Below are 95,445 nucleotides of genomic sequence, written 5' to 3' on the forward strand. Positions count from 1 at the left end.
TCTCCCGTCGGAGTACCTGTATGAATACGTGCCCGGCTACAGCAAGCGCACGTTGCTTGGCGGGTACCTGGCGGCGGCGGACATCGGCGTGTGGAATCCCAAGTTCAAGGTAGGCTACGAAGTGATGGCGCTGCTCCCGCCGGGCGTGGACGCGACGCCGATGGGCCGCGTGCGCGCGTTGCTGCCGGAAGGAAGCGACGATCTCATTCCGGCGGGCGACACCAACGCCGGTCAGGCGTTGCCGGCCTCGCGGTGGGTGGACCGCTACTGGAACAGCTCCGCCGAGAGCTTCTTCACCGCGCTCCATGGTCTGTGGACCCACTGGCAGCAGTTCTTCGAACGCCGCATGCGGGTGGACATCCCCGATCCGTGGCTCCTCGACGCGGCGCGCGCCGGCATCGTGCTCTCGCGTTGCAGCTATCGCGGGCTTGAGCCCACGTATCAGATCGGCGAGGGCGCCTACACGAAGATCCCCGAGCGCAGCCACGCCCTGTTCCCGGTGGCGCATTACGAGTTCGTGTGGGCGCAGCAGCTCTGGAACCTCACCGCCGAGGTGGAGCCGTACGGCGAGCACTATCTGAATACATATATACTTGCGGACGGCAACTTCACGTACAACACGCAGGACCAGGTGGAGGCGCCGCTCAACGCGGGCATCTTCCTGGAGAATTCGGCGCGCGCGTACGACTACGGCCGCGACCTGGACGCGCTCGAGCGCAGGCTGCCGGTGCTGCGGCGCATGATCGGCTTCGTGGTGGACCGCTACCGGTATTCGGTGGCCACGTATCCGGAGCGTGATCCTCGCCACGGGCTCATCTGGGGCTCGCCGGAGGCGGACCTGGGCGACCCCAAGGATGACACGCCCGCGTCGCACCCCTGGTTCTACCAGAATGCCGTGTGGACATGGCGTGGGCTGTATGAGCATGGCCGCGTGCTGGAGATCGCGGCGGCGGACGCCAAGGCGCAGGGCAAGGGGCAACTGGCGCGCGATCTCGCCAACGACGGCGCCGACGCGAGCGCGCTCGCCGCCGAGATGCGCGGCAAGATCGAGCGGTCACTGCGCTCGGCGCTCGACGCGCGCAACGAGCCGATGAAGCAGGCCGGGATCACGCCCTTCCATCCGTTCGACACGACGCGAAAGCCGGAGGACCTGTCGAGCTACGAGAATCACCGTTTCATGATGGACTGGTGGACCGCCGACTGGGGCGACGCCGAGCTGGATGCCGGGCACTTCAGGCATCGGGCGCTGGCCGGCGAGCAACTCGTGGGCATGAACATCGACGGGCACTATCCGCGCACGTCCAACTTCATGGAGCATGGTACGCTGGCCGGCCGCATCCGCGAGGACGACTACCGTCCGTTCCTGCTGGCCCTGTACGGCAACCTGTGCTACGCCATGGATTCCGGCAGTCGGTACGCGCCGGAGGACGCGCTGCTCCCAGGCAACTTTCCCGGCGAAGGGAGCCCGTACGCCTGGTCGGCGGTGATCAACAGCGAACTGCAGCCGACGATGGCGCTGCGGTGGCTGCTCTGCTGGGAGGAGCACGACCGCCCCGGCGCCACGCCGGCGGTGCACCTGCAGAAGGCGGCGCCCAAGCACTGGTTCGCGGCCGGGAATCGGATTGTCGTGGAGCGGTGCCCCACGCGCTTTGGTGAGCTCGCGTGGGTGACCGAGCCGTCCGGAAGCGGATGGCGCGTGTCGATCGAGCTGCCGGAGCGATACGCGGCGGATCTCGTGGTGCACGTGCATCCGCCGGACGGCCGCGCGCTCACCCGGGCCACGATCGGTTCCGTGCGGAGCGATCGGGTGCTGCTGAGCGGCGCCGACCTGCGGGGCAAGCGGAGCGTCGTGATCGACATCGCGTGACGTTATGCCTGGCGGTCGGGAGGTTGGCCTCAGCAGGTCTGGCCGGTGCGCGCGCTCGCGATGGCCGTCTGTACGCCCGCGTCGGCGCTGATCAGGTCTGGTTGGTAGATCTCGAAATAGCGTGCGCCCGCGTTCCAGCCGCGACACACCGCGTCGGTCAGGGTCCCCTGCATGCGATTGGTGGGGTCGTTCGTGTACGACCAGATCGTCTGTAGGCCGATGGCGGTCTGTCCCGGCAGGGAGCCGGCCTGCTGGAGCCGCTGGCTGCCCAGCGCGGTGAGATCCGCGGCGAAGACGGCAGCGTTGCTCGTGAGCGACAGCGCGTAGCGCATCACGTCGGCGTAGAACGCCTGGCCATCGTTGCCGTCGCCGAGGCAGATGAATCCGAGCGGCGCCGACACGAACAGGCGAATGCCCGGGAAGGCACTCGCATACGCGCTGATCGTGGTGTCCCAGGCCGCGAGATACTGGCTGCGATTGTAGGTGATGCCGCCGGTGAGTTGACCGTTCTGGCAGCCGACGATCGTCATCTCGGGCGCCGGCACCGGGTCGGACAGCGACTCGAGCAGGTCCACGTTGCCGGTGGCCTGAACGTGCGCGCCCAGGGCGGTCACGAAGGCGCGGTAGCGCGAGACGTAGACCGCATCCCACGGCACGGGGGCGGTCTGTGATCCGTGTGGGTCGGTGTAGGTATAGGTCGCCACGCCCAGCGGCCCCAGCCATCCCGGCAATCCCAGGGCGTTCGGGTCGACGTGGAGCGTGAGCTTCTTGTTGCTCCGTCGGACGACGGCGAACGCCGAATCCAACGCTGCCCAGTTGTACGAGCCGGCCGTGGGCTCGAGGTTGCTCCACAAGACCCGGAATGCGACGCCGTCCACGTTAGGCAGCGACGCATACGTCTGCAAGGTGGTCGCAGATGCGCCAGGGTCCATGAGAGCGAAGACCTTGCCGGATGTGATCCGCGCAGCCGGCATCGTGGTGCCGCGGCACGCGGCGAGAGTGGCGAGCGCCAGTGTGAGTATGCGCGCCGCAGGTCGTTGGAACTCGGGCATCGGCATTGGAGGGAGGGGGGAACCAGCCGGACTCGTACTGCGCGACCACAGAATCCGCGGCGCGTCGCGCCGGTTCCCGCCGCTCGCAGCGCGCCACCACGCGCTCGCAGCGACACGCCCGTTGCGGGAATCCGCGATGGGCGTGTCAGCATTCCCCCGCCGTCGTCGCGGCGATTCGCACCCCCGTATCGCTGTGCCGAAAATGGAAGGGGGCGTTCTCCCCTTGTCGTGCGCCCGGTGCTTACGGGCAACGCCGCACCTTTTGACCCCCTTTCCACGAATCGACGTGGCTGCCGAACCCAGCGACTCTTCAATCATTCCATGAAGATGAGTTGGTGTGCTACGAGTACCACACGAGAGGGAGGAGTTATGAAGAACCTTCGCATCATGATCGTCGCGGCTGTCGCCGTCGGGTTGTGGGCGGTGGCGTGCCGCGACAATCCCGCGACGCCGCAGCACGTGCATACGACGGCGCTGGTGGCATTGAACCAGTCAGCGGTGACGCTGAAGGCCGGCGAGCACGTGAGTCTCACCGCGCAGACGAAGTGCAGTTGCGGGGAGACGACCTCATCCGTCGTGACGTGGGCGTCGAACGACGCGTCCATCGCGACGGTGAGTCCGACGGGCGACGTGGTCGCGGTGGCCTTCGGTACCGCGACGATCACGGCGACTGCCGATGGCAAGAGCGCGGCCGCGACGGTGACGGTGCAGCCTTCGGGCACCGTGGTCGGGGCCCTGGGCGGCAGCGTGATATCCGCGGATGGCGGGCTCATCCTGGATGTGCCGGCGGGCGCTCTCGCAACGCCGATCGACATCACGATCACACGGGTGGACGACGTTCTGTTCGGCGGGGACCCGCAGTATCTGGCGGGCTCGGGCTACCAGATCAGTCCGGCCGGGGTGACGCTGCAAACGGCGGCCCAGTTGCGCATTCGCTATGACTCGACGCATCTCCCCACCGGCGTGTTCCAGGAGCAGTTGCGCATTCGCGAGCGCGATCGGCTGCAGAACCAGTGGAGGGACTGCGATCAGCAGGGCCTCCAGGCGCAACATGTCGTGGCGTCGACCAACCGGTTCGGCACGTTCGGCATCGTGGTACAGTTGCCCGCCGGCAAGCTGGTGGGTGCGCTGGGCGGCACGGTCGTCTCGGCGGACGGTAACGCGGAGCTGGTGATCCCTGCGGGCGCGTTGGACACCTTGACGGATATCGTCATCACGAAGGTCGCCGATTCCGCATTCGTCGGCGATCAGACGTACGTGAGCGGCACCGCGTACAAGGTCGAGCCGGCGGGTCAGCAGCTGAACAAGTCGGCGACGATGAATATCAAGTACGACCCGGCCAACGTGCCGAGCGGAATGGATACGACGCGGTTGCGCATCCAGCAGCGCGATCGGATCCAGGATCGCTGGCTGGACTGCGACAAGACGGGGATCCGGCTGCATACGGTCGGCGCAACGGTTGGCAGCTTCGGTACGTTCGGTGTGACCGGTGCCTCCTCCGGCGGCAATGGCGGTGGCGGCTCGTCGGCGAGCGTGGCGAGCGTCACGATCAGCCCGTCGAACATCGCTCTCGAGGTGGGCGACGTGATCCAGTTGACCGCGACCGTCCTCGACAGCGCGGGCAACACGCTGTCGAGGACGGTGACCTGGTCGACGGACAACAGCGCCGTTGCCACGGTCACCGAGACGGGTCTGGTGACCGCCCTGGCCAGCGGATGGACGTTGGTGAGCGCGAGCGCCGGCGGCAGGCAGGGCGCTGGATCGTTGAGCGTGACGAATAAAGTGGCGACGATCAGCATCACCGGCAGCAGCAGCATCAACGTCGCCGGAACGTCCCAGCTCGTCGCGACGGCCTATACCGCCACGGGCATCGTCGTCTCGGTGACGTTCACGTGGGCGAGCAGCAACACCGCAGTGGCGACCGTCAGTTCCACCGGCCTCGTGACCGGCGTGGCGGAAGGGACCGCGAACATCACGGCCATCGCCAAGGGCGTGACCGGTACGCTTCCGGTGACGGTCGCCACCACCGGTGGTGGCGGCGGCGGCGGTGGCGGGGCGGAAACGATCGGGAACAACCTGTCGTGGCCGGTGGTCTTTGCCGAAGGCACGGGCGTGACGGGGTTGGCGGTTGCCACGGATCCGGGCGTGCGGCCGACGACGGCGGAAGCGGCGGCGCTGGCTGAACTCGCGGCCATCCCCGCGTCCAGCCCGTCGGCGGCATTCTGGTGGACCGGAAACGCCGCGGATGCGACGACCTATTATCTCCAGGGCACGACGAACACCTGGCGGCCGCGGATCATCGACGGCACGGGCCAGCCCAAGTACGATGCGTCGGCCTACTGGGGCGATAACCTCTCCGGCAGTGCCAGCCTGAAAGCGGGCCACCCGATCCGGCTCGAGGTTGCGCTCTCGGCCACGGGCGTGGGCACGCTGCAGGGCTACAATATGCCGTACGTGGTCAATGCCTCGTCGCCGGACGAGATCCAGGGCACCGATGGTACGTTGGGTGACTTCGTACCGCTCCTGTACACGGTTGGCCCCACACTGACGATCGAGCAACTCAGTGGGCCGGGGGGCAGCGTGGTCGCCACGCTGTCGAGTGGCGCCATGGGCTCCGAGGTGAACGTGGCCGGCCGTCTCGTGTACGGCGGACAGTTCAATCCGACCGTGGCCGGCACCTACCGGTTGCGCTTCATCCTCGCGGGCGGCAGCAATGCCGCGATCACGGCCGTCGGCAATGCCACCGGCACGGCAACGGTGGTGAGCTCGACGGAGACGGCGATCGAGGTCCACGTGGTGCCGTAGCATAGGGCGCTCGCGCTACTCGATCAGACTGCCGGTCCGGGACGACGTGGTCCCGGACCGGCAGTCGCGTCTCCCCCCCGGCGCTCGCGACGCCTGGGGGGCACTACTTCATGGTCACGATGGCCCGCATCGCGGTCATGGCATCGAAGAAGTTGCCGAGCCGCAGGTTCTCGTTGGGCGCGTGCTGGTCGTCGTCGAAGTTGACCACCGGCATGCCCACCGTGGCCGCGCCCAGATTATCAGAGAACAAATAGAATGGCGTGGAGCCGCCCAGCGACGGCAGCCGCGCCGGCGTGGTGTGGGTGGCGGCGGCCACCGCCGCCACGGCCTGCCGCGCGATCGGACTGGTGAGCGGCGTGCGGCCGGCCGGATAGCCGCCCATCCGCGTGAGTTTGGCGAGCAGCGGATACGTGGTCCGCTCGCGGTCGGTGGGCGCGTTGCCGCTCACCAGATGAAAGCCCTGCGCCTGGATGTGGGCCGCGAGTCGCGCGAATTGCGCGTCGGGCGTGACGTTCTTCACGAACCGGAGATCGAGCCGCGCCACGGCCTGCGCCGGGATCACGGTGCGGCCCTGGCCGGCCACCGTGCCGGCGCCCAGCCCCGACACGTTGAGCGTGGGCAGGTTGTCCAGCGCGTCGAGACGCTGGCCGGGGAATTCGGAGCGCGCGAATCCGAACCGGTGCATGAGCGTGGAGTCGCCGTCGGGAATCTCGGCGATCGCCTGCTGCTCGTCCGGCGTGAGCGGCACGACGTCGCGGTAGAACCCGGCGATGGTCACGCGTCCGGTGCTGTCCTTCATCGACGAGAGGAGCCGCGCCAGCTCGAACGCGGGGTTCGGCGCCCAGTTCCCATAGTTGCCGCTGTGCAGGTCGTGCCGCGCGCCGAATACGGTCAACTCGGCGCTCATGATGCCGCGGGCGCCGAACACGAACGTCGGACGGCCGCTGGGGTGCTGCGGGCCGTCCACGAGGATGACCAGATCGCTGCGGATCTGGGCGGCGTGCTCGGTGACGACCGTGGCCAATGAGGGCGAGCCTGCCTCCTCGTCGCCTTCCATGAGTACGCGGATGGTGGACGTGATCGGCTGGCCGGCCGCCCGGGCCTGGTCCACGGCGGAGAGGAAGGCGACGATCGGTCCCTTGTCGTCGGCCGACGACCGGGCATACAGCCGCCAGTCGGGATCGATGGGTCCGCGGGACGGCAGGCTGACCACGCGGCCGCCGTTCTCGAGCGGCTTGTCGCGGTAGATCGGTTGGAACGGACCCGAGTCCTTCCACTCCGACGGCGTGACCGGCTGGCCGTCATAATGGAAGTAGAACGTGAGCGTGCGCGCCGGCTTCGATCCGGCCGGCACGAGCTCGCCGAGGAGCACCGGCGAGCCCGGGGTCTCGACCACCGTCATGCGGAAGCCGCGCTGCTCGAACATCGCTTTGAGCCGCTCGGCGTTGCGCGCGATGTCCGGCTTGTCGGAGGCCACGTTGGGAATGGACAGGAACGAGGCCAGTTCGGCCAGTTCCGATCGCTGCGTGGGCGGCTGCTGCGCGCCGGCCGGAGCCAGTGCGGTGCCGATCATGAGAGCGAAAGCGGCGGTCTGCTTGAGCATGGAGACCTCGGATTCCGGTTCGGTAGCGGGCGGGGAAGTATGCGGCCACCGGGGCGTCGTGCGCCAGACCGCCGGGCAGACTGTCGAATGCCCGGGCGTCAGCCCGCGCGCCAGAACCACACCGACCAGTCGTCGTCGTCGTGTGCTTCCATGTGATACACGAATCCACGCTCGGACAGCATCCCGATGAGCGGCACGGGCGCGAGCGTGGCTCGCAGGTGGAGCACGTCGGTGTTCGGCAACGCATCGACGGCGGCCATGATCTTCGAGAGCGGCTCGCGTCCCGATCGCAGGTCCTCGCGCACGTCCACCTCCGTCACCGGTGCGTTGGCCGGAAACTCGACGTACTCCCCGTTCGGCGTGACGGCGTATATGCGACTCATGGCAGCTGGGGCGACGATCCGGACACGGCGGGGGCTCCCCAGCGCATGCGCAGGATCTGGTAGACGAACAGGAGCGCGCCGAGCAGGAAGAGCAGGGCGCCGGCGCGCGCCACCACCGGCGCGGAGGCCGCGATCCCGGCCAGCAGGACCACCACGCCCGCTACATATAGTATCAGCTGCCATCGCGCGAGCGGTGCGGAGTAGAGATCGGTCACCTTGGGCATCCGGCCGCGGTTCAGACGGCCGCCGAACCGCACCCGCCACGTGAGGGCGGGCACGATTTCATACAGAATACCGGTGACGAAGGGCACCAGCCCGCCGAGGAGACCGGTGACCACATACGCCGTGGCGAGGCGGGTGTAAGTGTCGCCGCGCGCGAGCAGCACGGGACCCAGCACGGCGGCGGCAGCCAGGAACACCAGGCCCGCGCGCGCGAAGCGCATTCCCACATTCAGGGATGGCCGCGTGCGCACGCGGTAGAACGTGAACGCCTGCCACTCGAACGCTCCGACGCCGGAGACGAGCAGCGCCGCGCCGGCCCACGTGGCCACCGGCCACTCGCCAACCAGGCCCAGCGCGAGCGTCGGGACGCCCGACATGAGCAGGATGAGCGCCCGCCGGCTCCCGCGCCGATCGGCGCCGTGCGCGACCAGGAACATGGGTAGCGTGCGGTGCGCCACGCCGACGATCATGATCAGCACCCAGCCGACGAGCGCCACGTGCAGGTGCGCCGTGAGCACGCGAACGCGCGCGGCGGCGATGAATCCGCTGTGGAGGTTGTGGGCCAGCACGAGGCCGAACGCCAGGGTGGAGGTGAGAAACGCCGTGGCGACGACCATCGCGGCCCAGGTGACGTCGCGCGTGCGGCCGCGAGCGAGCGTTGCGGCCACATTGCTCACGGCCAACAGCGTGCCGGAGGCCACGAGCACCACGCCGGTCACCAGGAAGGGCGTCGCACCGGCCGCCACCCCATAGGCGAACACGCCGATGCCCGGCGCGAGCGCCCAGAACGCCGCGTGAGCCAGGCGCACCGAATAGATGGGGGCGCCCAGGGCCATGGGCAGCAGCTGATTCAGCGCGCCGAAGATCGTGAGCGTGAGCCAGCCGAGGGTGAACAGGTGCGTGACGCCCGCTACGTGAGGGGCCAGATACATGCCGGTGGCGAGGTCGGGCGCCACCCAGACGAGTCCGACGGCGCCGGCAAGGAGGTACAGGACGGCGGCGGCAATATGTTCGCCCACGAGGCGTGCCGACGCGCCAGGGGGAGCGGCCGGCGCAGTCTCCGCCGTCAACTCGCGTGGTGCGGTGCTGCGCGGCGCGCCGACTTGCATAGGTCGTCCAGTCCCGGGTTCAGTCCGGACGAATGATGGACACGCCGGCGGCCGCCGGGCGTGACGGTTGTCGCAAAGCCGGCTAGCCGAAGTGGGGGCGCTCGCCGGGCCGTCCCAGGGTTCGCAGCTGCGCCAGGTCGGGAATGCGGATCCGCTTGCGGGTGAGCAACTCGATGACGCCCTTCTGCGACAGCTGCTTGAACGCCCGCGACACCGATTCGCGCGCCGTGCCGAGTTCGAACGACAACTCTTCTTGCGTGCGGTCGAGCACGATCTCCAGGCCCTCGGGCGTCTGCTTGCCACGCAGCTCGGCGCATTCCACCAGGTAGTTGGCGAGGCGGGCGGCGACGTCGCGGAAGGCCAACGTCTCGGTGACGTGCACGAGATGCCGGAGCCGCTTGCCCAATTCGTGGATCACGGCGCGCGCAACGTCGGGATCCTCGCGGTACAGCGCCTCGAATTCAGCGCGGGGCACGAAGATCAGGCGCGATTCCACTTCGGTCACCGCCGACGCCGGGTACGGCCCTTCATCGAACAGGGGCAGTTCCGCCACCGGACGTCCGGGCCCCTCGCTCTGCAGCACCTGCTCGCGGCCGGTGGGGCTGGTTCTATAAATCTTCACGCGCCCCGAGGCGACGACGTACAGACCGCGGCATGCCTCGCCGGTGGAGAACAGCACGTGGCCGGCGGCGTAGGTGCGGACCACGCAGCGCGAGGCCAGCCGCGCCAGGGCGCGGTCGCCGAACGTGGCGAAGAGTGGAATCTGTTCGAGCACCTGCCTGATGTCCGCTGCGGAATTGTCCATGGGCACGGAGAGGGGTCAGCGGTGCGGGTGGGTGATCCGCCGGGTGTGACAACCGTCACGCGACCGGCGCATCGTCGCTGCCAGCTTGCACGGGCGCTCAATGCCGGGCATATCAGGAACCAAAGCTAAGCATGCCGGCGGTATCGAGCGCAAGCGCTCGCCGGAAGGGCGCGATGACCGCGAGCCCGAACCATTGCCTGAGGTGCACACGATGCAAGCTGCTCCCGCGCTGGACCCGGGGCGGACCGTGAACGAGTTGATCGCGCGCGATCCGCGCACGATCGCGGTGTTCAATCGCTTCGGGCTGGACACCTGCTGTGGGGGCGGCGATGCGATCGCCGAAGCCGCGAGCCGCGAGGGCGTGGACCTCGATGCGTTGCTCGCCGCGCTCCGCTCGGCCATGGCGGCGCCGTGAACATCTACGATCCGGCGGCCCTGGCGGCCGAAGCCGTGGCGTCGCGGGCCGACCGACCGGCAACGGCGATCGTGCATGACGCGCCGGGCGCGCGCCTCGTCGTGTTCCGCATCGAGCCCGGCCAATCGGTGGCGCCGCACACGAGCACGTCGACGGTGATCCTGTCGGTGATCGCGGGAACCGGCCTGGTGTCGGGTCCCGACGGGGAGCGCTCGGTGCGCGCTGGCGACATCGTGGCGTATGCGCCTGATGAGCGGCACGGCATGCGGGCGCTCGCGCAGGCGCTCGTCGTGATCGCCACCATCGCGCCGCGGCCGGGCGGCGGCTCCTGAGAAGGGGCGCGTTTGCGCACGGAGTCTGGCAATGATCGGCACCTCGGACCTTCAACCCGGATTACGCATGAACGAATCCAACGATCGTCCCACTCCCCTCCGGCCGGCGGGCGGCGATCGCTCCACCGCGGCCTCGTCGTTCGAGGCGTCGAGCACCCGGCGTGCCTTCCTGCAACGCGCGTCGGTGCTGTCGCTGGCCCTTCCGGGCCTCGGAGCCGCGCTGGCCGCGTGCGGGCCAAACGCCAAGTCGGGCGGCACCGAATCGGCGGCCGCGCCAGGCGGAACGGGCGCGCCGGCCAATCCCGATAGCAAACTCGATACGGCGCTCCATACGGGAGCGGCGGCGACGACGGCGCCGGGCGCCGGGGCGGCGTCGGTGGCCTACAAGCGGTTCGACCCCACGCTGCCGCCGCTGTCGGGCGAGCGGACGCTGCGGCTGCACTGGACGGCCCGCGCGGCGCCGATCCGCGTGTCGGACGACACGGTCGTGGCGGCGTGGACGTTCGAGGGCGACACGCCGGGCCCCATCGTACACTGTCGCGTGGGCGACACGGTGGAGGTCACGCTGACCAACGAAGCCGACATGCCCCATTCGATGGATTTCCACGCGGCGCAGATCAACCCCAAGGTCGCGTTCCGGTCGGTGGCCAAGGGACAGTCGGTGACGTTCAGCTTCAAGCCGCGCTACGCCGGGGCGTTCATGTACCATTGCGGCACGGCGCCGGTGCTGATGCATATCGGATCCGGTATGTACGGGGCGATCATCGTATCGCCCGCCGTGCCGCTCCCGCCGGCCAGGGAGTTCGTGCTCGTCGAGGGCGAGATGTACCTGGGGGCCGCGGTCAATGGCGTGCGGCCGTTCGACTACACCAAGATGCTGTCCACGCTGCCCGATCTCGTGGCGTTCAACGGGCGTCCGGACCAGTATGCCCGCGATCCGATCCATGTGAAGGTGGGCGATCGCGTGCGGTTCTGGGTGGTGAATGCGGGGCCCACCCATGCCTGCGCATTCCACGTCGTGGGGGAGCAGTTCGACACCGTGTACCTCGGAGCGCCGCCGGACAACGCCATTCACGGAGTCCAGACGTTCGAGGTGGCCGCGGGCGGGGGCATGGGCTTCGAACTCGTGTGCGACGTGCCGGGTGAATTCCCATTCGTGAATCATGCGTTCGGCCATGGCCAGAAGGGGGCGGTCGGATTTCTGGTGGTGGACGCGTGAGCGCGCGCTGAGCGGCCGGTGCACTCCCTCGTACGGCGCTATATCAAGACCGCGATCGGCTTCCTGATGGCGGGGCTGGCCATCGGCGGCTGGATGATCGTCCAGCGCGAGATCTGGCAGCAGTACCCGGGCCCGTACGAGGTGAGCGCCCACACGCACGCCATCTTCGTCGGGTTCGTGATGATGATGATCATGGGGGTGGCGCTCTGGCTCTTTCCCAGGCCGGAGCGCGCCGATGCGCGTTACCGGCCGGCGCTGGCCGGCGCGGCGTACTGGTGCGTCACCGTGGGCACCGGGGCCCGCGTGCTGGCGGAACTGCTGCGCACCGTCGCCGGCGGAGGCTGGCTGCGGTGGACCGTGGTGGGCAGTGGGTTCCTGCAGATTGCCGGGCTGGCGATCTTCTTCCATACGATGTGGTCGCGCATTCGCGCCGTGGGGAGCCAGGCGCGCGAAGCCGCCGGCGAGCGCTTCTGACTGCGAGGTGCATGGGCACCGCGTCAGGTATTCCCGGACGAATTGGCGGCGTTGTCCTGATACCAGAACTACGGGCGCCCTTCTAACTCTTTCGACACCGCTCCGCGCGCATCAGATTCGCGTGTCGAATGCGGCTCTCAATGCCCATTTTCCGCCGCCCGCCGCGATCCACCGAACCCCGTCCACGCCCTGCGCCCATAGTGCCGCGCCTCGGCCTCGGTGCATCGGTGGCGATCGCCTTTGGCGTGGTGCTGGTGCTGGTATCGGCCGCCGAGCTGGTGGAGCGGCGATGGCTGGCCGGCGCCACCACGACCGATATGGGCGCGTTCCATCACCTGGTGGGGCTGGCCACATCGCTCGTCGCGGCGACGGTCGCGGCCTGGCTGGTCCTCCGGGGCATGCCATCGCTCTTCTCGGCAGACCTCGGCGACGACGATGGGATGGAGGGGCATCCGCTCACCGATGAGGAGCGCGACGTCCGGTTCGCGGAGTGGTTCATCCGCATGCGCTGGGTGGCGGTGCTCACGGCCACGCTGCTGGTGTTCGTCTCCGTGGACGTGATGGGCTATCTCGCGCCGGCGCTCTGGCGTCCGTTGGCGCTGTCGATCGGGGCGCTGGTGGCGCTGAACGTCACCTACACGGCGCTGCTGCGTGCGCGCACGGCCCCGGGTCCGCTGCTCAAGGTCCAGGCGTACGGCGATCTGGTCATCCTCACGGCGTTGCTCCACTTCTCGGGCGGCATCGAGAATCCGCTCACCACGGTGCTGTCGTTTCACGTGATCATTGCCGGCATGGTGTTCGAGCGCCGGCAGAGTTACTACGTGGCCGCCGCGGCGAGCGCGCTGTTCACGCTGCTGGCGCTGGGCGAGCTCTCCCGGGTGATCCCCCACTATTCGCTCGCCATCCTCCCGAACCTGGTCACGGGCGGCGCCCCCACGCAGGCCGCGTACGACAGCCAGTTCGTGTTCAGCCGCATTGCCCTGCACGTGGGCATGCTCTTCCTCACGGCGTACTTTGCCAGCACCGTGGCCGATCAGCTGCGGCGCGGGCGGCGCGGGATCGAACGGCTCGCCGATCGCGCCCTGTCGCAGAGCCAGTTGCTGGAACGGGCGCTCGAGACCACGGGCACGGCGCTCTACGTGTGCGACCGCGATGCGCAGGGCATGTGGCACAATCCCCGCTGGGACGCGCTGTTCGGCAGCGCCTTCCTGGCGCCGAGCGGCGACGACTCGCCGGGTCCGGACGTTTCCGCATCCCAGCTCCTCGTCGACGGCATGCAGCGCATCCGGGAGGTGCGCGTGCCGGCGCGCGCCGGGGCGGGTGACGCGGTCACCGATCGGGGCGAACGTACCTTCCTGCTCACCACCGCGCCGCTGGTGGATGCGCGCGGCGCGATCACGCACGTGGTGCAGCTGGCGCGCGAGATCACGGAGCAGAAGCGCATCCAGGCGCGGGTAGCGCGCTCCGAGCGGCTCGTGGCGGTGGGCGAACTGGCCGGACGCGTGGCGCACGAGGTGAACAATCCGGTGGCCATCATCAGCGCCAAGACCCGGCTCCTGCTCTCGGACCATCGCGACGGACTGTCCGCTCATGCCGCCGATGAACTGGTCAAGATCACGGACCTCGCCGACCGGATCGCGCGCATCACGCAGGGCCTGCTGTCGTACTGCCGGCCGTCGGTTGGTCCGGCCAAGCCGGTGGATGTGCGCACGGTGGTGCGCCGGTCGCTGGCGATGGTGGAGCCGAGCGCACGGGTGGCGGGGGTGACCGTGGAGGAAGATCTGTCGGGCAGTTTGCCGCTGGTGCTCGTGAACCCCGGCGAGATGGAGCAGGTATTCCTGAATCTGTTCGTCAATGCGTTGGATGCCATGCCACGGGGAGGCCGTCTGTCGGTATCCGCGAACGATGGCGGGCCCGCGCACCAGAGCGGGTTGCTTCATCTGGTGGTGGCGGATACCGGAAGCGGGATCCCGGCCGACATTCGCGAGCGGATCTTCGAGCCGTTCCTCACCACGAAACCCGAGGGGCAGGGCACGGGACTCGGCCTCTCCATCTGCCTGGGGTTGGTGCGGGGCAACAAGGGGACGATCGAGATCGAGAGCGAGCCGGACCGGGGCACGCGGGTGCTGCTCGGGTTCCCGCTGGCCGGGCCCGTGGACGAAGCCCGGGCAGGCGCCGCATGACGACCGCGGCCATGCGCGTGCTGGTGGTGGACGACGAGATCGGGATGCTGGAGGTGTGCCGCGATACCCTGCGCACCCTGGACCGCGTCGATGTCGAGGTGGAGTCGCACAGCGACCGCGCGGCGGCCAAGGTGGCGGACCAGTCGTGGGACCTGCTGATCACCGATGTCCGGATGCCGGGCGTCAGCGGCATCGAGCTGTTGGCCACCGCCCGCATGCACGATCCGGACCTGCCGGTGCTGATGCTCACCGCGTATCCCACGGTGGAGACGGCGGTGGACAGCATGAAGCTGGGCGCCACCGATTACATCGTGAAGCCGTTCATGCCCGACGACCTGCGCGCCACGGTGCGGCGCATCCTCGACGGCCGGCGGTTGCGCGACGAGAATCAACTGCTGCTCGACCAGGTGGAGCGTGGGCACGCCTTCGGGGACATCGTGGGCTCCAGCGCGGCGATGCGGGCCGTGTTCGAGACCATCGACCGCGTGGCGGCCACCGATGTGGACGTGTTGATCACGGGGGAGACGGGCACCGGCAAGGAGCTCGTGGCGCGCAGCATCCACCAGCGCAGCCGGCGGTCGGCCGGACATCTGGTGCCGATCGACTGCGGCGCGATCCCCGAGGATCTGCTGGAGAGCGAGTTCTTCGGGCACGAGCGTGGGGCGTTCACCGGGGCCGTGGGCCGCCGGCTCGGCCTCGTGGAATTCGCCGCCGGCGGCACGCTGTTTCTCGACGAGATCGATCACCTGCCCGCCAAGCTTCAGGCCAAGTTGCTGCGGGTGCTCCAGGAACGCCGGATCCGCCGCGTGGGCGGCACGCAGGAACTGGATGTGGATGTCCGGGTGGTGGCCGCGAGTTCGGCCGATCTGGAGCAGGACGTCCAGCGCCAGGCCTTCCGGGCGGACCTCTACTACCGCATCAACGTGGCCCGCATCAACATCCCGCCGCTGCGCGAACGGCCGGACGACATCGCGCCGTTGGTCGCGCATTTCGTGAACCGATACGCGCGGGAAATCGGTCGCGAATCGCTGCCCGTGGAGCCGGAGGCGGTGGAGGTGCTCATGGGCTACCGCTGGCCGGGCAACGTGCGCGAGTTGCAGAATGTCATCAAGCGCGCGTTGGTGTTCTGCCGCCGCGAGGCGATCCGCGTGGAGGACCTCCCCGACGAGGTGGTGGGGGCCGCGAGCACGCCGCCGGCCCAGAACGGGCAGGGGTACTTCACGCTGCGCGAGCAGCACAGCGCGGTGTTCGAGCGCGACTATCTCAAGGACCTGCTGCGCGTGCAGGGCGGCGACGTGGCGGGCGCGGCGGAGCACGCGCGCCTGCCGCGCGGCACGCTGTACCGGCTGCTCAAGAAGCACGGCATCAATCCCTCCGATTTCCGGGCCTCGACCGATCGCGGGCCCGTCGCGCCGGCGTGAATCGCGGGCGTCGGATATTCACACGCGCGTGAAACGCCCGCGCCGCCGACCAAGTCCATCCAAGTCAAGCAGTTAGGTACAGGGCGCGCCGCGCGCCGCGCGACGCGTCGCGCCGTCGGGCCCGCGCCTGTCACGCGCGTGTGAATTGCCCCCTCGCGTGAGGCTCGGGGCCCGCCACGCGCCAGAGGGCGTAACGCGTTGCCGTCACGCGTGCTACGTGCCTTCGCCTTGCCGGTGATGCTGCGTCCCGGTCTGCGGCACGCATCCTGCTTAAGAGGACGTTGATCGCGCCCGTTGAATGCGCGATCGCGGCAACGGCAACGCGAGGGAAGGAAGCGATGGACACCACAACCCTGTTGGTGATCAGTCCGTCGACTGACCTCGGCGCATCGCTCAGGCAGCTCCTTCCGCCAAGCCGGTTCGACGTGGTTCACATGTTGCCGGGGGCGGGTCTGCTGCAGGGATTGCGCCGCATCCGGCCGCGCATTGCGGTGGTCGATTGCATCGACCACCGACCGGAAGCGGCGCAGTTGGAAATCGCGCTGATCAAGGAGATGTACCCGGAGGCGCAGATCATCGCGGTCAGCGCGAATTCGTCCGCGGCGGATGTGTTCGTGATCGAGCAGGGCCTGTTCTGTTACGTCGCGGCGCCGGAGGACGATGAACTGGTGCGGATCATCCACGCGGCGTTTCGGGTGGCCGATGCCGGGGCGGCGACGAAGCTGTGAGGATGGTCGGTTGGTGGAGCATGGCGTCACATCCAAGAGGAGGCATATCGATGTCTGGCATTCGCAGGATGACGGCCCTCGCGGCGCGCGGCGTGGCCGCGTGCACGGTCCTCGCCGTGATCGGAGGGTTGGCGGCGTCGCCGGCGGCGGCGCAGGAATCGAGCAACGCGTCGGTGTGGGTGGCGCCGGAAGAGCCGGCGCATCAGCCGAATCCCGTTGCCGTAACCAATGACGCCGTGGCTCGGGGGCGCGGGTTGTTCCGCGCCAACTGTGAGATGTGCCATGGGCAGCACGGGCGGGGCGACGGGCAGATCGCGGCGTCGCTACCCGTGCATCCGGCGGATCTCACGTCGGATCGCGTGCAGTCGCAGACGGACGGCGCGCTGTTCTGGAAGATCACCGAGGGCCGGGGCCCGATGCCGAGCGCGCGGTCCACGCTGACGCCGGCCGGCCGGTGGGCGGTGATCGACTACATCAGAAGTCTCAAGGCCAACAAGTAGGAACCGCGCTGCGCCGTGCGAACGACGCCGCAGCGCGCCACACCTGGCGGCAGGAGATCCAACATGGGAGCCGCAGCGCTGGTCATCATCTTGGCGGGCATGGTGGTACCGATCACGCTCGTGCTGGCGACGCTCGCGTTCGATCTCGGCGTCCTGGTCTGGGTGCTGCACCGGTGGTGGAAGGATCATGGGCGCACGTGGCTGCTCGGGCCGCATGGCCGGAGACGGGCCGGCGCCGGCGTTGTGCGAACGGTGGAACTGCGGTGAGGATGCGTGAAATGGAACGTGTGAACAGGCGATGGTGCTCACCGATGGCGGCGCCGCGGGGACGGACATCCCACGGCGCGTGTTCAGCGACTTGTCCGTGGCGTTCTTGTCTGGGGGTCCGGTAAGTGCATCCGCGCGATCGATTCTGGCGTGTCGTCGTTCCGGCGGGCGTGGTCCTCGTCGTCAGCACCATGGTGACGGTGGGATGGATCACGCAGCCCGCGCGCTTCGTGCTCGGCTACGCGCCGGCGCAGCCCATCCCGTTCTCGCACAAGGTGCATGCCGGCACGAATCGCATTCCGTGCGAGTACTGCCACACGAATGCCGATCGCAGCCGCGCCGCCACCGTGCCCGCGGTCCAGACGTGCATGAACTGCCACCGGTTCATCACGATGCCCGACAGCAACTACATCACCAAGGATGTCGTGGCCCGACTGGCATCGGATCGTGCCATGCTGTGGAAGCGGGTCTATGACCTGCCGGACCATGCGTACTTCGACCACCGCGCGCACGTGAACGTGGGCGTCCAGTGCCAGACCTGCCACGGTGCCGTTCAGAACATGGACGTCGTGTCCCGCGTCATGAACATGCGGATGGGACAGTGCCTGGCCTGCCATCGGGATCCGCGCCCGTACCTGCCGCCGACCTCTGCCATCAAGCAGGGACCGACGGATTGCACCGCTTGTCACCGATAATCGGATAGAGGAGCACGATATGATGGTGAGGAGTCGCCGCCAAGCTGTGGTCGAGATCGCCGCGACCGTTGGCGCTGTCCTGGTGAGTGCGTCCGTACTCGGCCGCCTGCTTCCGTGGAAGAACCGACCGGCCAAGCCGGGTCGTCTCCCGCGCGGGGGGACGTCCGCCGAGCGGGCCCGCCGAGTGCAACCGGACCCGTTCGCGGTGAAACGCCATGGATAAGCGGCCGGAGTTCGCGCCGGGCGCCCTCACGCCCGTCGAGCCGCCCTCCGAACGGGAGCCGCTGTCCCGTCGGCGCTTCCTGAGCCTGATCGGCGCCTCCGCGGCGCTGGCCGCCACGGTCGGATGCGAGCCGGCGGACAAGGACACGATCGTGCCGTACACCAGGAAGCCCGACGAGGTCATTCCCGGTGTTGCCAACTATTACGCCAGCACGTATCAGGAAGGACTCATCGCGTACGGCGTGCTCGTGAAGGCGCGTGAAGGGCGGCCCATCCACATCCAGGGCAACGACGAGCATCCCATCTTCAAGGGGAAGACGTCGCTCAGGGCGCAGGCGGAGATCATCGGCCTGTACAATCCCGGGCGCCTCCGCGAGCCCCGTGTGGCGGGCAAGGCGGCCAGCTGGAAGGACGCCGACGCCCGCGTCGTGCCGGCGCTCAAGAGCGCCGCGGCCTCGGGGAAGCCTGTGCTGCTCCTCACGCCGGCCGTGGTCTCGCCCACGCGCCGGGCCGTGCTCAACGACCTGCGGAAAGCGCTGCCCGGACTCCAGCACGTGGCGTGGGAGCCGGCCCTCGGCCTGGCCGACCTCACGGCGTCCGCGGCGCTGTACGGCGACGCCGTGGTGCCCCAGTATCGCATCGAGCGGGCCTCCGTGATCGCGGCGTTCGAGACGGATTTTCTCGGCACCGCCGGGAACGCCGTTCCGGCCATCGCGGGGTTCACGGAACATCGGAAGCTGGCCAAGCCTGGCGACCCGATGAACCGGCTCTACGCGTTCGAGAGCTGCCTGAGCATCACCGGCAGCAAGGCCGACGTACGCGTTCCGCTCCGGCCGTCCGGCGCGGCGCCGATCGCGTTCGCGATTGCGAAGGCCCTCCGCGACAGGCACGGCCTCAAGGTTCCCGCCGGGCTCGCGGGCGATACGCTCGCGCCGTTCAGCATCGAGGCCCTGGCCAAGGAGTACGGGGTCGATGCCGCGGCGCTCTCGTCGCTCGTCGATGACCTGGCAGCGGCGGGCGCCGGCAGCCTCGTCATGGCCGGCCCATCGCTGCCGATGGAAGCGCACGCGGCGGTGGCGCTGCTCAACACCATGCTCGGCGCGGAGGGCCATACCGTGGATACCACCTACTCCGCCGATGCGGCATCCGTGGCCACGCCGTTGGAGATGGCGCAGGTGACGCGGGACATGGCCTCGGGCCATTTCGCCGCCGCCGTTTTCTGGGATGTGAATCCCTCGCATGCCATGGCGGACGCCGACGCGTTCAACGCCGCCCTGGCCCACGTGCCGCTGAAGGTCCGCCTCGGTCTCGAGGAAGACGAGACCGCGGGGCGATGCGACGTGGTGCTCCCGATCAACCACTGGCTGGAGAGCTGGAACGACTTCGAACCGTCCACCGACCTGCTGAGTCTGCAACAGCCGCTCATCCGGCCGCTCTACGACTCGCGGCAGGCCGAGGAGATTCTCCTCGGATGGGCGAACGCCCTGGGCGGGCCGGCGTCCACCGACTACCGCGCGTACCTGATGACGCGGTGGCAACACGAGGTCTACGCCAAGGGGACGCCCGCGAATTTCGAGCAGTATTGGGCGGCGGCCGTGCATGACGGGGTGCTGCAGCGCGGGGCCACGGCGCGCCCTCCGCGCACGCTTCGCGCGGCCGCGGTGACCGATGCGGCCAGGAAGGCGGCCGCCGCGACGCGCTCCGCCGGCATGGAGTTGATCATCGCGCCCGATGTCCGGATGTGGGACGGCCGATACGCCAACATCGGCTGGTTGCAGGAGCTGCCGGACCCCGTCTCGAAGGTCTGTTGGGGAAACTATCTGGCGGTATCCGGCGCCGATGCCAAGACGTTGAATGTCTCGGATGGCGACCTGGTGTCGGTCGAAGCCGGCGCGCGGAAGGTTCGTCTTCCCGTGCTGGTGCAGCCCGGGCAGGCCCAGGGCGCGGTGTTCGCGGTGCTCGGCCATGGCCGGGAGGGCGGCGTGGCGGGCGGGCGCGGGGCCAATGTCTTTCCCCTCGTGGCGGATGACGGGTCGACGCCCTTCTTCCGTCCGAACGCGCGGGTGACGCGGGTGGCCGGCCACGAGCCGCTGGTCCGCACGCAGCATCACTTTTCGTCGCACGACCGCGACATCGTGCGGATCTGGTCGCTCGATGAATACAAGAAGCAGGCCGCGCTGCCCGACGACGCGGGGGAGCTGGCGACCCTGAACAAGAATCAGGAGTGGCCGGATCACAAGTGGGGCATGACCATCGACCTGTCGGCGTGCGTGGGGTGCGGGGGATGCGAGATCGCCTGCCAGTCGGAGAACAACATTCCCGTGGTCGGCCCCGAGCAGGTGGCGCGCGGCCGGACCATGCACTGGATCCGGGGCGATGTGTACTACCTCGGCGCCGACGAGAATCCGCAGGTGGGTCACGTGCCGATGCTGTGCCAGCAGTGCGACGACGCGCCGTGCGAGCCCGTCTGCCCCGTGTCCGCCACGGTGCACAGCGACGACGGCTTGAACGAACAGGCGTACAACCGGTGCATCGGCGTCCGCTACTGCGCCGCCAACTGCCCGTACATGGTGCGGCGGTTCAATTTCTTCGATCTGACCAGTTTCATCACGGATCCACTGGACCTCGCGTTCAATCCCGAGGTGACCGTCCGTCCGCGCGGCGTGATGGAGAAGTGCACGTTCTGCGTGCAGCGCATCCGCAACGGCGTGCAGGTGGCCAAGGACGAAGGCCATCCGGTGCGCGACGGCGACATCGCGCCGGCGTGCGCGGTGGCGTGCCCGGCCAATGCGATCGTGTTCGGCGATCTGAAGGACGTGAACAGCCGCGTCTCGATGCTGTCCCGGAGCAACCGCGGGTTCAAGGTTCTCGAGCAATTGGGAACGCGGCCGGCGATCACCTACCTGGCCGATCTGAAGAATCCGGCCCAACCGCAGAAGACGAATGACCATGTCTGAGGCCACCCTCCCGGTATCGCTGCGCATCGCACCCCTGGTCGAAGGCGACGTTTCGCTTGGCGGCCTCGACGACCACGTCCGGTACTGGAGCGAGGCGCCCCCGCCCAGATCCTGGTACATCGCCATCACGATCACCGGCCTGGTGGCGCTCATGGGCTTCGCCGCGATCGGCTACATGCTGTACACCGGCATTGGCGTGATCGGGAACAACGTGCCCGTGGTCTGGGGCTTCCTGATCATCAACTTCGTGTTCTGGGTGGGCATCGGCCACGCCGGCACGTTGATCTCGGTCATCCTCTATCTGTTCCGGCAGCGGTGGCGCAACGCGATCAGCCGCATCGCCGAGGCCACGACCGTGTTCGCGTTCGTCTGCGCGATGATCTTTCCGGCCATCCACATCGGCCGGCCCTGGTTGCCGTACTGGCTGCTGCCGTACCCCAATCAGCGGGGGATGTGGGTGAACTTCCGATCGCCGCTGATCTGGGACGTGTTCGCGGTGATGACGTACTTCATCGTGTCGCTCATGTTCTGGTATCTGGGGCTGGTCCCCGATTTCGCCACGTTGCGCGGCACCGCCACGAGCAGGGTCAAGCGGGCGGTGTTCAGGCTGCTCAGCTGGGGGTGGGTGGGCAATGCCCGGCAGTGGGTCCACTACGAGAAGGGGTACCTCCTGCTGGCTGGCATGACCACGGTCCTGGCCCTGAGCGTGCACAGCATCGTGTCGATGGACTTCGCCGTGTCGATGGTGCCCGGCTGGCACATGACGATCTTCCCGCCGTACTTCGTGGTGGGAGCGGCCTTCTCCGGGTTCGCGGGGGTCGTGCTCGTGTTCGCGTTCGTGCGCACGGCCATGAAGTTGGAGAACTACGTCACCCCCCGGCACATGGACCTCCTGAACCGGATGGTCCTGTTCCTGTCCTGCGTCATGGCGTACGCGTACCTCATGGAGGGCTTCACGGCCTGGTACAGCTCCGACACCTTCGTCAGGTACGTCTTCGCCAACTACGTGTTCGGCAAGGGCTGGTGGGCGGGCTGGCTGACGATCACGCTCAACTGCGTGCTGCCGCAGCTGCTCTGGTTCCCCAGATTCCGCCGGTCCGTGCCGGTCATGGTGTTGGTGTCGTCCGGGGTGACGCTCGGCATGTGGATGGAGCGGTATACCATCGTCATCCTGTCGTTGCAGCGCGACTATCTGCCGTCTTCGTGGGGCAGCTATCTCCCGACGCGGTACGACTTCGCCATTCTCTTCGGCTCGATCGGCCTGTTCCTGACGCTTCTGCTGCTGTTCCTGCGCAAGTTGCCGATCATCGCGGCGTGGGAAGTGAAGCCCGACATCGTGTATTACCAGAAGCAGCGCGCGGGGGCCGAACATGTCTGATTCCGTATTCGGCGTGCTGGGGCTGTTCGGCAGCGCGGACGAACTGCTGGCGGCGATCCCGAAGATCAAGGCCAAGGGCTTCGCCAAGCTGGAGGCGTACACCCCCTATCCGGTGCACGGGATCGACGAGGCGCTGGACCTGCCCAAGTCGAAGCTGGGCGTCCTGGTGTTCCTGATCGGGAGCCTGGCGTGCATCTCGGCATTCACGTTCGAGTGGTGGACCAGCACCAGAGGGTATCCGCTGCGCACCGGCGGGAAGCCGTTCAACGGGTGGCAGGGCTGGGTGCTGGTGATGGTGGAAGCGACCATCCTGCTGTCGACGTTCACCGCCGGCATCGGGATGCTGTTCGCCTTCAACAAGCTGCCGTTCTTCGGCAACCCGATGCTGGAGAGCAAGGCCATCACGAGCATCACGCGCGACCGGTTCGCGCTGGTGCTGGTTCCGGTGGGCGGCACGCTGGATGTGGAAGGGGCCGCCGGCGCGCTGCGCGCGGCGGGCGCCGAGTCCATCGAAGTGGTTCGCGTCCCCGAAGAGACGAAGCCTGGGTTGGCGTGGTGGGCGAGGACCGGCGTCGCGATCGCCGCCGCGTGTGCGGTGGCCGGCGTGGGCACGGCGTGGGTGATCCGTGCCTTTCCCACGATCAAGCCGATGGTCAACATGCAGGTGCAGCCCAAGCTCAACGCGCAGTCGGCGGACGCGTTCTTCGCCAACGGGCGCGGCATGCAACTGCCTCCGATCGGGACCGTGGCGCGCGGGTACATGCCGGTGGTCGATACGACGCCCGACGCGGCGGGAACGAATCTTTTCAACCCGTTGCCGGTCACGGCGCAGGTGCTGACGCGCGGACGCGAGATGTTCAATCTGCACTGCGCCGTCTGCCACGATCGCCTCGGAACGGGCAAGCCGTGGCTCGACAGCACGTACCATGCGATGCCGGTGGATCTGCAGTCGGCGCCGATGCGCGCCGCGCCCGACGGCTTCCTGTACTGGGTGATCTCGCAGGGCATCCGCACCATGCCGGGCTACGCGGCCGACATCTCGCAGGACGACCGGTGGGCCGTGGTGCGCTACATCCGGGCGCTCCAACGCTCGCAGGACGCGACGAAGGGGGATCTGAAATGAACACCATGTCCGCGTCCGTGGCATCCACCTCAGGATCGACGATGAATCGAGCACCCGCCGCCCTGTGGGCATTGCTGGCCGTCGGCGGCGCCGGCGTCGTGAGCACCTACGTGCTGGACGGGGCGCAGCGCTTCTGGGCCAACTGGCTCCTGTGGTTCGTGTTCATGGTGTGCATCGCGTTGGGCGCCCTGTTCATCGTGGCGCTGCAGCACGTGACGGGCGCCACCTGGAGCGTGCCTCTGCGGCGAGCGCCCGAACGCGTGGCCGCGCTCACGCCCTGGCTGGTGCCCGTGGCCCTGATCGCGCTGTTCTCCTTGCCCGTGCTGTTCTCGTGGACGCAGCCGGGCGCCGCATCCGATCCGGCGATCGCGATGAAGACGTCGTGGCTGAATGTCCCGTTCTTCATCACGCGGCTGGTGATCTGCGTGGCGCTGTGGGTCGTGTCGTATCGCATTCTCGTCCTGGGGTCGGTGCGCCAGGACGCGACCAGGGACCCCCAGGCCACGGTCCGGCTGCGGCGGTTCGCGCCGATCTTCATGATCATCCTCGCGCTGACGCTCACCGCGTTCGCGTTCGACTGGGTGTCGAGTCTGGAGGCCGGCTGGTACAGCGACATCTTCGGCGTCTATCTGTTCGCGGGCGCCGTCACGTCCGGGCTCGCGGTGACGTCGCTGATGGTGATCTATCTGTATCGCCGCGGCCGGCTGCCCGGGATCACCGAGGATCATCTCTACAACCTCGGCGGATTGTTGTTCGGATTCACCATCTTCTGGGGGTACATCGCGTTCTCGCAGTACCTCCTCCAGTGGTACGCGGACCTTCCGATAGAAGTGTTCTGGTTCCGGGAGCGCACCACGGGGACCATGGAGAGCGTCTTCATCCTCCTCGGCGTCGGACGCTTCTTCGTGCCGTTTCTCGCCCTCATCACGAGGAGGGACAAGAAGAACTGGAAGCGGCTCCGGTGGGTGTCGATCTGGGTGATCTTCATGGAAGCGGTCGACGTGTTCTGGCTGGTGTCCCCGATCCAGGGAAAGGGCCTCCATCTCGGGTGGCCCGAGGCGGCATTCGCCGTCTTCTTCCTCTCGGCGGGGCTCCTCGTTGTCATCCGGGCCATGGGCATGGGCGAGGATACGCCGGTGGGCGATCCATTCCTGCCTGACGGACGCAACTTCCATCTCCGCTGAAGGAATAGCGAATGCCGCAACAATCAAAGGGAATTGCCATTGCCGTGGTGTCCGTCGTCGGCGCGATCGGGCTGCTGGTGGTCGTGGGACGGGCGCTGATCTATGCGGGCGGCGCGCACACGCTGCCGTACCCGGCGGTCACCGACAAGCATCCGGATCCCACGATCTTCGCCACCGTGGTGGGCAAGCCGACGGCCGGCCTCGACCTTGGCGCGATGCTCACGGCGAGTCCGCAAGCGCTGGCCCACGGGAAGCAGCTGTTCGACGTGAGCTGCGTGATGTGCCACGGCGCGATGGGCAAGGGCGACGGCGCCGCCGCCGTGGCGCTGACGCCTCGTCCACGGGACTTCAGCAAGGCGCAGGGCTGGACGGTGGGGTATACCATGGCCGCCATCTACACCACGTTGAGCGATGGCGTCAAAGGCACGGGCATGCCGGCGTTCGACGCGCTCACGCCCCCCGACCGCTTCGCCGTGGCCCACTACGTGCAATCGCTCGGCGCGTTCGACCACCACGACAACCAGGCCGAGGACATCAAGCAGATCGACGCGCGCTACCATCTGGGCGAGGGCCCGCTCGCGCCCAGCAAGGTGGCCGTGCCCACGGTCATGACCCACATGGAAGCCGAGTATACGGCGCCCCCCGCGGTCACGATGCCCCCCGCGTCGGATCGCAGCATGCCCGCCGAGCTCCGGCGGGGGCTGATCGCGGATTCGGTGCGGGCCGCGGAAGTGCTGTCGGAGGCTCCCGACTGGCGCGCCAACATGGCGGTCTTCACCCGCGTGGCCATGTCCGGCGCCCCGAGCAACGGCTTCCGGCCGGCCGTGGCCGCGTTGAACGCCGCGCAGTGGAAGGCGTTCCACGATGAACTCGTCAGGCTCACGCCCGTTCCCGGAACCGGCGGCGCAGACACCGCGACACACTGAGGCATCCGAGTCTCCCCGCTCCGTTCGATCGCTCCTCGCGGCCCGGCCTGTTAGTTTTGAGGAGGCCTGACGCATCGACTGCGCGGTGCGTCTCGATCGGCACCCGACCCGTGGAGGGGACGTGACCGCGTTGGATACCAACCCCGCCCCGGGACGGGCGACATGGCGGCGGGCCGTGAAGGGCCTGGCGATCGTCGCCGCCGTCGTGGTCCTTTCACTGGGCGGCTACCTGGGCGCGCTCCAGCTCACCGGCAACATCCACGTGGTGGAGCAGGGCCAGTTGTATCGGTCGGCCCAGCTCAACCAGGGCGAGTTCGAGCACGTGATCGGGGAGTACGGCATCAAGTCGATCGTGAACCTGCGGGGCGCCCACCCCACCGACACCTGGTATGTGGACGAGATCGGCGTGTCCAGGGCCCGCGGCGTCATGCATTACGATATCGGTATATCGGCGGAGCGGGTCGTCACGCCGGCGCAGATCGAGAGCATCCTGGCCGTCCTCCGCGCGGCGCCCAAGCCGATCCTGATCCACTGCCAGGGCGGCGCCGACCGGTCGGGGTTGGTGGCGGCGCTCTACGAGGCGGTGATCGAGGGCAAGAGCGTCGACGAGGCCGACGGCCAGCTGTCGCTCCGCTACGGCCATTTCCCGTATCTCGGGAGCAAGACCGGGGCGATGGATCAGAGCTACTGGGCGTACGTGGACGCGCGCTGATCGCCGCATCCCCGCCCGGCGCCGGGCCGCGCGCTACCCGCGCGCAGCGCGCTCCGCGAAAATCTGCACCAGGTGCACCAGCGTCTCGGCGGTCTTCTCGAGTCCGCGCCGCGAATTGAATTCCTGCTTCCCGTGGAAGTTGTGCCCGCCGGTGAAGATGTTGGGGCAGGGCAGTCCGCGGAACGTGAGCTTGGATCCGTCCGTGCCGCCGCGAATGGGCATCATGAACGGCTCGAGTCCCGCGCGCCGCGCCGCCTCGAGGGCGTTCTCGGTGAGCTGCGGATGGTCCTTGAGCACTTCCTTCATGTTCCGATAGTTGTCCTTCACGTCCACCTGCACGGTGACTCCGGCGAAGGCGACCTCGGTGGCGGCGGCGAGTTCGCGGAGCAGCCGCTCCTTGGACTCCAGGCCCTGCCGCTCGAAGTCGCGCAGCAGGATCTTCACGCTCGACGTCTCCACGTCGGCCACGCCCGCGTACGGGTGCACGAACCCCACCCGTCCCTCGGTGGTCTCCGGCAGCATGTCGCGCGGCATCCGCGACAGGTAATGGGCCATGGCGTACACCGAATTCACCATCACGCCCTTGGCCGTGCCGGGGTGCACGCTCTTGCCGTGGAAGGTCACGGTGGCCAGCTGCGCGCTCCAGGTCTCGTCGCTGATCTCGCCCAGCGTTCCGCCGTCCACGGTGTAGGCGAACTGCGCGCCGAATCCGGGCACGTCGAACAGCTCGATGCCGCTGCCGATCTCCTCGTCGGGGGTGAACGCCACGGAGAGTGGACCATGCGTGATGCCGGGATTCCGGATCAGCAGGTCCACGAGGGTCATGATCGCGGCCACGCCCGCCTTGTCGTCGGAGCCGAGGAGCGTGGTGCCGTCGGTGGTGATGATGTCGTCGCCGATCATCGTCGCCAGCACGGGATTCTGCGCCACGGTGATGACCTGCGTGGGGTCGTTGGGCAGCACGATGTCGCCGCCGCGGTAGTTGGCGTGGATCACCGGCGACACGTTGGCGCCGCTCACCGCCGGCGACGTGTCGACGTGCGCGATGAGACCCAGCACCGGCACCCGCGCCGACTCCGGGGCGTTGCCCGGAATCGACGCGTACACCATGCCGTGCTCGTCCACCCGAACGTTCGTCGCGCCGAGCTGCCTGAGCTCATCGGCCAGGAGATTGATCAGCGTCCACTGCGTCTGCGTGCTCGGCGTGGCCGATTGGCCTTCCTGCGACTGCGTGTCGATGCGCGCATAGCGGATGAACCGATCGACGACCGGCTCGGCGGGCGGTTGGAGCGTGGAGTTCATTTGCCGGAGAGCATGATCGGGGGTTGGCCGGCGGCCTTGCGCTTGGCATTGAGCGCCGCGAGGCCGGCGGTTCGGAGGGTGTTCCACTTGGCGGTCACGTCGCGAGACTCGCTCCGCGCGAGCGAACACGCGGCGACGTCGTTGGCCGTGGGGGCGACGTCGGCGCCCTGCATGGCCATGGCCGCGCCGAGCATCGCCGTGCTCACGCTCTCGAGCGTGGGCGGGCCGGTGGGGCCGCGGCCGCGGCCGAAGCCACCGAACCCGCGGCCGCGACCGCCGCGCGCGGGCGCGGGCGCGAGCGCTTCCACCTGCGCCTTGAAGGCGTCGACGCCGGCGCCTTGCTGGCCGTCCAGCGCCGCCACCAGGGCGCGTGCCTGCGTGTACGCGGCATGGGCCGCCACGGCGCCGTCGTACATCTCGCGCGACAGCGAGGCGAGCTGCGCGAGCGCCGCCGGGGATGTCTTGACGCGCGGATCCAGACGCAGCGTGAGCGGCTGCGTGTAGCGCCTGCCGTCCACCGTGAGGCGCACGGTGTAACGGCCCGCCGGTGCCCACGGCGAATTCACCGACGGGTAGGTCCGGTGCGGGACGGCGCCGGTGGCGCCACCCTCACCGCCGGGGCCCGCGGGCTCGCCCACCGGGTTGTAGTGCAGGTCCCACGTGAAGCGGTGCATGCCGGTGCCGGACGAGAGCGCCATCTGCGGCGCCGGCCAGTAGAGCGGCAATCCGCAGTCCGGGGCCCCGGGGTTCTCCTGGCAGACCTTGTTGTACGCCTCGGGATCCACCGCCGGATCGGGGTGGAGCACCGGATCGGTGCTCGCGTAGGAGCGGACCACCTTGCCGGCGCGGTCGAGGATGTCGAGCGTGACCGGGCCCGAGGCATCGGCCGCGAGATAGTAATCGATGATGGCGCCCGGGGGCGGGTTCTGTCCCGCCAGCACTTCCGGCGGCCACGGGGTGGGGTCGTTGGTGCCGAAGCGCACGCGCACCGCGGTGGCGGGCTTGAACAGGAATGCGGTGCTCGCCGCCCGCGCCTGGGCGGCCTGACGCAGCGGCGTCACGTCGTCCAGGATCCAGAATCCGCGCCCGTGCGTGCCGGCGATGAGATCGGAGCAGAGGCAGGTGCTGTCGTCCTTCACCTGGAGGTCGCGCACCGAGATCGCGGGCATGTTGAGGCGCAGCGACTGCCAGTGATCGCCGTCGTCGTACGACACCCACACCTGCGTGTCGGTGGACGCGTACAGCAGGCCGGGCGTGCGCGGGTCCTCGCGAATGGAGTTGGCCACGGCGCCCGGCGCGATGCCGTTGTCGATCTCGGTCCACGTCTTGCCGCCGTCGTGCGTGCGCCAGAAGTGCGGATTCATGTCGTCCAGGCGCATCGTATTCGCGGCCGCGTACGCCGTCTTGGTATCGAAGTGGCCGGCGTCGATGTTGAAGATGCGCGTCCACGCCGCGATGGCGCTCGGCGTGACGTTGGTCCACTTGGCGCCGCCGTCGGTGGTCACCTGGATGTTGCCGTCGTCGGTGCCGGCCCAGATCACCCCCTCGTCGCGCGGCGAGGGGGAGAGGGCGGTGATCGTCCCCTGCGGGCCCGGCGTGACTTCGCTCGCGTACTTGCCCACGCTCGGCGGCACGGTCCACGTCTGGCGGGCCAGGTCGGGGCTGATGCGCGTCCATGCGTGGCCGCCGTCGCGGGTCTTCCAGACCACGTTGGACACGTAGTACAGCGTGCGGTGATCGATCGGCGACCAGATGATCGGCATCGTGCGCACGTTGCGATTGTACGTGTCGCCGCCGGGGCCGCGGGCGCTCATGTCGGGCCCGACGTTCGTGGTCTGCCCGGTGGCGCGGTTGTACAGCGACACGTTGCTGCGGCTGCTGCCGTACACGAGGTCGGGATTCTTGGGGTCCGGCGCGGCGATGCCGTACTCCTGGATGTTCACCGGGTGCCAGTCGTGGAAGGTGATCTCGCCGTCCATCGAGCGGCTGTCCACGCACGCCGAGCCGGAGTCCTGCTGCCCGCCGCACACGCGGTACGGGAACGCATCGTCGGTGGACACGTGGTACATGGCGGCCGTGGGCTGCGTATACCAGTTGCTCCACGACTTGCCGCGATTGGCGGACACGACGCCGCCCTGATCCGACACCTGGACGATGATGTTCGGGTTGATGGGGTTGATCCACGTCTTCTGGTAGTCGTCGCCGCCCGGGGCGCCGCGCACGGCGGACCAGGTGAGGCCGCCGTCCTCGGTGCGCCAGAGCACGGTGGACGAGCTGTACACCGCCTGATCGTTCTTGGGATCGACGGCGATCGTGGGCAGGTCGCCGCCGCCGATGCGCACGAGCGGGCGCGGATCCGCGGCGCGGGGCCGTTGGGCGGCTGGCAGGGCGGGATCGTCGATCGCGAGCACCCAGTGCTCGCCGGCGTCGGTGGACTTGTAGAACCCCACCACGCCGGTGGTGCTGCCCCGTCCGCCGCGGCCTCCGGCGCCGGCCGGCAGCGAGCCGGCCACCATCGCGTAGACCAGATTGTGGTTGCTGGGTGCGATGGCGAGGTTGGCCTGGATCACGGCCGGGAGCCCGGTGCCGATCTCATGCCACGTGGTGCCGCCGTCCACCGACTTGTAGATGCCGCCGGTGGTGCCGCCGAACGCCGTGTTCTCCGAGTAGCCCTGCTGCTGCGGCCAGAGGGTGCCGTACACGATGTTCGGGTCCACGGGATCGATGCGCACGTCGGCGCTGCTCGTGTACTCATCCTTGTACAGCACCTTCTGGAAGGTCTTGCCTCCGTCGGTGGACCGGAAGATCCCGCGCTCGGCGTTGGGTCCGTAGGGGTGGCCGAGCACGGCCACGAACAGGCGGTCCGGGTTCTTGGGGTCGACGTCGATGTTCGCGATCATCTGGCTGTTCCGCAGCCCGAGGTGCGTCCAGGTGCGGCCGGCGTCGGTGGACTTGTACACGCCGTCGCCGGTGGCGAGGTCGGGCCGGATGATGCCGGCCCCGGTGCCCACGTAGATCACGTTGGGGTCGGACGGGGCGACGGCGATGGCGCCGATGGACCCGGTGGATTCCTGATCGAAGATCGGTTCCCAGGTCGAGCCGTAGTCGGTGGAGCGCCAGACGCCGCCGTTGTCGAACCCGATGTAGGCCACATTGGGCTCGCTGGCCACGCCGGCCACCGCGCGGGCGCGGCCGGCGCGCGAAGGCCCGATCTGGCGCCAGCGCATGGCCGAGGAGACGTCCGGGGTCTGCGCCGTGGCGACGGCAGGGGCGGCCAGGGCCGCGAGGCAGGCAACGAGAGTGAAACGCGAGATGAAAGTGCGCACGGAAACCGCCCTCTTGGGATGACACGGAGCACGCGGGAGAACAACCAGCGATTACGCTGCCCGGAATGTGGGGGGCGGGCGCGGCGGCTGCCAGATGACGGGCGCGCATAAAGCTTTCAAATAGACGTGGGCGGACGCCGGGGGCCCCGGGCGGCCCCGCCCATCCATCCCGGCCGGGATTGCGCTATGCTTTATGGCGCGCCGGCGGTCTCGCCGGGCGCCGAACCACCACTCCCTGCATGGCCAACGCAATTCTCGGGGCCAAACGGCTGCTCGTCGGCCGGCCCCTTTCATCGGATCGGCTCGAGCACGAGCGGTTGAACAAGAAGACCGCGCTCGCCGTCCTCTCGTCCGACGCGATCTCCTCGGTGGCCTACGCCACGGAGCAGATCCTGATCGTGCTCGCCGTGCTCGGCACGATGGCGCTGCGCTACGTGCTGCCCATCTCGGCCGTGATCGTCGGGCTGCTGATGCTGGTGGCGCTCTCGTACCGGCAGACCATCTTCGCCTACCCCAACGGGGGCGGATCGTACACGGTGGCCAAGGACAACCTGGGCGTGGGACCCGGGCTGGTGGCGGCCGCGGCCCTGCTCACGGACTACATCCTCACCGTGGCCGTGTCCATCTCCAGCGGCGTCGCGGCCATCACGTCCGCGTATCCGGCGCTGGCGCCGTGGACGGTGACGCTATGCGTGCTGGCCATCGCGCTGCTCGCCGTGGTGAATCTGCGCGGCGTGCGCGAGTCGGGGGCGGCGTTCAGCGTCCCGACGTACATCTTCATCGTCTCGATGCTCGCCCTGCTCGCGGTGGGGATGATCCGGCTGGCCTACGGTCATGCGCCGGCGCCGGCCGCGGGGCCGGTGCGGGTGGACATCGTGTCGCAGGGGCACGGCACGGCGCTCGGCGGCGGCTTCACCGGATTCGCGCTCGTGTTCCTGATGCTGCGGGCGTTTGCCGAAGGGTGCGTGGCCATGACGGGCACCGAGGCGATCTCGAACGGCGTCACGGCGTTCCGCGCCCCGGCGTCGAAGAACGCCGCGACCACGCTCGGCTGGATGGCGGCGATCCTCGGCGTGTTCTTCATCGGCACGAGCTACCTGGCGCACCGCTACGGCGTGATGCCGAGCGCCAACGAGACCGTGCTGTCGCAGCTGGGCCGGCACGTGTTCGGCGGCGGGTGGGCGTATTACATGCTCCAGTATTCGACGTTCGCGGTGCTGGTGCTGGCCGCGAACACGGCATTCGCGGATTTCCCGCGGCTGTCGAGCCTGCTGGCCGAGGATCGCTACATGCCGCACCAGCTGGCGGCGCGCGGCGACCGGCTGGCGTTCTCCAACGGCATCGTCGCGCTGTCGCTGGTGGCGATCGTGCTGGTGTGGTTGTTCCACGGCGACACGTCGGCGCTCATCCCCCTGTATGCCATCGGTGTGTTCCTGTGCTTCACGCTGTCGCAGGCGGGCATGGTGAAGCACTGGTTCAAGGTGCGGAGCAAGGGATGGGGGTGGCGGGCCACGCTCAACGGGCTCGGCGCGCTCGCCACGGCGCTGGTGTTCGTGGTGCAGATCGCCACCAAGTTCGTGCACGGCGCGTGGATCGTGGTGCTGATCATCCCGCTCATCATCTGGATGCTGGTGGCCATCCATGGCCACTACGTGCGGTTCGCCGAGGAGATCAAGTACACCGGGCAGGCCCCGCTCATGTTCATGCACCACACCGTCGTCATCCCGGTGAGCAGCATCACCAAGGCCACGGCGGGCGCGCTGGTGTACGCCACCACCATCTCGGAAGATGTGCGCGCCGTGACCGTGGGGGTGGACCCCGCCGGCACCGAAGCGCTCCGCAAGCAGTGGGAAGCGTGGGACATCGACGTGCCGCTGGTGGTGCTCGACTCGCCGTACCGGTCGGTGATCCGCCCGATCGTGGATTACGTGAAGGGGCTGGAGGCCCGCGACGAGGCCGATCTGGTGACCGTAATCGTGCCCGAGATCGTGCCGCATCATTGGTGGGAACACCTGCTGCACAACAAGACGGCGCTGTATATCCGCACCGCGCTGATGTTCCGGCCCAAGGTCGTGGTGACGTCGGTGCCGTACCTGCTGGGGCACGCGGTGCGGCTTCAGGATCTGGCGCTTCGCGAGGAGCCCGTCCCGGCGCCGGCGGACGGCACACCGTAGCGGGGCGTCAGAGATACGGCTGGGCCAGCCACATCACGCCGTCGCGCAATTTGACGGGCAGCGGCCGCATCCGGAGATCGGCGCGCGTGAGTTCGCGCGCGCCGGCGCGTTTGGCGTCGATCATGGCGTCCAGCTGCGCCGCCAGCGCCGTGCTGTAGCACTCCACCACGTACTCGAAGTTGAGCCGCAGGCTGCGCGGATCCCAGTTGGCCGACCCCACCAGCGACCACGCGCCGTCGACGACGAACATCTTGGAGTGGTCGAACGGCTCGCGGGTGAGGTACACGTGGCATCCGCTGTGGATGATCGGACCGAGCTGCGCCGTCTGGGCCCACTGCACGGTGCGCAGATTGCCGCGCGCCGGGAGGATGATCTGCACCTCCACGCCGCGGAGCGCCGCCACCTTCAGCGCGTCGATGAGCGCCGGATCGGGCAGGAAGTACGGCGTGACGATGCGCACGGTGCGCCGCGCCTGGGCCAGGGCGCCGAGGAAGGTGAACAGCAGCGCCTCGAAGTCCTCGTCGGGGCCGTCGGGGATGCCGCGGGCGATCACCGAGCCCGCGGCGTCGATCGGCGGGAACCACTCGTCGCCCTGCAGCTCCTCGCCGGTGGTGAACGTCCAGTCAAAGGCGAGCACGCTCATCATCTGCCGCACCACGGGCCCCCGGAACCGGAAGTGGATGTCCTGCGTGGGGCCGCGGGGGACGAGCGAGAGCATGTGCCCGTCGCGGATGTTCATCCCGCCGCAGAAGCCCACGGCGCCGTCCACGACGAGCAGCTTGCGGTGATTGCGCAGGTTGAAATACGGGTGCGGCAGCGGAAAGCTGGACGGCAGGAAGCGCGCCACCGGAATGCCGTTGGTGCGCAGCGTGGCGATGATCGGCGGGCGGCTGTACCGCGCGCCCACGCCGTCGATGAGCACGCGCACCTGAACGCCGCGCGACACGGCGCGGGCCAGGGCGAGGATGAACTGGTCGGCGACGGCGCCGCGGTCGAAGATGTACGTGGCGAGCGCGATGCTGCGCTGCGCGCCGTCGATGGCCGCGAGCATGGCCGGATAGGCGGCGTCGCCGTTCACCAGCGGCTCCACGTCGTTGCCCCCGACCAGCGGGGCGCCGGTGACGCGCGACGTGAGCGTGGCCATGGGCCGCAGGGCCTCAGGCACCTCGGAGAGCGCGAGCCCGCGCTGCGGCACGAGATGCGATCCCGTACGCGTGGTGCCGGCGGCCGTGCGATCGCGGCGCAACTCGCCGGCCCGGCGGCGAATCCGGTTCACGCCCAGGAACACGTACATCGCCGAGCCCACCACGGGCGTGAGCCACACGAGCCCGATCCACCCGATGGCGGCGCGCGGGTCGTGCTTGGTGAGGACGATGTGCGCCGAAACGCCAATCGCCAGCACGACGTGCACGACGGCAATCAGGAGCTGGAGGGATTCTGGGGTCATGTCGGGCGTTCGGGTGGCGCCGGGCTCCGTCCATGATAGCCACGTCCCTCAACGCGCGCGATATCTTGCGTGCAGTCCCGCCGCCGCGCACGCCCCGGCGGCCGCGTCCCGCGTTCACGCCATGACCATGCCCCAACCGCATCCCGATCGCCGAGTGTCCGCCGCGTTCGCCCGCGCGCTCGCGCTCCGCTGCCCGCGCTGCGGCGGCCGCGGGATATTCGAGTCGTGGTTCCGCATGCGTCCGGCGTGCCCCACCTGCGGCCTGGCGCTGGAGCGCGGCGAGGACGAGGACTACTGGTACGGCGGCTACATGTTCAATCTGATCGCCGCCGAACTGCTCACCATCGGAGCGACGGCGGCGTTCGTCGTCTGGACGTTTCCCGCGGTGCCGTGGACCGCCGTGGAGATCGCCGGTCCCGCGCTCGCCGTGCTGTCGCCGCTGCTGGCGTTTCCGTTCACGCGCGGCGTGTGGCTGGCCTGGGACCTCGCGTTCCGGCCCACCGAACCAGGGGACGCCGACCGGTAGGGAAAACCCCGGAGTCGGCGGTCGCTCCCCTTACAACTTTTCCGGCACGCGCCGACAGATCGACACCCGCGCCGCCGGCAACTTGCATGCGACGTGGCGACCATCGCGGTTCGCCTCCCCGTCACCCCCCGCGGGCAGGAGGTGTTCCATGCTGAAACTCCGCAACATCATGACGGCCGACGTCGTCTCGGTGACTCCCATGACGACGCTCCGCGACACGATGGAGTTGCTGGCCAAGCACCACGTGAGCGGCGCGCCGGTTCTGGCCGGCGGACGCGTGGTGGGCGTGATATCGACCGGCGATCTGATCGACTTCGCCGCGTTCGAGCCCGGCGTGCCCACGGAGAGCGAGGAGGACACCGAGTGGCGCGATTGGAGCGAGCTGCCGCTCCCGGATGGCGGGGACCTCGAGAACGAACCGTCGGCGGAGTTCTTCACCGATCTCTGGGACGATGCCGGCGCCGACGTGACCGGACGCATGGAGAGCGCCGGCGGTCCCGAGTGGAACGTGCTCGAGCAGCACGAGGTGCGCGAGGCGATGACGCGCCAACTCTGGGCGCTGGGGCCCGATGATTCGGTGGAGAAGGCCGCGGAGTTGATGAGCCGCGCCGGCATCCATCGCGTGCTGGTGGTGGAGAACGAGGCGTTGGTGGGTATCGTCACGGTGACCGACATCGCGCGCGCCGTGGCCGACCACAAGCTGGCGGGACGTACGTACGTATTCAACCGCGACCGGGAGTTCCGCGAGCCCTGGTCCTGAGGCGCGGCCGCCTGCGGGCGGAGGAGGCATCCATGTTTCGCACCATCGTAGTGCCACTCGATGGCTCACCCCTGGCCGAGCACGCCCTGGCCACAGCCACGATGCTGGCGGAGCGCGCCAAGGCGGAGGTGCACCTCGTGCGCGCGTACCAACTGTTCCTGCACGACCTCGGCGATGAGTGGCCGCTGGACCAGGCGATGCGCGACGAGACCCAGGAATATCTGGACCGCGCGGCGCAGGGCATTCAGCGCGAGACGGGGATCCGGCCCACCACCGCGCTGCTCGCGGGCCAGCCGGCGCAGTCGATCTGCGAGTACGTGCGCGGCGTCAAGGATCCGTTGCTCGTCATGTCCACCCACGGCCGCACGGGATTCAGCCGCGCGTGGATGGGCAGCGTGGCCGACGGCGTCGTGCGCACGGCCACCAATCCGGTGCTGTTGCTGCGGCCCGACGAGGCGCCGGACGGCCTGCTCGAGCCGATCGGGGTGTTCGAGCGCATGCTCGTGCCGGTGGATGGATCGAGCTATTCGGAGCAGATCGTGGCGCCGGCCATGGAGCTGGCCGAGCTCACCGCGGCCCGCGTCCTATTGCTCGAGGTGGTGAAGCCCGTGTACGTCCCGGCCTACGCGTCCATGATGGAGTATCCGGCCAGCTACGCGCCCGCCGAGGACTACGCCACCGAGACCACGCACGTGCTGGTGCAGCGCGCCGCCGAGTACATCTCCAATCTGGCCATCCGCCTGCGCCGCCAGTACGCGGTGCTCGACATCCAGACCGAGGTGCGCACCGACAACTCGCCGGCAACGACCATCCTCGACACGGCTCGCGCGCAGGGCGCCGACCTCGTGGCGCTGGCCACGCACGGCCGGGGGATGTCACGGTTGATGGTGGGCAGCGTGGCCGACAAGGTGCTCCGCGGCGGACCGCGGGCCCTGCTCGTGGTCCGGCCTCAGTAGTCGGAGTCGCCGCAGCCGCAGTCCGGACCGCATGGCCCGGACTGCGGCTTTCTCGCGTTCGCGATCCGGCGCCACATCCGCCGCGCGAGGTACAACGCCGCGCCGGCAAGGATCGTCGCCACGATCGCCGTCTGCACCCAGGCCTGGCTCACGCCGCGCCCCGCAATCCGAGGGCGAGACCGCCGTGGTAGATCACGAACGCCGCGCCGTACGCCAGCACGAGCATATAGGCAAACTGCAGCGCGGCCCACCGCGCGCCGCGCCATCCGCCGCCCGTCTCCTTCACCGTCATCGTCACGGTGCTCGTACACATCAGCGCGAACACGTAGAACGCCATCAGGCCCAGGGCGATCAGCGGCGAGTAGGCCAACCGGCCGCTGGCCGGATCGCGCTCCTCGCGCAGCCGCTGCGCCAGCGCGTGCGTGTCGTCGCCTTCCCGCGACACGCCGTAGATGGTGCCCATGGTCGACACGAACACCTCGCGCGCCGCGAACGACGCCATCATCGAGACGCCGATCTTCCAGTCGTAGCCCAGCGGGTGCACGGCCGGTTCGATGGCGTGGCCCAGTCGGCCGAGCGCCGACTGCGACAGTTGCTGCTCCTGGGTGATCACCTGTCCGGGCTGCGCGTTGGCGCGCGGATAGCTGGCCAGCGCCCAGAGCAGCAGCGAGATGGCGAAGATTACGGTGCCGGCGCGGCGCAGGAACAGCCGCACCCGCTGCCACACCGAGTTGCCGAGCACCCGCCAACTGGGCAGCGAGTAGGACGGCAGTTCGATGATCAGGGCCCGGGTCTCGGAGCGCAGCAGCGTGCGGCGGAACACCGCCGCCGCGACGAGCGCGGCCGCGGTGCCGAGCAGGTACATGCCGAGCATCGTGAGGCCCTGCAGGCTGAACAGGCCGCCCACCGTGATCGCGGGCACGAACGCCGCCACCAGCAGCGTGTACACCGGCAGCCGCGCCGAGCAGCTCATGAGCGGCACGACCATGATCGTCGCCATCCGCTCCTTGGGGTGCTGGATGGTGCGCGTGGCCATGATCGCCGGCACCGCGCACGCATAGCCCGAGATGAGTGGGATGAAGCTCTTGCCGTGCAGCCCGAGCGGGCGCATGTAGCGGTCCATGACGAACGCCGCCCGCGCCATGTAGCCCGAGTCTTCCAGGATGCCGATGAACAGGAAGAGGATGGCGATCTGCGGGAGGAACACCAGCACGCTGCCCACGCCGGCCAGCGCGCCGTCCAGGAGGAGGCCGCGCAACTGCCCGGGCGGCACCGCCAGCCGCACGCCTTCGCCGGCCAGACCGACCAGCGCCTGGATCCCATCGGCCAGCGGACGCGCCCAGCTGAACATCGCCTGGAACACCACGAGCATCAGGGCGAGAAAGATCACGGGCCCCCACACGCGGTGCAGCGCCACCGCATCCACGCGATCGCTCACCGACCGCGTGGCGCGGGCGCGGCGCACCACCGTGCGATCCACGACCCGCGAGATCCAGCGGTAGCGGCGATCGGCCTCGCCGACGGCAGCGGCGTCGGTCTCCGCCGCGCCGTGCTCGGCCACCAACTGCAGCGCCGGGCGGGGCAGTTCCGCCGCGCGCGTGATGGCGTGGCGCAGCCGGTCCACGCCCTCGCCGCGCGTGGCCACCACGGGCACCACCACCGCGCCCAGGTCGTGGATGAGCTCCACGACGTCGATCTCCATGCCGGCGCGCTCGAGACGGTCCACGCGATTGAGCGCGATGACCGTGGGGCGCCCCAACTCCAGGATCTCGGTGGCCAGGTACAGATTGCGCTCCAGATTCTCGGCGTCCACCACGACGACGATCACGTCCATCGGGGCCACGCCCTGGGCGCGGCCGAGGATGACGTCCAACGCGATCGCCTCGTCGGGCGATTCGGGCGCGAGACTGTACGTGCCGGGCAGGTCCACCACCGTCACGCGGGCGCCCCCGTGCACGTACTCCCCCTCGGCACGTTCCACCGTGACGCCGGGAAAGTTGGCCACGCGCTGGCGGCGGCCGGTGAGCGCGTTGAACAGCGTGCTCTTGCCGCAGTTGGGGTTGCCGACGAGGGCGATGCGGAGGGGCGCGGCGTCGCGCTCGTCGCTGGACATCACGCGGGCGAGGGCGCCGCCGTGGCTCATGCCGCCGCGCGACGGACGAGGATCGTCTTCGCCACGGCGACGTCCAAGGCCAGGCGCGACCCGCGCACATCGAGCAGGATGCCGCTGCGCGTGTCTATGATGCCCACGCGGGCGCCCTCGAACACGCCCAGTGTGCGGAGACGCCGGGCTTCGGGGGCGGGGCAGGAGAGGCCGATCACGAGGGCGCAGAACCCGATCGGACACGCGGCCAGCGGACAGGTCTCCGGACACGCCAGGCGCGGCGTCGAGACGGTCCGTCGGGGAGTGGCCCTCTTCCAGAATTTGAGCACGAGGTGTCGCGGGCGGTCGGCAGCAGTCGATGTCCAAACACATGGCGAACGCGGGGCGTCCGCCGCTGATCGAACCCTAACCAGTCACGGGGACGGAGCAATCGGCACTTTTGCGGCAAACTTGCCGGGGAATCCCCGACACCCCAAAGATACCCGCTTACCGGCGCCCGGCGGGGGCCGCCCAAGGGTCCGGGTGGGCGCCAGGCCCCTCAGCCGACGTACGTAGCCAGGGTGCGGCTGGAGCGGCCCTCGTGCAGGTGTTTCAGGGCCCGATCCCGGAGCTGCCTGATGCGCTCGCGGGTGACGCCGAACAGCACGCCGATCTCCTCCAGGGTGCGCTCGTGCCCGTCGTCGAATCCGAAGTACAGCCTGAGCACGCGGGCGTGGCGCGGCGAGAGGGTCTGGAGCGCCGCTTCGAGGTCGTTGCGGAGCAACCGGCGCATCGTCTCCTGCTCCACGTCGGGGGCCTCCTCCTGGAGGAACTGCTCCATCACGGAGCGGTCGCCGTTGGAGGTCATCGGCGCATCCAGGCGGAGTTCGTTGGTGTTCACGCCGACGAGCGATCGGACCACCTGCGTGGACAGGCCCGTGACCTGCGCCAACTCCTCCTCGGTGGGTTCACGGTCGAGTTCCTGGCGCAGCGCGGCCGTGGACTTGACCACCCGGGACAGATCGCCCGTCCGGTTGAGCGGCAGCCGCACCGTGCGACTCTGGCGGGCGAGCGCGGCGAGGATCGCTTGCCGGATCCACCACACGGCGTACGAGATGAACTTCACGCCCCGGTTGGGGTCGAAGCGCTGCGCGGCGGTGAGGAGGCCCACGTTCCCCTCTTCGATGAGATCGAGCAGCGACAGGCCGCGGTTGCGGTATTTCTTGGCGACCGATATCACGAAACGCAGATTGCGCTGCACCAGTTCGTTGAGCGCGGCGGCGTCGCCCGCCTGCACGCGTCGCGCGAGCGACATCTCGTCGGCGAGCGTGAGCAGCGGGAACCGGTTCACCTCGAGCAGATACTGGTCGAGGATGTCGAGATGGATGGGCCGTTGCTCGATGGACTCAAACGCGGGATGCGCGGCTCGATGGCTGACTTGCTTCATGACTTCGCCTCGGGGGCAGACGGTGGTATCAGTGCAATGTTCATTCCCACCCCGGCCTGCCGCATCGGAGGTTGCCTGATGTTTCGTGGGGAGTCTGCCCCGCGTGGGTCAGGGCGGACGCGGACCGCTCGTCGGCGTCCCGCCCACTAGCGCGCGTCGGATGGCGGCTTGTGCTCCTCGTCGTCGTGGAGCATGCGCACGGCGGGCGTATCGAGATCGTCGAATTGCCCGCGGTTGGCGGCCCACACAAACGCGCCGACGGCGGCCCCGACCACGAGCAGCGCCAATGGGACCACGATATAGATGACACTCATGACACCCGGCCCTCGAACGTTCGGGATCGCCACGAGCTGACCACCACCGTGAGCGAGCTGGCCGGCATGAGCAGCGCGGCGATCAGCGGGTTGAGCAGGCCGGCCATGGCGAGGCCGGCGCCCACCACGTTGTAGACGAGCGAGAACGCCAGATTGCGCCGGATCACCCGCATCGTGCGCTCGGCGCCGCGCACCAGCTGGACCAGCGGCGCCAGCCCGGGCTGCGTGAGGTAGATGTCCGCGGTGGCCAGGCACGCCTCGGCGCCTCCGTGAACGCCGATGCCCACCGTCGCCGCGGCGATGGCCGCCGCGTCGTTCACGCCGTCGCCCACCATCACCACCGGTCGCTCGCCCCGGGCCGACTCCACGGCCCGCAGCTTGTCTTCGGGCGACGCGCCGCCCACGCAGTCGGAGGCAGACAGGTGGAGCACACGGCCCACCGCCTGCACCACCGGCGGGGCGTCGCCGGAGAGCACGCGCACCGTCCACCCGCGGTCGCGCAGCGCGGCCACCGAGGCGGCCGCGTCGGCGCGAATCGGATCACCCAGCCCGGCGGCGGCCACGACGCGGCCGTCCACGGCCACCAACACCGGGGTGAGCGTGGCGTCGATCGTGCCTTCGAGCCCGGGGCCAGCGAGCGTGTCGCGGGCGCGCTGGCGCACGAACGGCGGCGAACCCACGAGCACGAGGCGGCCATCCACGGTGCCCGAGAGGCCGCCGCCGATCACGTGCGCGGCATCGCGCGCCGCGGGCGCGGCGAGCTCCGGCCACGCGGCGCGGAATCCGGCGGCCAGCGGGTGCGAGGAATCGGCTTCGAGCGCCAGCACGAGCGGCTTGACCCAGTCCGGGCCCTGCCACTGCACGAGCGCGGTGCGCGCCTCGGTGATCGTGCCGGTCTTGTCGAGCAGCAGTTGCCCGGGGCGCGCCAGCGCCTCCAGCGCGTCGCCGCCCTTGATGAAGATGCCGGCCCGCGCGGCGCGCCCGATGGCCATCGACACGGCGAGCGGCGTGGAGAGCGCCAGCGCGCAGGGACAGGTGACGATGAGCAGCGAGATGGCGTTGTCCACCGCCCGCCCCGGGTCGAGAACTTCCCATATCACAAATGTGATGCCGGCGAGCACGAGCACCGCGGCCACGAAGTAGCCGGCCACGCGGTTGGCCGCCTCCACCACGGGGGCCCGCCGGCGTCCGCTCTCCTCCACCTGTTTGAGGATCCGGGCCACGCGGCTCGATTCGCCCGCCTGTTGCACGCGCACGCGCACGGGGGACGAGAGGTTCACGGTGCCGGCGAACACCGGCGCGCCGGCGCTCACCGACACGGGACGCGACTCGCCGGTGAGCAGCGCCATGTCGAACTGCGAGCGACCGTCGGCCACGACGCCGTCGGCGGCCAGCGTCTCGCCGGGGCGCACGTCGAGGAGCATGTCGGGGAGCAACGCGTCGGCCGGCATCTCGTGGACGCCGGCCTCGTCCACCACGCGCGCCGTGGACGGCGTGAGCGAGTAGAGCAGCTCGGCGCCGTCGGCCGCGGCGCGCTGGCCGCGCTGCTGCAGGTAGCGGCCCACGAGCAGCAGGAAGATGAGCAGCGCGAGACCGTCGAAGTAGATCGGCCCCGCGTCGCGGATGGTGTTGGCCGCGCCCTGGACGTAGCCCACCGCCAGCCCGAGCGCGATCGGGACGTCCATGTGCAGGGTGCGCGTGCGGAATGCGGACCAGGCGCCGGCAAAGAACACGCGGCCCGGCCAGAACATGGCCGGCGTGACGAGCACGAAGCTCACCCACCGGAAGAACTGCTGCCACTCGTGCTCCATCCCGCCCAGCCATCCGGCGTAGAGCGCGAACGCGGCGAGCATGATGTTGCCGGCGATCGCGCCGGCCACGCCGATGCGCACCAGCATCGCGCGGTCCTCGCGGCGGCGCACGGCCTCGCGCTGCACGCCGCGGAACGGATGCGGCGGGTAGCCCAGCGAGTCGAGCATCCGCGCCACGCGCGAGAGCGGCACCCGCGTGGGGTCCCAGATCACGCGGGCCAGCGACCGCCGGAATTCCAGCTCGGCGCCGGCCACGCCGGGCAGCAGGAGCGGCACGCGCTCCACCAGCCACACGCACGACGCGCAGTGCACGCCTTCGAGGTACAGATCCACCTGGGCCAGCCCGCCGGTGAGCGGGCGCACGTACAACTGGTGGAACGACGCGTGGTCGAACTCCTCGTACGTGCGCCCCGTGGGCGTGACGGGTTGCTCGCGCAGTTCGCCCAGCCGGTAGTACTGGTCCAGCCCGTGGTCGTGCAGTATCTCGTACGCGGCGCGGCAACCCGTGCAGCAGAACTGGCGCTGGGCGTCCGGCTCGACGAGGCCGGACGGTACATCGAGCCCGCAGTGCGTGCAGCGCACGTCGACGCGCGCCGCGGCGGCAGCTCCTGTGGCGGCGTTGGGCGCGAGCGCCGTGGGGTCAGCGGCCGGCATGGGCGGGGTCCATCGCCATCGGCATGCCGCTCGCCCCGCCAACGCGCATGTGCATGGCGGGTGGGTGAACGCGTCCGGCAATGGAGAGCAGCCCGAGCACGAGCACGAGCGCGGCGCTGGCCAACGGCAGGCGGCGCGCCACCGGGCCGAGCAGCCTCTGCGCGCCCAGCCCGAGGCTGAGGAGCACGGGTACCGTGCCGAGCCAGAATGCGAACATCACGCCGGCGCCGGCGAGCGGGCTGCCGGTGCCGCCCGCCGTGACGACGAACGTGTAGAGCCATCCGCACGGCAGGAGCGTGGTGAGCAGCCCGGTGACGGCGGCGCGGGCCACCGGCGGGCGTTCGCGCATGGCGATGAGCGCCGCGCCGAGGCGCTGCTTGGCCCAGGCGGGCGCGAGCGTGCCGGGCACGCGCACGCCGAACGACGCGGCGATGATGCCCAGCGCCCACGCGACCATGAGCGTCCCGGCGAGCACGGCGGCGCCGCGGCCGAATCCGGCGAACCGGCCCAGATCATCCACCCGCGCGCCGATGGCGCCGGCCACGACGCCGAGCGAGACGTACGAGACCAGCCGTCCGCCGTTGTACGCGACGTGCGCGGGCAGGTTGTGGCGGCCACGCGGGGTAGAAGCTCCGGCGTAGACGCACACGAAGCCGCCGCACATGGCCGCGCAGTGGATGCTTCCCACCAGGCTGGCGGCCAGCACGCCCAGGAGGAGGGTCACGTGCCGGCGCGCGCCGGCACGGCCTCGACGCGCGAGATGGCGGTGAACCGCTGGCGGCCGCGCTGCACGTCGAACTGCAGCTCCCACACGCCTCCGCGCGTCACGGGCAGGGTGACGGCGTAGCCGGTGGAGTCGCGGGCCAGCGTGGTGTCGATGACGTCGTTGGCGCGGGCGTTGAAGAACGCCGCCACCTTCACCGTGGCGTCGGGGATCGCGGTGCCCGACGAATCGGTGAGCGTCACCTGCAGCACGGCTCCGTCGTGTTCGGTGAACGCGGCCAGCGTGGGCGACAGCCGCCAGCCGAGCGCGACGTTCTCCCGGGCCTGGGCCATGGTGCTGTCCCAGGCCATCGCCTTCTGATAGTAGTCGGGCTCGATGGCGAACGAGGGATCGTCGTTCGCCACGCGATAGACCCAGATGTTGAGGGCCACGGTCGCCGCCAGCACGACGGCGACTCCGATGGGCCAACTGCTGCCGCGCTTCATGGGTGTCTGTCCTCGGGTGTGACGTCGTCGTGCGCTTCGTGCTCGGGCCCCACCAGGCGATACGGCACGCGGTCGGTGTAGCCGGCGCCGTCGGTGACGCTCACCGTGATGCGGCGCTCGCCGTCGTGAAATGCCGACGGGGGGAGCATGATGAACACTCCCATCATCTCGGTGTGTCCCGGGGCCACGGGAAGCGGGTTCTCGGGCGCGATGAGCGTGCCCTCGTCGGCGCCCTGGACGCTCACCGTGTACCGGTGATCGGCGGGCGACCGATTGGTGATCTTCACGCGCAACTGGTTGGCCACGCGGCCGTCGGCTTCGGTCACGTAGGGCTCTCCCATGCCGCGCAGCACCGTGATGTCGGCGGGCGCCCTGGTGTTGAGCGCGAACAGGAAGCCGCCGAACGTGACGGCGAGCGCGGCGGGGTAGAGCACGACGCGCGGACGGAGCTTCTTCACGCGCGCGCCTTCGAGCGCGGCGCGCGAGCTGTAGCGGATGAGTCCCGGGGGCTTGCCGATCCTGGCCATGATCGCGTCGCAGGCATCGGCGCACTGCGTGCAGTGGATGCACTCCATCTGCAGCCCGTCGCGGATGTCGATGCCGGTGGGGCAGGTGATCACGCACGCGCCGCAGTCGATGCAGTCGCCGGCGCCCGCGGCGCGCTCCTTGCCCTTGGCGCGGGGCTCGCCGCGGGCGCGGTCGTACGCCACGATGAGCGACTGGCGGTCGAGCAGCACCGACTGCCAGCGGCCGTACGGGCAGGCCACGAGGCAGGTCTGCTCGCGGAACCAGGTGAAGTCGAGCATGATGGCGCCGGTGGTGATCGCCATGATGAAGAACGACGTGGGGTGGTCGAACGGCGACCGCTGCACCCAGGCCACCAGCCGGTCGATGCCCACGAAGTACGCGAGGAAGGTGTGGGCGAGGAAGAGCGACAGCACCAGATACACGGCGTACTTGGCGAGTCGCCGCGGGTGAAGCTGCCCGCGCAGGCCCTCGCGGTCGAGTTGCATGGAGCCGCTGCGCCCGCGTTCGAACAGCCGTTCGATGGGGCGGAACAGGAACTCCATGTACACCGTCTGTGGACACGACCAGCCGCACCACACGCGTCCGGCCAGGGCCGTCATCAGGAAGATGCCGATGAGGATGCTGGCCATGAGCAGCATCAGCAGCAGCGTGTCGGTGGGCAGGAAGGTGGCGCCGAAGAACGTGAACTGCCGGTCGGGCAGGTCGAGCAAGACGAGCGGCTTGCCGCCCATCCGGAGGTACGGGATGATGAAGAAGACCACCATCAGCACGTACGCCACGACGCGGCGGCGCGTGAGGAACTTGCCGGGCGACGGCCGGGGGCGGATCCAGCGCCGCGATCCGTCCTCATTGAGCGTCGGCAGCACGCGCCCCGCCGCCATGGGCACGGTCATTCGGACCGCTCCACCTTCACGCCCTGCGCGGCCTTCGGGTTGGGCGGGTGGGAGTCGTGCAGCGAGTAATACACGTACCCTGCGACGTCGTTGATCTGCTCGGGCGTGAGGAACTTGCCCCAGTTGGGCATGCCCTTCTCGAGCACGCCGTTGGTGATCGTGTTGTGTACGTCGACGACCGTCCCGCCATGCAGCCAGTAGTCGTCGGTGAGGTTGGGGCCGATGAGGCCGCCGCCGTCCGGCCGGTGGCAGGGCGCGCATGTGGTGACGAACACCTTCTTGCCGGCGGCCAGGGCCTGCGGATTCCTCCCCAGCGCGGCGAGCGTCGCCGCGTCGGCGGCGCCCGACGGTTGTGGCCAGCGCTTGGCGGCGTCGGCCACCGACGCCTGGTACTCGGCAATGCGCCCCGGGCCGCGCAGCACGTGCCACGGATCGAGGCCGTAGACGATCGCGAACACGATCGTGGCCCAGAAGACCCAGACCCACCAGCGCGGCATCGGATTGTCGAATTCCTGGATGCCGTCGTAGTCGTGCTGGAGCAGCCGGTCCTGATCGGGGTTATTGGTCGGCATGGCGGGTTCCCTGGTCCGGGGACGGGTGGGGGGGCGCGTCATCGTCTTCGAGCGGCAGGTTGGCCTCATGCTCCCAGGTGGAGCGCTTGGCGATCAGCACGCGAAGGACGATCGCGATGAACACCGCGAAGAAGATGACCAGCGCGACTTCGGCGTAGATGTGGAGGCCGGCTCCGCTGACGACGTCGGACAGCGACTTCACGGCGCCCCCTTGCCGCCGGCGGCGGGCGCGGACAGGTGCGTGGCGTCCCATCCCAGCCGTTGCAGGTACGCCACGACGGCCACGATCTCCTTGTTCTGGAGCCCCGCGGGTCCGCCCTGTTGGGCGATGGTGTCGGCGATGAGCGCGGCCTGCGCGTGGGCCAGCACGGGCGCGTGGCCGGCGAGCACGGCGTCGCCGTACGGCACGCCGAGCATCGCCATCGCGTCCACCTTGCGCTGGATGGCGTTGAAGTCGAGGTCGTTGGTGAGCAACTGCGGGAACGCCGGCATGATGGACTTGGCGGTGATCGACCGCGGATCCTGCATGTGCCGCACGTGCCAGAGGTCCGGGTACTTGCCGCCTTCGCGCGCCAGATCGGGCCCGATGCGCCGCGACCCCCACAGGAACGGATGGTCGTACACGAACTCGCCGGCCTTGGAGTATTCGCCGAACCGTTCCGTCTCATATCGGAACGGGCGGATCATCTGCGAGTGGCAGTTGAAGCATCCCTCGCGGATGTAGATGTCCCGGCCGGCGAGCTCGAGCGGCGTGTACGGCTTGACGGCGGCGATCGTGGGCACGTTGGAGCGGATGAGGAACGTGGGGATGATCTCGAACAGCGAGGCCACCGCCACGGCCACGATCACCATCACGGTGAACAGCAGCCAGCGGCCCTCCCACATCCGATGCCAGCCCAGGTTCGCGAACCGCGCCCAGGCGCCGGCCGGCGGCGCGCCGCGCGGCGCTTCGGCGTACTGCCTGGCGAGCGGCGGGGCCTGGATCACCGGCACGTCGTATACCGCCGGGCGGTTGCGCCACGTCATCAGGATGTTCCAGCCGAACAGCAGCATGCCCACGATGTAGAAGCCGCCGCCGATGGCGCGCATCCACCACATCGGGAAGAGCTTGACCACCGTCTCGATGAAGTCGGGGTAGGCGAGCCGGCCGGTCTGATCGAACGCGCGCCACATCAGCCCCTGCGTGACGCCGGCGCTGTAGATGGCCACGACGTAGAGCAGGATACCGAAGCTTCCGATCCAGAAGTGCAGCTCGGCGAGCTTCTTGCTGTAGAGCTTGGTCTGGAACAGGCGCGGCAGCAGCCAGTAGATCATGCCGAACGTCATGAACCCGTTCCACCCCAGCGTGCCGGTGTGCACGTGGGCGATGATCCAATCGGTGTAGTGGGCGAGGGCGTTGACGCTCTTCACCGAGAGCATCGGGCCTTCGAACGTGGCCATGCCGTACGCGGTGACCGCGACGACGAAGAACTTGAGGACCGGGTCGTCCACCACCTTGTGCCAGGCCCCGCGCAGCGTGAGCAGCCCGTTGATCATGCCGCCCCACGACGGCATCCACAGCATCACCGAGAACGCCATGCCGAGCGTGGACGCCCATTCGGGGAGGGCCGTGTAGTGCAGGTGGTGCGGGCCGGCCCAGATATAGATGAAGACCAGCGACCAGAAATGGAGGATCGACAGCTTGTACGAATAGACGGGCCGCTCGGCCGCCTTGGGCATGAAGTAGTACATCAGCCCCAGAAACGGCGTGGTGAGGAAGAACGCGACGGCGTTGTGGCCGTACCACCACTGCATGAACGCGTCCTGCACGCCGGCGTAGATCGAATAGCTCTTGAACCACCCCGCGGGCACGGAGAGGTTGTTGAAGATGTGCAGGATGGCGACGGTGATGATGCTGGCGATGTAGAACCAGATCGCGACGTATAGATGGCGCTCACGCCGCTGCTTGAGCGTGCCGAAGAAGTTCACGGCGAACACCACCCAGACCACCGCGATCGCGATGTCGATGGGCCATTCCAGCTCGGCGTACTCCTTGGCCTGCGTGAACCCCAATGGCAGGGTGACCGCGGCGGCGACGATGATCGCCTGCCAGCCCCAGAAGTGGAAGCGGCCCAGGCGGTCGGAGAACATCCGCGTCTTGCACAGCCGCTGCGTGGAGTAGTAGGCGCCGGTGAAGAAGGCGTTGCCCGCGAAGGCGAAGATGACGGCGTTGGTGTGCAGCGGGCGCAGCCGGCCGAACGAGAACCAGGGCGCGAAATTCAGTGCCGGCACCACGAGCTGGAGGGCGATGATGAGCCCCACGAGCATGCCCACCAGGCCCCACACGAAGGTGGCCACCATGAACTTGCGAACGATGTCGTCGTCGTACGAGAAGGAGTCGAGGCCAGACGACGGAACGCGGGGCATGGCCGGGGCGCCCGGGGCGCCGGATTCGGCGGCCACGGTGCCCGGTGCGCCATCGAAGAGCATCATCGAAGGGGGGTCCGGTGAGAGGCGTGATGGATCGTGCGACACTCGTCTGCGCGTAGGCGGCCGGCGTGGCCGGCAACCCGCCGCGGATCGCGCGGCGCTCGGCCTGCAGTCGGCCGGCCTCAAGCTCACAGCGCCCGGGGAAGTGCGCATCGGGCGGTTTCCCGCAAGATCCGACCGGCAATCCCTTACATTTGGGGTCTCCTGGGACATTTGTGACGCGAAATGGTCCCGAATGTGGTAACTTGAGGTCCCATGACCATCAATGACGGCACTTTTACGGCCGAGACCCCCCTCATCATCCAGGGTGGGATGGGCGCCGGTGTATCCAACTGGATGCTCGCGCGCGCGGTATCCCTGCGTGGCCAGCTGGGCGTCGTGTCCGGTACGGTGATCGACACGATCTTCGTGCGGCGTCTGCAGGACGGCGACCCGGGCGGCCATCTGCGCCGCGCGATGGCGCACTTTCCCTGCCCGGCCATCGCCGAGTCGGCGCTCCACCGGTACTTCCATCCGGAGGGCCGCCCGGCCGGCACGCCCTACAAGGCCCTGCCCACCTACAAGCAGGTGGTGAGTGCCGCGCGCCAGCAGATCACGATGCTGGCCAGCTTCGTGGAAGTGTGGCTGGCCAAGGAAGGCCACGACAATCCGGTGGGGATCAATCTCCTCACCAAGGTGCAGATGCCCAATCTGCCCACGCTGTACGGGGCGATGCTGGCCGGCGTGGACGTGGTGCTCATGGGCGCGGGCATCCCGCGCGAGATTCCCGGCGCGCTCGACGCCCTGGCCATCCACCAGCCGGCCGTCATCCGGTTCGACATCGAAGGGGTAGGCGGCGACGCCGAGTACCTCACGTTCGACCCGGGCGAGCACGGCGCGATGCTGGCCACGCTCAAGCGCCCCAAGTTCTACCCCATCGTCGCCGCCACTTCACTCGCCACCACGCTGGCCCGCAAGGCCAACGGCCGGGTGGACGGCTTCGTGATCGAGGGCCCCACGGCGGGCGGCCACAACGCGCCGCCGCGCGGCGATCTCAAGCTGTCGGACAAGGGCGAGCCGGTGTACGGCGAGCGCGACGTGGTGGATCTCGCCAAGATTCGCGAACTCGGCCTTCCGTTCTGGCTGGCCGGAGGCCAGGGGTCGCCGGCCGGCCTGCGGGCCGCGCTCGACGCCGGCGCCGCGGGGATCCAGGTGGGAACGTTGTTCGCGTTCTCCGATGAGTCGGGGGTGATTCCCGGGCTCAAGGAAGAGGTGCTGGCGGGGGTGAACCGGGGCGAGGTCAACGTGCGCACCGATCCGCGCGCGTCGCCCACCGGATATCCGTTCAAACTCGTGGAGATGGCGGCCGGCGACTACCAGCGTCCCACGCGCGAGCGGATCTGTGACCTCGGGTATCTGCGCGTGGCGTACCGCAAGGACGCCGGGGGGCTCGGATATCGCTGCCCCGCCGAGCCGGTGGATGCCTACGTGGCCAAGGGCGGGACGGTGGCCGAGACCGAGGGACGGCGGTGCCTGTGCAACGCGCTGCTGGCGAACATCGGGCACGGGCAGGTGCGCCCGCATTGGGACGACGAGCTGCCGTTGCTCACGAGCGGCGACGATCTCATGGCGATGGCGCCCTTCCTGCGGGGGCGCACCAGCTACTCGGCGGTCGAGGTGCTGGACTATCTGCTCTCGGGCGTCACCGCGCTCGCCGCTTCGCCGCCAGTCGCTGCAGTCTGAGCCGTTCCTCGCGTTCGCGTTCGTCGAGGTCGCGCCGCACCGAGACGATCTGGGTCTGGAGGGCGGGCGCCACGCGCTGCTCCAGAGTGCGCAGCCGCCGCGAGGTGGTGGCCACGGCGTCGCTCAACCGCCGCACCCGTTGCTCGCGCGGCGCCGCCTCGATCAACAGTTCGGCGAAGATCTCGTAGCGCCGCGCGGCCTCCTCGACCGCCATCCCCACGTCGCCCGGCGCCAGTCCGCGGGCGTCAAGCGTGCGCTGCAGGGCCGGCCGCTGGATCACGTCGCTCACCGCCAGTCCCCAGATCTGTGCCGGCCGCACCTCCACCCGCGGATCGCCGGTGGGCCATGCCATCGCGGTGAGCCCCGAGATCCCGTGCGCCGCGAGCGCGCCGGCCAGCGCTTCGGCGGCGGCATTCGCGCTGTCGGCCAGTTGTTGGCGCACGTCCACCGCCGGCCGGGCGAGCTTGAACAGCTCCGCCACCAACGCCTCGCGCTTGCGCCGGGTGAGCGATGCGCCCTTGAGCACGCGGGCGAGGCGCCGGCGCGCGCCGAGCAGGCTGGCCCGCGTGGGGGCGATGCGATCGCGCGCGCTCATGGCGCCTCGCGCCGGGCCACATCCTCGCGGCGCGCCTCGAGCGTGGCGTCGCTCAGGCGCGCGAGGTCGTCGCGGGGCAGCGTCTCCAGCAGCTTCCACCCGACCTCGAAGGTGTCGTCGATGGTGCGGCGTCCCTCCGGCTGATTCACGAACTCGCGCTCGAACCGGTCGGCCAGCGCGAATGCGCGGCGGTCGGCGTCCGGCAGTCCCGATTCGCCGACGATCGCGGCCATCGTGCGCGCCTCGCGTCCGCGGGCGTACGTGGCGTAGAGTTGGTCGCTCCACTCGCGGTGCTCCCTGCGCGTGCGCTCGGCGCCGATGCCGGCGTTCATGAGTCGGGACAGCGACGGCAACACGTCGATGGGGGGGGCGATGCCGCTGCGGTGCAGGTCGCGGGAGAGCACGAGCTGGCCTTCGGTGATGTAGCCGGTGAGGTCGGGGATGGGGTGCGTGAGGTCGTCGTCGGGCATCGTGACGATCGGGATCTGCGTGATCGAGCCCGGCTTGCCGGCGATGATCCCGGCGCGCTCGTAGATCGTGGCGAGATCGGTGTACATGTATCCGGGATATCCCCGGCGTCCCGGGATCTCCTCGCGAGCGGTGGCGATCTCGCGCAGCGCCTCGCAGTAGTGCGTCATGTCGGCGATCACGACCAGCACGTGGATGCCGCAGTCGAAGGCCAGGTACTCGGCCGCGGTGAGGGCGAGCCGCGGGGACAGGAGGCGCTCCACGGCCGGATGCGCGGCCTCGTTGAGATACAGCACGGTGCGCGGCATCGCGCCGCTGGCCCGCACGCGGTCCATGAACTCGCGCGTCTCGCGCGCCGTGATGCCGACGCCGGCGAAGACGACCGCGAACGGCTCGCCGCGGGGCGCCCGCGCCCACTCCACGATGCGCCCCGCGAGATCCAGCGCCGGCAGTCCCGGCCCGCCGAACACCGGCAGCTTCTGGCCGCGCACCAGCGTATTCATCGCGTCGATGGCGCTGATGCCGGTCTCGATGAAATCCCGCGGCCGCGCGCGCCGCATGGGGTTGATGGGCGCCCCGTTGATCGGCCGTACGGCGTCGCCGATCGGCGCCGGGAGTCCATCCACCGGAGCGCCGTGTCCATCGAACGCGCGGCCCAGGAGCTCGCGTCCCACCACGGTCGTGGCCACGTCGCCCGTGAGGACCACGTCGGCGCGGTCGGGCGCGAGGCCCACCGTGCTGTCGAGCAGCTGGATGGTCGTGAGGCGCTCGCCGGCATCGATCACCTGGCCGCGGCGGTCGGGCTGGCCGGGCAGCTCCACGCGCACCCACTCGCCGAGGGCCACGTGGCGCGTGTGCTCCACGAACAGCAGCGGGCCGGCCGCCGACGCGGCGCCGTGGTAGGTGCGTTCGGGCGCGGTGCTCACGGGTGGGATCCTCCGGGGGGGCGTGGGGCCAGCGCCTGCACCGCCTCCCGCGCCTCGCGCGCGCGCGGCTCCAGTTCGTGCTCGGGCGCGTCACGCAGGGCGGCGAGGGCGCGCCACACCGGCGACAGGTCGAGCCGGGCAAATGCGATCCCGGCTCCGAGCGCCGCCTCGCCGGCGCGATGCGCGTCGAGCGCGCACGCCGCCATCGCGTACGTCTTGGCCACCGAGGAGGCCGCGTCGTGCGGGTGGTACGCGTTCTGCCGCAGCACGATCTCGCGCACCATCGCTGCGCAGTCCATGGTGAGGCGATCCGTGTCTTCCAACGCGTCGGGGCCCACCAGACTCGCGATGTCGCGCAGTTCGCGTTCGTGCTGCATGAGGTTCATGAGGCCCACGCGCACCTCCGACCAGCGCTCGCCGCCGTGCTCGGCAAACCACGACGCGATGCGCTCGACGTACAGCGAGTAGCTCGTCTCCCAATCCACGGCCGGGAAGTGGCGCTGGTGGGCGAGCGACGGATCGAGCGCCCACATGGCGCCGGCCACGCGCAGCGACGCCTGGGTGACCGGCTCGGAGAAATCACCGCCGGGCGGCGACACCGCGCCGATGATCGTCACGGCGCCGCGGCGCTCGGGCGCGCCCAGCGCGCGCGCGCGGCCGGCCCGTTCGAAGAACTGCCCCAGCCGGCTGGCCAGGTACGTGGGATAGCCCTCCTCGCCCGGCATCTCCTGCAGGCGCGCGGCCATCTCGCGCAGCGCTTCCGCCCAGCGCGACGCGCTGTCGATCATCAGCGCCACGCGGTGTCCCTGATCACGGAAGTACTCGGCGATCGTGACGCCGAAGTAGATGCTCGCCTCGCGCGCCGCCACCGGCATGTTGGACGTGTTCGCCACCAGCACGGCGCGCTCCATGAGCGCGCGTCCGGTGCGGGGGTCCACGAGCGCGGGGAATTCGGTGAGCACGTCGGTCATCTCGTTGCCGCGCTCGCCGCAGCCCACGTACACGATGATGTCCGCGTCGGCGTGTCGGGCCAGCGACTGCTCGATGATCGTCTTGCCGGTGCCGAATCCGCCGGGGACGATGGCGTTGCCGCCTTCGGCCACCGGGAAAAACAGGTCGAATACGCGCTGTCCGGTGACGAACGGCCGCTCGTAGCCCAGCCGCTCGGCCAGGGGCCGCGCGATGCGCACCGGCCAGCGGTGCGCCAGATGCAGCGGCGTGCCGTCATCCAGCGCGCCGATGGGATCGTCCACGTGATACGAACCGGTGGCGAGATGCGCCACGCGGCCGCGCACATGGGGTGGCACGAGAATCTGGTGCGAGAACCCCTGGCTCTCCGGCACGGCGCCGAGCACGTCGCCGGGTGCGACGTCGGCGCCCGCGGGAACGGCCGCGGTGAAGCTCCAGAGACTCCCGGCGTCGAGCGTATCGGCGGCCGTGCCCGGGGCGATGAAATCACCCGTCGCTTCGGCCACGCGGGCCAGCGGGCGTCCCACGCCGTCCAGCACCGAGCCCAGGAGGCCGGGCCCGAGTTGCGCGGTGAGCGTGGTCCCCGAAAACTCCACTGGTGCGCCCAGGCGCAGGCCGGTGGTGTCCTCGTACACCTGCAACGTGGCCACGTCGCGTTCCTGCCGCACGACCTCGGCCAACAGACGCCGCTCGCCCACGTACGCCAGCTCATAGAGCGCGGCGGCGCAGGGGCCGGCTTCGACCAGGGCGCCGGCGATGCGCGTGATCGCGGCGTTCATTGCAGCCTCACGCGATAGCCGATCGCTCGCCGCAACAACTCCAGGATGTACGCCTCGGCATGCTCGGTCGCGGCGCCCCACTCGGCGCGCGGGACGGGAACGACGATCGGCAGCGCCCGATTCTCCAGGTCGCGGCGCAGCGTGGCGGGAAAGGCGTCGAACAGCGGCTGCTCGATGAGCAGAATCCCGAGGTCCGATGACTCCACCAATCGCATCACGCGCTCGGCGGCGAGCGTGGGCGTTACGGCGTCCTCGGCGGGAAGCCCGGCCAGGCGGAGGCCCGCGGCCAGCGCCGGCGATGCCACGGCTCGCACGCGGAAGCTCACGCGGCCTCCTCGAGATCACCCACCCGCAGCGCCGCCGGAACGCCCAGCGATATCTGCCACAGGATGCGGAGCAGGGCGCGATGCTCCACGCGCAAGCGCAACACGTAGCAGATGACCGGAGCCATCCCGAGCGGCTCCCGGCGCGACCGGCGGAGGAATTCGGCGAGTAGCGCCGTGAGGGCGGCGTCGTCCGCGGTCTGCGTCGTGGCCAGGAGCGCCACGTGGAGCGGCGTGTGGGCCACGCGCGCCTGCATGCGTCTGACGAGGGTCTCGGGGCGGTGCGATTCGGCCGCCTGTTGCAGATCCTCCAGGTGCACCAGCGCGCCGCCGCTCACGAACAGGGCGTGGGGCGTGGCATCGGACCGCTGCTCGGCGAGGAGGCGGGCGGCCCAGAGGTTCTGGAGGTCGATGCTGCGCTGCACGTACAGGCGGAGCGCGGCGTCCCCGTGGCGCGCGGCGCTCAGCGCGCGCGCCGCCCAGGCGCGCATGACCGCCTGGTCGATGGAGAACAGGTCGGGGCGGTCGAGATGCGCTTCCGCGGCCAGCGCGCGCGCGAATGGATGCCGCAGCGCGAGCAGGGCGGCGGCGATCGAGGAGATGTCGCCCAGCAGGGCCAGCTCGCCGAGGGCACGGGCGGGCAGGGCCGGGGTGGGCACGAGGCCGGCCGTGCGCAATTCCGGCGCCACGCCGGCCACGGCGCCGCGCACGAGCGCACGGATCGAGCGGCGGTCCTCGTCTTCGAGCAACGGTACGAGCAGGTCGTCGTCGTCGCGGCTCCAGCGCGCGAGCGTGGCCAGGCGCCGCGACGCCACGCCCCGAACGGCCGCTTCGACGGCGCGCTCGTCCGGCGGCGGCGCGTTGGGCGCGAACGCCAGGTACGCCATGCGCTCGAGCGCATCGCTGAACGCGCGGCGGTCGGCGGATAGCGCGAGCGCGTGCAACGTGGCCGGCGTGAGCAGGCGGCTGGAGAGCCCGCGGGCGCGCGTGACGAGGGGTCCCCAGGTGGTCATGGCGCGGGCTCCCCGTGGGCAGGCCCGGTCTCGATCGCGTGCACCGCTTGGATCGACAGCGCCTGCGCCATGCGGCGCAGGCGGGCCACGAAGGTGGCGTCCACGCGCACCGTGCCGTCCACGTGTTCGAGCATCGCGCCCAGCGGCACGGACTCATCGATCACGACCGGCGCGGGGGCGAGTCCGAGCGCGGCCATCGCCGCCTGCACCGCCGCCGCCGCCGCGGTGGAGCAGCGCACGCGGATCTCGCCGGCGGGCAGATAGGGCACTGCTTCGCCGACGATCGGAGTCAACCGCCGAGCCAGGTCGGGGTCGGCGGCGAGACCGGCAAGCTGCCGCTCCGCGGCGGCGAACACCCGCGCGACAAAGGCCTCGCGCGACTCGAGGGGCGCGCGCATCGTCTCCTGGGCAATCTGGGCCCGCGCGGCGTCGCGTTCGAGCCCGAGCGCGCGCTCCCGTTCGCCCACCGCCGCGGCGCGTCGGCGCTCCCGCTGGGCCGCCGCGGCCTGCAGCACGCGGTCCGCCTCGGCCCTCGCCGTTGCGGAACGCTCGGCGATCGCATGGTCCGCGTCGCGCCGCAGCTGCTCGAGTAGCGGGCCGGCCTCGACCGGCATCGGTCAGGCTCCGCCGCCGGCTCGGAGGAGGATCAGCACGGCCACGATGAATCCGAGGATCACCATGGTCTCGGGAATGGCGACGAGCACGATGATCGTCCCCGCGAGCTCGGGCTTCTCCGCCAGCGCGGCGGCGCCGGCGCTGCCGATCTTGGATTGGGCCCACGCGGTGGCGAGGGCGGCCACGCTCATCACGCCGGCGGCACTGAGTACGATCCACATCATGTTCATGACGATGTCCTCGACGTCTCGGGTGCGGGCGGCGCGAAGCGATGACCGAAAGGCGTGTACGGTTGCCCGCCCGGGCTGTAGAACTTTCCAAAGAACTCCACATAGTGGAGGCGGAACGCGTGAATCGCCGGGCTGAACACGCCGATAGCGAAGTTCACGAGATGGAACAGCAGCGCGAACACCAGGCCCACCACGGTGCTGCCCACGGCGCCGGCCATCTGATTGGCGACGACGGCCAGCATCACCGACGCGGTGCCGATGGCCATGATGCGCGCGTAGGACAGCACGTTGCCGAGCGTGGCCAGCAGCTCCACCGGCGCGATGAGCCCCTCGGCGAACACGAGCACCGGAAAGGCAATCAGGAGCACGACCACCGCCGGCGTGAACAGCCGGGAGGGGAGCACCTCGAACGCGGCGAGCAGCGCGGCCACGACCAACAGCACCATCAACGCCGACACGCCGCTGCCCAGCGCGTGCTTGGGCTCCTTGCGGTACGACGTGATGGCGCCGAGCACGAGACCGAGCACCACGTGCACCACGCCGAGTCCGACGGCCGCGGCGAGCGCGGCGAACACCGCGCGTTCGCGATCGAAGATGATCGGGTGGAGGCCGAACAGCCGGAGGCCGAGGTCTCCGAAGTACTCGCCGTACAGTACGCCGAAGATGATCGTGAACGCGGCGCACGGTCCGGCGATCCGGGCCGCGGTCTGGAGGAGTGAACCCGGCCGGGCGCGCGCGTGCACCAGCAGGGCCAGGCCGGCGAGCAGCACACCGTACCCCGCGTCGCCGAGCATCATGCCGAACATCAGCGGAAAGAACACGGCCACGAACGGTGTGGGATCGATCGTGCCGTAGCGTGGCAGCGGGAGCAGACCGATCACGGCCTCGAATGGGCGGAACAGCCTGGGATTCGACAGGACCACCGGCGCGTCTTGCGCTCCCCAGTCCTCGCGCGCCACGGTCTCGACCACCACCGTGGGGCCGACGGCGGCGGAGATGCGGCGCGTCAATCCGGGCACGCTCCGCTCGGGCAGCCACCCCTCGATGGCGAACGCGTGCGGCGTGACCGCCGTGTGCTCGTGGGCGCTGGCGGCGGCCAGCCAATCCTCGATCGCGGCGCGAGCCGCGCGCAGTTCGGGGCCGCGGGCGCGGGCCATCTCCCGGCGCTCGGCGCGGCAGGCCTCGACCTCCGCCGGAATGTCGACCAGGCGCGCGAGCATCCTGGGCACCGCCTGCTCGAGGGGCATGTCGCGGTACGCCGCGGGCAGCGGAACCTCGGGCACTCGCGCCTCGGCTAGCCGCGCGTCGAGCTTGGCGCTGAATTCGCGGGGCAGGACGAGGAGGATGGCCAGGTCGCCGCCCGCGAGCTCGCGCGTGGTCATCGAGAACTCCGCGCCCAATTGGTCGCGGAGCGCCTTGGCAAGGGTATCGACCGTGGCCCGCCCCGACTCGGGTACGACCACGGCGTGGCTGGTGAGGCGGGGCGTGTCCGCCACCCGACGCACCGCCGGCAGCACCGCGGAGAGGAAATCGCGGTAGCGGGTGACGAGCGCCCGTTCCTCGTCCAGCGCGGTCTCGCGGCTTCGCAGCGCGCGGGCCTCGCGCGCCGTGTGATTGGCCAGGCGCGCCCAGCGCGCGAAGTCCTGCACGGTGGCGTTGCGTTGCGCCGGCCCGGTGCCGGCGACGGCGAGGGCGCGCAGCGCCTCGTCGGTCTCGTCGAGCGCGCGCATCAGTTGCGCGCGGCGCCGCTCGGCGCGCGGGTCGAGGTGCGCCGACTGCACGCCGGCGCGGCTCCGCGCCTCGGCCAGTTGGAGCTGCCCGAAGTCCTGCACGGCTTGGAGCGCGTCGTCGAACCGGTCTCTGGGTCCGAGCACGCGCACCCGCGCCATGGGGATGATCATGACACGGGGGTTGCCGGCGCGACGACGGTGAGCAGCCGTTCGGCGATCGCGGCGATCGTCACGTCGTCGGCCTCGGCGAACAGCCGCGCGCGGCGATCGGCCTCGGCGCGAACCGCATTGGCGTCCGTCACGCGCTGCGTGGCGGCCTGCTCGTCGAGCAGCTGCAGGATGTGGCGCAACTCGCGCTCCGCCTGTTCGTCGGCAGCGGCCGCCGCGGCGCGCGCTTCAACCATCAGGCGCTCGGCCTCGCGCTCGGCACGCTGCAGGTCCAGCCCGACCTCCCGCTCTGCCTCGAGGAGCGCATCGAGCGCGGACGGATCGCCGTGCGCAGCCGGCGCATGCGGTGTGGCGTTGAACATGATCCCCTCCCCCTTGTGGGTCGGGTGCGGGTGCAGGCCCACGTTCCTAGATTCGAATTCGGCCCTGCCCCTTGGCATCGGGGGTGTGCCCCGGACACTGTGAGGAATTCACCGACCGTAGCAGCGCTGAGGCGGTTACCTCGTGCCGGACGCGCTGTCGTCCACGCGAGCGGCGACCAGCCGGCCGGCGGCGGCGCTGACTGCCAGTATCCTCATCATCGACAGGATCCGAGCTCGTGAAGACAGCCGCGCCAAGGGCGGCCGCACGCTGGCCGTGGTAGTGGGCGGCCGGTGGACCAGCGTGGAGTACATCGCGGCGCTTCTGGTGGCCTTCGCGGTGGCGGCGTGGCGCTCCGGGCGCGGGGGATCCGGAATCCAGGTGACATGGCCCGCGGGGTTGCGGGCGCTGGCCGTGAGCGTGATCGGCGAGTTGCACGGCGGCCACACGCACGTGGCAATCACCCCGAAGGCGCCTCGCGCCGGGCCGGAGGTGCTGTTGGCCCCGTGGCGTCTCATCCCTCGCCCTCGAACACGGCGGCACGCTTGTCGAAGAACGCGTTGAGGCCATCCGAGAAATCCGGACCGTCAGCGGAGCGGACGAGGTGTTGCAGCTCCTCGTCCAGATGGTAGTCGAGCTGGTCGACGCCGGCCGCCTGGTTGATGAGGCTCTTGGCCACCGCGTAGGCCTTGGTGGGACCGGCGGCGATGCGCTGGGCGATCGCCATCACGTCGGCGTCGAACTGCTGGCGCGGGAAGACGTCGTTGATGAGGCGAAGGTCCTTGGCCTCCGCGGCGCCGAGCCGCGGGTTGAGCAGGACGAGCCCCATGGCCATGCGCAGTCCGATCAGCCGCGGGAGGAAGAAGGTGGAGCTCTCGGCGCCGGTGAGTCCCGTCTTGTGGTATGCCCACTCGAAGGTGGCGCGGTCCGACGCGAACACCAGGTCGCAGGCCATGGCGATGCCGAAGCCGCCGGCCGCCGCCACGCCGTCCACCGCGGCGATGAACGGCTTGGGGGCGCGCTTGATCTCCGAGATCGTGCTGTGGATGTACTCGAGGATCTCCTTGAAGCTGTCGCCGAATCCCGGGGGGGCGGCGGTGCCGTCGGGGCGGAGGTAGCCGAAGTCCTGCGGCGAGCCCTGGGCGCGGATGTATTTGAGGTCTGCGCCGCTGCAGAAGATGCCGTTGGTGCCGCGCACGATCACGCAGCGCACGTCCGCGGCGCGCGCCAGCTGCAATCCGGCTTTCCGGAAATCGCGCGCCGTCTCCACGTCCATGGAGTTGAACCGATCGGGCCGATCGATGACGAGGGTGCCCACCGGGCCGTCGCGTTCTATATGGATGTGTTCCATGGCCATGGCGGCGCTCCCGTCAGCAGATGCGCGGCAGCAACTCACCCTCGTACTCCGAGAGCAGGCGCTTGCCGAGCCCGGTGTCCAGCACCACGTCGCCGACGCGTGTGCTCACGCATTCGCCGATCACGGCGGCATTCACGCCGGAGGCGTGCCCGCGCAACGCGTCGAGCACCGCGGCGACCGTCGCGTCGTCGCCGCGCACGCCGAGCACCGCCTTGCCCTCGTTGGCCACGTGCAGCGGGTCGAGGCCAAGCATCTCGGCCACGGCGCGGACCACCGGGTTCACCGGCACGTCCGCCTCGCGGATGTAAATGCCCACGCCGCCCTTCTCGGCCATCTCGTGCAGGGCGCTGGACAGGCCGCCGCGCGTCGGGTCCTTCATCGCCGACACGGCGCCGCGGCCGGCAGCGAGGGCGCTGCGGATCATCCCGTTGATCGGCGCGACGTCCGACGACAGCTCGGCGTCGATGGCCAGGTGGTGGCGATGCGCCATCAACGCCATGCCGTGATCGCCCACATTGCCGGTGACGATGATCCGGTCGCCCACCTGCAATCCGGAGTCGCGCACGATGTGGTCGGCCACGGCCACGCCGGTGGTGTTGATCACCACGCCATCGAGTTCGCCGCGTCCCATCACCTTGGTGTCGCCGGTGACGACGGTGGTGCCGGCCTCGCGGCAGGTGTCGACCATGGACTGCTGCACGCGCTCGAGATCGGCGAAGGTGAACCCCTCCTCGACGATGAGCGCGCAGGTGAGGCCCAGGGGTTCGGTGGCGCCCATCATCGCCAGATCGTTGACCGTGCCGGCCACGGCGAGGCGTCCGATGTCGCCGCCCGGGAAGAACACCGGCTGCACGACGTGCGAATCGGTGGTCACGACCAGCCATCGGTCGCCCAGGCGGAGCGCGGCGCCGTCGTCCATGGCGGCGATGCCGAAGCCGTCCACGGCGATGTCAATGAATCCGCGGGTGAGGGTCTCCTGGATCAACCGGCGCATGGCGCGGCCGCCGGCGCCGTGCTTCATGACGATCGTCGGGTCGCGACGGCCGGAGTGGGCGCGGACCGCGTCGTCGTTGATGGCGGTGCTCATAGCCTGGGGTGCCCTCCGTACTGGTGCCAGATGCGGCAGGTTCCTTCGCTGCTCACCATGCAGGCGCCCACCGGCGCGTCGGGCACGCACTCCTTGCCGAACAGCGCGCACTTCTCGGGCGACGAGATGCCGGCCATGATGTCGCCGCAGACGCACAGTTGCGTGAGGGCGGGCGGTGCCTGCGTCCAGAGCCGCTTGAGGTCGATCTTGAACTGGCGGCGCGCGTCGAGGCGCGCATACTCGTCGCGCAGGCGGAGATTGCCGTTGGGTACGTGGGCGATGCCGCGCCAGTTGCCGCCGGTGGTGCGGAACACGCGCCAGAGTTGCTGCTGCGCCACGCGATTGCCGTCGCGCGTCACGCAGCGAGGGAAGGCATTCACCACGCGGTGATCCTTGTCGCGGATCAACTCCACGAGTTGCGCGAGTCCGGCCAGAATGTCGAGCGGCTCGAAGCCCGCGACGACCACGGGGATGCCGTGCCGCTCCACGAACCGTTCAAAGATGCCCCAGCCGGTGATCGTCGCCGCGTGTCCGGCGGCGAGGAAGCCCTCGATGCGCGTGTCGGGCATCTCGGCCACGATCTCCATGACCGGCGGGATGTACTTGTGCGCCGAGAGCACGTAGAAGTTGGGCGGCGGGTCGTTGACGATGATCGCCGCCGTGGCCACGGCGGTGGTCTCGAATCCGCTGGCAAAGAAGACCACGGGCTCGTTGGACTCGCGCGCGATGTCCACCGCCTGCGCGGCGCTGTACACCACGTCCACGTGCCCGCCCATCGACTGGACCTCGGCCAGCGACCGCACCGTGCCCGGCACGCGCAGCATGTCGCCGTAGGTGACCACGCGCACACCGTCCTCGGCGAGCACCACGGCCTCGTCCACCTCGGGCAGATCGGTGACGCACACCGGGCATCCCGGGCCCATGATCACATCGAGCGCGTCGGGGAAGGTGGCGCGCAGCCCGAACTTGGCGATCGACTGCTCGTGGCTGCCGCAGACGTGCATCACCGTGACCGGGGTGCGGCCGATCTGCGCGCAGGTGTGGCCGATGGCGTCGGCGAGCGCGCGGGCGCGGGCCGGATCGCGGAACTTGAGTTCTTCGGCGCCCTTGGGGCGCGTGGCTGCGCCGGCGGCGTCAGGCACCGGGGGAACCCGCGGACGGGTTGCGCGCCGTGGCGGGTGCGCTGGCGTGGATCTCGCCGCGCACGTCGGCCGCCATCATGTCGCTCTCGGCCTCGCGGAGCAGCAACTCGTAGAGCGCCAGCGTCTCGCCGATCTCGTCGTCAGGAATGCGGCGAATGGCGAACCCGACGTGGTTGAGGATGTAATCGCCGGGGGCGACGGGCTCGTCGATGACGTCGAGGCGCGTCTCGCGCTTCACGCCGAAGAAGTCCACCTGCGCGATCTGGCCGTTCACCGCGAGCACGCGGCCTGGCACACCAAGGCACATCGATCCTCCCACGTTCGTAGCGGCGGTGGACACCGCCGCATGGAGGCCAAGCTGGGAAAGCCGGCGCGGCGCGTCAGTCAGGCGAGTCGCTCGTGTTGTGTCGGGCAAATGCGCACAGCGTGGGGCGCGCGCGAGCCCGCGGGCAAACCCACGACATACGGGTCGGTGGAACCCGCACAAATCTCCGGCATCCTCCGACGGTTGCGCTGGACGTGGCACGGCACATTGCACCTCGCCTAGGAAGGCAATCCATGGCAATACACATGAAAATACGCGAGCAGCATCATCTCAAAACGTCACGAGTCCACGCGCCCCACGGAGTGCGGAGAACATGCGAATGAGAGCCTCAATTGGTCCGGTTGCGGGGCGGCTGGCTGTGCTGTTGGTGGGCGCAGTGGTCGCTTCGTCGTGTACCAGCGAAAAGATCACGTATCGGAGTGAACCAAGCTTCACCACGCCCCCGGCTGCGGCCGGAAACTACGTCGGCTACGCGGACACCCTCACCAAGCAGACGGTGTGCGGAACGTGTCACGTGGATCAGCAGGCCAAATGGGTGACCACCAAGCACGCAAACGCATGGGCGGACCTGCAGGCCAGCGGGCACGCCGGCGCGTCCTGCGTGCCGTGCCACACGGTCGGCCCGAATGGGAACGCCGCGAGCGACACAATGGTTGGCTATGTCGCCACCAAGGACGCGCGGTACGAGGACGTCCAGTGCGAGAGCTGTCACGGCGCCGGTCTCACGCACGTCACGGCCCCGGGACTCGGCAACCGTCCGCTGGCGTCGATCGCGGTTGACACCGGCACGGCATTCGGCAACGGATGCGGCGAGTGCCACACGGGCAGTCACGACCCGTTCGTGGATGAATGGGTGAAGACGGCCGACGCCGGCCATGCCCACCCCGAGGCGCATGCCTTGGGTAACGCCTCGTGCACGTATTGCCACGTTGGCCAGGACGCGCTCACCAAATGGGGCGTGAACACCAACTATGTGGAAGCGGGCCAGTCGGCCACGAACCCGATGACGATCACCTGCGCGGTCTGCCATGACCCGCACGGCGGTCCGAATACGGCGCAACTGCGCTACCCAATCAACGTGGCCGACACCGCCGGCAACCTCTGCATGCGGTGCCACCAGCGCAATGGCAAGCCGGCCGCGCCGGCCAGCTCGTATGCCCCGATGGCGCCGGAAGGTCCGGTGCTCCTCGGCTTCGCCGGCTGGTTCCCGCCCAACTATACCGGTCCCGACACCATCGTCGGTACGCATGGCTCGTCCGCCAATCCGAACCTCTGCGTGACCTGCCACATGGGCAAGATGACGGTGAACGACGCCAACGGCGCGTTGGTCACGAGCTACATGGGCCACACGTTTGCGGCCGCACCCTGTCTGGATGCCCAGGGTGTCCCGACCACCGGCGCGTGCGACATTTCCCAGCGGTCGTTCGCCGCTTGCGCGACCAGCGGCTGCCATGGCAGTCCGGCGGCTGCGCGCTCGGCGATGACGGCCGTGGAGGGCCGCCTGGCCCTGCTCGATTCGGCGCTCAACAGCCAGTTGGTGCAGATCCCGGCCACCGAGTTGAAGAAGACGACGATGAACACCGCGATCGGGGCGAAGTTCAACCTCATGCTGGCGGAGAAGGTCGGGAGCGCGGAGCACAACCCGTTCCTGATGGAAACGCTGCTCACGAGCAGTATCAAGCAGGTCCAGATGGACTACGGGATCGCGCCCAAGATCAGCGTGAACCTGGCGAATATCCTCCCGCAGATGGCGGCCAACAACCGCTGATCGCGGGGGCTGGTGCGGGCGTACGGCGGGGTGCGGAGCTCTCAGAGCTCCGTACCCCGCTGTCGTATCCGGTCACCCCCGACAGGCGGGAACGCGTGGATGCGCCACGGTAAACACATGACACGTCTGTAGGCGTATGCCCCACAAATCTCCGGCATCCACTGACGGTGGCGCTACTTAGACGCCCGCACATTGCATCGCGCGGAGGTTGTCCGCACGAGCGATACAGTCACGGGATGCCACGCAGCGTGAGGTCGATGCAGTTCCCACGCCTCCCCCCATGGAGTGCGGAGAAACATCACATGAAAACATCCAAGAGTCCGGTGCTGGCGCGGCTTGCCGCGGTGTTGGTTGCCGCGTTGGCCGCCTCCTCGTGCACCAGCGAGAAGCTCGTCTACCGGAACGAGCCGGGTTTCACCACGCCCTCGGCGGCGGCGGCGAACTTCGTGGGCTATGCCGATACCGTTACCAAGCAGACCGTGTGCGGCAACTGCCACGTGGACAAACAGACGCAGTGGGCGGGAACCAAGCATGCCACGGCGTGGGCCGATCTGCAGGCCAGCGGGCACGCCACCGCGGCCTGCGAGCCCTGCCATACCGTAAGCAAGAACGGCAATGCGGCCACCAGTGATGCCGTGGGATACACGGCCACCAAGGATGCCCGGTACCATGACGTGCAATGCGAGAGTTGCCATGGCGCCGGCCTGGGCCACGTGTCCGCGCCCAGTCTGGCCAACACGCCGCTGGCGTCGATCGCCGTCGACACCGGGACCTCGTTCGGCAACGGCTGCGGCGAGTGCCACACCGGCACGCACGAGCCGTTCGTGGACGAATGGAAGCTCTCGGGCCACGCGATCGTCGAAACTCGCGGCAGCGCGGCCACGAACGCGTCGTGCTACATGTGCCACAGCGGGCAGGGCGCGCTGGCGTCGTGGGGCATCAACACGAACTACGTGGAGAAGGCCGGACTCGGCGTGAAGCCCGTGGGCACCACCTGCGCCGTCTGCCACGACCCGCATGCCAACAACAACAGCGATCACCAGTTGCGGTTCCCGGTGGACGTGCCCGACGAAACGCAGAACCTGTGCATGAAGTGCCACCACCGCCGCGCCACGCCCGATCTGACGAGCGCGTCGAGCGGCGCGCACTCTCCGGAAGGGCCGACCCTGCTCGGCTACGCCGGGTGGATTCCGCCAAACATGTCCACGGTGGGTACCGACACGATCGTCGCCACCCATGGCTCCGATCGGAATCCGGCGCTGTGCGCGACCTGTCACGTCAACCGGTTCACGGTCACTGATCCGGCCACGGGGAACTTCGTCTTCCAGGCGACGGGGCACCTCTTCCTCGCCATTCCGTGCATCGACTCCACCGGCAAGCCAACGAATACGGACTGCGACATCTCGCAGCGGACGTTCGCGGCCTGCACGGGCAGCGGCTGCCACGGGTCGCCGGACGTCGCGAAGTCGTTGATGCTGACCGTCGAACAGCGGTTCAGCCTGCTCGACTCCACGCTCACCCACATGATTGCCAAGATCCCGTCCACCGAATTCAGCAATACCGACGGTCGGTACACCACGGGTGAGGGCGCCAAGTTCAACCTCAGCCTCTCGAGAGCGCCCGGGGCGTACGTGCACAATCCATTCCTCATCGAAGCGCTGATGACCGCGACGATCAAGCAGATCACGATCGATTACGGGATCCCGGCGGCCGAGAAGGTGAACCTGAACAATGTTCTGCAGAACCCGCAGCACTGAGCGGGACGAAGAGCCGAGACGTGATGATGCATAGCCATGGGGGCGGGCCGGGGAGGAACACCTTCCCGGCCCGCACGTGCGCCGGGACCCGCGCGGCGACGACACGACGCATGCAGCAAGGACGGGAGCAAGCAATGAGGCGCGTCATCCGATCGGGACTCGCCGTCCTCGGGCTGCTGGTGGTCGCCGTGGGGCGGGCGCGCGCTCAGGGCGGGATCATCCAGGGGTCGAGCTCGGTGCAGTTCCTGGACATGCGGCCGGTGGTCACCGACAGCGTGCCGTTCGCCGCCACCGATTCGGTGTCCACGCTGTTCCGGCGCACGCCGAGCGGGGTGCTCACCAACTGCGTGGCCGGCGATCCCTACTGCTACTTCTACAAATCCGCGCCGCGGGCCAACCTCACCGCGCTCATGCAGGACCTCGACATCACGGCGTGGGGGATCGGGCCCGGCCTCAGCGTACACGCGCAGCTGCGCGGCCGCACCGCCGAGGGCGACGCGCGCGACCTCTGGCCGCAGGCCACGCAGTCGTTCGACGTGCTCGCGGCGTACGTGGAGTATGACCGCTCGGCGCTGCTGGCGCGCCTGGGGCGGCAATGGATCGCGTCCGGCCTCGGAATGTTCAACTTCGACGGCGCGTCGGTGGATGTGCATCCCATGCGGGCGATCGGGATCAACCTCTATGGCGGCGGCACCCTGATCCAGGGGCTCGACCGCGCGCTCGGCGCTGCGGCGCTCTCCCCGGTGGAGGACATTCCGCCCGTGGACCAGTCGTTCCTCCTGGGCGGCCAGGTGCAGATCCGCCCGAGTGCCGACGGCGTGATGCAGTTCCAGTACCAGCGCGAGGTGCGCAACGATCGGGGAGCGCTGTACTCGGAGCGGGTCGCGGCAAACGCCGAGTTCCGGTTCGGCAACGCGTCCGTGGGCGGTGACGCCACCCGCGATCTGGCCACCGAGACGTTCAACGATCTGACGGCGCACGTGGTCTTCAATCCCTGGCACGGCGTGGGCTCGCGGTTCGAATTCCGCCACTACTCGCCGTACTTCGATCTGTGGACCATCTGGGGCGCCTTCTCGCCGGTGGGCTACAACGAAGGCACCACAAACCTCACATGGTCCGCGCCCGGCGCGCGCGCGACGTTCGGCGTCTCGGGCGGCTACCGCGCGTACGCCAACACCTACACCGGCGTCGCCTGGCTGCCGCTGCGGAACAGCGGCTGGCACGTGGGCGCCACCGGCTCGGCGCGCGCCACCAACGCATGGACGGTGCAGGGCAGCTACGACATGGACATCAACTTCGGCGCGTCGAGCACCGACGGCGACGTGGCCCTCCGCTGGCAGCCGAGCAGCCGCGGCTCGCTGGCGGTGCACGGTATGGCTTTCCAGAATATTTATGAGTTCACGGTGGGCGAGGGACGCGTGCTCGGCGCCGGCCTGGAGGGCGCGTACCAGATCGCCCCGGACCTGCGGCTGGCCGGCGACGCCACCCTGTATCGTCACACCGGCAAGGACCAGCCCGACATCGCCGACTGGAACCAGCGGCGGGTGAGCCTTCGCCTCGAGTGGCGTGTGGGGGGCGAGCCGGGAAGCGGGGGCGGGGGCTGGACCGTTGGCCCGGTGAGGCGGCCATGAAGGTCACCATCCGGCGCCTGATCGTTCCCGTGGTCCTCCTGGTGGCGACGGCGGCGCTCGCCATGCAGCAATCGCGGGCTCCGTTCCCGCACGCGCAGCATGCCAAGCTCTTCCCGACGTGCGCGGGCTGCCACAGCGGGATCGTCAGCGGCGACTCGGCGCTCATGTTCCCGAGTCCGGATGACTGCGCGCAGTGCCACAACGGCAGCGACGTCCGGCGCATCGCGTGGACGGGGCCGTCCGCGCGCGTGACGAATCTCAAGTTCTCGCACACCGAGCACGCGACGATGTCGGCGCAGGGCGGCACCGCCGCCGACTGCGCCAACTGTCACGGACTGCAGGCCGGGCGCGACACGGCGTGGATGCACATCGCGGGCGCGGATCCCTCCGCGTGCCTCGCGTGCCATCGGGCGCCGCAGCACCTGGCCGCCTCCGCCGACTGTTCCACCTGTCACAAAACGCTCGTCCAGGCCACGACTCTCTCGGCGACGGCGATCGCGGCGTTCCCGAAGCCGTCGTCGCACAGCAATCCCGACTGGCTGGCCAGGCACGCGCCGCAGAACGCCGGCCAGATGGCCCAGTGCGCCATCTGCCATGCGAGAGAGAGTTGCGCGCGCTGCCATCCCAACGCCGACAAGCTGCCCGCCATCAAGGCGCTGGGCAGCGACGCGCGGGTGGCATCGCTCGTGCGCAACGTCTTGCCGGTGTACTTCACGCCGGCGGCGCACCGCGAGACCAAGTGGGCGTACGGCCATGGGGCGGACGCCCGCGCCAATCCGCAGACCTGCGCAAGCTGCCACACGCAGACCAGTTGCCGCTCCTGCCACATCGGTAATCTGGGAGCCGACGTCATCGCGAAGCTGCCCGACGCGAAGCCGGGCCGGGCGCCCGGCGTGGTGTTGGTGAAAGCCTCGCGCGCAGGCGCAGCGCCGCTCGATGCGGCGCCGCCCGCCCGCGCGGTGAACGCGGCCGAGGTGACCCGGCCCCTCGCGCCGCAGGACACGGTCCTGATGCGCGTGCACGTGCATCCCGACGGCTTCGCCACCAACCACAAGTCCGCCGCGGCCAGCGGACAACTCAACTGCCAGGGTTGCCATCAGCCGCGCGACTGCACGTCGTGTCACGACGGGGTCTCGACCCGGCGGGATTTCCATCCCGACGATTTCATGGCGCGGCACGCCAACAGCGCGTACACGCAGGACCAGAACTGCAGCTCCTGCCACCGCGTCGAAACGTTCTGCCGGTCGTGCCACCAGAAGAGCGGCATCGCCACCACGGGCGGGGTCCGCGGCACGGCCCACACCGGACAGCCGCTGTGGCTGCTGCAGCACGGGCAGGCGGCGCGTCAGGGGCTCACCACGTGCACCAGCTGCCACCAGCAGCGCGACTGCCTGCGCTGCCACTCGAGCCTGGGAATGCACGTCAATCCGCATGGACCCGACTTCAACGCGCAGGCCATGGGATCACGCAACATGCAGATGTGCATGGTATGCCACCTGACGAATCCGCTGAAGAAATGATCGTAGGGGCAAACCCCTACGAAGGCTCGGGGCATCTCCTATTGGTAGGTCCCTGACGCGAGGCTCCTTTACACCCGGCTGCAATCGTGCCGGTCCGGAACCGCCGGGCGGAACGCCCGGGATCCGATTCGATGTCGCACGTGAACGCATAGCGGGAAGGTGGTCTTGAGACGATCGAGAGCGCAGGGCGGTTGGGGATCGAGCGTGGTCGGCGCCCGTCACACGCTGACGCGCGAGGTGATCGGAACGACGCTGTGGTTGCTCGGCGTTGCGATCCTCGGTCTGGCTATGCCGACGCCCGCCGCGGCGCAGCAGCGGGCGGGCGTGGTCGAGTGTCAGAAGTGCCACGGGAACAGGGATTTCCTCGTGGGAAAGGCGGGGACGGTCAGGGGCGACTCGGCGCTGTTCGTTCCCGATACCCTGCTGCACGACTCGAAGCATGCCGGACTCAGCTGCACGAGCTGCCACCCAGCGTTCGCTGGCGGATACCCCCATCGTGACGCGAAGGTCATCGCCGTCCCGTGCCAGAGCTGCCACCAGAAGGAGGGGGACGATTGGGCGCGATCGATTCACGCGCCCGATGCGGTCACCAACGGCAAGGCGCCCACGTGCACGACCTGCCACGGAACGCACCACATCCTCGGCGCCGACGATCCCCGCTCGCCCACCTACCCGCTGAACGTGGCCTCGCTGTGCGGCGGCTGTCACGCCAATCCCAGCATCATCGGCACGTATTTCGGCGCGGCCGATCAGGCGCAGGCCCGGACGGCGGTGAGCTCGTACTACAAGACGGTCCACGGCACGGCCATGACCAAGGCGGGGCTGGTGGTGTCGGCCACGTGCAGTGACTGCCACAGCGCGCACCTCATCCTGCCCCCCGACTCGGCCCAATCGACGATCAACCGCGCGAACATCACCGGGACGTGCGGCAAGTGCCACGCCGGCGTGGTCGAGACGTTCAACCAATCGTCGCACGGGCAAGCGCTGCGCACGGGCGCCAAGACGCCGACGGGGCATGCGGCGCCGGTGTGCATCGACTGCCACTCGTCGCACCAGATCGTGCCCGCGTCGGATCCGGTCTGGTTCCGTGGCGTGGTCAAGGAATGCGGCTCGTGCCACGAGAAGGAATACGACACGTACTTCGAGACCTACCACGGCCAGGTCACCGAGCTCGGTTTCGGGCTCACCGCCAAGTGCAGCGACTGCCATACGCCGCACAACATGCTGCCGTCCACGGATCCCAAGTCGTCGGTCTACCCGACCAACCTGGTGAAGACGTGTGGCCAGTGTCACCCCACCGCCAACGCGAACTTTGTCCAGTATCAGCCCCACGGCGACCCGCGGAACCGGCAGGCGTATCCGCGGCTCTTCTGGACCTGGCTGTTCATGACCGCGCTGTTGGTGAGTGTCTTCCTCTTCTTCGGGTTGCACACGCTGATGTGGCTGGGCCGGATCACCGTGGATCGGCTGCGCGGCCGCGCCACGCATGACGCGGAGCCACCGGTCACGAACGAGGAGAAGGAGAAGCACCCATGAATACCCCGATGGCCGTTTCCGATCAGGGGCAGGGCCCCTACCTCACGCGCTTCGGGCCCATCGAGCGGACGATCCACGCTCTGGTGATCATCTCGTTCCTCGGCCTCGTGGCCACCGGTATCCCGCTCCGCTTCGCCTACGCGCCCTGGGCCGCGCCGTTCATGCGGTTTCTGGGCGGGCCTGGCTCGGCCGGGTTCATTCACCGGGTGTGCGCCGCCATCACGTTCGGCTACTTCTTCATCCATCTGGCCGCCGTGACGCGCCAACTGATCAGGGCCGACGACAAGATGTCCATCTTCTGGGGCCCGCGGAGCATGGTGCCCCAGCCCAAGGACATCCGGGATGTCGTGGGCATGTTCAAATGGTTTCTGGGCCTTGGTCCCCACCCCAAGTTCGATCGCTTCAGCTACATGGAGAAGTTCGACTACTGGGCGGTGTTCTGGGGCGTGGCCATCATCGGCGGTTCCGGCTTGCTGCTCTGGTTTCCCACGTTCTTCGCCCGGTTTCTCCCGGGATGGCTCTTCAACGTGGCCACCATCGTCCACGGCGATGAAGCGTTGCTCGCGCTGGGCTTCATCTTCACGATCCACTTCTTCAACGTGCACCTGCGTCCCGAGAAGTTCCCCATCGACCTCGTGATCTTCACGGGCCGCGCCACGGCGGCGTACTTCGAGGAGGAGCATCCCCTGGAATACGAACGGAACCAGCGCGAGGACCGTCTGGGGCAGTTGCAGGCCACGGCGCCGTCGCGCGCGACCTACCTCTGGTCCATGACCCTCGGCTTCGCGGCGCTGGCGGTGGGGGTGGTCCTGGTCCTGCTCGTGATCTACGCGCTCTTGAGTTAATACTCATGCATCCCGGGCGGCGCCGGATCGTCCATGGGCTCGTGGCTGCGCTGGCCACCGCGGCCCTCGTCGCCTGGACGCCGGGCCGGCAGGTGCCGTCCCCCCGCGCGATCACGGGGGCGTCCGGCCCCGTGGGGCTCGACTGCACGAGCTGTCATCCGGGCGTCCACGCCACGATGACGGGCAAGGGGGTGGAGGCGTCGGCGCGCTGCGCCACCTGCCATGCCCGAGCGCACGAGGCCACCCAGGCGCTGTTCCAGGGGCTGAGCCCCGACACGTCGCTGCGGCCCGACCGGATGTTCCTGGCCCGGGTCGGCTGCCGGTCCTGTCACACCGACGCGACGCTGGCCGACACGGCCGCCGGACCGCGGCTGGCCGCCATCGGGCGGGCATGCACCGGATGCCACGGCTCCAGGTACGGTGACATGCTGACCCGCTGGCACGAGGGCCTCGGTTGGCGCAGCCGGGTGGCCGACGCCTACGTGTCCGCGGCCGGAGCGGACACGCGGCTCGCCGCGCGGCCCGGCGCCCAGGCGGAACTCCGTTCCGCGAGGGCGGACGTCACGCTGGTCATCCACGGCGGGGGACTGCACAACGTGGTCGGTTCCGACGCGTTGCTGCGTTCGGCAATCCGCAACGTGGGGGCCGCGTATCGAGGCGCCGGGGTGCCGGTGCCGCCGCCACCCGCGCTGGGACCTGATCCCGCGGCGGTGTCGTGCGCCTATTGCCACTACGGCATCGAGGCCGTGGGCGCCACGATGTTCGGTCAGCGGTTCAGCCACGCGGATCATGTGGTCCGCGCCGGCGTGGCGTGCAGCCAATGTCACTCGTCCGCGGACTACTTCGCGGCCGGTGGCCGCCAGCCCGATCCAGGGCACGGCAAGACGACGGTGACGGCGGCGGCATGCAGCGCGTGTCACCACGTCACGTCGGCGTTGACGTGCACCACGTGCCACCACCAGCAGGATCTGGCGACCCGGACGGATTCGGTGACGCTGCCGCTCCACCTGCGGCCGGCCGGCGCGCCGACGTCGCGCGAGGTCGCGTTCCGGCACGGCGCCCACTCCACGGTGGAGTGCACGCGCTGTCACGCGTCGCGCGCGGCGATCACGACGGTCGTGGCGTGCACCGCGTGCCACGAGGCGCATCACCGCGAGGCGGCCGACTGCAGCGCCTGCCACACCACGAGGCTGCTCGCATCTCATACGGCCGCCGACCACCTGGTCTGCACCCAGTGTCATGCGCGCGAGACGCTCGCCCTGCTCACCGGCGACCGCACGTTCTGCGTGAGTTGTCACGTGGACCGGCGCAACCACCAGCCGAGCAGGGAGTGCGCGCCCTGCCATATGCAGATGTCGCCGACCGAGGTCCAGGCCAGGATTCTGGGGCGTCAGCCCTAGGAGCTCAGCGGCCGGGCCGGACTTGCGTGTGGCGGGGCCGGCGCCGGACGCCGTGCAGCGCCTCGCGGGCCAGCAGCCGCAGGATCCCGCCGAGTCGGAAGTTGCGCAGGAACGCGGCCGGTGGAAACAGTTCGGCCTTGTCGTTGACGGTGGCTTCGGAGAATGCGCGAATCTCCCCGACGAGCGCGCGATGCACGGCCGGGTCCAGTTCACCGCCGCCGGCTTGGGCGAGGCTCCGCCGCAGCGCTCGAGCCGATGCCATGCGTTGGGCCACCGCCGCGGCCTGCGCGGGCTCGATTCTGCCGAACCTGGCCTTGAGGGCGTTCAGGCGCTCGGCGCCGTCGTAGGTCGCGTCCACGATCTCCGTCCGGGTCATCGCGTCCGTGTCGTAGTTCAGGAACGACTCCCAGTCACGTTGCTGATCGAGCAGCGCCCGGTGTTCCGCCAGCGTGTGGGCGCGGATCCGATAACCCTGCGCCTCGGCCTGTTCGAAGCCGTCGCTGCCCGGATCGATGAACGGACCCATGGGGGTGATGAACGCCGAGAGCCGGCGGTCGAAGCGCGAGAAGAGCCGCTCGATGGCGTCCACCATCTCGAGGACATTGCGGTGGCTCTGGCCCGGCAGCCCGATCATGAAGAACATGTCCAGGTTCTCGCAGCGGAGGGCGAGCATCGACGCGAGCCCGGCCTCCAACTGCTCGTTCGTGTAGCGAGCCTTGCCGAGGCGGGCGCGGATCGCTTCGTCGTGGCTCTCGGGCGACAGTTCGGCGCCCCAGCGTGAGACCGCGGCGTCGATGCGCTGCAGCAGGTCCGCCGGCGGTGGTTCGAAGAATTCGAACACGACGCGATTGGCCACCGGCGTGCGGCCCAGCGCCTCGACCACGTCCCGCGCGTACGCCGGGCCGCCGTCGTTGATGTCGCCAACGAGGAAGATCGGCGCGCGCGTGAACGACGCCAGCGTCCGCACCTGCGCGGCGATCGCCTCGGGGCTGCGAAACAGCGGGTGCCGCCCCGGCATGAAGCGCTTGAACGCCGCGTCCGACGCGCCGCACGTCACGCACCCTCGCGCGCACCCCCGAACCGTCAGCACGGCCGTGATCGGGTGGCGCCACCATGCCTGGAACGGAATGCTCGTCCAGAAGTCCAGATGGCCGACCACGGACCCCACCATCATGCCGACGTCCAGATCGTACGCGTCGAGCGACGTCGGCGCGAACGATGCGGCATTCACGCGCACCTCGCCGTCCTGCTTCCACGTCAGGTTGGGCACGCGCTCGAAGCGGCGCTCGCCCTCGAGCTCCCGCACGAGCGCCAGCAGGCACTCCTCCGTCACGCTGCCGCGGAGCACGAAATCCACGGCTGGATCCCGGATCAGCTCCTCGTGGTAATAGCTGGCCGAGATCCCGCCGAACACGATGGGGATGTCGGGGTGCAACCGCTTGAGCAGCGCCGCGACCTCCGGCCCGCCGTGCGCGTGCGGCAGCCAGTGCAGGTCGATGCCGAAGAGCTTGGGCCGGAGTCGGCGCAACAACCGCTCCGGTCGGAATCGCCGGCTACGCATCATGCGCAACGCCAGGTTCACGATCCGGACCCGGTAGCCGTGGCGGCGCAGGTACGAGGCCAGCGTCACGAAGCCGATCGGGTACATCTCGAAGATCGGCGTCGACGGGATGACGTCGCTGATCGGGCCATAGAAGATGGTCCGTTCGCGAAAATCGTAGATGCTCGGCGGGTGAACGAGGACGACGTCTGGCTGGCTCAGTTCCTCTTCCCCGTGCCCAGGGATGGGGCTGAGCCGTGCGCGGCCCGCATGGCCGGCACTCGGTGGCAGGCCTCGCACGCCTTGCCCGGATGATGGTTGGTGTACGCCGCGTGACACGCCGTGCAGATCTGGCGGGTCCATCGGTTGAGCTGCGGCACCGTCTTGTGGCACTGGCTGCACACCGTGTGGTCCGCCACCTTGTGCTTGGCGAGCGCGCCGCCGCGATGGCAGCTCAGACATGCCGTCTGCGGCTGGTGGTGCTGCGTGTGGCAGTTGTCGCACTGCAGGTCCCGCGCGCTCATGCCGGGCGGCGTGTGGCACGCCTTGCACTCCAGCTTGGCGGCGATGTGCGCGCGGTGCGTGAAGTCGCCGGCTTTCCGGTGGACCGTGTCCGTGGGCGCGCCGCCAGGTCCGGCGTGGCAGCGCGCGCAGTTGGTCACCGGCTGCACCGGGGAATGGTGACAGCCATCGCAGCTCGCGGCGGAGCTCAGGGTGATCCCACCGTGCTGCGCGAACGGCGTGTGGCACGTGCTGCATGGCAACCCGGCGCGCAGCACGTGGCCCGTGTGGTCGAAGCTCCGGCCCTGGAAGTTGCCCTTCTGCTGCTCCACCCCCAGGTGGCACTGCAGACACTGGTTCTCGCTCACCGGCGGACCGAGGTTCACGCTCGGCACGCGGTAGGGCAGGCCGCCGTCCTTCACGGCCTGCTGGACCAGGCTCAACGACGCCCGGAGCAGCTGGTCGGCGTAGACGATGTTGTGCGCGCCCTTGCCCGATCGCACGAACTCCAGGTTCTCGCGGGCCTCGCGCAGCAGGCTGTCGGCCACGGCGCGGCGGCGGAGCGGGGCCGCGGAGGAGGTGGCCTGCGCGGCATCCACGATCGGCCCCACGAGCTGCACCTTCCGCTCCATCTGCGATTCCCAGCCCGGCAGCACGTTGGCGTACTTGATGCCGTGGCACGACATGCACGACGACTCGCCGGTCACCTGCACCGTGTCGTGGCCCGGCAGCTTGGACGCCTGGTTGTGGCAGCCCACGCAGGACACCCGTGCCGTGTACATGGCGCTGGGGGTCTGCTTCACGCCGTGCCCGCCGATGCCGGCGTAGAGTTTCTGCTCGTCCTTGTGCACGCTGGTGTGGCAGCTCTTGCAGTCCAACTCCACGTTCGTGGTGAGCGACACCACCTTGTGGTCGAGCGCCGTGTGACACTGGATGCACGCGATGTTGTGCTGCGTGACGTGCACCGTGTGCAGCAGGGTGGGGTTGTTGAACTTGGCCAGGCGGGCGGGCTCGTTGTGGCAGCTGATGCACCGCGCCTGATCCGCGGCGCCCGTCCCGTGCGTCACCTGGTTGTGGCAGGACAGGCAGTCGATCCGGTCCTTGACGTATTGGGGGTGGTCGATCACGTAGCCTTCGGGCGACGTCACCCTGGGCGGCGAGGGGTGGCAGCCCGTGCAGCCGGCGAGCGGCCGGCCCGCCGGGCGATCCTTGAAATGGCAGAGGAAGCACGTGCCTTCGGTGACCGCGATGTGCGTGCCCTGCACGATCTGGGAATGGCAGCTCGTGCAGTGCAGTTGCATGCCGTTCCGCACTTCGCCCAGGTGCTTGGTGTGGTCGAACTGCACGCCCTTGTAATCGACGCGGCCCTCGATCAGCCGGTTGGAGTGGCAGCCCGAGCGCAGGCACGACGCGTCCTCGATCTCCGCCCACGGACGCGTGCTGGTGGCGCCCGTGAAGTCCTTCACCACCATGTTCGCGGCCTGGATCTTGGTCATCGCCTCGGCCTTGATCCCCGGCGCGATGTGGCACTTGATGCAGGGAACGTTGCGGTGGGTCGAGGTGGTCCACGACTTGTAATACGGCTGCATGATGTGGCAGCTGCCGCAGAACCAGGGCTGGCTGGACACCTGGACGAACCCCACGGTGCCCACGGCCCCGAGGATGATCGTGAGGATGGCGGCCGGAATGAGGAACCGGGCGAACTTCGACAGGCGCCGGCGTACCGCGGGTGACATGGCGTTATCCGTCCCGGTGTTCGGCGTCCCTTCTGCGCAGCGCCCTGAGCGCCAGCCATGCCAGCACCACGGCCGAGAGCGACAGGAACCAGAGCGGCAGGAGGAGCAGCTTGTGCTCCCAGCGCTGCTCCCGGCTCGTGTTGGCGGCGTTGTTCAGGTCCACCGACACCGAACGCACTCTCCGGCCGAGATCGTCCACCTTGGCGAGATCGAGGCCGTGCTGGGCCTGCGCGATCTGCAGGTAGTAGGTCAGGGCTTCCTGATACCGGAACTGGTAGTAACCAACCCGCTGGCCCGCGAGCGACAGCACCTCCACCGCGCGCTTGGCCGATGCCATGTCCTCGCTGGCCTGCACCACGCTGCGCTGGAGGTCGATGCCCATCTGATGGAGCCGCGTGTCCGAGGCGTGGCACTTGTCGCACGTCTCGCCGATCTTCTCGATCGGCACGCCCGCCGTGCTGTGGTTGGTGTGGCATGCCAGGCAGCCGCGCAGCTTGCCGGCCTTGGACGCCGCGCCGTGCGGCCCCTGCGCGAACGACTGGCCCACCAGCGCGTGACACTGCCCGCAGACGCTGGCCACCTGGGTGCCCGTGGGCGGGAGCGCGGAGTGCGCGCCGTGGCACGAGATGCACGTGGGCGCCGCGAAGTTCTGCTTCTGGAACAGGGCCACGCCGTGCGCACTGGCGCGGAACTGATCGAGCTGGTCCGTGCGCAGGTGGTACTTCGCCATGAGCTTCTCGTCCGAATGGCAGTGCGCGCAGGTGCCCGGGATGTTGGTCGGGTACACGCGGCTTCGGGCGTCGTACGGGGGATAGATGATGTGGGTCCCGTGGCAGTCCGTGCACGTGGGCGCATTCGTGTCGTGCTCCCCGAACAGCAGCTGGCCGTGCCGGCTCGTCCGGAACTCCTCGAGCTGCCCCGTGGGCAGACCGTACTGCCGCATGCGGTTCGGGTTCGAATGGCAGGAGCCGCACAGTTGGGCCGTCTGGACCTTGCTCGGCGAGCCGATGAAGTTGCCCTGATGGCCGTCGGGCAGGGTGCGGACGTCGGCATTGCCCCCGTGGCAGCTGACGCAGGTGACCCCGTGCTGGGAGTGCACGCCGACGGTGGCCGCTTCGCGCTGCGCCGCGTGACAGGCGAGGCAGCCGTTGGCCGTGTCCTGGACCACGATGGGGCTCTGGAATGCGGACGCCGTCATCGCGCGCGCGGCGGCGGGCAGCGCGCCGAGCACGGCCACGCCTAGCAGCATCCTGATCACGACGCGTCTCATCGGGCACCTCCGGGGCGCGGTGTGCCCGCCGGTGGCACGGCCGGCGATGATGGAGGCGCGAGGCGCGGCAGCGCGGGTCCCGGTGGCGTCAGGGGCTGTTGGAACGGCGTCAACTCGCCGGACGCCGACACCGGCACGGACCGCAGCTGCCAGCCGGCCGCCCAGGCGACGGCGAATCCGAGAAAGAACACCACGCCCAGGGTGGTCATGATGGGGCGCTTGCTCAGACGGCGCTCCGGCGCTCGATCGAACAGCGGCACCAGCACCATCACGGCGCCGAGGAGCAGGAACCCGCCAAAGCCCCATGCGCCCAGATAGTAGATGAGCGCGCGGGAAACGTCGGCCGCGATCCACGTCGAGAGCATCGACGCCGGCGCCAGGGCCGGGTTCGCGGGCGCCGCCACATCGCGCGGGTAGAGCGCGGCCGCCGTGACCACCAGCGTGAGCACCAGCACGCCCACGATCAGCGAACGCAGGAAGTGGTGCGGGAAGAACGGGACGCCTGATTCATCGTCGGGGCCCACGTCCTCGGAGGCCGCGCTCGCCGGCGGCGCGACGCCGTGCTTGCGCACGAGGGTGAAATGCAGCACCAGCAGCACCAGCGCCACCCAGGGCAGCACGATGACGTGGAGCGCGAAGAATCGGCTCAACGTGGCGCCCGAGACCAGCGGGTCGCCCCGGAGGATCTCGACCAGCGCGCCCCCCGCCAGCGGCACGCGGCCGAGGATGCTCAGGCCTTCGGTCACCGTCCAGTAGGCCCACTGATCCCAGGGGAGCAGGTACCCGGTGGCGCCGAACGCGAAGATGACGAAGAGCAGCAGCAGGCCCACGAGCCAGTTCGTCTCGCGCGGCGGCTTGTAGGCGGCGCCGAAGAAGACGCGGGCCATGTGGGCCAGCGCCGCGAGCACGATCAGGTTGGCGGCCCAGACGTGCACGTCGCGCATGAGCCAGCCCAGCGTGACGCCCGACACGATGTTCTGGATGCTCTGGTACGCCTCCTCCGCCGATGGCCGGTAGTAGAAGGAGAGCAGTACGCCGGTCACGACCAGCACCATGAACAGCAGGTACGTGATGCCGCCGAAGGCGTGCCGCCAGCCGGCGTGTCGCGACAGGCGGTGGCGTAGCGACTTGCGGAATGCCTGGTCGATGGGCAGGCGGGTATCGATGCGTCCGTAGAGCAGGCCGACAAACCGCAGGATCGCGAGCAGGCTGGCGTCGGTGCTGGCTTTCAGGTCATCCCAGAAGCGCTTGCCCCACGCCGTCGTCGCCCTCCACCCACGCCCCAGCATGCTATGGCCTCCCCACGTAGACGACGCCTTCGCGCACGAACACGGGATACCGTTGGAGCGGCACCGTGGTCAGGCCCCGCACCACGTTGCCCTGCAGATCGTACACGATGTAGGTGCACGGAGAGAGCACGCGCAGCGACGTGGGATCCCAGTCCAGAATGCAGCCGTCGGTGGGCGATGTGCCCTGCAGCCCGGCGTACGACTGTTCCCCGGTCCGCACCACGAGGATGACGTGCGTGCCCCAGTCCACCACGCGACTGGCCCCGACCGGGAACTGGGCCTGGGGCGCCACCACGAACGCGGGCTGCAACTCCGCCAACTGCAGACGCTCGGGGGGCAACAGATACAGGAAGGCGGCCAGTGCCAGCGCGACCACCATCAGCGCGACAATGCCGCCCAGTAGATACTCGCTGAAGCCGGGCTCCCATGGGGCATCGCCGGCTTCGGACTCCGTCATCGGGGACGTCACGACCACACCGCTCCTGCTCTGTGAGATCTCATCGTTGCGATCCGGAATGCATTCGCGAGCACCAATCTCCTCGGTGTTCCCCACACCTCTGTCGGGAGAAGCCTGAATCTGTGTCGGGCCACTGGAGGCCCCGCGGACGGGGCCCCCGCCCGGAGATCAGCCCTTGGTGGGCTTCTTCGTGTTCGCCGCGTGCAGGCTCTGGAGCGTGCTGTCGCTGAGCATCTGCGTGGTGCTGTTGCTGCGCCGCCGGATCTCGGCGCTGGCGCTGTCGGCGAGCTTCTTGTTGCCCATCTTCTCGGCCACCATGTAGATGCCGAAGAAGGGGGCGGCGTTCAGCGGCGCCTGCTCGGAGGCGCTGCGATAGTTCTTGAGTGCATCGGCATACTTGCCGGCGCGATACGCCATGTTGCCGCTGTCGAGCGCCGCCTTGGCGGCCGCGGACATCGCGTCGTGCGGATTGGCCGTGCTGTCGGGCGCGCCCGCCGCCATCTGGGCGATCGGGACCTTGGGCTGCTCCTGCTGACTCTTCGAGCATGCCCCGAACACGACCACCGCCGGCAGGGCGAGAACTGCGATGGCGCGGAACGCGCCACGGGAAACTTCGGACATAGTGACCTCGGGACGTGGGCTTCAGTGAACGCTCCAACCGAGGTCAAGTATCACGACGTCGGGTATTCCCTCGCAGCCGGTCATTTGCCCCGATCACCGTAAGGAAATCCCGCACGATTCTGTCGGTGCAATGCCCGTCGGGCTTCAGGGGTTCGCTTCTGTGCGGCGCCGCGCCCGGGATGGAACGTGCGAGCACGCGATTGCATCATCGCGGCCCGCGGACGTCGGGGGGGTCCTCCCCGGTGGGGCCGCACTCACACCAACCCATCCTGGGGGGTTGCGTCATGCTCACCCCAACCACGCACGCGTGGTCTGACGACGAGGCGCTGGGCGGATATCTGGGCCGCCGCGGCATCAGCCGGCGCGACTTCATCGAATTCTGCGGACAGATGGCGGCTGTCCTCGGATTGAGCAGTCTGGCGGTTCCGAGAATCGCCGAGGCCATGGAGTCGCTCCAGCGGCCGACCGTCATCTGGCTGCAACTGCAGGAATGCACCGGGTGCGTGGAGAGCGTGATCCGCTCATCGGACCCGACGATCGGCGATCTGGTGCTCGACGTCATCTCGCTCGATTTTATGGATACACTCATGGCGGCCTCGGGCACGGCCGCCGAGAAGGCGCTGGACGACTCGCGCAAGAAGAACGCCGGCAAGTACGTGCTGATCGTCACCGGGTCGGTGCCCACGAACGAGCACGGCATCTATACGATGATCGGCGGCAAGACGGCGCGATCGCTGCTCGAGGAGACGGCCAGGGACGCGGCGGCGGTGATCGCCGTCGGCGCCTGCGCCCACTGGGGCAGCGTGCAGGCCTCCAAGCCCAACCCCACCGGGGCGGTCGGCGTCTCGGAGATCGTGAAGGACAAGCCGGTGCTGAACATCGCGGGCTGCCCGCCGATCGCCGACGTGATCACGGCCACGGTGGTGCACTTCCTCACCTTCGGCCGCCTGCCCGAGACCGACGCCGACGGGCGCCCGCTGTTCGCCTACGGCAACCGCATCCACGACCAGTGCCCGCGCCGCGCGCACTACGACGCCGGCCAGTTCGTGGAGGAGTTCGACGACCGCGGGGCGCGCGAGGGGTGGTGCCTGTACGAGGTGGGGTGCAAGGGGCCGGCGACCTTCTCGCCCTGTCCGATCTTCATGTGGAATTCGCACACCGACTTCCCGATCGGCGCCGGCCATCCGTGTCTCGGATGCACCGAGCGCAACTTCTGGGACACGATGTCGCCGTTCTACAACCGTCTGCCCAACGTGGCGGGCGTGGGCGTGGAGCACACGGCCGACATCCTCGGCGCCGCCCTCGCGGTGGGCGCGGTGGCCGGCGTCGCCGCTCACGCGGCGGCCACCGGCATCTATCAGCTCCGTTCGCGGCGGGCCGACGCGGCCGCCCAGCAACCACCGAGCGCAACCGGCCGGGAGGACAGCCATGGCGAAGACTAAGGTGGTGATCGATCCGATCACACGCATCGAAGGCCACCTGCGCATCGAGGCCCAGGCCGAGAACGGCAAGGTGTCCGACGCGTGGGCATGCTCCACGCAGTTCCGCGGGATCGAGATCATCATGGAGGGGCGGGATCCGCGGGACGCCTGGGCCTACACGCAGCGCATCTGCGGCGTGTGCACGGTGGTCCACGCCGTGGCGTCGTGCCGCGCGGTGGAAGACGCGCTCGACATCCACATCCCTCCCAACGCCAACACGATTCGCAATCTCGTGCACGGCATGCAGTTCGTGCAGGACCACGTCATCCACTTCTACCACCTGCACGCGCTCGACTGGGTGGACGTCGTGAGCGCGCTCAAGGCCGATCCAGCCCAGACCTCGAAGGTCGCCGCGTCGATCTCGCCCTGGCCCAACAACTCGGCCACGTATTTCCGCGAGGTGCAGGAGCGGCTCAAGACGTTCGTGGGCAGCGGCCAGTTGGGCATCTTCGCCAACGGCTACTGGGGGCATCCGGCGTACAAGCTGCCCCCCGAGGTGAATCTGCTCGCCGTGGCGCACTATCTCGAGGCCCTCGATTGGCAGCGCGACGTGATCCGCCTCCACACGATCTTCGGGGGCAAGAACCCGCACCCGAACTTCCTCGTGGGCGGCATGGCCAGCGCCATCAATCTCGAGGGGACGGCGACGATCAACGCCGCCAAGCTCTCCGAGATCAAGGACATGATCACCCGGGCCCAGCGGTTCGTGGAGCAGGTGTACTGGCCCGACCTCGTGGCCATCGCCGGCTACTATAAGGAATGGGCCGCCATCGGCGGCGGCACGGGCAACTACCTGGCCGTGGGCGAGTTCCCGGATACCGACATCCGCGACGTGGGTTCGCTGTACCTGCCGCGCGGCATCGTGATGAACAAGGACCTCAGCAAGGTCGTGCCCTACGACCAGAACAGCGTGACCGAGGGCATCTGGGCGTCGTGGTACGACTATGACGAGGGGCCCAAGGCCGAACTGCATCCGTACAAGGGCGAGACCAAGCCCCACTACACCGGCCCGCAGCCGCCCTGGCAGTACCTGCAGGACGAGACCAAGTACACCTGGATGAAGGCCCCGCGCTACAACGGCCATCCGATGGAGGTCGGCCCGTTGGCCCGCATGCTCGTGGCGTACGCGAGCGGGCACAAGGACGTGAAGGCGATCGTCGGCGACACCCTCAAGGCGCTCGACGTGGGGCCGGCGGCGCTCTTCTCCACGCTCGGCCGCACGGCGGCTCGCGGCATGGAGACGGTGTTGCTGGCCCGCCGCCTGAGCGTATGGTTCGATGCGCTCGTGAGCCGCATCAAGGCCGGCGATGTGTCCACCTTCGCCGGGAAGAACTGGGACCCGTCTACCTGGCCCAAGACCGCCCGCGGGTACGGCGCGCTCGACGCGCCGCGCGGCGCGCTCGGCCACTGGGTGGAGATCGCCGACGGCAAGATCTCGCGCTACCAGTGCGTGGTGCCCACGACGTGGAACGCCTCGCCGCGGGACGACAAGGGAGTGGTGGGCCCGTATGAAGCCGCCCTCACCGACAACCATCCGCTGCTCAAGCCGGATCAGCCGATCGAGATTCTCCGCACGGTCCACTCGTTCGATCCGTGCAACGCCTGCGGGGTCCACGTGCTCGACGCCGACGGCGAAACGGTGACGGAGGTCCGCGTGCAATGACTCCCCTCGATGCCAAACACGCGCGCGGATCGCCCTGGCCGTCGATCGACGAACGCGCGGGCGCGATGACGTCCGAGCCGGTCATCGCGCGCGGTGGCCGGTCGGAACAGTGGGTGTATCTGTGGCACTGGCCCATCCGCGCCATGCACTGGGCGGCGGCGGTGAGCATCGTCGTCCTCGCCGTGACCGGATTCTGGATCGGGCGGCCGTACTTCCTCACCGGCGGCGCCAGTCAGACGTTCGGGCTGCAGTACGTGCGGCTCGTGCACTTCATCGCCGCCGGCGTGCTCGTGGCCACCGCCATCGTCCGTATCTACTGGCTGTTCATGGGCGACCGGTTCGAACGGCTCCCGGCGCTGTTCCCGGTGCGCAAGCGCGACTGGGCGAATCTGTGGAAGATGGTCAAGTTCTACCTGCTCATCCACCCGGAACGCGCGCCGCGCTACCTGGGCCACAACCCGCTCCAGCAGTTGTCATATACGTTCACCTATCTGATGGCAGGGGTCCTGGTCGTCACCGGGTTCATCATGTTCGGCGAGGCCAATCCGCAGGGCGTGTTCATGCACACCTTCGGCCACCTCGCCGTCTACCTCGGCGGGTTCCAGTGGGTCCGCGTGATCCACCACGTGGCCGCCTGGTATTTCCCGCTGTTCATCATCCTCCACGTGTATCTCGCGATCCGCGCCGATCTCCTGGAGCGGAGCGGAGCGATCTCGTCGATCGTCAGCGGGGGCCGGTTCGTGGCCACCGACGAGCATTACGCGGATGAATGAGCCGCGCGCGGGCGATGTCGTCGTCGGGCTGGGCAACCCGATCATGGGCGACGACGGCGTCGGCCTCGCGGCGCTGGAACGGCTGCGGGAGGGGTGGGAGATCCCCGCCGCGGTGGAGTTGGTGGATGGGGGCACGTGGGGGATGACGCTGCTGCCCCTCATCGAGTCGTCGGAGCGCATCCTGTTCCTCGATGCGATCCGCACCGGGCGGCCCATCGGCGCCGCCGTCACCCTTCGGGGCGCCGAGATCCCCCGGCAGGTGGCGCTCAAGGTGTCGCAGCATCAGATCGATCTCCGTGAGGTGCTGGCCGTGGCCGAGTTCCGCGGCACCCTGCCGCCGGAGATGGTCGCCGTGGGCCTCGAGCCGGCCACGTTCGAGCTCGGCGATCCGATGACGCCGGCCGTGGCCGACAACATCGATCTGGTGGTGGAGATGGCGGTGGAGCAGCTCCGTGCGTGGGGGCACCGCTGCGCGCCGAGGCCGGTCGTCCGTGTGCCGGGGGTGGGGGACCGGTCGTCGTGCACGAGATGAGCGTTGCCATGGAGATCTGCCGCATCGTCGACCAGAAGTACGATCGCGCGGCGGGCACCCTGGTGACCGTGGGCGTCGAGATCGGCGATGACTCCGGGCTCGAGTTCGGGAATCTGGAATTCTGCCTCGAGACGCTGCTGTCGCAGCCGCCCTTCGGCGGCGCCAAACCGTTGTTCGACCGCAAGCCCGGAAGCGTGCTCCGGGTGAGCTATCTGGAGCTGGACGATGGCCATTAGAACGATCGAGGTCCGCGAGCGCGTCATGGAGCGCAACGACGGCATCGCGCGCGACATCCGCCAGCGGCTCGACGCGGCTGGCATCGTGGCGCTCAACCTCGTCTCGTCGCCCGGCTCGGGCAAGACGCTGCTCCTCGAGCGCACCCTCGCGGCGCTCGACGGCGAGTTGCGCATGGCCGTGATCACCGGCGATGTGCAGACGCAGAACGACGCCGAACGGCTGGCGCGCCACACCAACCGGCTGGTGCAGGCCGTGGTCACCGGCGGCGCCTGCCACCTCGATGCGCGCCAGATCGACAACGGCCTCGAAGCGGTGGATCTCGCCGATACCGACGTGCTGTTCATCGAGAACGTCGGCAATCTGGTGTGCCCCGCCTCGTGGGACCTGGGCGAGGACGCCAAGGTGGTGGTGTTCTCCGTCACCGAGGGCGAGGACAAGCCGCTCAAATACCCCAAGATGTTCCGCGAAGCGAAGTACGCGGTGCTCAACAAGGTGGATCTCCTGCCCTACGTTCCGTTCGACGTCGACCACGCGGTGGCCTGCGCGCGCCAGGTGAACCCCGAGTTGCAGTTCTTCTTCACCTCGGCCACCACCGGCGCCGGGCTCGACCAGTGGTTCGACTTCATCCGGTCGCTGGTCGCTCGACGAACCGCGGGAAGCGCGGCGTAGTCGGCCGCGCTGACGCATGATGACGACGGAGGCGGATCCGGCGGCGGACGCCGGCGCGAGCGGTGACGCGGCGGGGCTCCGCCTGCGCATCGCCGGCGTGGTGCAGGGCGTTGGCTTCCGTCCCTTCGTGCACCGGTTGGCCGTGCGGCACGGCCTGCGGGGGTGGGTGCGCAACACGACCGGCAACGTGGAGATCGCCGTCGCCGGCGACCCGGCGGAACTCGACCGCTTCGTGCGGGCGCTCTCGGCCGAAGCCCCGCCGCTATCGCGCATCGACACGATCGACGCCGGGCCCCTGGACGCCGACGACCTCGGCGCGTTCCGGATCGTCGAGAGCGAGCGCGGGGGCACGCGGGGGCAGTGGGTGTCGCCCGACGTGGCCACGTGCGCCGAGTGCGAAGCCGAGCTGTTCGACCCGCACAATCGCCGGCATCGGTACCCGTTCATCACCTGCACCAACTGCGGCCCGCGGTACACGGTGATCGTCGAGATGCCGTACGACCGCGAACGCACGAGCATGCGGCCGTTCGTCCAGTGTCCGGCGTGCCGTCGCGAATACGCGAGCATCGGCAACCGGCGCTACCACTCGGAGACCAACAGCTGCGCCCAGTGCGGCCCGCGGCTGGCGTTCCTCGACACGCACGGGGTGGAGGTCACCGAGTGCGGGCCGCTCGAGGCCGCGGCCGCGGTGCTCCGCGGGGGCGGCGTCGTGGCTGTGCGGGGCGTGGGCGGTTTTCACCTGGCGGCCGACGCGACCCACGAAGCGGTGGTCACCCGGCTCCGCCAGGCCAAGCGCCGCGACGGCAAGCCGCTGGCCGTCATGGTGCCGTCGCTCGACGCCGCGCGGCGGCTGGCCATGGTCTCCGCCGCCGAGGCGGACTGGCTCGCGCGGCCGAGCCGTCCGATCGTCGTGCTCGAGCGGCGAGCGGGCGCGGAGCTCGCGCCGTCGGTATGCGGCGACCTGTCCACCGTCGGCGTCCTGCTGGCCTACACCCCGCTGCACCTGCTGCTGCTCGAGGCGGTGGGGCGTCCGCTGGTGATGACGAGCGGCAATCACAGCGGCCAGCCGCTGGCGGCGTCGGTGCACGAGGCGTTGCGCGACCTGCGCGACGTGGCCGACGCGTACCTCACGCACGACCGCGAGATCGTGGCCCGGATGGACGACTCGGTCATGCGCGTGGCCGGCCCCGGCGACGCGGACGGTCTCCACGGCGGGGCGGTGCCGGTGCTCATGCGGCGCGCGCGCGGGTTCGCGCCGCTGCCGGTGGCGCTCCCGATCGAGACGCCGGAGGCGCTGGTGGCCGTGGGGCCGCACCTCAAGAACACGTTCGTGGTCGCGCAGGGACGCGATGCGTATCTGAGCCCGCACATCGGCGATCTGGAGACGCTGGAGACGACGGACCACTGGCATGCGACCTACGCCTCGTTCCGTCGGCTATTCGGCGTGGAGCCGAGCGTCGCCGTGCGCGACCTGCATCCGCAGTACATGTCCACGCGCATCGCCGGCGAGTTGGGGCTGGCGCGCATCGAGACGGTGCAGCACCATCACGCGCACATCGCTGCCGTGGCCGGCGAGCACGGCGTCACCGAGCGGGTGGTGGGCGTGGCATTCGACGGCACCGGCTACGGCGATGACGGGCACACCTGGGGCGCCGAGATCCTGGTGGCCGATCTTGCCGGGTACCGGCGGGTGGCCCAGCTGCGCTACGCGCCGCTGCCGGGCGGCGATCTGGCCGCGCGCTCGCCGTGGCGCGTGGCGCTCGGGTATCTGTCGTTGGATCCCGACGGGGGCCCGGCGTACGCGCGCGCCTTCGACGGCGCCCCGCCCCGCGCGCTGGATCTGGCGCGGCGCCAGTTGGAGCAGGGACTGAACGCGCCGCTGGCGTCGTCGATGGGCCGCCTGTTCGATGCCGCCGCGGCGGTGCTGGGCGTGTGCCGCGAGTCGCGCTTCGAGGGCGAGGCGGCGATGCGACTGGAGTCCGCCGCCGGGCGCGAGGTGGGGGATGTGCTCCCGTTCGACGCCACGGTCTCGGCGGACGGATACCACATGCTCGAGCCCGGGCCGCTGCTGGCCGCGCTGGGGCTGGGGTTGGCGCGGGGCGAGCGGGTGACGCGGCTGGCGGCGTCGTTTCACGAGAGCGTGGCCGAGGGAACGGCGCGAGTGGTGGAGAGCGTCGCCAGTCGTGAGGGGCTCGCGACGGTGGCGCTGGGCGGGGGCGTGTTCCAGAATGCCCGGCTGCTCACCACGCTGCGGGGCCGTCTGGAACGCCGGGGGCTGCGGGTGCTCACCGCGCTGGCGTTGCCCCCCAACGACGGCGCGGTGAGCTACGGCCAGGCCGTGGTTGCCGCAGCGCGGTTGGGGGGCGGGGGGAACCACTAGGCGGCCGGACCAATCCGCGTATCTTGATGGTAGAGCAGGGCAGGAGCGGTGCTGCGTGGCCCGCCGCGCAGCTCCTCGAGTGGGCCCCACTGGCGGCCGAGGCGCGAGACCGAACGATGACCGTTCCACACCTGCGGGTTCGCGGCACGCTCGTCGCGGTGGCCGCGATCGGCCTTCTGGGGGCCGGCTGCTTCCGGAAGCCCAAGCACCCCGAGCCCGCGCCGGCGCCCGTGGTGCTGGAGGTGCACAATCGCGGCTTCTTCGACGTCGAGATCTACAATCTGATGCCGGGCGGCACGACGGGGTCCCGCCTGATGGGCGTGACCGGGTTCTCGACGGGCCAGGTGGTGATTCGCTACATGCAGCTCCAGCCGGGCGGCGTCCTGGCGGTGCGGGTGCATGCGATCGGGGTGCCGGCCTCGTGGACGAGCCCGGGGCTGTCGCTGTCGCCGGGCGACCATGCGGAGTTGGACATCTATTCGGACGCCAACGGGAACATGAATCGGAGCACGCTCTATCCGCTGCCCGGCGCGGACGGGGGCGGGACGGGCGGGACGCGGTAGGGCCGGCGGGGGGTCTTCCGCGGCCGTCGGTGGGTCGCTAGAATGAGTATATAGCTAGATGGCTATATACTCATATCAGGAGCGATTATCGTGGCCAGACAGAACGGGCGTGGTCCGATGGTGATCACGCATGAGGGCGGCCTCAAGTTCGCCGCCCAGATCAGGTCCCATCGGCTGATCGTCGATCAGCCCGCGGGCGTGGGCGCCGATGCCGGTCCGATGCCCCTCGAACTGCTCGGCGCCTCGCTCGGCACGTGCGTGGCGCTCTACGTCCAGCAGTTCTGCGAGGCCCGGGGGCTGCCCTACGAGGGCATGCGCGTGGAACTCGACCAGGTGGGCGCGCAGAATCCCGGACGCATTGCCCAGTACACGGTGCGGGTGCTCCTCCCGGCGGCGCTGCCGCCGCAGTACGCGGAGATGTTGGAGCGCGTGGCGCGCAGCTGTCCCGCCCACAACACGCTCGTGCATGGCACGGACGTCGTGGTCGAGATCCAGGCGCCGGCCGCCGCCGTGGCGTAACCCTGGCGCAAAGTTCCGGTCAATGCCCGACATCGGCGTGCTGCATCCGCCGACAGTCCGTGGCGTCCGGCGCCCGTACCTTCCTCGAAGCACATCGCATGGGCGTCGGAGCGGCCGCCTCCGGATTGCCGTCGGCGCACATCGCGGCTCACACTGCGGGGGACGTATGGCGAATCGGAAATCGTTGGTCCTGGGCCTGGCGACGGCGCTGCTGATGGCAGGCACGGCCGGCGCCCAGAGGGGCGGGCAGCAACAGCAGCAGCAACAGCAGCGCCTCCAGGAACATCAGATGACGCAGATGCAGGACATGGTGCAGCGCATGACGCAGATGCAGGAGCGCGCGCATCAGATGGCGCAGAACATGCAGCAGAACATGCAGCAGCAGCGGACGCAGCAGACCGACCAGCAACGGCTCATGCTGCAGACCTGCCAGGCCGCCGATCAGGCATCGCAACAGCTGCGCACGCTCGCCGAGCGGGCGCGCGACATGCAGCGGGACCAGAACATGGCCAGCAACGTCGATCAGCAGCGCGACATGGACCAGCTCCGGATCCACCTCCACACCATGGCCGATCAGATGGACGCCACGCTGAAGACCATGGAACAGATGCAGAAACGTATGGGCGCGCCGCCGGCTCCGTAATTCCGCCGGAAGCCGAGCGCTCCGCTCGGCACGCATCGCACGGTGCGTCCATGGGCCGTCGTGGGCAGCATGCCCACGGCGGCCCTCGCGCGTGTAGCGCGTCGATCGGGCGTCGACCGCAAGTGGCAACCTCCCCGACATTTTCCGGTCGCGAGAGGACGCCAACGTACGCGTCGCCACGACAGGATTGATGTGGCATACCCGACTTAAGGAAACGCAAAGACGCCGTACCCTTCCTCGTACATCGCCGGGAACCCGTTGCTCCGGAGAGGGCAACGATGCGCCGCGAGCATGATCTGCCGCGCCAACACCGGAGAAACGAGTGGATGCCCGCCGGCACGGGCCGCGGGCCTCCACGCCAAGAGACGGCGGAGCCGCCGAGGATGGAGGCATTTATGAATGCGATGCGGACGTTGCGAACGGCGGGGCTGATAGCCCTCGCCATGGGGGCCGCGCTGATCGGCAGTTGCAGCGACAGCCCCGCGGGTCCCGACAAGGCGGTGATCGTGGCGAAGGTGTCACTCGCCCGGAGCGTGGACAGCCTTCTCGTGGAAGACTCGCTCCCCCTCGCGGTGACGATCGAGAACGCGAGCGGCGTTCCGCTGGCGCGTAATGCGACATGGACGTCGAGCAATCCCACGTTGGCCACGGTCAGTGCGCAGGGCGTGGTCAGGGCGCTCGACGGCGGCGTGGTCACGATCACCGCCACGGTGGACGGAGTCCAGGCCACCACGCAGCTCTATCTATTGGAACGCGTGACCCAGGTGGCGATGAACCTGAACCAGACGCGCGACACGCTGCGCATCCGCGATACCCTGTGGCTGCAGGTGCAGCTGCGGGATCCGCACGGCGCGGCGTTGCAGCGTCAGGTCACGTGGCGGAGCAGCGATTCCACCGTCGTCCGCGTGGGCGTGAAGGATGCCGGGCCGCCGGCGCTCTCCCGCGGCGCGGCCATCGCGTCGGGCGGCCCGCAGCGGAACACCGCGGTGGGCGGATCGCAGGGCTACGTCCTCGCCATGGGGCCGGGCACGGCCGTCGTGACGGTGACCGCGGAAGGGAAGACCGATAGCCTCACCCTGATGGTGGGTGAACCGGTGGCCACGGTGGAACTCTCGCCCGCCAGCGCCGCGATCGGGCTCGGCGCCCGGCTGCGCCTGCAGGCGCGGCTCCGCGATCGCAATCAGGTGGAGATCCAGAGCCAGATCGCCTGGACGTCCAGCGATTCGACTGTCGCGACCGTCGATTCCACCGGTCTCGTGACCGGCATGCATCTGGGCAACGCCACGATCACGGCGACCAGCGAGGGCAAGAGCGCATCGGCGATGATCGCCGTTGTGGCGCCGGCCGCCGGATTCACGGTCCAGCCGGCGACGGTGGTGCTCATGGCCGGCCGCACGTTGCAGTTGGCGTGGACGGTGACCGACCTCTCCGGCGCGCCGGTGACTCGCGTGCCGATGTGGGAGAGCAGCGCGCCCGAGATCGTGTCGGTCGACGCGAACGGATTGGTGACCACGCACGTCGTGGGCACGGCGCAGATCACGGGAACGGTTGACGGCCTCACGGCCGTGGTTCCGGTGAACGTGGTGCCGGCGGCCGCTTCGATGACCATCCAACCGGCGTCGGTGACGCTGGCGATGGGCGAGAGCGTGGATTTCACGGTGACGATGGCGAACGCCGACGGGACGCCGATCGTCGACCGCACCGTGGTGTGGACGACCAGTGAGTCGTTCCGCGTGTTGGTGGACACCAAGGGCCACGCGGTGGCCCGGAACGGCGGCCCGGCGACGGTGACCGCCACGGCGGGCGATCTCTCGGCCACGGCCACGATCAACGTCACGGTCCCGGTGGTCAGCGTGAGCGTCGCGCCGACCGCCGATTCGCTGCTCATCGGCGATACGGTCCGTCTGGTGGGAACGGCGCATGACGCACGCGGCGGCCCGCTGCCCGGCATCTCGATGTCGTGGATGAGCGCGCAGCCGAGCATCGCGACGGTGGACGGAACGGGGCTCGTCACGGCGGTGGCCGAAGGCTCGGCCTCGATCCGCGTCACCCATGGGGAACTCCTCGCCGCGGCATCCATCGCCGTGTTCCGGCATCCGTCCTCGGTGGTGATCAGTCCGCCGCAGGCGCAGGTGCGGATGGGCGATCACATCACGGTGAAGGGCACGCCGAAGGACGAGAGTGGCAACTCGCTGGGAGGCAAGGTCACGTATACCACGAGTGACGCGTCGATCGCGACGGTCAGCACGTCGGGCGTGGTTACCGGTGTGGCCGAGGGGACGGTGACGATCACGGCGTCCAGCGGCGGCAAGAGCGCGTCGGCCCAGATCACGGTGTCGGGACCGCGGCCGTCGCCGGAGACGGCGTTCGGCAACAACCTCTCGGTGCCGGTGGTGTTCTCCGAGGGCATCGGGATCACCGGTCTCCCGGTGACCGTCGCCGGCGCCCCGAACTATGCCAACACCGGGCTGCGCCCGGGCGTCACCGAGAATCTGGTGGTCAATGGATTGCCGTACTTCTACGCCGGCAATGTGAGTGACTGCACGTGGCCGGACGGCACGAAAGCCTACTGCCAGAAGGGGCTCAACGCCTGGCAGGCGCAGTGGCTCGACGGATCCGCCGCGCTGCAGCACGCGTCCGCGACGTGGGGCGACAACATCATCAGCCAGTCCCTCCAGACGTCGGCGCCCGTGCGCGTCGAGGTGTCGCTGAACGATCTCACGAGCGGCACGCTCTCCGGATTCAACATGCAGGTGGTGTCGGGCACCGGCAGCACGGAATCGCAGGGCACGAATGGCGTGACGGCCGCGATGACTCCGACGATCTACTCCGTGATGCCGCACCTGATCGTGTCGAAGCTGGACACGTCGGGCGGCAATGCGGTTGGCAGTCCGCTGGTCGACAAGCGAGTGATCGACGCGCTGGGGGCCGAGGAAGGCCCAGGCAATTTCGCGGCCGAAGTGAACGTTGGTGGGAAGATCGTGTACGGCTACAACCTGCGGGTGAGCGAGGCCGGTTGGTACCGGGTGGCGTTCGTGCTCGAGGGTTCGGCCACCAACGGCGTCATCAACGCGACCCGCAACGTGACCATCGACGCGCTCACCAACTCGGCGACCGAAGAGGAGTCGGGTGGATCCGGTGGGTCCGGCAGTGGCTCGGGGGGTTCGAGCACGGGGACCAAGCCGGCTCCGCACCTGGCGGGCGATGGATCGTCCACGTGGATCGATATCTATATCGGCGCGGGCTCCGGAAGCGGTGAGGGTGGCGGTGGCAGCGGCGGTGGAGACACCGGCGCCGGCAACAACCTGTCGGTCCCGATCACATTCGCCGAAGGTCTCGGACTTGGTGGTCTGCCGGTGACCGTCGACGGCGCGGCCAACTACGTCAACACGGGCCTGCGCCCCACGGGCGGCACGGAGCCGGTCGTGGGTTCGCTGCCCTACTTCCCGACCAGCTACAACGTGTCCAACTGCTCGCTGGGCGGCACGCAGTACTTCTGCCAGGGCGGGGCTCCCGTCTGGCAAGCGCAGTGGTTCGATGCGTCAGGACAGGCGTCGCGCGACGCGCAAGTGGCGTGGGGCGACAACCTGTTGACCAACCACTTCAACACGCACGCCAACGTGCACGTCGAAGTGTCGCTCACCGACCTGACCACGCCGGCCATGCAGGGCTTCAACATGACGGTGATTTCTGGCACGGGCTCCACCGAGCTGAAGGGCACCGACGGCACCACGGGCACGTTCTCGCCGATGGTGTACACGCGCGGCGCCAGGCTCAAGGTGGAGTTGCTGGACAGCGCGACCCACGAGCCCAGATACACGCTGTTCGACAAGGGCCTCTGGGAGCTCGTCGACGGATCGGGACAGTTCTCGACCGAGGTCTCGATGGGAGGGACGCTGGTGTATTCGTACAACCTGCTCATGGAACAGATCACGGTTCCAACAGAAGTGGGGCACAAGTACGGGTGGTATCGCTTCACCTTCTCCATCGACGGGTCGGCACCGGTCACTCCGAACGTGCGCATGACACTGCTCGCAGGCGGAGGCGAATCAGGGACCACCGAGGAAGGGGGCGGAACGGGCGGCAGCGGATCGGGTGGCAGCGGATCCGGCGGCATTCCCTCGAAGAACGTTCCCACGCTGAACGTCGGAGCCCAGTCGACGTCGATCGACATCTGGGTCGACAAGGGCAGCGGCAGCGGTAGTCACCTGTAGTCCGGCCCGAAGGGCGCCGGGGGGTTCGCCCCCCGGCGTTCTTCTCTCTGGCGGCGGTCCGTCGCCGGATCTCCATGGAGGGATAATGACTCGCACAGCGCGCACGGCCGCCGTCGCGGCAGCCTGCCTGACTTTCATAGCACTCGCGGCGCCCGGCGCCGCGCGGGCCCAGACGGTGGACTACCGGGTCTCGGCCGGCTACTCGACGGGTTCCTACATCTTCAGCGGCACCGCATGGAGCGCCGTGATGTTCCACGGGCTCGACGTGCAGGCGGGCCGCTTCCGGTTCTCGGCCTCCGTCCCCATCGTGGCGCAGAACAACACCGCGCTCACGTACATCGGCGGGGTGATCGTACCCACGGGCGGGCCCGACGACGCGGCCGTGGCCGCGCGCCGCAAGGGGCAGCCGGTGGACATGGGCGCCGGGATGGGGCAGTACGGACAGGGGGCGACGAAGGGGCAGGGAGGGCCGTCCGGACAGGGCGGCCAGCGCGGCGGGGTGGGTGCGTTGGCGGCCGCCGCAGCCACCGACACATTCACCGTGACGCAGCCCGGGAACACGCAGGTGAACGTGGGCGATCCCGTGTTCACCGGCGACGTGGCGCTCTACCGCGGCGACGGGCTGGTGCGCAACATGAGCGTTCACGCATTCGCCAAGGCGCCGGTGGCGTCGGTGGCGTCGGGCGTGAGCACCGGCAAGTGGGACTACGGCGGCGGCGCGTCAGTTTCGCTGGGCTCGGCGCGCACGTTCTTCTTCGCCGATGCCTCGTACTGGGTGCTGGGCGACATGCCCGCACTCGAGTTGATGGACAATGTGACCTACGGTCTGGGGCTGGGCCAGTCGTTGGGCGAGGGCCGGTGGTCGGTGCTCGCCTCGGCGTCGGGCTCGAGCCAGGTGATCAGGAACGTGGATCCGCCGCTGTCCGCCGGCGTGAGCCTGGGGTATCGTCATTCGACGGCACAGTCGCTCACGGCGGGCGTCAACTTCGGGCTGACCGAATCGGCGCCCAAGGTCTCGGCGACGATCGGGTGGCGGAT

General features: G+C 69.4%; 80 protein-coding genes. 42 read left to right on the forward strand and 38 right to left on the reverse strand.

All coding sequences use genetic code 11. From position 1 onward, the window contains the following. Positions 1-1,867: hypothetical protein (locus VNE60_08240; protein ID HVB31493.1), on the forward strand; the 1,867-nt coding region annotated here is incomplete at its 5' end. Between the two features lie 29 nt (positions 1,868-1,896). Here VNE60_08240 and VNE60_08245 read toward each other — a convergent pair. Then, the gene (locus VNE60_08245) at positions 1,897-2,745 is read right to left on the reverse strand and encodes a hypothetical protein (protein HVB31494.1); all 849 of its coding nucleotides are present in this window, start codon (positions 2,743-2,745) and stop codon (positions 1,897-1,899) included. 543 nt (positions 2,746-3,288) lie between these two features. Between VNE60_08245 and VNE60_08250 the strand changes: the two genes are divergently transcribed. Next, entirely contained in the window at positions 3,289-5,724 is a 2,436-nt protein-coding gene (locus VNE60_08250; protein ID HVB31495.1) for an Ig-like domain-containing protein, read from the forward strand. Between the two features lie 103 nt (positions 5,725-5,827). On the opposite strand, the gene VNE60_08255 is transcribed toward VNE60_08250, so the two are convergent. The 4 genes from VNE60_08255 to VNE60_08270 all read right to left on the reverse strand — a co-directional run bounded on the left by VNE60_08255 (position 5,828) and on the right by VNE60_08270 (position 9,846). Then, complete coding sequence (locus VNE60_08255; protein ID HVB31496.1) at positions 5,828-7,327, reverse strand: M20/M25/M40 family metallo-hydrolase; 1,500 nt, start codon at positions 7,325-7,327, stop codon at positions 5,828-5,830. A 98-nt stretch (positions 7,328-7,425) separates the two neighbouring features. Beyond that, positions 7,426-7,710, reverse strand: coding sequence for a DUF2249 domain-containing protein (locus VNE60_08260; GenBank protein ID HVB31497.1), 285 nt, complete (start codon positions 7,708-7,710; stop codon positions 7,426-7,428). Then, positions 7,707-8,951 carry a hypothetical protein gene (locus VNE60_08265; protein ID HVB31498.1) on the reverse strand — a complete coding sequence of 415 codons (1,245 nt, stop codon included), beginning with the start codon at positions 8,949-8,951 and terminating at the stop codon, positions 7,707-7,709. The genes VNE60_08260 and VNE60_08265 overlap by 4 nt, the downstream gene beginning before the upstream one ends. A gap of 172 nt (positions 8,952-9,123) precedes the next feature. Further along, the gene (locus VNE60_08270) at positions 9,124-9,846 is read right to left on the reverse strand and encodes a Crp/Fnr family transcriptional regulator (protein ID HVB31499.1); all 723 of its coding nucleotides are present in this window, start codon (positions 9,844-9,846) and stop codon (positions 9,124-9,126) included. Between the two features lie 211 nt (positions 9,847-10,057). On the opposite strand from VNE60_08270, the gene VNE60_08275 reads away from it, so the two are divergent. From VNE60_08275 to VNE60_08350, 16 genes are all read left to right on the forward strand, one after another. Continuing rightward, positions 10,058-10,261, forward strand: coding sequence for a DUF542 domain-containing protein (locus tag VNE60_08275; protein ID HVB31500.1), 204 nt, complete (start codon positions 10,058-10,060; stop codon positions 10,259-10,261). After that, positions 10,258-10,593, forward strand: a complete 336-nt coding sequence (locus VNE60_08280) for a cupin domain-containing protein (GenBank protein HVB31501.1) — start codon at positions 10,258-10,260, stop codon at positions 10,591-10,593. The genes VNE60_08275 and VNE60_08280 overlap by 4 nt, the downstream gene beginning before the upstream one ends. Before the next feature lie 67 nt (positions 10,594-10,660). Beyond that, positions 10,661-11,812 (forward strand): multicopper oxidase domain-containing protein, encoded by a 1,152-nt coding sequence (locus tag VNE60_08285; GenBank protein HVB31502.1) that lies wholly within the window; start codon positions 10,661-10,663, stop codon positions 11,810-11,812. A gap of 18 nt (positions 11,813-11,830) precedes the next feature. Continuing rightward, positions 11,831-12,286, forward strand: a complete 456-nt coding sequence (locus VNE60_08290; GenBank protein HVB31503.1) for a cbb3-type cytochrome c oxidase subunit I — start codon at positions 11,831-11,833, stop codon at positions 12,284-12,286. 200 nt (positions 12,287-12,486) lie between these two features. After that, positions 12,487-14,469 (forward strand): ATP-binding protein, encoded by a 1,983-nt coding sequence (locus VNE60_08295; GenBank protein ID HVB31504.1) that lies wholly within the window; start codon positions 12,487-12,489, stop codon positions 14,467-14,469. Beyond that, positions 14,466-15,890 (forward strand): sigma-54 dependent transcriptional regulator, encoded by a 1,425-nt coding sequence (locus tag VNE60_08300; protein ID HVB31505.1) that lies wholly within the window; start codon positions 14,466-14,468, stop codon positions 15,888-15,890. The genes VNE60_08295 and VNE60_08300 overlap by 4 nt, the downstream gene beginning before the upstream one ends. A 338-nt stretch (positions 15,891-16,228) precedes the next feature. After that, a complete protein-coding gene (locus tag VNE60_08305) occupies positions 16,229-16,618 on the forward strand; it encodes a hypothetical protein (protein HVB31506.1) in 390 nt (129 codons plus the stop codon). Positions 16,619-16,668: 50 nt separating this feature from the next. Beyond that, the gene (locus VNE60_08310; protein ID HVB31507.1) at positions 16,669-17,118 is read left to right on the forward strand and encodes a cytochrome c; all 450 of its coding nucleotides are present in this window, start codon (positions 16,669-16,671) and stop codon (positions 17,116-17,118) included. Between the two features lie 63 nt (positions 17,119-17,181). Further along, positions 17,182-17,385, forward strand: a complete 204-nt coding sequence (locus tag VNE60_08315) for a hypothetical protein (GenBank protein ID HVB31508.1) — start codon at positions 17,182-17,184, stop codon at positions 17,383-17,385. A 125-nt stretch (positions 17,386-17,510) separates the two neighbouring features. Beyond that, on the forward strand, positions 17,511-18,080 hold the full coding sequence (locus VNE60_08320) for a cytochrome c3 family protein (GenBank protein HVB31509.1): 570 nt from the start codon (positions 17,511-17,513) through the stop codon (positions 18,078-18,080). 215 nt (positions 18,081-18,295) lie between these two features. After that, positions 18,296-21,259: a hypothetical protein gene (locus VNE60_08325; protein HVB31510.1), complete on the forward strand. Its 2,964-nt coding sequence runs from the start codon at positions 18,296-18,298 to the stop codon at positions 21,257-21,259. Continuing rightward, a complete protein-coding gene (nrfD, locus tag VNE60_08330) occupies positions 21,252-22,637 on the forward strand; it encodes an NrfD/PsrC family molybdoenzyme membrane anchor subunit (protein HVB31511.1) in 1,386 nt (461 codons plus the stop codon). The genes VNE60_08325 and nrfD overlap by 8 nt, the downstream gene beginning before the upstream one ends. After that, positions 22,630-23,760: a quinol:electron acceptor oxidoreductase subunit ActD gene (locus tag VNE60_08335; GenBank protein ID HVB31512.1), complete on the forward strand. Its 1,131-nt coding sequence runs from the start codon at positions 22,630-22,632 to the stop codon at positions 23,758-23,760. The genes nrfD and VNE60_08335 overlap by 8 nt, the downstream gene beginning before the upstream one ends. A 41-nt stretch (positions 23,761-23,801) precedes the next feature. Then, positions 23,802-24,944, forward strand: a complete 1,143-nt coding sequence (locus tag VNE60_08340) for a hypothetical protein (GenBank protein HVB31513.1) — start codon at positions 23,802-23,804, stop codon at positions 24,942-24,944. A gap of 11 nt (positions 24,945-24,955) precedes the next feature. Then, positions 24,956-25,870 carry a cytochrome c gene (locus VNE60_08345; protein ID HVB31514.1) on the forward strand — a complete coding sequence of 305 codons (915 nt, stop codon included), beginning with the start codon at positions 24,956-24,958 and terminating at the stop codon, positions 25,868-25,870. Positions 25,871-25,991: 121 nt separating this feature from the next. Next, the gene (locus tag VNE60_08350; protein ID HVB31515.1) at positions 25,992-26,582 is read left to right on the forward strand and encodes a tyrosine-protein phosphatase; all 591 of its coding nucleotides are present in this window, start codon (positions 25,992-25,994) and stop codon (positions 26,580-26,582) included. 33 nt (positions 26,583-26,615) lie between these two features. On the opposite strand, the gene pepT is transcribed toward VNE60_08350, so the two are convergent. Together pepT and VNE60_08360 are read right to left on the reverse strand one after the other, a co-directional pair. Then, positions 26,616-27,884, reverse strand: coding sequence for a peptidase T (gene pepT, locus VNE60_08355; protein ID HVB31516.1), 1,269 nt, complete (start codon positions 27,882-27,884; stop codon positions 26,616-26,618). Then, positions 27,881-31,210, reverse strand: coding sequence for a hypothetical protein (locus tag VNE60_08360; protein ID HVB31517.1), 3,330 nt, complete (start codon positions 31,208-31,210; stop codon positions 27,881-27,883). Before VNE60_08360 ends, pepT begins: the two co-directional genes overlap by 4 nt. Before the next feature lie 239 nt (positions 31,211-31,449). On the opposite strand from VNE60_08360, the gene VNE60_08365 reads away from it, so the two are divergent. Next, entirely contained in the window at positions 31,450-33,384 is a 1,935-nt protein-coding gene (locus VNE60_08365; GenBank protein HVB31518.1) for an APC family permease, read from the forward strand. 7 nt (positions 33,385-33,391) lie between these two features. Here the strand turns inward: VNE60_08365 and VNE60_08370 are convergent, their stop codons facing one another. Next, complete coding sequence (locus VNE60_08370) at positions 33,392-34,831, reverse strand: phospholipase D-like domain-containing protein (GenBank protein ID HVB31519.1); 1,440 nt, start codon at positions 34,829-34,831, stop codon at positions 33,392-33,394. A gap of 127 nt (positions 34,832-34,958) precedes the next feature. On the opposite strand from VNE60_08370, the gene VNE60_08375 reads away from it, so the two are divergent. The 3 genes from VNE60_08375 to VNE60_08385 all read left to right on the forward strand — a co-directional run bounded on the left by VNE60_08375 (position 34,959) and on the right by VNE60_08385 (position 37,073). Further along, positions 34,959-35,357 (forward strand): DUF983 domain-containing protein, encoded by a 399-nt coding sequence (locus VNE60_08375; protein HVB31520.1) that lies wholly within the window; start codon positions 34,959-34,961, stop codon positions 35,355-35,357. 148 nt (positions 35,358-35,505) lie between these two features. Next, entirely contained in the window at positions 35,506-36,117 is a 612-nt protein-coding gene (locus VNE60_08380; GenBank protein HVB31521.1) for a CBS domain-containing protein, read from the forward strand. A 32-nt stretch (positions 36,118-36,149) separates the two neighbouring features. Beyond that, complete coding sequence (locus VNE60_08385) at positions 36,150-37,073, forward strand: universal stress protein (GenBank protein ID HVB31522.1); 924 nt, start codon at positions 36,150-36,152, stop codon at positions 37,071-37,073. Positions 37,074-37,221: 148 nt separating this feature from the next. On the opposite strand, the gene feoB is transcribed toward VNE60_08385, so the two are convergent. The 11 genes from feoB to ccoN form a co-directional block, all read right to left on the reverse strand. After that, the gene (feoB, locus tag VNE60_08390; protein HVB31523.1) at positions 37,222-39,216 is read right to left on the reverse strand and encodes a ferrous iron transport protein B; all 1,995 of its coding nucleotides are present in this window, start codon (positions 39,214-39,216) and stop codon (positions 37,222-37,224) included. After that, positions 39,213-39,506, reverse strand: coding sequence for a FeoA family protein (locus VNE60_08395; GenBank protein HVB31524.1), 294 nt, complete (start codon positions 39,504-39,506; stop codon positions 39,213-39,215). The genes feoB and VNE60_08395 overlap by 4 nt, the downstream gene beginning before the upstream one ends. 209 nt (positions 39,507-39,715) lie before the next feature. After that, positions 39,716-40,603 (reverse strand): RNA polymerase sigma factor RpoD/SigA, encoded by an 888-nt coding sequence (locus tag VNE60_08400; GenBank protein HVB31525.1) that lies wholly within the window; start codon positions 40,601-40,603, stop codon positions 39,716-39,718. 146 nt (positions 40,604-40,749) lie between these two features. After that, complete coding sequence (ccoS, locus tag VNE60_08405) at positions 40,750-40,917, reverse strand: cbb3-type cytochrome oxidase assembly protein CcoS (protein HVB31526.1); 168 nt, start codon at positions 40,915-40,917, stop codon at positions 40,750-40,752. Further along, entirely contained in the window at positions 40,914-43,382 is a 2,469-nt protein-coding gene (locus VNE60_08410) for a heavy metal translocating P-type ATPase (protein HVB31527.1), read from the reverse strand. The genes ccoS and VNE60_08410 overlap by 4 nt, the downstream gene beginning before the upstream one ends. After that, complete coding sequence (locus VNE60_08415) at positions 43,369-44,106, reverse strand: sulfite exporter TauE/SafE family protein (GenBank protein ID HVB31528.1); 738 nt, start codon at positions 44,104-44,106, stop codon at positions 43,369-43,371. Before VNE60_08415 ends, VNE60_08410 begins: the two co-directional genes overlap by 14 nt. After that, on the reverse strand, positions 44,103-44,591 hold the full coding sequence (locus VNE60_08420; GenBank protein ID HVB31529.1) for a FixH family protein: 489 nt from the start codon (positions 44,589-44,591) through the stop codon (positions 44,103-44,105). The genes VNE60_08415 and VNE60_08420 overlap by 4 nt, the downstream gene beginning before the upstream one ends. Beyond that, complete coding sequence (ccoG, locus tag VNE60_08425) at positions 44,588-46,012, reverse strand: cytochrome c oxidase accessory protein CcoG (GenBank protein ID HVB31530.1); 1,425 nt, start codon at positions 46,010-46,012, stop codon at positions 44,588-44,590. The genes VNE60_08420 and ccoG overlap by 4 nt, the downstream gene beginning before the upstream one ends. After that, on the reverse strand, positions 46,009-46,584 hold the full coding sequence (locus VNE60_08430) for a cbb3-type cytochrome c oxidase N-terminal domain-containing protein (GenBank protein HVB31531.1): 576 nt from the start codon (positions 46,582-46,584) through the stop codon (positions 46,009-46,011). Before VNE60_08430 ends, ccoG begins: the two co-directional genes overlap by 4 nt. Continuing rightward, the gene (locus VNE60_08435) at positions 46,571-46,786 is read right to left on the reverse strand and encodes a cbb3-type cytochrome c oxidase subunit 3 (GenBank protein ID HVB31532.1); all 216 of its coding nucleotides are present in this window, start codon (positions 46,784-46,786) and stop codon (positions 46,571-46,573) included. Before VNE60_08435 ends, VNE60_08430 begins: the two co-directional genes overlap by 14 nt. Continuing rightward, complete coding sequence (gene ccoN / locus VNE60_08440) at positions 46,783-49,056, reverse strand: cytochrome-c oxidase, cbb3-type subunit I (GenBank protein ID HVB31533.1); 2,274 nt, start codon at positions 49,054-49,056, stop codon at positions 46,783-46,785. Before ccoN ends, VNE60_08435 begins: the two co-directional genes overlap by 4 nt. 252 nt (positions 49,057-49,308) lie before the next feature. Here ccoN and VNE60_08445 point away from each other — a divergent pair, with 252 nt between their 5' ends. After that, complete coding sequence (locus VNE60_08445) at positions 49,309-50,775, forward strand: nitronate monooxygenase (GenBank protein HVB31534.1); 1,467 nt, start codon at positions 49,309-49,311, stop codon at positions 50,773-50,775. On the opposite strand, the gene VNE60_08450 is transcribed toward VNE60_08445, so the two are convergent. The 13 genes from VNE60_08450 to VNE60_08510 all read right to left on the reverse strand — a co-directional run bounded on the left by VNE60_08450 (position 50,735) and on the right by VNE60_08510 (position 62,832). After that, a complete protein-coding gene (locus VNE60_08450; protein ID HVB31535.1) occupies positions 50,735-51,370 on the reverse strand; it encodes a V-type ATP synthase subunit D in 636 nt (211 codons plus the stop codon). The genes VNE60_08445 and VNE60_08450 overlap by 41 nt on opposite strands. After that, positions 51,367-52,764, reverse strand: a complete 1,398-nt coding sequence (locus VNE60_08455) for a V-type ATP synthase subunit B (GenBank protein HVB31536.1) — start codon at positions 52,762-52,764, stop codon at positions 51,367-51,369. Before VNE60_08455 ends, VNE60_08450 begins: the two co-directional genes overlap by 4 nt. After that, a complete protein-coding gene (locus tag VNE60_08460; protein HVB31537.1) occupies positions 52,761-54,512 on the reverse strand; it encodes a V-type ATP synthase subunit A in 1,752 nt (583 codons plus the stop codon). Before VNE60_08460 ends, VNE60_08455 begins: the two co-directional genes overlap by 4 nt. Continuing rightward, a complete protein-coding gene (locus VNE60_08465; protein HVB31538.1) occupies positions 54,509-54,838 on the reverse strand; it encodes a V-type ATP synthase subunit F in 330 nt (109 codons plus the stop codon). The genes VNE60_08460 and VNE60_08465 overlap by 4 nt, the downstream gene beginning before the upstream one ends. Beyond that, positions 54,835-55,848, reverse strand: a complete 1,014-nt coding sequence (locus VNE60_08470; protein HVB31539.1) for a V-type ATPase subunit — start codon at positions 55,846-55,848, stop codon at positions 54,835-54,837. The genes VNE60_08465 and VNE60_08470 overlap by 4 nt, the downstream gene beginning before the upstream one ends. Continuing rightward, positions 55,845-56,462: a V-type ATP synthase subunit E family protein gene (locus VNE60_08475; protein HVB31540.1), complete on the reverse strand. Its 618-nt coding sequence runs from the start codon at positions 56,460-56,462 to the stop codon at positions 55,845-55,847. Before VNE60_08475 ends, VNE60_08470 begins: the two co-directional genes overlap by 4 nt. Before the next feature lie 3 nt (positions 56,463-56,465). Further along, entirely contained in the window at positions 56,466-56,687 is a 222-nt protein-coding gene (locus VNE60_08480) for a hypothetical protein (GenBank protein HVB31541.1), read from the reverse strand. A gap of 2 nt (positions 56,688-56,689) precedes the next feature. Next, positions 56,690-58,594, reverse strand: a complete 1,905-nt coding sequence (locus tag VNE60_08485) for a V-type ATPase 116kDa subunit family protein (GenBank protein ID HVB31542.1) — start codon at positions 58,592-58,594, stop codon at positions 56,690-56,692. Beyond that, on the reverse strand, positions 58,591-58,995 hold the full coding sequence (locus VNE60_08490) for a hypothetical protein (GenBank protein ID HVB31543.1): 405 nt from the start codon (positions 58,993-58,995) through the stop codon (positions 58,591-58,593). The genes VNE60_08485 and VNE60_08490 overlap by 4 nt, the downstream gene beginning before the upstream one ends. A gap of 470 nt (positions 58,996-59,465) precedes the next feature. After that, positions 59,466-60,308 (reverse strand): enoyl-CoA hydratase-related protein, encoded by an 843-nt coding sequence (locus tag VNE60_08495; protein HVB31544.1) that lies wholly within the window; start codon positions 60,306-60,308, stop codon positions 59,466-59,468. A 13-nt stretch (positions 60,309-60,321) separates the two neighbouring features. After that, complete coding sequence (gene hypE / locus VNE60_08500) at positions 60,322-61,395, reverse strand: hydrogenase expression/formation protein HypE (protein ID HVB31545.1); 1,074 nt, start codon at positions 61,393-61,395, stop codon at positions 60,322-60,324. Next, positions 61,392-62,537: a hydrogenase formation protein HypD gene (gene hypD / locus VNE60_08505; protein ID HVB31546.1), complete on the reverse strand. Its 1,146-nt coding sequence runs from the start codon at positions 62,535-62,537 to the stop codon at positions 61,392-61,394. Before hypD ends, hypE begins: the two co-directional genes overlap by 4 nt. Next, positions 62,530-62,832, reverse strand: a complete 303-nt coding sequence (locus VNE60_08510) for a HypC/HybG/HupF family hydrogenase formation chaperone (protein HVB31547.1) — start codon at positions 62,830-62,832, stop codon at positions 62,530-62,532. Before VNE60_08510 ends, hypD begins: the two co-directional genes overlap by 8 nt. Positions 62,833-63,181: 349 nt before the next feature. Here VNE60_08510 and VNE60_08515 point away from each other — a divergent pair, with 349 nt between their 5' ends. From VNE60_08515 to VNE60_08545, 7 genes are all read left to right on the forward strand, one after another. Beyond that, positions 63,182-64,630, forward strand: coding sequence for a multiheme c-type cytochrome (locus VNE60_08515; protein HVB31548.1), 1,449 nt, complete (start codon positions 63,182-63,184; stop codon positions 64,628-64,630). A 302-nt stretch (positions 64,631-64,932) separates the two neighbouring features. Next, positions 64,933-66,387, forward strand: a complete 1,455-nt coding sequence (locus VNE60_08520; protein ID HVB31549.1) for a multiheme c-type cytochrome — start codon at positions 64,933-64,935, stop codon at positions 66,385-66,387. A 134-nt stretch (positions 66,388-66,521) separates the two neighbouring features. Next, positions 66,522-68,018 carry a hypothetical protein gene (locus VNE60_08525; protein HVB31550.1) on the forward strand — a complete coding sequence of 499 codons (1,497 nt, stop codon included), beginning with the start codon at positions 66,522-66,524 and terminating at the stop codon, positions 68,016-68,018. Further along, entirely contained in the window at positions 68,015-69,538 is a 1,524-nt protein-coding gene (locus tag VNE60_08530; protein HVB31551.1) for a cytochrome c3 family protein, read from the forward strand. Before VNE60_08525 ends, VNE60_08530 begins: the two co-directional genes overlap by 4 nt. A gap of 165 nt (positions 69,539-69,703) precedes the next feature. Continuing rightward, complete coding sequence (locus tag VNE60_08535) at positions 69,704-71,074, forward strand: cytochrome c3 family protein (protein HVB31552.1); 1,371 nt, start codon at positions 69,704-69,706, stop codon at positions 71,072-71,074. An 8-nt stretch (positions 71,075-71,082) separates the two neighbouring features. Then, positions 71,083-71,919 (forward strand): cytochrome b/b6 domain-containing protein, encoded by an 837-nt coding sequence (locus VNE60_08540; GenBank protein HVB31553.1) that lies wholly within the window; start codon positions 71,083-71,085, stop codon positions 71,917-71,919. A gap of 5 nt (positions 71,920-71,924) precedes the next feature. After that, positions 71,925-73,319: a hypothetical protein gene (locus VNE60_08545; protein HVB31554.1), complete on the forward strand. Its 1,395-nt coding sequence runs from the start codon at positions 71,925-71,927 to the stop codon at positions 73,317-73,319. Between the two features lie 4 nt (positions 73,320-73,323). On the opposite strand, the gene VNE60_08550 is transcribed toward VNE60_08545, so the two are convergent. The 6 genes from VNE60_08550 to VNE60_08575 form a co-directional block, all read right to left on the reverse strand. After that, complete coding sequence (locus VNE60_08550) at positions 73,324-75,159, reverse strand: TIGR04190 family B12-binding domain/radical SAM domain protein (GenBank protein ID HVB31555.1); 1,836 nt, start codon at positions 75,157-75,159, stop codon at positions 73,324-73,326. After that, entirely contained in the window at positions 75,078-77,096 is a 2,019-nt protein-coding gene (locus tag VNE60_08555) for a NapC/NirT family cytochrome c (protein ID HVB31556.1), read from the reverse strand. The genes VNE60_08550 and VNE60_08555 overlap by 82 nt, the downstream gene beginning before the upstream one ends. A gap of 4 nt (positions 77,097-77,100) precedes the next feature. Beyond that, positions 77,101-78,366 (reverse strand): hypothetical protein, encoded by a 1,266-nt coding sequence (locus tag VNE60_08560; GenBank protein ID HVB31557.1) that lies wholly within the window; start codon positions 78,364-78,366, stop codon positions 77,101-77,103. Continuing rightward, complete coding sequence (locus VNE60_08565; GenBank protein HVB31558.1) at positions 78,363-79,655, reverse strand: cytochrome b N-terminal domain-containing protein; 1,293 nt, start codon at positions 79,653-79,655, stop codon at positions 78,363-78,365. The genes VNE60_08560 and VNE60_08565 overlap by 4 nt, the downstream gene beginning before the upstream one ends. A 1-nt stretch (position 79,656) precedes the next feature. After that, a complete protein-coding gene (locus VNE60_08570; GenBank protein ID HVB31559.1) occupies positions 79,657-80,112 on the reverse strand; it encodes a hypothetical protein in 456 nt (151 codons plus the stop codon). Between the two features lie 168 nt (positions 80,113-80,280). Further along, entirely contained in the window at positions 80,281-80,733 is a 453-nt protein-coding gene (locus VNE60_08575) for a hypothetical protein (protein ID HVB31560.1), read from the reverse strand. A 284-nt stretch (positions 80,734-81,017) separates the two neighbouring features. Here VNE60_08575 and VNE60_08580 point away from each other — a divergent pair, with 284 nt between their 5' ends. From VNE60_08580 to VNE60_08635, 12 genes are all read left to right on the forward strand, one after another. After that, positions 81,018-82,175 carry a hydrogenase small subunit gene (locus VNE60_08580; protein ID HVB31561.1) on the forward strand — a complete coding sequence of 386 codons (1,158 nt, stop codon included), beginning with the start codon at positions 81,018-81,020 and terminating at the stop codon, positions 82,173-82,175. Further along, complete coding sequence (locus VNE60_08585; GenBank protein ID HVB31562.1) at positions 82,162-83,877, forward strand: nickel-dependent hydrogenase large subunit; 1,716 nt, start codon at positions 82,162-82,164, stop codon at positions 83,875-83,877. Before VNE60_08580 ends, VNE60_08585 begins: the two co-directional genes overlap by 14 nt. Continuing rightward, positions 83,874-84,650 (forward strand): Ni/Fe-hydrogenase, b-type cytochrome subunit, encoded by a 777-nt coding sequence (gene cybH, locus VNE60_08590; protein ID HVB31563.1) that lies wholly within the window; start codon positions 83,874-83,876, stop codon positions 84,648-84,650. The genes VNE60_08585 and cybH overlap by 4 nt, the downstream gene beginning before the upstream one ends. Then, positions 84,643-85,182 carry a HyaD/HybD family hydrogenase maturation endopeptidase gene (locus VNE60_08595; protein ID HVB31564.1) on the forward strand — a complete coding sequence of 180 codons (540 nt, stop codon included), beginning with the start codon at positions 84,643-84,645 and terminating at the stop codon, positions 85,180-85,182. The genes cybH and VNE60_08595 overlap by 8 nt, the downstream gene beginning before the upstream one ends. After that, a complete protein-coding gene (locus VNE60_08600) occupies positions 85,179-85,418 on the forward strand; it encodes a hypothetical protein (GenBank protein ID HVB31565.1) in 240 nt (79 codons plus the stop codon). The genes VNE60_08595 and VNE60_08600 overlap by 4 nt, the downstream gene beginning before the upstream one ends. Beyond that, positions 85,408-86,088, forward strand: coding sequence for a hydrogenase nickel incorporation protein HypB (gene hypB, locus VNE60_08605; protein ID HVB31566.1), 681 nt, complete (start codon positions 85,408-85,410; stop codon positions 86,086-86,088). Before VNE60_08600 ends, hypB begins: the two co-directional genes overlap by 11 nt. 16 nt (positions 86,089-86,104) lie before the next feature. Continuing rightward, positions 86,105-88,468, forward strand: coding sequence for a carbamoyltransferase HypF (gene hypF / locus VNE60_08610; protein HVB31567.1), 2,364 nt, complete (start codon positions 86,105-86,107; stop codon positions 88,466-88,468). Between the two features lie 116 nt (positions 88,469-88,584). Next, positions 88,585-89,031: a hypothetical protein gene (locus tag VNE60_08615; protein ID HVB31568.1), complete on the forward strand. Its 447-nt coding sequence runs from the start codon at positions 88,585-88,587 to the stop codon at positions 89,029-89,031. A gap of 90 nt (positions 89,032-89,121) precedes the next feature. Further along, positions 89,122-89,550 (forward strand): OsmC family protein, encoded by a 429-nt coding sequence (locus VNE60_08620; protein ID HVB31569.1) that lies wholly within the window; start codon positions 89,122-89,124, stop codon positions 89,548-89,550. Between the two features lie 166 nt (positions 89,551-89,716). Further along, entirely contained in the window at positions 89,717-90,193 is a 477-nt protein-coding gene (locus tag VNE60_08625) for a hypothetical protein (GenBank protein HVB31570.1), read from the forward strand. 404 nt (positions 90,194-90,597) lie between these two features. Then, a complete protein-coding gene (locus VNE60_08630; protein HVB31571.1) occupies positions 90,598-94,407 on the forward strand; it encodes an Ig-like domain-containing protein in 3,810 nt (1,269 codons plus the stop codon). Positions 94,408-94,492: 85 nt separating this feature from the next. After that, positions 94,493-95,445: hypothetical protein (locus VNE60_08635; protein HVB31572.1), on the forward strand; the 953-nt coding region annotated here is incomplete at its 3' end.

This window comes from Gemmatimonadaceae bacterium, assembly GCA_035533755.1.
Lineage (GTDB): Bacteria > Gemmatimonadota > Gemmatimonadetes > Gemmatimonadales > Gemmatimonadaceae > JAGWRI01.

Bases quoted from the DNA above. Each gene is read 5' to 3' on its own strand.
- VNE60_08520 (HVB31549.1), top strand. From the start codon at position 64,933: ATGAAAACATCCAAGAGTCCGGTGCTGGCGCGGCTTGCCGCGGTGTTG.
- cybH (HVB31563.1), top strand. From the start codon at position 83,874: ATGACTCCCCTCGATGCCAAACACGCGCGCGGATCGCCCTGGCCGTCG.
- VNE60_08495 (HVB31544.1), bottom strand. From the start codon at position 60,308: ATGGCCATGGAACACATCCATATAGAACGCGACGGCCCGGTGGGCACC.
- VNE60_08315 (HVB31508.1), top strand. From the start codon at position 17,182: ATGGGAGCCGCAGCGCTGGTCATCATCTTGGCGGGCATGGTGGTACCG.
- ccoN (HVB31533.1), bottom strand. From the start codon at position 49,056: ATGATGCTCTTCGATGGCGCACCGGGCACCGTGGCCGCCGAATCCGGC.
- VNE60_08615 (HVB31568.1), top strand. From the start codon at position 88,585: ATGACCGTTCCACACCTGCGGGTTCGCGGCACGCTCGTCGCGGTGGCC.
- VNE60_08630 (HVB31571.1), top strand. From the start codon at position 90,598: ATGCGGACGTTGCGAACGGCGGGGCTGATAGCCCTCGCCATGGGGGCC.
- VNE60_08600 (HVB31565.1), top strand. From the start codon at position 85,179: ATGAGCGTTGCCATGGAGATCTGCCGCATCGTCGACCAGAAGTACGAT.
- VNE60_08475 (HVB31540.1), bottom strand. From the start codon at position 56,462: ATGCCGGTCGAGGCCGGCCCGCTACTCGAGCAGCTGCGGCGCGACGCG.
- VNE60_08625 (HVB31570.1), top strand. From the start codon at position 89,717: ATGGCGAATCGGAAATCGTTGGTCCTGGGCCTGGCGACGGCGCTGCTG.
- VNE60_08565 (HVB31558.1), bottom strand. From the start codon at position 79,655: ATGCTGGGGCGTGGGTGGAGGGCGACGACGGCGTGGGGCAAGCGCTTC.
- VNE60_08275 (HVB31500.1), top strand. From the start codon at position 10,058: ATGCAAGCTGCTCCCGCGCTGGACCCGGGGCGGACCGTGAACGAGTTG.
- VNE60_08585 (HVB31562.1), top strand. From the start codon at position 82,162: ATGGCGAAGACTAAGGTGGTGATCGATCCGATCACACGCATCGAAGGC.
- VNE60_08575 (HVB31560.1), bottom strand. From the start codon at position 80,733: ATGTCCGAAGTTTCCCGTGGCGCGTTCCGCGCCATCGCAGTTCTCGCC.
- VNE60_08345 (HVB31514.1), top strand. From the start codon at position 24,956: ATGCCGCAACAATCAAAGGGAATTGCCATTGCCGTGGTGTCCGTCGTC.
- ccoS (HVB31526.1), bottom strand. From the start codon at position 40,917: ATGAGTGTCATCTATATCGTGGTCCCATTGGCGCTGCTCGTGGTCGGG.
- VNE60_08445 (HVB31534.1), top strand. From the start codon at position 49,309: ATGACCATCAATGACGGCACTTTTACGGCCGAGACCCCCCTCATCATC.
- VNE60_08430 (HVB31531.1), bottom strand. From the start codon at position 46,584: ATGCCGACCAATAACCCCGATCAGGACCGGCTGCTCCAGCACGACTAC.
- VNE60_08305 (HVB31506.1), top strand. From the start codon at position 16,229: ATGGACACCACAACCCTGTTGGTGATCAGTCCGTCGACTGACCTCGGC.
- VNE60_08545 (HVB31554.1), top strand. From the start codon at position 71,925: ATGCATCCCGGGCGGCGCCGGATCGTCCATGGGCTCGTGGCTGCGCTG.
- VNE60_08255 (HVB31496.1), bottom strand. From the start codon at position 7,327: ATGCTCAAGCAGACCGCCGCTTTCGCTCTCATGATCGGCACCGCACTG.
- VNE60_08570 (HVB31559.1), bottom strand. From the start codon at position 80,112: ATGACGGAGTCCGAAGCCGGCGATGCCCCATGGGAGCCCGGCTTCAGC.
- VNE60_08420 (HVB31529.1), bottom strand. From the start codon at position 44,591: ATGAAGCGCGGCAGCAGTTGGCCCATCGGAGTCGCCGTCGTGCTGGCG.
- VNE60_08310 (HVB31507.1), top strand. From the start codon at position 16,669: ATGTCTGGCATTCGCAGGATGACGGCCCTCGCGGCGCGCGGCGTGGCC.
- VNE60_08580 (HVB31561.1), top strand. From the start codon at position 81,018: ATGCTCACCCCAACCACGCACGCGTGGTCTGACGACGAGGCGCTGGGC.
- VNE60_08380 (HVB31521.1), top strand. From the start codon at position 35,506: ATGCTGAAACTCCGCAACATCATGACGGCCGACGTCGTCTCGGTGACT.
- VNE60_08410 (HVB31527.1), bottom strand. From the start codon at position 43,382: ATGCCGGCCGCTGACCCCACGGCGCTCGCGCCCAACGCCGCCACAGGA.
- VNE60_08540 (HVB31553.1), top strand. From the start codon at position 71,083: ATGGCCGTTTCCGATCAGGGGCAGGGCCCCTACCTCACGCGCTTCGGG.
- hypF (HVB31567.1), top strand. From the start codon at position 86,105: ATGATGACGACGGAGGCGGATCCGGCGGCGGACGCCGGCGCGAGCGGT.
- VNE60_08335 (HVB31512.1), top strand. From the start codon at position 22,630: ATGTCTGATTCCGTATTCGGCGTGCTGGGGCTGTTCGGCAGCGCGGAC.
- hypE (HVB31545.1), bottom strand. From the start codon at position 61,395: ATGAGCACCGCCATCAACGACGACGCGGTCCGCGCCCACTCCGGCCGT.
- VNE60_08260 (HVB31497.1), bottom strand. From the start codon at position 7,710: ATGAGTCGCATATACGCCGTCACGCCGAACGGGGAGTACGTCGAGTTT.
- VNE60_08370 (HVB31519.1), bottom strand. From the start codon at position 34,831: ATGACCCCAGAATCCCTCCAGCTCCTGATTGCCGTCGTGCACGTCGTG.
- VNE60_08485 (HVB31542.1), bottom strand. From the start codon at position 58,594: ATGATCATCCCCATGGCGCGGGTGCGCGTGCTCGGACCCAGAGACCGG.
- VNE60_08450 (HVB31535.1), bottom strand. From the start codon at position 51,370: ATGAGCGCGCGCGATCGCATCGCCCCCACGCGGGCCAGCCTGCTCGGC.
- VNE60_08365 (HVB31518.1), top strand. From the start codon at position 31,450: ATGGCCAACGCAATTCTCGGGGCCAAACGGCTGCTCGTCGGCCGGCCC.
- VNE60_08460 (HVB31537.1), bottom strand. From the start codon at position 54,512: ATGAACGCCGCGATCACGCGCATCGCCGGCGCCCTGGTCGAAGCCGGC.
- nrfD (HVB31511.1), top strand. From the start codon at position 21,252: ATGTCTGAGGCCACCCTCCCGGTATCGCTGCGCATCGCACCCCTGGTC.
- hypB (HVB31566.1), top strand. From the start codon at position 85,408: ATGGCCATTAGAACGATCGAGGTCCGCGAGCGCGTCATGGAGCGCAAC.
- VNE60_08375 (HVB31520.1), top strand. From the start codon at position 34,959: ATGCCCCAACCGCATCCCGATCGCCGAGTGTCCGCCGCGTTCGCCCGC.
- pepT (HVB31516.1), bottom strand. From the start codon at position 27,884: ATGAACTCCACGCTCCAACCGCCCGCCGAGCCGGTCGTCGATCGGTTC.
- VNE60_08525 (HVB31550.1), top strand. From the start codon at position 66,522: ATGAGGCGCGTCATCCGATCGGGACTCGCCGTCCTCGGGCTGCTGGTG.
- VNE60_08470 (HVB31539.1), bottom strand. From the start codon at position 55,848: ATGACCACCTGGGGACCCCTCGTCACGCGCGCCCGCGGGCTCTCCAGC.
- feoB (HVB31523.1), bottom strand. From the start codon at position 39,216: ATGAGCCACGGCGGCGCCCTCGCCCGCGTGATGTCCAGCGACGAGCGC.
- ccoG (HVB31530.1), bottom strand. From the start codon at position 46,012: ATGACCGTGCCCATGGCGGCGGGGCGCGTGCTGCCGACGCTCAATGAG.
- VNE60_08530 (HVB31551.1), top strand. From the start codon at position 68,015: ATGAAGGTCACCATCCGGCGCCTGATCGTTCCCGTGGTCCTCCTGGTG.
- VNE60_08555 (HVB31556.1), bottom strand. From the start codon at position 77,096: ATGTCACCCGCGGTACGCCGGCGCCTGTCGAAGTTCGCCCGGTTCCTC.
- VNE60_08400 (HVB31525.1), bottom strand. From the start codon at position 40,603: ATGAAGCAAGTCAGCCATCGAGCCGCGCATCCCGCGTTTGAGTCCATC.
- VNE60_08325 (HVB31510.1), top strand. From the start codon at position 18,296: ATGGATAAGCGGCCGGAGTTCGCGCCGGGCGCCCTCACGCCCGTCGAG.
- VNE60_08285 (HVB31502.1), top strand. From the start codon at position 10,661: ATGAACGAATCCAACGATCGTCCCACTCCCCTCCGGCCGGCGGGCGGC.
- VNE60_08270 (HVB31499.1), bottom strand. From the start codon at position 9,846: ATGGACAATTCCGCAGCGGACATCAGGCAGGTGCTCGAACAGATTCCA.
- VNE60_08515 (HVB31548.1), top strand. From the start codon at position 63,182: ATGAGAGCCTCAATTGGTCCGGTTGCGGGGCGGCTGGCTGTGCTGTTG.
- VNE60_08560 (HVB31557.1), bottom strand. From the start codon at position 78,366: ATGAGACGCGTCGTGATCAGGATGCTGCTAGGCGTGGCCGTGCTCGGC.
- VNE60_08480 (HVB31541.1), bottom strand. From the start codon at position 56,687: ATGATGTGGATCGTACTCAGTGCCGCCGGCGTGATGAGCGTGGCCGCC.
- VNE60_08250 (HVB31495.1), top strand. From the start codon at position 3,289: ATGAAGAACCTTCGCATCATGATCGTCGCGGCTGTCGCCGTCGGGTTG.
- VNE60_08385 (HVB31522.1), top strand. From the start codon at position 36,150: ATGTTTCGCACCATCGTAGTGCCACTCGATGGCTCACCCCTGGCCGAG.
- VNE60_08300 (HVB31505.1), top strand. From the start codon at position 14,466: ATGACGACCGCGGCCATGCGCGTGCTGGTGGTGGACGACGAGATCGGG.
- VNE60_08340 (HVB31513.1), top strand. From the start codon at position 23,802: ATGAATCGAGCACCCGCCGCCCTGTGGGCATTGCTGGCCGTCGGCGGC.
- VNE60_08595 (HVB31564.1), top strand. From the start codon at position 84,643: ATGAATGAGCCGCGCGCGGGCGATGTCGTCGTCGGGCTGGGCAACCCG.